This window comes from Melioribacteraceae bacterium, from assembly GCA_019638015.1.
Taxonomy (GTDB): domain Bacteria; phylum Bacteroidota; class Ignavibacteria; order Ignavibacteriales; family Melioribacteraceae; genus JAHBUP01.
This window is the reverse complement of the sequence record JAHBUP010000001.1, coordinates 3,287,272-3,402,614: the sequence shown is the minus strand read 5'-3', so window position 1 is coordinate 3,402,614 and position 115,343 is coordinate 3,287,272. Positions and strand designations below refer to the sequence as shown.

At 34.8% G+C, this 115,343-nt stretch carries 99 protein-coding genes, 1 tRNA gene and 1 riboswitch (1 of these 101 running past the window's edge); of the genes, 75 read left to right on the top strand and 25 right to left on the bottom strand.

The genetic code is table 11. The annotated features are described in order from the left end of the window. Window positions 1-8 precede the first annotated feature (8 nt). The 10 genes from rsxC (at window position 9) to KF816_14505 (ending at window position 9,904) form a co-directional block, all read left to right on the top strand. A complete protein-coding gene (gene rsxC, locus KF816_14550) occupies window positions 9-1,340 on the top strand; it encodes an electron transport complex subunit RsxC (protein ID MBX3009237.1) in 1,332 nt (443 codons plus the stop codon). A gap of 52 nt (window positions 1,341-1,392) precedes the next feature. Continuing rightward, the gene (locus tag KF816_14545; protein ID MBX3009236.1) at window positions 1,393-2,349 is read left to right on the top strand and encodes an RnfABCDGE type electron transport complex subunit D; all 957 of its coding nucleotides are present in this window, start codon (window positions 1,393-1,395) and stop codon (window positions 2,347-2,349) included. Then, window positions 2,346-2,909, top strand: coding sequence for an FMN-binding protein (locus KF816_14540; protein MBX3009235.1), 564 nt, complete (start codon window positions 2,346-2,348; stop codon window positions 2,907-2,909). The genes KF816_14545 and KF816_14540 overlap by 4 nt, the downstream gene beginning before the upstream one ends. Then, window positions 2,906-3,586 (top strand): electron transport complex subunit E, encoded by a 681-nt coding sequence (locus tag KF816_14535; protein MBX3009234.1) that lies wholly within the window; start codon window positions 2,906-2,908, stop codon window positions 3,584-3,586. Before KF816_14540 ends, KF816_14535 begins: the two co-directional genes overlap by 4 nt. Then, complete coding sequence (gene rsxA, locus KF816_14530; GenBank protein MBX3009233.1) at window positions 3,587-4,159, top strand: electron transport complex subunit RsxA; 573 nt, start codon at window positions 3,587-3,589, stop codon at window positions 4,157-4,159. Between the two features lie 7 nt (window positions 4,160-4,166). Next, window positions 4,167-5,135, top strand: coding sequence for an FAD:protein FMN transferase (locus tag KF816_14525; GenBank protein ID MBX3009232.1), 969 nt, complete (start codon window positions 4,167-4,169; stop codon window positions 5,133-5,135). A 2-nt stretch (window positions 5,136-5,137) separates the two neighbouring features. Beyond that, on the top strand, window positions 5,138-5,947 hold the full coding sequence (locus KF816_14520) for an RnfABCDGE type electron transport complex subunit B (protein ID MBX3009231.1): 810 nt from the start codon (window positions 5,138-5,140) through the stop codon (window positions 5,945-5,947). After that, window positions 5,947-6,375 (top strand): SoxR reducing system RseC family protein, encoded by a 429-nt coding sequence (locus tag KF816_14515; GenBank protein ID MBX3009230.1) that lies wholly within the window; start codon window positions 5,947-5,949, stop codon window positions 6,373-6,375. The genes KF816_14520 and KF816_14515 overlap by 1 nt, the downstream gene beginning before the upstream one ends. A gap of 124 nt (window positions 6,376-6,499) precedes the next feature. Next, window positions 6,500-8,833, top strand: coding sequence for a PAS domain S-box protein (locus tag KF816_14510; GenBank protein MBX3009229.1), 2,334 nt, complete (start codon window positions 6,500-6,502; stop codon window positions 8,831-8,833). Between the two features lie 21 nt (window positions 8,834-8,854). Then, window positions 8,855-9,904, top strand: a complete 1,050-nt coding sequence (locus KF816_14505; protein MBX3009228.1) for a saccharopine dehydrogenase NADP-binding domain-containing protein — start codon at window positions 8,855-8,857, stop codon at window positions 9,902-9,904. Here the strand turns inward: KF816_14505 and KF816_14500 are convergent. Next, window positions 9,901-11,178 carry a toxin-antitoxin system YwqK family antitoxin gene (locus tag KF816_14500; GenBank protein MBX3009227.1) on the bottom strand — a complete coding sequence of 426 codons (1,278 nt, stop codon included), beginning with the start codon at window positions 11,176-11,178 and terminating at the stop codon, window positions 9,901-9,903. The genes KF816_14505 and KF816_14500 overlap by 4 nt on opposite strands. 107 nt (window positions 11,179-11,285) lie before the next feature. Here KF816_14500 and KF816_14495 point away from each other — a divergent pair, with 107 nt between their 5' ends. Further along, entirely contained in the window at window positions 11,286-11,684 is a 399-nt protein-coding gene (locus tag KF816_14495) for an acyl-CoA thioesterase (GenBank protein MBX3009226.1), read from the top strand. On the opposite strand, the gene KF816_14490 is transcribed toward KF816_14495, so the two are convergent. From KF816_14490 to KF816_14460, 7 genes are read right to left on the bottom strand one after another with little or no spacing between them, the layout of a single operon-like run. Continuing rightward, the gene (locus KF816_14490; protein ID MBX3009225.1) at window positions 11,674-13,140 is read right to left on the bottom strand and encodes an acyl--CoA ligase; all 1,467 of its coding nucleotides are present in this window, start codon (window positions 13,138-13,140) and stop codon (window positions 11,674-11,676) included. The two genes, KF816_14495 and KF816_14490, sit on opposite strands and share 11 nt — an antisense overlap. Continuing rightward, on the bottom strand, window positions 13,137-14,186 hold the full coding sequence (menC, locus tag KF816_14485) for an o-succinylbenzoate synthase (GenBank protein MBX3009224.1): 1,050 nt from the start codon (window positions 14,184-14,186) through the stop codon (window positions 13,137-13,139). Before menC ends, KF816_14490 begins: the two co-directional genes overlap by 4 nt. After that, entirely contained in the window at window positions 14,183-15,082 is a 900-nt protein-coding gene (locus KF816_14480; protein MBX3009223.1) for a 1,4-dihydroxy-2-naphthoate polyprenyltransferase, read from the bottom strand. Before KF816_14480 ends, menC begins: the two co-directional genes overlap by 4 nt. A 9-nt stretch (window positions 15,083-15,091) precedes the next feature. Further along, a complete protein-coding gene (gene menB / locus KF816_14475; protein ID MBX3009222.1) occupies window positions 15,092-15,925 on the bottom strand; it encodes a 1,4-dihydroxy-2-naphthoyl-CoA synthase in 834 nt (277 codons plus the stop codon). Next, window positions 15,891-16,751: a 2-succinyl-6-hydroxy-2,4-cyclohexadiene-1-carboxylate synthase gene (gene menH / locus KF816_14470; protein MBX3009221.1), complete on the bottom strand. Its 861-nt coding sequence runs from the start codon at window positions 16,749-16,751 to the stop codon at window positions 15,891-15,893. Before menH ends, menB begins: the two co-directional genes overlap by 35 nt. Next, complete coding sequence (gene menD, locus KF816_14465) at window positions 16,735-18,504, bottom strand: 2-succinyl-5-enolpyruvyl-6-hydroxy-3-cyclohexene-1-carboxylic-acid synthase (GenBank protein ID MBX3009220.1); 1,770 nt, start codon at window positions 18,502-18,504, stop codon at window positions 16,735-16,737. Before menD ends, menH begins: the two co-directional genes overlap by 17 nt. Next, window positions 18,488-19,723 (bottom strand): chorismate-binding protein, encoded by a 1,236-nt coding sequence (locus KF816_14460; GenBank protein MBX3009219.1) that lies wholly within the window; start codon window positions 19,721-19,723, stop codon window positions 18,488-18,490. The genes menD and KF816_14460 overlap by 17 nt, the downstream gene beginning before the upstream one ends. A 326-nt stretch (window positions 19,724-20,049) precedes the next feature. On the opposite strand from KF816_14460, the gene KF816_14455 reads away from it, so the two are divergent. Continuing rightward, the gene (locus KF816_14455) at window positions 20,050-20,475 is read left to right on the top strand and encodes a MarR family transcriptional regulator (GenBank protein ID MBX3009218.1); all 426 of its coding nucleotides are present in this window, start codon (window positions 20,050-20,052) and stop codon (window positions 20,473-20,475) included. Here the strand turns inward: KF816_14455 and prmA are convergent. The 4 genes from prmA to purM all read right to left on the bottom strand — a co-directional run bounded on the left by prmA (window position 20,465) and on the right by purM (window position 25,184). Next, window positions 20,465-21,316, bottom strand: coding sequence for a 50S ribosomal protein L11 methyltransferase (gene prmA, locus KF816_14450; protein ID MBX3009217.1), 852 nt, complete (start codon window positions 21,314-21,316; stop codon window positions 20,465-20,467). The two genes, KF816_14455 and prmA, sit on opposite strands and share 11 nt — an antisense overlap. A 13-nt stretch (window positions 21,317-21,329) precedes the next feature. Beyond that, window positions 21,330-22,754: a D-alanyl-D-alanine carboxypeptidase/D-alanyl-D-alanine-endopeptidase gene (dacB, locus tag KF816_14445; protein ID MBX3009216.1), complete on the bottom strand. Its 1,425-nt coding sequence runs from the start codon at window positions 22,752-22,754 to the stop codon at window positions 21,330-21,332. Between the two features lie 9 nt (window positions 22,755-22,763). Continuing rightward, window positions 22,764-24,122 carry a YchF/TatD family DNA exonuclease gene (locus KF816_14440; protein ID MBX3009215.1) on the bottom strand — a complete coding sequence of 453 codons (1,359 nt, stop codon included), beginning with the start codon at window positions 24,120-24,122 and terminating at the stop codon, window positions 22,764-22,766. 66 nt (window positions 24,123-24,188) lie between these two features. Next, on the bottom strand, window positions 24,189-25,184 hold the full coding sequence (purM, locus tag KF816_14435) for a phosphoribosylformylglycinamidine cyclo-ligase (protein ID MBX3009214.1): 996 nt from the start codon (window positions 25,182-25,184) through the stop codon (window positions 24,189-24,191). A gap of 128 nt (window positions 25,185-25,312) precedes the next feature. Here purM and hrcA point away from each other — a divergent pair, with 128 nt between their 5' ends. From hrcA to coaD, 8 genes are all read left to right on the top strand, one after another. Beyond that, window positions 25,313-26,410: a heat-inducible transcription repressor HrcA gene (gene hrcA / locus KF816_14430; protein MBX3009213.1), complete on the top strand. Its 1,098-nt coding sequence runs from the start codon at window positions 25,313-25,315 to the stop codon at window positions 26,408-26,410. Window positions 26,411-26,435: 25 nt separating this feature from the next. Further along, window positions 26,436-27,020, top strand: a complete 585-nt coding sequence (locus KF816_14425) for a nucleotide exchange factor GrpE (GenBank protein MBX3009212.1) — start codon at window positions 26,436-26,438, stop codon at window positions 27,018-27,020. A 92-nt stretch (window positions 27,021-27,112) separates the two neighbouring features. Then, window positions 27,113-28,234 (top strand): molecular chaperone DnaJ, encoded by a 1,122-nt coding sequence (gene dnaJ / locus KF816_14420; GenBank protein ID MBX3009211.1) that lies wholly within the window; start codon window positions 27,113-27,115, stop codon window positions 28,232-28,234. Between the two features lie 42 nt (window positions 28,235-28,276). Further along, window positions 28,277-28,780: a helix-hairpin-helix domain-containing protein gene (locus KF816_14415; GenBank protein ID MBX3009210.1), complete on the top strand. Its 504-nt coding sequence runs from the start codon at window positions 28,277-28,279 to the stop codon at window positions 28,778-28,780. Between the two features lie 26 nt (window positions 28,781-28,806). Further along, window positions 28,807-29,364, top strand: coding sequence for a hypothetical protein (locus KF816_14410; GenBank protein ID MBX3009209.1), 558 nt, complete (start codon window positions 28,807-28,809; stop codon window positions 29,362-29,364). A gap of 13 nt (window positions 29,365-29,377) precedes the next feature. Beyond that, the gene (locus tag KF816_14405) at window positions 29,378-30,292 is read left to right on the top strand and encodes a hypothetical protein (GenBank protein ID MBX3009208.1); all 915 of its coding nucleotides are present in this window, start codon (window positions 29,378-29,380) and stop codon (window positions 30,290-30,292) included. A gap of 3 nt (window positions 30,293-30,295) precedes the next feature. After that, complete coding sequence (gene rsmD, locus KF816_14400) at window positions 30,296-30,841, top strand: 16S rRNA (guanine(966)-N(2))-methyltransferase RsmD (GenBank protein ID MBX3009207.1); 546 nt, start codon at window positions 30,296-30,298, stop codon at window positions 30,839-30,841. Between the two features lie 55 nt (window positions 30,842-30,896). Then, the gene (gene coaD, locus KF816_14395; GenBank protein MBX3009206.1) at window positions 30,897-31,376 is read left to right on the top strand and encodes a pantetheine-phosphate adenylyltransferase; all 480 of its coding nucleotides are present in this window, start codon (window positions 30,897-30,899) and stop codon (window positions 31,374-31,376) included. Window positions 31,377-31,457: 81 nt separating this feature from the next. Here the strand turns inward: coaD and KF816_14390 are convergent, their stop codons facing one another. Together KF816_14390 and KF816_14385 are read right to left on the bottom strand one after the other, a co-directional pair. Next, window positions 31,458-33,545, bottom strand: coding sequence for a sodium:solute symporter family protein (locus KF816_14390; GenBank protein ID MBX3009205.1), 2,088 nt, complete (start codon window positions 33,543-33,545; stop codon window positions 31,458-31,460). An 18-nt stretch (window positions 33,546-33,563) separates the two neighbouring features. Then, a complete protein-coding gene (locus tag KF816_14385) occupies window positions 33,564-33,776 on the bottom strand; it encodes a hypothetical protein (GenBank protein ID MBX3009204.1) in 213 nt (70 codons plus the stop codon). A gap of 211 nt (window positions 33,777-33,987) precedes the next feature. On the opposite strand from KF816_14385, the gene KF816_14380 reads away from it, so the two are divergent. The 5 genes from KF816_14380 (at window position 33,988) to KF816_14360 (ending at window position 40,271) form a co-directional block, all read left to right on the top strand. Continuing rightward, the gene (locus tag KF816_14380) at window positions 33,988-36,075 is read left to right on the top strand and encodes a peptidylprolyl isomerase (GenBank protein MBX3009203.1); all 2,088 of its coding nucleotides are present in this window, start codon (window positions 33,988-33,990) and stop codon (window positions 36,073-36,075) included. 91 nt (window positions 36,076-36,166) lie between these two features. Next, the gene (locus KF816_14375; GenBank protein MBX3009202.1) at window positions 36,167-36,883 is read left to right on the top strand and encodes an outer membrane beta-barrel protein; all 717 of its coding nucleotides are present in this window, start codon (window positions 36,167-36,169) and stop codon (window positions 36,881-36,883) included. Window positions 36,884-36,948: 65 nt separating this feature from the next. After that, on the top strand, window positions 36,949-37,491 hold the full coding sequence (locus KF816_14370; GenBank protein ID MBX3009201.1) for a shikimate kinase: 543 nt from the start codon (window positions 36,949-36,951) through the stop codon (window positions 37,489-37,491). Next, the gene (gene aroB / locus KF816_14365) at window positions 37,478-38,572 is read left to right on the top strand and encodes a 3-dehydroquinate synthase (protein ID MBX3009200.1); all 1,095 of its coding nucleotides are present in this window, start codon (window positions 37,478-37,480) and stop codon (window positions 38,570-38,572) included. The genes KF816_14370 and aroB overlap by 14 nt, the downstream gene beginning before the upstream one ends. Before the next feature lie 7 nt (window positions 38,573-38,579). After that, window positions 38,580-40,271, top strand: a complete 1,692-nt coding sequence (locus tag KF816_14360; GenBank protein MBX3009199.1) for a family 10 glycosylhydrolase — start codon at window positions 38,580-38,582, stop codon at window positions 40,269-40,271. Between the two features lie 6 nt (window positions 40,272-40,277). On the opposite strand, the gene KF816_14355 is transcribed toward KF816_14360, so the two are convergent. Then, window positions 40,278-41,141, bottom strand: coding sequence for a prolyl oligopeptidase family serine peptidase (locus KF816_14355; protein ID MBX3009198.1), 864 nt, complete (start codon window positions 41,139-41,141; stop codon window positions 40,278-40,280). Between the two features lie 65 nt (window positions 41,142-41,206). Between KF816_14355 and KF816_14350 the strand changes: the two genes are divergently transcribed. The 23 genes from KF816_14350 to KF816_14240 all read left to right on the top strand — a co-directional run bounded on the left by KF816_14350 (window position 41,207) and on the right by KF816_14240 (window position 71,058). Continuing rightward, window positions 41,207-41,767 (top strand): DUF192 domain-containing protein, encoded by a 561-nt coding sequence (locus KF816_14350; protein ID MBX3009197.1) that lies wholly within the window; start codon window positions 41,207-41,209, stop codon window positions 41,765-41,767. Between the two features lie 161 nt (window positions 41,768-41,928). After that, entirely contained in the window at window positions 41,929-42,972 is a 1,044-nt protein-coding gene (locus tag KF816_14345; GenBank protein ID MBX3009196.1) for a LacI family DNA-binding transcriptional regulator, read from the top strand. Between the two features lie 18 nt (window positions 42,973-42,990). Beyond that, the gene (locus KF816_14340) at window positions 42,991-43,968 is read left to right on the top strand and encodes an alpha/beta hydrolase (GenBank protein MBX3009195.1); all 978 of its coding nucleotides are present in this window, start codon (window positions 42,991-42,993) and stop codon (window positions 43,966-43,968) included. Between the two features lie 302 nt (window positions 43,969-44,270). Next, entirely contained in the window at window positions 44,271-47,279 is a 3,009-nt protein-coding gene (locus tag KF816_14335; GenBank protein ID MBX3009194.1) for a TonB-dependent receptor, read from the top strand. 97 nt (window positions 47,280-47,376) lie between these two features. Next, the gene (locus KF816_14330) at window positions 47,377-49,089 is read left to right on the top strand and encodes a T9SS type A sorting domain-containing protein (protein MBX3009193.1); all 1,713 of its coding nucleotides are present in this window, start codon (window positions 47,377-47,379) and stop codon (window positions 49,087-49,089) included. 103 nt (window positions 49,090-49,192) lie between these two features. Beyond that, window positions 49,193-50,404, top strand: coding sequence for a glycoside hydrolase family 88 protein (locus tag KF816_14325; protein ID MBX3009192.1), 1,212 nt, complete (start codon window positions 49,193-49,195; stop codon window positions 50,402-50,404). A gap of 10 nt (window positions 50,405-50,414) precedes the next feature. Next, window positions 50,415-52,025: a hypothetical protein gene (locus KF816_14320; protein MBX3009191.1), complete on the top strand. Its 1,611-nt coding sequence runs from the start codon at window positions 50,415-50,417 to the stop codon at window positions 52,023-52,025. A 159-nt stretch (window positions 52,026-52,184) separates the two neighbouring features. Next, window positions 52,185-53,456 carry an MFS transporter gene (locus KF816_14315; GenBank protein ID MBX3009190.1) on the top strand — a complete coding sequence of 424 codons (1,272 nt, stop codon included), beginning with the start codon at window positions 52,185-52,187 and terminating at the stop codon, window positions 53,454-53,456. Window positions 53,457-53,563: 107 nt separating this feature from the next. Next, on the top strand, window positions 53,564-54,793 hold the full coding sequence (locus KF816_14310; GenBank protein MBX3009189.1) for a DUF4861 family protein: 1,230 nt from the start codon (window positions 53,564-53,566) through the stop codon (window positions 54,791-54,793). Window position 54,794: 1 nt separating this feature from the next. Further along, a complete protein-coding gene (locus KF816_14305) occupies window positions 54,795-55,802 on the top strand; it encodes a TRAP transporter substrate-binding protein (protein ID MBX3009188.1) in 1,008 nt (335 codons plus the stop codon). Beyond that, a complete protein-coding gene (locus tag KF816_14300; GenBank protein ID MBX3009187.1) occupies window positions 55,802-56,296 on the top strand; it encodes a TRAP transporter small permease in 495 nt (164 codons plus the stop codon). The genes KF816_14305 and KF816_14300 overlap by 1 nt, the downstream gene beginning before the upstream one ends. 30 nt (window positions 56,297-56,326) lie before the next feature. Next, window positions 56,327-57,625, top strand: a complete 1,299-nt coding sequence (locus KF816_14295) for a TRAP transporter large permease (GenBank protein MBX3009186.1) — start codon at window positions 56,327-56,329, stop codon at window positions 57,623-57,625. A 38-nt stretch (window positions 57,626-57,663) separates the two neighbouring features. Further along, a complete protein-coding gene (uxaC, locus tag KF816_14290; protein MBX3009185.1) occupies window positions 57,664-59,076 on the top strand; it encodes a glucuronate isomerase in 1,413 nt (470 codons plus the stop codon). A gap of 13 nt (window positions 59,077-59,089) precedes the next feature. Next, window positions 59,090-60,628 (top strand): hypothetical protein, encoded by a 1,539-nt coding sequence (locus KF816_14285; protein MBX3009184.1) that lies wholly within the window; start codon window positions 59,090-59,092, stop codon window positions 60,626-60,628. A gap of 17 nt (window positions 60,629-60,645) precedes the next feature. Continuing rightward, window positions 60,646-61,491 carry an SDR family oxidoreductase gene (locus tag KF816_14280; protein MBX3009183.1) on the top strand — a complete coding sequence of 282 codons (846 nt, stop codon included), beginning with the start codon at window positions 60,646-60,648 and terminating at the stop codon, window positions 61,489-61,491. 39 nt (window positions 61,492-61,530) lie between these two features. Beyond that, window positions 61,531-62,754: a mannonate dehydratase gene (gene uxuA / locus KF816_14275; GenBank protein MBX3009182.1), complete on the top strand. Its 1,224-nt coding sequence runs from the start codon at window positions 61,531-61,533 to the stop codon at window positions 62,752-62,754. A gap of 42 nt (window positions 62,755-62,796) precedes the next feature. Continuing rightward, window positions 62,797-63,879 (top strand): sugar kinase, encoded by a 1,083-nt coding sequence (locus tag KF816_14270; GenBank protein ID MBX3009181.1) that lies wholly within the window; start codon window positions 62,797-62,799, stop codon window positions 63,877-63,879. A 73-nt stretch (window positions 63,880-63,952) separates the two neighbouring features. Further along, complete coding sequence (locus tag KF816_14265; GenBank protein ID MBX3009180.1) at window positions 63,953-65,227, top strand: DUF2088 domain-containing protein; 1,275 nt, start codon at window positions 63,953-63,955, stop codon at window positions 65,225-65,227. 20 nt (window positions 65,228-65,247) lie between these two features. Further along, window positions 65,248-66,699, top strand: coding sequence for a decarboxylating NADP(+)-dependent phosphogluconate dehydrogenase (gene gnd / locus KF816_14260; protein ID MBX3009179.1), 1,452 nt, complete (start codon window positions 65,248-65,250; stop codon window positions 66,697-66,699). A 179-nt stretch (window positions 66,700-66,878) separates the two neighbouring features. Then, a complete protein-coding gene (gene tkt, locus KF816_14255) occupies window positions 66,879-68,864 on the top strand; it encodes a transketolase (GenBank protein MBX3009178.1) in 1,986 nt (661 codons plus the stop codon). Between the two features lie 142 nt (window positions 68,865-69,006). Further along, entirely contained in the window at window positions 69,007-69,840 is an 834-nt protein-coding gene (kduI, locus tag KF816_14250) for a 5-dehydro-4-deoxy-D-glucuronate isomerase (protein ID MBX3009177.1), read from the top strand. 24 nt (window positions 69,841-69,864) lie between these two features. After that, window positions 69,865-70,626, top strand: a complete 762-nt coding sequence (locus KF816_14245; GenBank protein MBX3009176.1) for an SDR family oxidoreductase — start codon at window positions 69,865-69,867, stop codon at window positions 70,624-70,626. A gap of 15 nt (window positions 70,627-70,641) precedes the next feature. Then, entirely contained in the window at window positions 70,642-71,058 is a 417-nt protein-coding gene (locus tag KF816_14240) for a cupin domain-containing protein (protein MBX3009175.1), read from the top strand. Between the two features lie 12 nt (window positions 71,059-71,070). Here the strand turns inward: KF816_14240 and KF816_14235 are convergent, their stop codons facing one another. Further along, on the bottom strand, window positions 71,071-71,397 hold the full coding sequence (locus tag KF816_14235) for a hypothetical protein (protein ID MBX3009174.1): 327 nt from the start codon (window positions 71,395-71,397) through the stop codon (window positions 71,071-71,073). Window positions 71,398-71,424: 27 nt separating this feature from the next. On the opposite strand from KF816_14235, the gene KF816_14230 reads away from it, so the two are divergent. Both KF816_14230 and KF816_14225 read left to right on the top strand, forming a co-directional pair. Next, window positions 71,425-71,589 (top strand): hypothetical protein, encoded by a 165-nt coding sequence (locus tag KF816_14230; protein MBX3009173.1) that lies wholly within the window; start codon window positions 71,425-71,427, stop codon window positions 71,587-71,589. Window positions 71,590-71,684: 95 nt separating this feature from the next. Further along, the gene (locus tag KF816_14225; GenBank protein ID MBX3009172.1) at window positions 71,685-74,801 is read left to right on the top strand and encodes a fused MFS/spermidine synthase; all 3,117 of its coding nucleotides are present in this window, start codon (window positions 71,685-71,687) and stop codon (window positions 74,799-74,801) included. Window positions 74,802-74,914: 113 nt separating this feature from the next. Here KF816_14225 and KF816_14220 read toward each other — a convergent pair whose 3' ends face one another. Continuing rightward, window positions 74,915-76,834 (bottom strand): TonB-dependent receptor, encoded by a 1,920-nt coding sequence (locus tag KF816_14220; protein ID MBX3009171.1) that lies wholly within the window; start codon window positions 76,832-76,834, stop codon window positions 74,915-74,917. 115 nt (window positions 76,835-76,949) lie between these two features. Further along, window positions 76,950-77,225, bottom strand: a riboswitch (cobalamin riboswitch). A gap of 234 nt (window positions 77,226-77,459) precedes the next feature. Here KF816_14220 and KF816_14215 point away from each other — a divergent pair. From KF816_14215 to KF816_14190, 6 genes are all read left to right on the top strand, one after another. Then, a complete protein-coding gene (locus KF816_14215) occupies window positions 77,460-78,128 on the top strand; it encodes a succinate dehydrogenase cytochrome b subunit (GenBank protein MBX3009170.1) in 669 nt (222 codons plus the stop codon). Beyond that, window positions 78,128-80,038 (top strand): fumarate reductase/succinate dehydrogenase flavoprotein subunit, encoded by a 1,911-nt coding sequence (locus KF816_14210; protein ID MBX3009169.1) that lies wholly within the window; start codon window positions 78,128-78,130, stop codon window positions 80,036-80,038. Before KF816_14215 ends, KF816_14210 begins: the two co-directional genes overlap by 1 nt. Then, on the top strand, window positions 80,038-80,790 hold the full coding sequence (locus KF816_14205; protein MBX3009168.1) for a succinate dehydrogenase/fumarate reductase iron-sulfur subunit: 753 nt from the start codon (window positions 80,038-80,040) through the stop codon (window positions 80,788-80,790). The genes KF816_14210 and KF816_14205 overlap by 1 nt, the downstream gene beginning before the upstream one ends. 224 nt (window positions 80,791-81,014) lie before the next feature. Continuing rightward, window positions 81,015-82,088 carry a hypothetical protein gene (locus KF816_14200; protein ID MBX3009167.1) on the top strand — a complete coding sequence of 358 codons (1,074 nt, stop codon included), beginning with the start codon at window positions 81,015-81,017 and terminating at the stop codon, window positions 82,086-82,088. 409 nt (window positions 82,089-82,497) lie between these two features. Continuing rightward, a complete protein-coding gene (locus KF816_14195) occupies window positions 82,498-82,758 on the top strand; it encodes a zf-TFIIB domain-containing protein (GenBank protein MBX3009166.1) in 261 nt (86 codons plus the stop codon). Window positions 82,759-82,843: 85 nt separating this feature from the next. Then, window positions 82,844-83,620: a sulfite exporter TauE/SafE family protein gene (locus KF816_14190; GenBank protein MBX3009165.1), complete on the top strand. Its 777-nt coding sequence runs from the start codon at window positions 82,844-82,846 to the stop codon at window positions 83,618-83,620. A 17-nt stretch (window positions 83,621-83,637) separates the two neighbouring features. Here the strand turns inward: KF816_14190 and KF816_14185 are convergent, their stop codons facing one another. Continuing rightward, window positions 83,638-85,584, bottom strand: coding sequence for a DUF4914 family protein (locus KF816_14185; protein MBX3009164.1), 1,947 nt, complete (start codon window positions 85,582-85,584; stop codon window positions 83,638-83,640). A 623-nt stretch (window positions 85,585-86,207) separates the two neighbouring features. On the opposite strand from KF816_14185, the gene KF816_14180 reads away from it, so the two are divergent. The 9 genes from KF816_14180 to KF816_14140 all read left to right on the top strand — a co-directional run bounded on the left by KF816_14180 (window position 86,208) and on the right by KF816_14140 (window position 95,189). Beyond that, window positions 86,208-87,821 (top strand): DEAD/DEAH box helicase, encoded by a 1,614-nt coding sequence (locus KF816_14180; GenBank protein MBX3009163.1) that lies wholly within the window; start codon window positions 86,208-86,210, stop codon window positions 87,819-87,821. Between the two features lie 15 nt (window positions 87,822-87,836). Continuing rightward, on the top strand, window positions 87,837-88,907 hold the full coding sequence (gene rsgA, locus KF816_14175) for a ribosome small subunit-dependent GTPase A (GenBank protein ID MBX3009162.1): 1,071 nt from the start codon (window positions 87,837-87,839) through the stop codon (window positions 88,905-88,907). A 228-nt stretch (window positions 88,908-89,135) separates the two neighbouring features. Further along, window positions 89,136-90,968 (top strand): hypothetical protein, encoded by a 1,833-nt coding sequence (locus KF816_14170; GenBank protein ID MBX3009161.1) that lies wholly within the window; start codon window positions 89,136-89,138, stop codon window positions 90,966-90,968. Next, window positions 90,969-91,955, top strand: coding sequence for a GTPase ObgE (gene obgE, locus KF816_14165; GenBank protein MBX3009160.1), 987 nt, complete (start codon window positions 90,969-90,971; stop codon window positions 91,953-91,955). Beyond that, window positions 91,934-92,941: an iron ABC transporter permease gene (locus tag KF816_14160; GenBank protein MBX3009159.1), complete on the top strand. Its 1,008-nt coding sequence runs from the start codon at window positions 91,934-91,936 to the stop codon at window positions 92,939-92,941. Before obgE ends, KF816_14160 begins: the two co-directional genes overlap by 22 nt. A 10-nt stretch (window positions 92,942-92,951) precedes the next feature. Then, window positions 92,952-93,785 (top strand): M48 family metalloprotease, encoded by an 834-nt coding sequence (locus tag KF816_14155; GenBank protein MBX3009158.1) that lies wholly within the window; start codon window positions 92,952-92,954, stop codon window positions 93,783-93,785. Between the two features lie 75 nt (window positions 93,786-93,860). Continuing rightward, window positions 93,861-93,934, top strand: a tRNA-Met gene (locus tag KF816_14150). Window positions 93,935-93,954: 20 nt separating this feature from the next. Beyond that, window positions 93,955-94,296: a preprotein translocase subunit SecG gene (secG, locus tag KF816_14145; protein ID MBX3009157.1), complete on the top strand. Its 342-nt coding sequence runs from the start codon at window positions 93,955-93,957 to the stop codon at window positions 94,294-94,296. Between the two features lie 68 nt (window positions 94,297-94,364). Next, on the top strand, window positions 94,365-95,189 hold the full coding sequence (locus KF816_14140) for a TIGR00730 family Rossman fold protein (GenBank protein ID MBX3009156.1): 825 nt from the start codon (window positions 94,365-94,367) through the stop codon (window positions 95,187-95,189). Window positions 95,190-95,218: 29 nt separating this feature from the next. Here KF816_14140 and rpsU read toward each other — a convergent pair whose 3' ends face one another. From rpsU to KF816_14120, 4 genes are all read right to left on the bottom strand, one after another. Beyond that, a complete protein-coding gene (rpsU, locus tag KF816_14135; GenBank protein MBX3009155.1) occupies window positions 95,219-95,422 on the bottom strand; it encodes a 30S ribosomal protein S21 in 204 nt (67 codons plus the stop codon). Between the two features lie 106 nt (window positions 95,423-95,528). Further along, complete coding sequence (locus tag KF816_14130; GenBank protein MBX3009154.1) at window positions 95,529-95,741, bottom strand: hypothetical protein; 213 nt, start codon at window positions 95,739-95,741, stop codon at window positions 95,529-95,531. Beyond that, window positions 95,741-96,346 (bottom strand): sigma-70 family RNA polymerase sigma factor, encoded by a 606-nt coding sequence (locus KF816_14125; GenBank protein ID MBX3009153.1) that lies wholly within the window; start codon window positions 96,344-96,346, stop codon window positions 95,741-95,743. The genes KF816_14130 and KF816_14125 overlap by 1 nt, the downstream gene beginning before the upstream one ends. A gap of 30 nt (window positions 96,347-96,376) precedes the next feature. Further along, the gene (locus tag KF816_14120) at window positions 96,377-97,792 is read right to left on the bottom strand and encodes a hypothetical protein (GenBank protein MBX3009152.1); all 1,416 of its coding nucleotides are present in this window, start codon (window positions 97,790-97,792) and stop codon (window positions 96,377-96,379) included. A gap of 79 nt (window positions 97,793-97,871) precedes the next feature. Between KF816_14120 and KF816_14115 the strand changes: the two genes are divergently transcribed. Continuing rightward, window positions 97,872-98,408 carry a thioredoxin family protein gene (locus KF816_14115; GenBank protein ID MBX3009151.1) on the top strand — a complete coding sequence of 179 codons (537 nt, stop codon included), beginning with the start codon at window positions 97,872-97,874 and terminating at the stop codon, window positions 98,406-98,408. 12 nt (window positions 98,409-98,420) lie between these two features. Here the strand turns inward: KF816_14115 and KF816_14110 are convergent, their stop codons facing one another. Continuing rightward, the gene (locus tag KF816_14110) at window positions 98,421-99,059 is read right to left on the bottom strand and encodes a hypothetical protein (GenBank protein MBX3009150.1); all 639 of its coding nucleotides are present in this window, start codon (window positions 99,057-99,059) and stop codon (window positions 98,421-98,423) included. A gap of 102 nt (window positions 99,060-99,161) precedes the next feature. Between KF816_14110 and KF816_14105 the strand changes: the two genes are divergently transcribed. The 8 genes from KF816_14105 to KF816_14070 all read left to right on the top strand — a co-directional run bounded on the left by KF816_14105 (window position 99,162) and on the right by KF816_14070 (window position 109,241). Continuing rightward, window positions 99,162-99,674: a class IV adenylate cyclase gene (locus tag KF816_14105; protein ID MBX3009149.1), complete on the top strand. Its 513-nt coding sequence runs from the start codon at window positions 99,162-99,164 to the stop codon at window positions 99,672-99,674. Then, entirely contained in the window at window positions 99,658-102,786 is a 3,129-nt protein-coding gene (locus KF816_14100; protein ID MBX3009148.1) for an exodeoxyribonuclease V subunit gamma, read from the top strand. Before KF816_14105 ends, KF816_14100 begins: the two co-directional genes overlap by 17 nt. A gap of 150 nt (window positions 102,787-102,936) precedes the next feature. Beyond that, complete coding sequence (gene greA / locus KF816_14095) at window positions 102,937-103,407, top strand: transcription elongation factor GreA (GenBank protein MBX3009147.1); 471 nt, start codon at window positions 102,937-102,939, stop codon at window positions 103,405-103,407. 32 nt (window positions 103,408-103,439) lie between these two features. Continuing rightward, window positions 103,440-104,798 carry a tRNA lysidine(34) synthetase TilS gene (gene tilS / locus KF816_14090; protein ID MBX3009146.1) on the top strand — a complete coding sequence of 453 codons (1,359 nt, stop codon included), beginning with the start codon at window positions 103,440-103,442 and terminating at the stop codon, window positions 104,796-104,798. A gap of 2 nt (window positions 104,799-104,800) precedes the next feature. Beyond that, the gene (gene hpt / locus KF816_14085; protein MBX3009145.1) at window positions 104,801-105,349 is read left to right on the top strand and encodes a hypoxanthine phosphoribosyltransferase; all 549 of its coding nucleotides are present in this window, start codon (window positions 104,801-104,803) and stop codon (window positions 105,347-105,349) included. A 42-nt stretch (window positions 105,350-105,391) separates the two neighbouring features. Continuing rightward, on the top strand, window positions 105,392-107,458 hold the full coding sequence (gene ftsH / locus KF816_14080) for an ATP-dependent zinc metalloprotease FtsH (GenBank protein MBX3009144.1): 2,067 nt from the start codon (window positions 105,392-105,394) through the stop codon (window positions 107,456-107,458). Then, a complete protein-coding gene (locus KF816_14075) occupies window positions 107,448-108,116 on the top strand; it encodes a dolichol kinase (protein MBX3009143.1) in 669 nt (222 codons plus the stop codon). Before ftsH ends, KF816_14075 begins: the two co-directional genes overlap by 11 nt. Window positions 108,117-108,143: 27 nt before the next feature. Continuing rightward, window positions 108,144-109,241, top strand: coding sequence for a DUF4837 family protein (locus KF816_14070; protein MBX3009142.1), 1,098 nt, complete (start codon window positions 108,144-108,146; stop codon window positions 109,239-109,241). Here KF816_14070 and KF816_14065 read toward each other — a convergent pair. Next, on the bottom strand, window positions 109,238-111,139 hold the full coding sequence (locus KF816_14065; GenBank protein MBX3009141.1) for a DUF2723 domain-containing protein: 1,902 nt from the start codon (window positions 111,137-111,139) through the stop codon (window positions 109,238-109,240). The genes KF816_14070 and KF816_14065 overlap by 4 nt on opposite strands. Beyond that, window positions 111,129-113,915: a hypothetical protein gene (locus tag KF816_14060; protein MBX3009140.1), complete on the bottom strand. Its 2,787-nt coding sequence runs from the start codon at window positions 113,913-113,915 to the stop codon at window positions 111,129-111,131. Before KF816_14060 ends, KF816_14065 begins: the two co-directional genes overlap by 11 nt. A gap of 203 nt (window positions 113,916-114,118) precedes the next feature. On the opposite strand from KF816_14060, the gene secA reads away from it, so the two are divergent. After that, on the top strand, window positions 114,119-115,343 hold the beginning of the coding sequence (secA, locus tag KF816_14055; GenBank protein MBX3009139.1) for a preprotein translocase subunit SecA. Its footprint extends 1,829 nt past the window's final position; 1,225 of the gene's 3,054 nt are visible here — the first part of the coding sequence; it begins with the start codon at window positions 114,119-114,121; its stop codon lies off the right edge, out of view.

Genomic DNA, 115,343 nt, shown 5'->3' with positions numbered 1-115,343 from the left:
TGGTTGGTATGAAAATCCTACATCATTCAAAAACCTTCGCAGGCGGTATTCATCCCTCAGAACAAAAAGAATTAACAGAAGACAAAGCGTTTGAATTAATGCCTGCTCCAAAACAAATTATTCTCCCATTAAATCAGCATCTCGGAAAATTTCCCAAACCCTTGGTAAAAAAGGGTAGTGAGGTTAAAATTGGTGAATTGATAGCTGAACAGGATGGATTCATCTCCTCGCCAATTCACTCACCGGTATGCGGTAAAGTTTCTAAAATAACTGTAGGCGCTAATGTTAGCGGGTTTCCAAAAGATGAAATAATTATTGATGTTTCCGATAGCGACGAATCGATTTTAATGGAACCATTGGATGCTGTAACTATTACTCAAGAACAGATTCGGGAAAGAGTTAAGAATGCCGGTGTTGTTGGACAGGGAGGAGCCGCATTTCCTACATATGTTAAATTAACTCCACCAGAAGGTAAAAAAATTGATGTTGTTATATTAAATGGTTGTGAGTGCGAACCTTACTTAACCCGCGATTACCGTTTTATGATTGAGCGTACGAACGATATAATTGCCGGCTTAAAATTAATAATGAAAGCTCTCGGTGTTGAAAAGGGAGCAATTGGAATTGAAGATAATAAACCACTTGCCATTGAAAAATTAAAACTGGCAGTAAAAAATAATCCCGATATCCAAATAGTTGCTCTAAAAACTAAATATCCGCAAGGTGCAGAAAAAATGCTTATTAAAGCGGTAACAGGAAAAGAGGTGCCTCCCGGAAAACTTCCTTTTGATGCCGGAGCCGCAATTCAAAATATTGGAACTGCATTGGCAATTTATGACGCGATTGTAAAAGGAGAAACTCAAACAACCGCGGCATTAACTGTCTCCGGATTGGGTATTAAAGAACAAAAAAATATAATTGCAAAAGTAGGCACTCCACTTATGGATGTATTGGAATATTGCGGCGGATTGACAGATGAAGCGGTCAAAGTTGTGGTTGGCGGACCTATGATGGGTATTGCTCAATATGATTTTAGTGCGCCAATTATGAAAGCCACTTCGGGAATATTAATTCTCACCAAAAATGAAATCAATGATCATGAAGAAACCCCTTGCTTAAGATGCGGTAAATGTGTGGATGCTTGTCCACTAAATTTAATTCCCACAAGGTTGTCACGATTAACACAAATGGAAAAGTATGATGAAGCAGAAAAATTAAATATTACACTTTGTATGGAATGTGGTACTTGTACATATACCTGCCCAGCAAATATTCCGCTGGTTCAATGGATACGGCTTGGCAAAAAACAAGTTAATGTTATTCAAAAAGCAAGAGTGTGAACAGAATAAGAATTACTGCTATTGAATTAATTCACAAAATATAGAATAAGTAATGGAACAGAATCCGACTTACAAATTAGATTTGACCAGCTCTCCGCATGTGCATTCCCGATGGTCAGCTAAAAACGCGATGTGGCTAGTTGTCGCCAGTTTAATCCCGGTTATAATATCGGCAGTAATCTTCTTTGGGATATATCAACTCGTGATAATCGGGACCAGCGTTTTGTTTTGTATGCTAACAGAATTGGCAATTAAAAAGATCAGGAAAAGAAAAGTAACGATTGATGATGGCAGCGCTATAATTACAGGACTATTACTAGGCTTAATTTTACCACCTAATTTTTCTATTTCGGCTACAGCTATTGGCGCAGTATTTTCTATCGCGATAGGTAAAGAAGTATTTGGCGGACTCGGGTACAATATTTTCAATCCAGCGCTTGCGGGCAGAGCATTTTTGCAGGCAGCATTTCCTGTTGGAATGACCACCTGGCACAAACCAAATTTTGCTGTAGATACTGTTTCATCTGCTACGCCACTTTCCGCGTTTAAGTTTGATAAAGTGATTAGCGATACCGCAAGTATGTTTTGGGGAAATATTGGCGGCTCTATTGGTGAAACTTCTGCACTGGCAATACTTATTGGTGGACTATTATTAATAATTATTGGCGTTGTTAATTGGAGAATTCCTTCTGCAATGATTGTGGGAATGCTAGTCTTTGCTTCTATATTCTGGTTCATCGATCCGGTAAAATATCCTAATCCATTATTTCAACTCTTATCGGGTGGTTTTTTGTTTGGGACATTTTTTATGGCAACAGATTGGGTAACTTCTCCAATAACTAAATTAGGTATGTTGATTTATGGATTCGCTATTTCCTTTCTAGTTGTTATGATTAGAATATTTGGCGGTTTACCAGAAGGTGTTATGTATGCAATTTTAATAATGAATGCTCTTGCACCAACAATAAATAAACTTACTCAGCCAAAAGCATTCGGGGTGAAGGTATGAAAACAGTAATTAGAATGTTATCTACATTAACTTTAATTGGAATTCTATCCGGTGGATTGCTGGCGTTTGTTAATGGCTGGGCAGATCCATTAATTAAAGCTAATCAAAAAGCTGAAACTGAAAAGGCGATCTATCTCGTAAATCCTGAAGGGAAGAACTATTCAAAAATTGATTCTAAATTACTTGAGGCCTATAAAGTAGTTGATGGAACTGATAAATTAATTGGTTATTCTATTGCTAGAGAGGGAAATGGCTTTCAGGGAAAAATTAGGATTATGATTGGCGTTTCGGATGATTTGGAATCAATAAATTCAATAGAAATTCTAGAACAAACTGAAACACCTGGACTCGGCACAAAAGTAACTGAAGAACCGTTTACTTCTCAATTTAAAGGTTTACCTCCTTCTCCGGTTGTTGAATGGGTGAAAGGTATTCCGCCATCAAAACCCAACGAAATTCAAGCCGTCACCGGCGCTACAATCTCTTCTAAAGCAGTAGTTGAAATAATTAATGATGGACTGACTGTAGCACGAGAACTTAAAAAGAAGGGGGATTTGTGAGTAAGAATAAATCTCTAAGTTATGAATTTATAAAAGGATTGTGGGAGACCAATCCGGTTTTTAGGCAAGTACTCGGAATGTGTCCAACTCTCGCGGTTACTGTCTCCGTGGTTAACGGAGTTGCAATGGCTCTTGCTACTACATTTGTATTAGTGTTTTCAAGTGTGCTTATTTCTAGTGTCCGCAAGTTGATTCCTGCTCAGGTTAGAATTGCCGCTTACATTGTAGTAATTGCAACATTTGTTACAATAACTGATTTAGTAATGAAAGCTCAATTTCCTCCATTAAGTAAAGCGCTTGGTCCTTTCATCCCTCTTATAGTTGTAAATTGCATAATCTTAGGACGTGCTGAGGCATTCGCTTCAAAAAATACCCCCTTCCGCTCATTTATTGATGCGCTTGGTAATGGTGTTGGATTTTTAATCGCTCTTACAGTAATGAGTTCGGTGAGAGAATTATTTGGATCAAGAACATTGTTAGGTTATCAAGTTTTACCCCAAAATTATGAACCAATGCTTGTTATGATTTTACCCGCCGGGGCATTTTTAACTCTTGGATTATTGATGGGAATTGCAAACGCCTATACACAGCATAAGAAAAAGTCAGAGCATGATTCGATAGTCGCTAAATATAAAGAAGCCAAAATTTCCTCATCGATAAAAGTAGAGGAGGCATAAATGGATTTATTGATAATATTTATCTCCGCTTCGGTAGTTAATAATTTTGTTCTTTCCTATTTTTTAGGGATTTGCCCTTTTATCGGGGTTTCCAACAAAACAAGTTCTGCTCTTTCAATGGGAATGGCTACCACATTTGTGATGGTATTGACCGCGATGGTTAGCTGGATTTTGTTTTTTCTAGTATTAATTCCGTACCACCTCGAGTTTCTTCAAATACCATCTTTTATTTTAGTAATTGCTTCACTCGTTCAATTTGTTGAAATGGTAATTAAAAAAGTTAGTCAGCCATTATATCGTGCGTTAGGAATATTTTTACCACTAATTACAACTAACTGCGCAATACTCGGATTGGCGCTTTTGCTTTCTATGAGAAATTACTCCTTTATTCAGAGTATAGTTTTTGGATTAGGCGCCGGAGCTGGATTTACACTGGCACTCTTAATTATGTCGGGCATCAGAGAAGAACTAGAGTTGACTGATGTGCCTCAGCCTTTCCGTGGCGCACCAATAACATTAATCACAGCCGGCTTATTGGCATTGGCTTTTATGGGTTTTGCTGGGATGATTTAAAACTATTATGAAGAATATTTTCACATACATATTGCTTGCTATCTTTTCTATTTCATGCACAGGTGACGGAGATAATGTTGTTAGCCGATCATCAATAGTAATGGGCTCTTCCATTGAAGTGCAAATCCGTGGGGTTAACAGTGTAAAAGCAAATAAGGCAATTGATCTTGCGTTTTCTGAAGCTAGAAGAATTGATACATTATTTTCTACATATCTCCCAGGTAATCCGATGTGGGAAATAAATAATTCTTTAGCCGATCAAATAATAATTAATAATGAGTTTTTTGATCTACTTGAACAATGCGATACACTTTGGAAAATTTCTAATGGTGCTTTCGATCCCGCCATTGGTAATTTAATTGAATTAATCGGTTTTGATAAAAATAATCCTAAACTGCCTAATGAATCTGATGTAAAAAAAGTACTTGAATCCATCGGGTGGAAAAAAATAAAATTAGTTAAACCCAATATTTTAATAAAACCGGCGGAAGTGAAATTATCATTTAACGCTTGTGTTCCAGGTTATGCCGCGGATAATATAGCCAACCTTCTTTATAACTATGGTATTAAAGAATTTTTAGTAAATGTTGGAGGGGAAATATTTGCCAGTGGTAATAATTGGAAAGTTGGCATCCAACATCCAAGAAATGAAAATGAAATACTAATGGTGGTTAAACCGGATAAATATGCGGTCGCTACTTCGGGGGATTATCAGCAATATTTTACTGAAGATGGAAAGCGATTCACGCACATTTTTGATCCGATTACGGGTAAATCATCTAGTGAGTGTTCCTCTGTTTCAATAATATCTAAAAACACAATGTGGGCAGACGCTCTTTCAACTGCGGTGTTTGTGCTTGGTGTTCAAAAGGGCCTTGAACTAATTGAACAATTGGAAAATGTTGAAGGCATTATAATCGATAATAAAGGAAATCTACATAAGTCATCAAATTTTGAAGAGTTTATTCAGAGGTAAATATGGAATTGACAATTATTATTGCAATAATTACAATGGGTGGGCTTGGATTTATTTTTGCTGGAGGTTTAGCATATGCCGATAGGAAGCTTAGAGTAGAGGAAAATCCATTAATCGCTCAAGTTAATGAATCATTGCCGAATGCAAATTGCGGAGGATGTGGTTTTGCCGGTTGTTATGATTTTGCTGTAAATGTTGTAGAAGGGAAAACATCCCCTAACGGCTGTCCGGTTGGCGGTGAAGAAACGGCAAAACAAATCGCCTTGCTTCTTGGAATTGAAGTTGGCGACTCAGTTAAAAATTATCCCGTTTTACTTTGCCGTGGCGGTAATAGTGAAGCGGTAAAAAAAATGGTTTCATATTATGGCCCGTTAAGCTGTAAAGCGATGCACATCGTTTCCGGTGGAGATAAATTATGTTATTATGGCTGTTTGGGAGGGGGCGATTGTGTATCCGTATGCCCTTTTAATGCGATGATTATGAATGAAAATGGTTTACCCGAAGTAATTGAAGAATTGTGTACCGGTTGCGGAATTTGTGTTAAATCTTGTCCCAGAAATGTGCTCGAAATGCATCCTGTTTCTCACAATGTATTTGTGTTCTGCAAAAATCAAGATGATCCAAAACGTTCTAAAGAGGTTTGTTCCGTATCCTGTTTAGGATGTGGAATTTGCGCCCGCAAATCGGATGGCGGAATTGAAATGGTTAATAATCTCGGTATTATTAATTATGATAAACTTGATGATTCAAAAATTCCCTTTGATAAGTGTTCAACCGGTGCAATCGCCTATAAAAATAAATTGATTAATTGATGCTGAATGAGTCATTTATAGAAAGTGGCACTATACTTAAAATCGATGATGATTTTACCGATGTGTTGATCCATTCAAAAAATGAATGTGAGGAATGCTCCGCTAAAATATTTTGTACTCCAACCTCCGCGAATTTAAATGTTCTTAGAATCCAGAAGTTAGCAGGGAAAAATGTTGGTGATGATATTAAGATTGAGATTAATTCAAAAAGTATAGTTAGCCAAGCGTTAATAATTTACTTATTACCGCTTATTATTTTACTCATAGTTGTAGCTTTAACCTATAACCTGTTTAGTGCATCAAACAATAAAGAGCTCCTTGCTTTTACGGGTGCGATTATATCGTTGGTAGTTTATTTCTTCCTCCTTAATTTAAAGAGAAAATTTTTCCCCTCCGATCAACGGAGCATCGTTAATATACTTAACTAGGTCCATTAAAAATTTAACAGTTAAATTCAGCGGTATTGTTGAATGATTAACATTTATTAATTATACTCGCTTCCCAAAAGTAAACTCTTAATCACAATACTTGTAATTCGTTTGGGTCCACTTAATGATAATTCCAGAAACCAATTATCTAATTGCCTTCTTAATTCTATTAATTCCAACTCTCTTCATTTTTCAGTATGTAGTGATGGGTAGGAAAGAACGACAGTTATCCATTTTAAAAAATGAGTTAAGAAAGAAAAATGATAATATTAATGCCAATGAATCTCTCTATCGTCAAATGTTTCAGGATAATATTTCCATTATGCTTTTGCTCGATAAGGAGAGTATGGAAATTATTGACGCTAATAATGCGGCGGTGAAATTTTATGGTTACTCACACAACTTATTGATCAATAAAAAGTATTATGAAATATGTCCAGATTCGACTCATCTCAATTTTAATGTAACTAAAACAAACATTACCGGGACAAATCAACTTATAATTTCAAATCACATCTTAGCTGATGGTACAAATAAATTTGTTGAAGTGGCGTTCAGTTTTTTGGAGGCAAAAGAGAGAGAAATAGTTTACGCCATAATCCATGATATTTCTGAAAGAATTATAGCTCAAAAGGAATTGGTGGAATCTGAGAAAAAGTATCGTGCTTTATTCGATAATATACAAGATGGTATTTTTATAATTCAAGATGCCAAATTTGTATTATGTAATAACGCATTGGCAGATATGCTTGGCTATAAAGTTGAAGAATTGATTGGTGAACCATTCGGACGAGTAATTGCTCCGGAGGATTTTGATCTGGTTGTCGGACGTTATAAACACAGGTTAGAAGGACTTGATGTACCAAATAGTTACGAATTTAGAGCATGTCATAAAGATCCATCAATAAATGTTTATCTGCAACTTCATGTGGGAGTAACTGAATTTAATGGCAAGCCGACATCCATCGGCACTGTAAAAAATATTACAGGTAAAAAGGATGCTGATAAAAAGTTGAGAGAGCTTTCGGAGATCATCCGCCAAACGCAATCAACAGTAATATTGACCGATGTACAAGGTAAAATTGTATATGTAAATAATGCCTTCACAGAATTAACCGGTTATACATCCGAGGAAGTTATTGGGCAATCACCCAATATTTTAAAATGGGATAACACATGCAGAAATATTTTTACTCAACTTTGGGATCATATTTTAAAAGGAAGAAGCTGGAGAGGAGAACTCTTAAATAAAAAGAAAGATGGTACCAAGTTTTGGGTTAAAGTTTCGATTTCTCCAATCATGGATGAAAAAGGAACAATAATTAATTTTGTTGCAATAGAGGATGATATAACATTTGAAAAGTATGCACGAGAAGAAATTCATAAAAATGAAAAACTTTTAAGTACCGTTCTAAATAATGCTCCAATTGTTTTATTTATTATTGATAATAATGAAACTGTGAAATTTGCGCGAGGCAGCTTGCTGGCTGAGCTTAATATTAATCCTGATAACACCGTCGGGAGAAATATTAAAGAATTTTTGGTCGGTTTTGATGAATTATATTCTGATTTGAAATTAGCACTTACTGGTAAAACATTCTCAGCAAACTATAAAATAGGAAATTTGGTAGTTGAAAATTCTTACTCGCCATTTCTCGGTTCTGATGGATCAGTGATTGGTACTTTTGGATTATCTACAAATGTAACCGCACGATTCGAAACTGAGCAAAAATTAATTGACGCCAAAGAAGATGCGCTGAAATCAAGCAAATTAAAAACAGATTTTTTGGCCCAGATGTCACACGAAATTAGAACTCCGGTGAGCACAATATTAAATTATACAACCTTGATTGAGGAGGCTTTGATAGATAAAATAGTGGATCACGATCTTAAAAACGCATTCGCTTCAATTGAAAGCGGAGGACGGAGATTGATAAGAACAATTGATATGATACTAAATATGTCTCAATTTCAGAGTGGTACATTTAGACCTCTATTTGAATATTTTGATCTGAATGAAATTTTAAAACAAGTTACTTCAGAGTTAAGCCGACAGGCAGAAATAAAAAATATTTTACTACAATATAATTCGGCTGATAAAAAATATATTATTCAGGCAGATCATATAAGTGTAACACAGATTTTTATTAATCTTATCGATAACGCTATTAAATATACTCATCATGGTACAGTAACTGTGAGACTTGAAGAATCAGAAAATCATTATTGTGTTACAGTAAAGGATACAGGAATCGGCATGTCAAAAGAATATTTGCAGAATATTTTCACTCCATTTTCACAAGAAGAGACAGGCTACACAAGGAAATTTGAAGGCACCGGTTTGGGATTGGCACTTGTAAAAAAATATGTTGAAGTTAACAATGCAACAATAAAAGTTGATAGCGTTAAAGATACAGGTACCACTTTTTCAATCTTATTTAAAAAAGATGTAAGTTGAATTTAAAATCAAAACTTATCAGTGAATAATAAACTAATGATATATGGTGCAAATGGTTATTCGGCAAAGCTGATAATCCATGAAGCACTTTCTTGTGGAATAAAACCGGTTCTTGCCGGAAGAAATTCAAAGGAAATTAAAAAAGTAGCAGAAGCTTTTGATTTGCCATACAAAGTATTCAATCTCGAAGATGAATCTACAATAAATGATAACCTTAACGAAATCCATACCATCCTAAATTGTGCCGGACCATTTAAACATACCGCCAAAGAATTAATTGAAGGATGTTTAAGAAATAAAGTTAATTATCTCGATATTACCGGTGAGATGCCGGTTTTTTATTTAGCCTATTCTAAAGATTCTGAAGCTCAAACAGCGGGTATTACTATTTTACCCGGAGCTGGATTTGATATTATTCCCACCGATTGTTTGGCAAAAAGATTAGCCTCATTGCTGCCGGATGCTACTAACTTAAAATTAGGTTTTATGAATTACGGGGGAAAGATATCCCGGGGTACTTTATTAACATCATTAGATTTTATCGGCGGCACAGGTAAAATTAGAAGAGGGGGCAAAGTTATTAATTCTCCAATTGGTGAATATAAAGTTGAAGTAGATTTACCAAATTTTAAAATGTCCGGATTTTCAATTCCATGGGGAGATGTATTCACTTCATTTATCTCTACCGGTATAGAAAATTCCGAGGTGTATCTTGGAACAAAATATAGAATTCTAACGAACTCAACTATGTTGAAATTAACGGTGAAACTATTGGGCTTTGAGCCGGTCAAAAAAGTTGCTCAAAGATTTATTTCCAGCAGAATAACCGGACCAACGGCTCAAGAAAGAGTCAGAGCAAAAACTTTTATCTGGGGAAAAGTTACCAATAAAAAGGGGGAATCTGTTGAGCATGTTTACAGAATAATGGAGGGGTATAATTTAACAGCTAAGGGGGCAGTGCTGTGTGCAAAAAAAGTTCTTGAAGGAGAATCTAAACCTGGCAGTTTTACTCCATCAAATTTATTTGGAGATAAGTTTCTCGATAATTTTACTCTTGAAAGAGTATTCTAATTCTTAAGTAATCCATCTATAAATTCACCCTCAAAAACAACACCCCTCTCCGAATTAAATGATTGAACCTTCCCATTTAATAAATTGTCTTTATAATTAAAAAGTTCAATCATCTCCCCAGCTTCGTTATAGTATGTAGCTACTCCGTTTTTTGAACCGTTTACGAAGTATTCCTCCCCTTTTATTTTTCCAGTGGAGTAATAGTGCGTTACTTTGCCTTCAATAAGATTACTCCGGTAAATTAATTCCGATTTTACTTCTCCCGATTCGTAAAAATATTTTGCACTGCCTTCTCTAATTCCATCTACATAAAATTCCTCGGAGTAGAGGATCCCATTAGTATCATATTTTTTTGATATTCCGTCTCTTCCATTCGCGAAAAAATTAACATTCTCGGCGAGTGTACCATTATCATGATAAAATATTGCCGGGCCATCAATTCTTCCGTTTTTATAAATTAACTCAGCTTTTAAATATCCGTTGGAGTGATATTCTCTAATTACTCCTTCTTTTTTCCCCTCTCTAAATTTCAACTCAGCTTTCATAAATCCATCATCATAGAAATCATCGAAACTTTCCTCTACCTTATCAAATTTACCACTGATATCGTACCGAATACGTTTTACAATTTGGCCATTGTTGTAAGTATCCACAACTTTTATAGAACCGTCAGGATAATAAAAATAAGAATTGCCATCTAATCTGTCATTTCTATAATTAGCTTCGAGGGCAATATTTCCATAATCATAATAGACTTTACTAATACCTTCAAGTTTATCATCAATATAGTTTCTTTCTACTTCAAGCTTCCCATTCTCGAAAAATATTTTTGAGATGCCGTTAAGTTTACCATTTCTATAACTCCATATTGCTTGAAGCACTCCGCTTTTATAATAAGTATTTGAGAATCCATCCTGAATATCATCTCTATAATTTGGCTCTGCCCAAAGCTCGCCGGTCTCGTAAAACCATTTAGAGATTCCTTGAAGTTTTCCTCTTTCATAATTCCACTTCATACTTATTGTGCCATCTTCAAAATACCAGGTAGAAAGCCCCTCCTCCTTGCCATTTTCAAAATACCATTCCTTCCAAATTTTCCCGCTCTCGTAAAACTCTTTATAAATTCCCACTTTGGTACCGTTGGAAAATATACCTTCGCTTTTAACTTTGCCGTTTTTATAATACTCTCTTTTAATTTCGCCAATTATTTGCGCGTAATTATTTGTTGAGAAAAAGAGAATTAGTAAAAAAATATTTTTGATAAATGATCTCATAAGTGAAACGCAAATTATAAAAAGTTTGCCAAATAATAGATGCTTTTAATTACCGCTTAGGATAGAAATATCCGATTGATTAAATTTCAGAAGAAAATGGAGAAAAAATGTTTACCACAAAAGTTAAAGTTTATTTTTATGATGCCGATCCGGCAGGAATAATATTCTACGCAAGCCTTTTCAAATATGTTCATGCGGCTTATGAAGAATTTATGAGGAGTCTGCATACCGAACGAAATTTCTTTTTTGATAAGGATTATGTTCTCCCCATAATTCACGCCGACGCTGATTATATAAAACCAATAAAAGTAGGAGATGAGCTCGAAATTGAGTTGATGGTAAGTTTACTTAAAAAATCCTCATTCGAACTGACTTATAGATTTTATAAAAATAATAGGGAATTTAGCGCTATCGCAAAAACTGTTCACGTTTGTGTATTGAAAGAAGAATTTAAAAAGATTGAACTACCTGATGATTTTTTTAACAAATTAAAAACTAATCTTTAAACAGTTTTACTAACGCTTCATAATTAGTTTTTCCGAGTTCACTTCTCGGAATTGATTTTACAAATATTATCTTCTTTGGAATTTTATGCGGGGCTAGTAGTCTCTTTAATTCATGTCTGACCTCAATTTCGTCCCATTCTGTAGAGTCTTTTATTATTATTGCGGCAGCTACCGCAGTACCCCAAATTACATCAGGTATTCCAACGACTGCTGCATCACTAATTTTATCTATGGATTTTATACAGTTTTCGATTTCTATTGGTGAGATGTTTTCGCCGCCGGATACAATAATATTATCAACTCGCCCCGTAATATAGAGGAAACCCTCCGCATCAAAATATCCCGCATCACCCGATTTGTAGTATCCATCTTTAAATGCTTGTTGTGTCGAAGATTTATCGTTGTAATATTCCTCGAAAATGGAATTTGTTTTTATAAGAATTTCTCCCAGACTTGCAGATTCCTGTGATTTATTTTTATCAATAATTATTTCAGTGTTGCCGATTGGCTTACCAACTGAATTAATTTTATCATTCGAGTAATTGCCGGTTAAAGCGCAAATCATTGAAGAAGTTTCGGTACTGCCATAAACTTTTGTAATTGGATATCCCAAATTTTTCGCCAAATTAAAAATACTGGCATCTCCGGGGCCACCACCGACAAATATATTTTTAATCGACTTATTGGGTTTATAATTCTCTCTATTCATCCGCTGAAGTGTTGTTGGAACAATTGAACAGTGTGTTATTGGTTGATTGGTCAAGGCATCCATTATTTCGGAATGACTAGAATTAGTTGGAATGAATAATTTAGCATTACTTAGAAGTGCCCTGATGAAAATCATGAATCCACCAATATGATAAAGAGGAAGCGATAATAACCACAAATCATTTTCTTCAAAATTGAAAAGTGAGTTTGATTGGAAATAATTCTCTTGTAATGAATGAAAAGTATGAACCACTAATTTTCTATCACCCGTTGAACCGGAGGTAAATAAGCAAACCGCTTTTTGGGAAAGCTGAAAAATTGGTAAACCGGTAATGTCCAATGATCCGTGATAATTAAAAATCTGATCCATGAAAATGAAATTCATATTATCTTTTGAAAAAGAATCGAAATCATTTTTATCAGTGATTATAAATTTAGATTTACTTTTTAGTGCCATATCCGGCAGATCGGATTGTAAAATTTTGGTGTGAAATAGAATTGGTACCGATCCAATAAACCATAATGCTTGAACTACTACGAGATACTCCCATTTATTATCACAATAAATAGCTACATGGTCCCCTTCGCTTATATTTCTATTTGAAAGATAATTAGCTGCAGATAATGATTTAATTAAAAAATCGTCTCTCGTTATTTTAATATTCTCACCAATAATGAATAATTCATGCATTGGTTTTGCATGAGCTTCAAACACCCAATGATTTAAATTATTTGAATTGCTGATCATAAAATTTGTGATAAAATATTTAAGTGAAAATTAATTTTACCATTTTTTATAGGGAAGATGTCATTAACAATTGTAGCGGGAAAATATTCCATAGTGTCTAATCCATGTGCGTGGTTATGATTAGTTAATGAAGCAAGCATCACAAGCATTCTTTTTCCTATCGGACCTTCAAACGATGAAGAAATTATAACTTGCTTATTTGTTTCGTTTGCCAGTTTAATAATTCTTGCTGTTTCCCTTATTCCGCCAATAATAGAAGGTTTAATCACTAGAAATTCTATCGGAGAATTTGTTAATATATTTATGGCTTCCGAAATGGAATTTATTGATTCATCAACTGCAATTGGGATAATATTAGATTTAGCAAGTTCCACAAGCTCATCCAACCTTTTTACGGGCTGCTCTATATATTCAATACTAAATTTGGAAAGTCGATTTATATATTCAACAGCTTGTTCAAAATCCCAGGCACAATTAGCATCAAGTCTTATTATAATTTTATTTTGAAAACGCGCATGTATAAGTTCTAATAAATTAAGATCATCAGTAAAATCATTCTTCCCAATCTTTATCTTAAAAGTTTGATACCCCAAACTTACTTTCGATTCTATTATTGATATTATCTCATCAGATTTCCCGAATGGAATAACTGCGTTAACATTAATTATTTCCCGGGGATTAAAGTCGGAGAATATTGAGTAATCTTTGTTTTTGAATAATATTGAAAATAATGCCTGCTCAATTCCGAAAATAACAGAACAAGGCATATTTGAAGAATACAGTTTACTGAACAGATCTGGAATAGTGCATGCGCCGGATGAGTTCACAACAAAATTAATTAATCCATTTAATGACTTAATGCATTCATCAATAGATTCAAGGCTCAAACCAGGTAGCGGGGCAACTTCTCCCTTACCAATAATACCTGTACTTGTTTTTATCTGTACGAGTAAAATATTTCTTTCAGTAATATGAATTGAATTAGATACAAAATGTTTTTTCAGTTTTATCTGTTGAGGAGAAAATTGTAGTTCATTAATAATCATATAATGATACCCACGGCAAATAACAACCCATATATTGCCGAAAGTTTTGCGGTCAATTCAAGTGTTTTGTTTAGTTCTTTTCCATGAAGTGTTAAAATCATTTTTATAAGTTTGATAGAAATCGGCATGGAGAGAAGGGGAAGAAATACATAAATGCTTTTCTTAAATGTAAAGTAAACAAGAAATAAGATTGCGTAGGATATGATCATAAAAAAGATAAATTGAAATCGCGCAAACTTTTCACCGAATACTACTGCGAGTGTATTTTTCCCATTTGATTGATCTTCTTCCCGATCTCGATAGTTATTTACAACTAAAATATTTGTTATTAGGGAGCCAACTGGAATTGAAGCCCAAAAAACAAAAGCTGTAATTTCTCCAGATTGAACATAGTAGGTACCAACAGTACCAATTAACCCGAAAAAAATAAATGAAGCAACGTCTCCCAATCCATTGTAAGCTAACGGAAATGGTCCGGCTGTATAAATTATCCCGGCAATGATTGAAAGAATTCCAATCAGTAAAATCACCCAACCGCTTAAATAAACAAGATAAAGTCCAAGAATAAAACTAATCCCAAATACAATCGTTGTACCTATCTTCATTTCTTTAACCGAAAGCAAACCTGATGCGGCGGCACGCTGAGGTCCTATCCTGTTTTTAGTATCCTTCCCTTGAAGAAAATCAAAAAGGTCGTTGGCGAAATTGGTACCTATTTGGATTAATATAGAACAGATCAATGCGGTTATAGCTGCTGGGGCAAAGAATTTATTATCATAAACAGCTATTGATGTACCAACAAAAACGGGTACAACGGCGGCTAGCAATGTTCTTGGTCGTGATGCTAAAATCCAGGCATCAAATTTTGATATTTTATTTATACCCACTTGATCCATAAACATTAGTTATGGTAAACGGGGAAATTTGCTAAAGTCTGGTTTTCGCTTTTCATTATAAGCGTTTTTACCTTCTTGTGCCTCTTCGCTCATATAATAAAGAAGAGTTGCGTTTCCTGCTAATTCCTGTATTCCGGCTTGTCCATCAAGTTCGGCATTGAACGCTGATTTTAATAATCGAATTGATAACGGACTCTTCTCCAATATTTCATTTGCCCATTGAACACCTTCTTCTTCAAGTTTTTCAATAGGAACTACTTTATTAACCAAACCCATTTCATAGGCTTCTTGCGCGTTGTATTGACGGCATAAATACCAGATTTCCCTAGCTTTTTTTTGCCCGACAATTCTAGCTAAATAACTTGAACCGAAACCTCCATCAAAACTGCCTACCTTGGGACCAGTTTGACCGAAGATCGCATTATCGGCGGCAATTGTTAAATCGCAAACTACATGAAGAACATGTCCTCCTCCAATTGCATAACCAGCAACTAATGCAATTACCGGTTTGGGAATGCTTCTAATTTGTTTTTGAACATCAAGAATATTTAATCGAGGGATCCCATCTTTTCCAACGTAGCCTTTATCTCCGCGGATTGATTGATCACCTCCTGAACAAAAAGAATATTTTCCATCTTTTGCAGGGCCTGCACCGGTTAATAATACAACGCCTATACTGCTCTCTTCGCGGCAATAATTAAATGCATCAAATAATTCTTTTGTGGTGTCTGGTCTGAAGGCGTTTCTTTTCTCTGGACGGTTAATTGAAATTTTGGCTATTCCGCCAAGTTGTTCAAATAAAATATCATCATACTTTTTTATTGTTTTCCAGTTGAAGTTCATTATTAATTTCCAAGTTGTTCAAAAAGTCGAGAACCAATTTAGTAAAAACATCAGGCATTTCTAAGTGAACATTGTGCCCTGCTTCTTTAATTATTTTATGTTGAGAATGCACTAGTTTTGCTGCAAGATTCTGGTTAATCCCGCAATATTTAGGATCATTTTCCCCGCTGATTAATAAAACCTGTGAATTAATTGCTCCCAATTTATCCCAGCAGCTTTGCATTAATCCCGTACTAAAACCAGCAATCATGTTTGATAAACCAATAACACTATTTTGCTGGCGTTTGTTCTTTAATTGGTTAAACTCACTTAAATTTTTTAATCTCTCAAACAAAGGAGTTTGAAACCAAAAATCCATAAAAGAATTGATTCCCTCACTCTTTATTTTATCAGCCAACAGATAATCGAGCTCAACTCTTTCCTTTTTATCTTCAATTGATTCGATACCAGCTGTTGAACTTTCTAATATAGCAGCAATAACTTTATTTGGAAATTTGCACATATAGGAAATTGCCGCTCTACCTCCTAATGAATAACCACATATAATAAATTTTTCAAAGTTTAGTTGTTCGGTGATATTGTTAATTTGATTCACTATTGAGCAGGCAGTGTAAAATTTTGAATCTTCGGGGGATTCTGTGAATCCGTGACCAATTAAATCAATTGCTATAGGAAGGAAATTAGAAGGTATTTTATTGATTAGAAATTCCCAATCATCGGAGCAGCCGCTAAATCCATGCAATAATAATAATGGTATTTTTGCTGAATTTAAATCAGCTTCATTAATTCGAATAAAGAAATCAATTCCGTCAACTCTTAATATCATCTATTAACAAATCAATTTGTTTCGATATCATTAACCAGAAATCGCGGCGCATTTCGGCAGAATATTTTGCGTCTGTCCTTAATTCAAAAACGGATAGAGAGGATTTATCGTCAATTGAATTTACTTTTCTTTTTAATTCTTTACAATCTTTTATTTTATGATATGAACCGCCGTAGCCTTCAACAATCTTTTTGAAATTTATATCGAGAGGTGTTAAAAACAAATCATTAAAATGTTCCCGGAATTTTGAAATTGGTAATGATTCGAAAATCCCTCCGCCCGAATTATTTATAAGTAGTACGATTAGAGGTATCTTGAATTTAACCGCATTATGAAGACCATTAAAATCATGATAAAATGCGAGATCTCCGGTTAGCAGGTAGGTTGGTTCTTTCGAAATTGAGGCGATAGCAAGTGCGGTTGAATTAATTCCATCAATGCCGCTGGCTCCTCTATTCGTAAATATCTTAATTTTCTTTTTTGAGGTTGAAGAGAAGAAATCAATATCGCGGATGGGCATCGAATTAGAAATCATCAGATTAGATCTTTCTGGTAAAATGTCAATCAAATCATACGCAAATTTTGATTCGGATCGGGTATCATCTCTTAAAAAATATTTCTTTTTTTTCTCTTTAATATACTTGTCGAGCTGTAGAGTTGTTTTAACTAATGAACTAACTGAATGTTTTTTGTTAGATAGTATTATTAGTAAATTACTAATGAACTCATTTGGTTGAATTGAAGGTGCTTTTTTGAAGGTAAGTGAGGGATCATTTGAATCGCCATATTCATTTATGGCTACTTTTATTGCACTACTATTTTTTAAGAAATCCAAAACAATATTTGAAGTCGGCGCACCTCCAAATTGAATAATTAAATCGGGCTTAAATATTTTTACAAATTTCTCTGATCTTAGCAACGATGTTAAATTCTCAATAATTCTTTCTTTTGAAAAGTTTCCGTATCGTAGTCCCGATGCGCCATCAGCATAAATTAAAACATTATTTCGTTTTGCGAGATTTATTAATTGGGAACTAAAGTCATTATTAAATTCACCATATCCTACAATAACCAACACATTCTTTTTTTCTTTAAAGTATTGAGCAATGTTTATAACAAAAGCAGGAAATTTTTTTGAATTATATTCAATAGAAAAATTTCTTCTATTGAATGAGGAGTCAAGTAATTTTAAATCAACCTTATCTGCTTTATTATCGGGTTCAAATGGTTTTTCAAAAGGTAAATTAATGTGAACAGGACCGCGATTCGTAAAATATGCGGTGCGTACCGCTTCCTCTGCAATGTCTATAATTGAATTGATTTTTTGAATGTCTGGTAAACCCGCATCAATAAATAATCGGATATGATTTTTATAAATATTCTGTTGATTTATGGTTTGGTTTGCACCTGCATTTTTTAAATAGTGGGGTCTATCTGCTGTACATATAATTAGAGGAATACGCTGATAGTATGCTTCAATAATTGCAGGATATAATTCAGCAACCGCGGTTCCTGAAGTAGTTAAAACTAGCACCGGGGACTGTGATTTTTTGGCTAAGCCCAGAGCAAAAAACGCAGAAGATCTTTCATCAACAATAGGGAAAATTTTAATTCCTTTATTATCAGCCAGTGCCAAAGCCAAAGATGTACTTCTCGAACCGGGAGATACGCATGCAAATTTTACACCTAATTCAGTGAGTCTGCTTACAAATAGATCGCACCATAAAGTGTTTCTATTAATTGATATTTTCATTTTCGAATAATGAGATAATAGTTTTAAACTTTAGTTCAGTTTCTAGAAATTCCGACTCGGCTTCACTCTCTTTTATAATTCCGCATCCTGCGAAAGCCCGTAATTTTTTATCTTTATAAAATGCTGAACGAATAGCCACAGCAAATTCTGCTTCACGTTCTGGAGAAATCCAGCCTAATATTCCAGCATAAAGACCTCTATCATAATTTTCGAGATTTTCTATTATCTCTAGAGCGCGCTTTTGAGGGTAACCGCAAACGGCAGGCGTAGGAAATAGTCTTTCAATAATTTCAATAATTGAAACACCGGGTTTCAATGGGGCTTCAATTTTAGAAATCAAATGTTGAATGTTCCTCAACTTTTTTATATTGGGCGTATTCTCATATACTAATTTATCAGAAATATCCTCTAATCGGGAAACTAAAAATTTAAGTACACTGTCTTGCTCCAGTACATTCTTCGAACTGTTCAATAATTGATTAGCTAATTTTTTATCTTCAAATTCATTCTCGCCTCTACGAATGCTTCCAGCCACCGCCTCAGTTTTGAGAATATTATTTTTTAGTGAAAATAATTTTTCCGGGGTTGCTCCAAAGAAAAGTGCGTTATTGCTTTTTATCGCATAAGTTATACTGTTACTTTGTCTCTCCGTTAACTTAAGAAGGTGGTAACCGATATCAATTTCTGATGAAAATTCCAGATCGCAATATCTGCCCAGTACTACTTTTTCAATTTCACCCGATACAATATGGTTTATTGAATTGGCAATCATCTTATCCCATTCTTCGCGCTGGGGGTACTTCAAAGCTTTCAATAATTCTGGATTCGAAACTACTTTGCTCTTTCCCGGTGCGAAGGTATCAATTAGTCTGCGAATGATTATCTCAATGTCTGAATGTGAACTATCCAACTCTCCATATGAAGTAAAAAAATATTTATTGTTAAGATTTGAGATTACGTATTGAGGGATGAACCAATCATTACGTTTAAAAGTACTCCAAAAATTGCTTTGTTCCTTCGTGGGAAATTTTTGCACGCTGAAAATAAATGGAATCTCGGATGAAGTTTTCTCTAAGTTGGCCTCATCAATAATATTATTTAGAACTAGATTCAGTTCTGAGCCGCTCAACGATTCTTCAATTGTAAATAATCTGCCGAAAGTAGAAAACGTTTTATTATTTGGTTTATCTCCCCAGAAAAAAAACTCGTCTTGATTCAAAAAAACTTTCAATAAGGTATTGAAGTCGGAATTGGATATTTCGATCGAGCGGCTAAAAAAAGTATGTGAGAGAATTTTACTTATATAAGTGTTCAAAATATTTAAAAGTGAAACTTTAGTTGTTAACAATTTGTTTTGTATATCATAATGAAATATAAATCATATCAGAAAAGTTTCAAAAGGAGTATATTCAAAGAGTTAATATAATTAAAGCTCTTTTTTTTGGACTAAAAAAGGTTTATTTTTCATTTAGCGAGTATGCAATACTCCAAATTAGGAGGGTTTTGAGGGATTCAACAGAAACGCAATAAACATAAGGGGCACTTATGAGCACAGAAAAGAAACAACAGGTACTGGAACTATGGGATAAATTATCTAAAGCTTACGACAAAGTTAAAAGACTTCAGTCGAAGCAGATGTTCCAGGAAAAACTTACCACACCTCAATTTGGTGTACTCGAAATCCTTCTTAAAAACGGTCCAATACCACTAAAAAAAATTAGTGATGAAATGATGGTTACCGGAGCAAACATCACATGTGTGGTAGATAATCTTGAAAAAGAAGGTTTTGTAAGAAGAATTCACTCAAAAGAGGATAGAAGAGTGATTCTTGCAGATTTAACAGATGAAGGCAGAGCTAAAATTAACAGTATTATGCCATCTTATGCAGATAATATGGCAACTGCACTCAGCGTTTTAAATGATGGTGAAATGAAAGAATTAAAACGCATTCTTGAAAAATTTAGCTTCTAATTGTGAATACTAAAGCACACCACTCATCTTCTTCCATTTTTTCAAGTAATTGGAAGTTTTTGGGAAGGTAGCAATCTAAAATATCATCTACATCTGAAATTAAAAGACCGGAAAGAATTAATACTCCGGTCTTTTTTATTTTTTCCTTAATTAAATCAGCGATCTCTAAAAGTATATGCCGATTGATATTTGCCAATATCAGATCAAATTCAGTTTCTTCAATACTACCAATTTCAGCAAGACGAACTTCCACCTTATCTTGTAGGTTATTGGCAGCTACATTTTCATCACCATTTAATTTGCACCATTCATCATTATCAATTGCCAAAGCTGTTGAGGCGCCCAGTAAAACTGAAGCAATCGCGAGTACACCGGTTCCCGTTCCTACGTCTAGTACCCTGCTATTCGGTATTACATTTTTTTCAAGTAGTTTTAATATTAATCGAGTTGTTGCATGTTCACCGGTTCCAAAAGACATCTTGGGATCTATTTCAATAATCACTTGTCCCGGTCTTGGTGAATACTCTTTAAATGAAGGTTTTATTACCAACTTATCAGTTACTTCTATAACTCTAACCTTCTTCTCATATTCCTCATTCCAATTTTTATCCTCAAAACTTTTTTCATCTAATGAGTATGAATTGATAATATCTTCATTAACAGCACGGTCTAATATGTTTTTGATCTCCTCTATAGACACACTCTTAGCTTCTTCAATAAAAACAGAAACACCATTATCATTTTCAACAATTCCGGAAATATCTGCTTGCCATAACAATCCGCTTACCATTTCAATTTTTGATGGATCAATTATGATTTTTATTTCTCTGAATGTTTTCATTTTCGTTTTTCTATTAATAATGTTTATAAATTAAGCGGACTATCTCGTCAATTAGATTTTTAGGCTTGCTCTGGTTACCGGTAAAATTCTGAATAAAAATCGAAAACGCTATATTCTTGTCTGTTTCAGTTTGTAAATATCCGCTCAATGTTGTAGTCCCCCGTAACGATCCAGTTTTGCCTCTTACTTTTCCCCTTAGCTCGCTGCTGTTCAATCTATTTCTCAATGTACCATCAATTCCAGAAACAGATAGTGAATTATAAAATAGGGAATAAGACTCCGGCGATGAATAGTACATATGTTGAAGCAATTTTCCTGTTAAAGCGGTTGAAGTTAAATTGTAATAAGAAAGACCGGAACCATCCACAATTGAGTAGCTCTCTGGATTTTCATCAAGGAAACTGATTAATCTTTCAACGTATTTTTTCCCGTCTACCGCTCCAGATTTGTCTCCCGTTTTATGATAGGGTATTGAGCGGAGCAGTAATTCCGCACTAAGATTATCGCTAGTCTTATTAACATTGTTTATTATTTTATCAATCTTGCACTCATGGTTAGCCAACTCCCATACGTTAACTGGTGTTTTGAGAGTATCCAACTTGCCGCTAATTGTGATGCCTGCGGATATGCATCTTTCTTTAAATAATTCTAAGAAGTATAAAGTTGGATTAAAAATATTAACTGTAGTGGAATAATTTTTTGCTCGAACCCCAATAGAACCTCTAATAGTAATTTTGTTGGATCTGTTTAGCCATTTACGGGAAACAGATAATCTATTTTTGTAACCTCTATTAACAGTTGCTGAGTTTTGTATCTCAAGAATTTCAGTTTCAGGATCGGTTCGCACTAAAGGTTTTTTTCCTACCTTAATTGGTTCAACAATAATTTTTATTGAATTGTCGTTAATAGAGAGTGGAGAAAAGTAAGCGGCAAATGAGTATGGATCATCATCCCACATCCACCCTTCACCCCAGAAGAGTGAGTCCATCATTGAAACATCTGCGTAGATATTGCCAGTAATTCTAGTTATACCTGATGAAAATAGCTGGGCAATTAGTGTATCAAGATTATTTGTATTAAAATCGGGATCGAAACCCCCTTTGATAAAAAGGTTTCCGGTAAGTGTTTTATTCTGCAGAGTTCCATCTGTGTATACCGCGGTTTTAAATTTTCTTTCGGTGCCTAAAAATTTTATTGCGGCAGCAGTAGTAAATAATTTTTGCACACTCGCCGGTCTGAATAATTTTTGACTATTGAAAGAATAAATTTCCTCTCCAGTCAAAAGATCAATAGCGTTTATTGAGATTTGAGCGCGATTAAAAAATTTATTTTGTAATACTGCATCAATTGATTTTTGAAGTTGATTATTTTGTGCTGAGATCTCAGCGAAACCAAAAATGCAACAAAATAATGAAATGAAGGTGATTAGTTTTTTCACTCTGTTCTCTTAAAAATACTCACGTTCACGGAAATCTACCCCGACTTCCTCAGTCACAAACTTTTTTGCCGCTCCGGTATCAATCTCATTTAATCCAACAATTGACAGCACAACATGTGTATAGTTTTTGGCTTTACGGGCAAAGTCGATCATCTCTTTATGTAGCGAGGGATCTACTCTCATTAATTTCCCATATTGTTCGGGATCGGTTGAATTTAGTGAGATGGAGACTGTATCTATCAATCCACTAAGCTCTGGGGTAATATCTTTTTTATTAATAAAATTGCCATGTCCATCGGTATTCATTCTGGTGCGGCCGCCATTATCTTTCACAAATTTGGCAACTTGTTTTACCACATCCCATCTTATGGTTGGTTCGCCATATCCGCAAAACACAACTTCTTTATATTGTTTGGGATCTCCCATTTCATTTATATAAACTTCTACATTGGGCTCTTGAGCTTTGGTCATCTTTAAACTATATCCATTAATAACGGCTTCCCCTTTTCTATCGCAGAAAATACAATCGGCATTGCATCGGTTTGTAACATTAATGTAAAGTGAATTTCCAATTTTGTAAGTAAAGCTTAAATCCGGTTTCATCCCAATCCCAAAAAGTTTATATGCGTTGTACGATGTAGTTCTCGCAATATCTTCAGTAGTTAAATTATGAATTGCCGCAATTTGATCGGCAACTAATTTTATATAAGAAGGTTCATTTCTTTCGCCCCGATGCGGGATTGGTGTCATGAATGGGGAATCAGTTTCAAGTAAAAGATTTTCCGGGGCAATGCGACTAACTATTTTTCTTAGAGTATCTGCCTTTTTATAAGTGATATTTCCAGTAAAAGAAATATAATGTCTCATCTCTACAAGTTCACGCGCATCCTCAACAGTCCCCGCAAAACAGTGAAATTGAGCCCGCAGTCCGCTGTCTTTATATTTTCTAATAATACTCATAACATCGGTATCAGCTTCTCTATTATGAATTATTACGGGGAGTTTTAATTTAAGGGCAAGTTCTATCTGAGCTTCGAATGCTTTTATTTGAATTTCCTTTGGAGAAAAATCATAATAGTAATCTAATCCAATTTCACCAATGGCAACTACTTTTTCATTTTTAGCGAGTTGTTCAATCTTATCTATTAAGGAGTCATTCCACTCTTTTGTATCGTGTGGATGAATACCAACAGACGCATATACCATTTCATATTTTTTTGAAAGTTCTATTGCTTGAACTGATGAAGCTAAATCGGTGCCGGGAACTATTATGTAATCAACTCCCGCATCTCTAGCGTTCTTCAATATATTATCAATCTCACCATTAAAATTTGGGTAAAAAAGATGGGCATGAGTATCTATAAACATTTTTACTTTCGGCTATTGTTTTAAATTATCAACTTTATATTAACTAAAGAATACGATGAATTCAGTCTAAATAATCTCCCCAATGACAATTGCTTTCTCATTTATTGTATTACAAATCGAAATAGCTTTTTCTACATCCGTTGGGGAGATTACCGCGATTAATCCAATACCAAGATTGAAAGCTTTTCTCATCTCCTCATCAGAAATATTTCCTGTCTTCTGAATTAAATCAAAAATTGGTAATGTATCCCATGCTTTCCAGTCAATATTAATAGATAAATCTTTTGGCACAACGCGTTTTGTATTCCCGATTATTCCGCCGCCGGTAATATGTGAAAATGCTCGCACTTCTAACTTTTCTTTCAACAATGAGATGATATGAAAATAAGATTTGTGAATGCTTAATAATTCCTCACCAATCGATTTATCAAATCCTTCCGGTTTATCATTAACGCTAAATTTTTCAAGTAAAACTTTTCTTGCCAGTGAATATCCATTTGTATGCAATCCTGTTGAAGGAAATCCAATAAGCACATCTCCCCGTTGAACATTTTTTCCATCAATTATCTTATCTCGTTCAACAATACCCACTATAGTCCCGGAAATATCATATTCATCTTCCGTATATAAGCCGGGCATCTCGGCAGTTTCTCCCCCAATAAGAGCAACGCCATTTTCTCGGCAGGCTATCGAAAATCCTTTAATAATCTGTTCTGCCTTTTCGGGTATTAATTTTCCAAACGCCAGATAATCCATAAAGTATTGAGGTTCGGCTCCGCATACAGCAATATCATTAATGCAGTGGTTTACCAAACATTGACCAACGGTATCATGTTTATCGAGTTTAAAGGCTATTTTCAATTTTGTACCAACACCATCAACGCTGGAAACCAGAACAGGATTTTTCCACTTTTTTAAGTCAATTTGGTAGAAAGCCCCAAAGTGTCCAATTCCTGAAAGGACATTATTATTAAAAGTAGATTTCGCATGAACTTTAATTCTCTCAACTGTTTCGTCTCCCGCTTGAATATCAACGCCGGCAGATTTGTAAGTATTGTCCAAATTTACTCCTAATTCAAATATTGAGTGCAAATATAAAAATAAATAAGCTTTTTATCGGTTCTCATCGTATGTTGGTTAAGAAACCTGCAGATAAATTTTTATGTTCAACATCTTGTTTTAATTCAAAAATGAAATTTTTGTGGGATTTTAATACCTTTGGGTTCAAAATTTTAAAAAATGATGTAATGATAGAGTATCAATTAAAAGATCGTGAGAAAGCAATACTGCGGTTTGTGATTCATCAATTCATTCTTACCGCAAATCCGGTAGGTTCCCGTAATATTTCCAAGAAGTTTGATATTGGATTATCGCCGGCATCCATCCGCAATATTATGTCCGATCTAGAAGATATGGGACTCCTCAACCATCCTCACACTTCAGCCGGAAGAATTCCAACTGATAAAGGGTACCGTTTCTATGTTGATTCTTTAATGGATCCTCCTAAGATCGATGAAAAAACAAAACAGCTAATTGATAATAATATTGAAAAAGGGATCTCCTCCGATACCGAAGATCTGTTAAAACTTACATCAGCCATATTAAGTAATTTAACAAACCAAATTGCGTTAGTTACTTATCCAAAATTTGAACAGGCTATTTTAGAAAAAATACAAATTGTACAACTCTCCTCATCTCGTATTTTAGTAATTGTAAGCGTAAAATCGGGACCGGTTAGGACTATAACACTTGAGATTGACGCGGAAGTTAGTGAACAATTAATTCTCTCGGTACAGCAGTTCTTAAATGAAAAATTGAGCGGTCTCAGGTTTGTTGAAATTAGAAATACTTTTGGGGAAAGAATAAAAGATTTTAATCATGAAGCATCACGTCCAATTGTTAGAGTATTTCTCGATTCGGTTGATAAAATTTTTACCGATCAAACTCAGAATGACGCAATAATTTCGGGGACTAAAAACTTATTAAGTCAACCCGAGTTTGAGCATATTAGTCAATTCGAGAGCATTATTGAATTGGTTGAAAACAAAGATATTATTATTCACATCCTTGACGATAAAAAAAAGAATGATCTTACTATTACTATTGGGAATGAACACAATGAGGAAAAGTTGAATGAGTATAGTCTTGTTCAAAAAGAATATAAGATTGGAGATTTAACTGGAATATTAGGAATTATGGGACCCAAACGTATGGATTATTCCCGTGTGGTTGCCGCGCTGGTATATATCGCCGAACAATTAAATAAAGAATTAACAAAGCAAATATAAATTAATGGAACAAGCAGGAAGCAATATGAACGAAGAATTAAATGATAAAGAAAAATCAGAAAATAAAGACACTAAAATTCCTATAGAGGGAATTGATGATTTAGCTAACGAAGATGTGATTGAGGAACCAAATGATAAATCAGCCTCAAACGAAACTGCAGCAAAAATTGAAGAACTAGAAAAACTTAATTTTGAGTTAAAAGATACATTGCTGCGGAAAGTAGCAGAGTTCGAAAACTACAAGAGAAGAACTGAAAACGATCAACTCAATCTTTTAAAATACGCGGCTGAATCTTTTATCAAAAACATGCTTCCAATTTATGATGATTTGGAAAGAACTGTTGCGCATGTTGATGATGAAAATAATTTTGAGCAGACTAAAAAAGGAATATTGTTGTTGTTTGAAAAATTTGGCAAAGCTCTAGAAAACCAAGGTGTAAAAAGAATTGAAGCCAAAGGAACAAAATTCGACGTAGCTCTTCATGAAGCGTTGATGCAGCAAAATGTTGAAGGTGCAGAGCCGCATACTGTCCTGGATGTCATTGAGCAAGGATATATTTATAAAGATAAAGTAATTCGTCATGCTAAGGTAATTGTAAGCGGCGATTAATTTTTTCAGAGTTGATAATAAAATATAATAAATCGAATATATAAAATGCAGCAAGCGTCATTATTCGAGCGAAACAATAAGGAAGGTTGAAGATGAGTAAACGGGATTATTATGAAATTTTAGGGGTATCCAAAACAGCATCCCAAGATGAAATAAAAAAGTCGTACCGAAAATTAGCAATGCAATTTCATCCTGATAGAAATCCAGGTGATAAAGCCGCGGAAGATAAATTTAAAGAAGCGGCTGAAGCGTATGAAGTATTGAGTAATGATGAAAAAAGATCAAAATATGATAAATATGGGCACAGCGGTTTGCGCGGCGGCCAGGATTTCCACGGTTTTAATGATGTTAATGATATCTTTAGCCATTTCTCTGATATTTTTGGAGGAGCATTCGGCGGCTCATCAATTTTTGATGATTTTTTCGGCGGCTCAACATCATCTAAAAGATCGAGACAACGCGCTACAGGTACACCAGGCAACGATTTAAAAATTACAATTAAATTAACATTGGAAGAGATCGCATCGGGTACAACCAAAAAAGTAAAAATTAAAAAATATAATAAATGCTCAACTTGTAATGGAAGCGGCGCAAAAAGCGCTTCAGCATTTAAAACTTGTTCGGTATGTAACGGAACTGGTGAATTGCGACAGGTCTCAAAATCTATCTTTGGTCAATTTGTTAATATTGCTCCTTGTAATAATTGTAGCGGGACAGGCAAAATTATTTCGGACCCTTGTTCCGATTGTTCTGGCGACGGTAGAAAAAATGATGAATCAACTATCAAAATTAATGTACCCGCTGGCGTAATGGATGGAAATTATATGACGCTTCGTGGTGAAGGTAATGCGGGTAAACATGGCGGTCCGGCTGGAGATATAATTGTACTCTTTGAAGAATTGCCTCACGATTATTTTAGGCGTGAAAATGATGACATTATTTATGATCTGTTTATAAGTTTTCCAGAAGCTGTTTTGGGCACCGAAGTCGAAGTTCCTACTTTAAATGGAAAAGCCAAACTCAAAATTGAACAGGGCACTCAATCGGGCAAATTCCTAAAAATGAGGGAAAAAGGAATTCAACACCTTAACAGCCATGGTGCAGGAGATCAACTTGTTAAAATAAATATTCATGTTCCTAAAAATGTTAACTCAAAAGAGAAAGAACTTTTAAAAGAATTACAGAAGCAAAATAATATTAAAGTTGAAAAGTAATTTTTAGCACTTGTTTCTTGTTTAATGTAAAAGGGGGGCTGCATGAAAACAAATTTTAAATTATTGAAAAAAATTGGATTTACTGATTTAGAGGCAAAAACTGTTTTAGTTTTAATTGTACTTTTATTGATTGGCATAGCAGTTAAGCATTTCAAAAATAGGCCTGGAAATTTTAGCAAGCTAGAATTTGATTATTCAAAAGAGGAGAGCTTATTTGAAAGATCAATGAATTTGGAAGGTGATGCTGATAGTACCTTTTTTTTTGTTGAAAAAAGTATTGATTCTAAGCATGAACTTTTGGATTTTAGACAGCACGAAAATAAGCAAAAAACCGGGTCAATAAATAAAATTGATGTTCCAATTAATATTAACGATGCCTCAATTGAAGAATTGGTTCATTTACCCGGGATTGGTGAAAAAACAGCTCTTTCTATTTTTAATTACCGGATAAAAAAGGGCAAATTTAATAAGATTGAAGAGCTCCTAAATATTAAAGGGATCGGAAAAGCAAAATTTGATAAGATTAAAAATCTTATTACGATCTAAATGAAATTTTAACACTGGAGGAATAAATGAAGAACAAAGGCGAAGCTTGGTACATCCATTCTATATTATATGTTATAATCGCCATTTTAGTTGTGGTCTTAATTAAAGTTGCGTACATAGACCCTAGTGAAGTGATAGAGCAGGAAAAAACTTACAAGCAAGAATCTCGTTTGAGAATGGAAAATATCCGCGAAGTTCAAAAACTATGGCAGCTTAAATTTGGGAAATATACCGATAACCTCGATAGTTTAATAACATTCGCTAAGACAGATCCAAGCATCGAAAAAATTAAAACCGGTGTTGATACTCTTACCGGTAGATCTACTAATCCTTTCCGTAATCTTTTGGTCGGTTCATTTGTCCCAGATTCACTCTATTTCTCACCCAAATCGCATAAGTCCTACTTATTGCAGGTAGATTCTTCTGAACAGGCAGATACAATTATTGACAGAAGAGGTAAAATTCTAAAAATAGAAACCGTTAAAACCACCGGCAAACGATATTATATCGCATGCCCTGATGGATACGGAACAATTGGTGATGTTGATAACGATGCTCTTAAAAACACCGCATCCTGGGAATAGAGTTTAAACAGCTGTGTTCAATAATCACGCTGGTATAAATTTAGCTGAAACCAAACTGCAAATTGTTGAGATAACGTATAAGACAAATTCTTTTTACTTGGAGAATGTTGATCAAACATTTCACACAGAGAAGCTAGATCCTTCTGTGTCAGAATCGAAGATGATCAGCATTCTTCAAGAATCTTTCAAACGCATCTCCAAAAAAAAATCTCTTATCTCTAAAAATATTTCCTTTGCAATCCCTAATAATTTCTTTAAAATTTTTGAAGTCCCTTATGATGACAGCCTCGTAAAAAAGGATTTATATGATCATTTTAGGTGGGAAATTTCAATTCTATTCCCCGATTGTGATCCTGATAATTTTTATATTCAACATATCCAGGTAGATAAGACGGAAATACGTAAGGAAAAATGCGCTGTAATATTCGCAATAGATAAAACTATTGTATCTGTAATAAATAAATTTTGTCTCTACAATAATCTAACTCTAAAATACATCGACAATGCACATTTAGCATCTAATGCATTTTTATATCTCGATAAAAAAAATGAAGAGAGAGAGTTATCCTTAAGTATCTATATCGATCAAAATTATTCCTCGATCGCCGCTCTCGAAGGGGTGCATCCATTCTATTTTGATGTTATTAGACCCCCCGTTCAAAATATTTTTGATTCCTTGATTTCGTCTATTTCTAAAATTGAGGCATTCAATCTTTCAATTGCAGATTTCTCCAGTGTCTTCTTTTATGGGCAGGATTTAACCGAGGAATTTGAATCAAAAATGAGAAGTCACTTCAATATCCCTATTAAAAAGATTGATCCATTCGAAAGATTAAAAGTTGATGAAGCGGTATACAACAATACATTTTATAAAGTTAAATCCAACTCATTTACCGCTGCCGCGGGGATAGCTATAAGAATAATTTAATAAATGAGAATAATTGCTGGAATATATAAGGGGCGAACAATCAAATTCCCTAAATCTAACCTAGTGAGGCCAACTACAGATAAGGTGAAAGAATCCCTATTTAATTTTTTGATAAATAGAGTGGATTTTGAAGGATTAGTTGTTTGTGATATTTATGCCGGTTCCGGTTCTTTAGGATTGGAAGCGTTAAGCAGAGGAGCCGCGCAAATTCACTTTGTTGAAAAAGATTATCATGTTTCTAAAATGCTCCAAGAAAATATTAACTCGCTTAATGCCGCGGAAGAATGCACAATATTTAAAATGGATTCAATTCGATTCTCGAAATTAGCCAATCATATTAAATATGATATCATTTTTGCCGATCCCCCATTTTTTAAGTATGATATTCATGAAGCTGTAAAAAATATTTTACAGAATGATTTTTTGAATGATGAGGGAATGATAATTGTTGAGAGGTCTATTCAAACACAGAAGGAAGATGTTGAAGCCTTTGGGATTGAACCTTTTAGAAGGATTGGAGATAGCCTGATTTTTATCTTCACAAAATGATAATTTGGAAAATTTGGGATTGTTGACAATATTTAATTATTAAAGGGAGAATAAAATGGCAATTGTAATCTATCCCGGAACATTTGATCCGGTAACTAATGGTCATATAGATATTGTAAATAGAGCAGTAGAATTGTTTGAAAAAGTGATTGTTACTGTTGCCCGTAATCCTGGTAAAACTCCATTATTTACCGTTGAGGAGAGAGTTGAAATGCTCAATGAGAGCTTAAAAGAGTTCTCAAGAGTAGAGGTCGATTCATTTGATGGTTTAGTAGTTGATCATGCGAGACATCTTGGAGCGGTGGGAATAATAAGAGGTTTACGCGCTGTAAGTGATTTTGAATATGAATTTCAGATGGCGTTAATGAACAGGAAATTAGCCGGTGAAATAACTACAATTTTACTTATGCCACATGCAAGATATACGTACCTTAACTCAACTATTGTTAGAAATTTAGCTCAGTTTAAAGGTAATGTGTCGGAATTTGTTCCCCCATTAGTTGTAGAAAAATTAAATAAGAAATTTGGTTCATAATTTAGAAGTAATTCAGAACTGAATGAAATAAAGCATAAAAAATACCCGGAATTTATAATTAAAATTCCGGGTATTTAAAGATTACATTTCTTTTTCGGCAGTAAGGTATCTACCCTCAACAAATTGACTATTCGTCAAATGTTCTTTATTCAGATAAACAACACCATCCTCTTCGTGAGGTTCGCCATAAACTGTATGAATAGATTTCAATCCACCTAAGTACCATCTTGCGTCACAAAGATAAACTAAATCACCAGGTTCAGCTTCCATTTTCTCCATATCTTTCTTGGAGAAATTTGCTGTATCTGAGTCATCACTTTTCTTTCGCCAAATAATTTTTATTGTTTCACCCTCTTTTTCATTGAGTTTTCTACCCTTAAACATTTCTTTAGCTCTGTGAATTGACCATGCGGTTAAACCCTCAGTTCGAGCAGCCGGATCATACTTTATGTAATATGTGGAAATTAAGCCAATCAAAAATGTCATTATTAATGTAAGAGGAAGAGAAACCACCAATGGGGCAATATTTCCAATAACCATAACAACAACTAAAACTGTATATACAATTGTAGAGATTATCATAGCTTTATGGTTTTGCATTTTCTTCATGCGGGTTGAGATTTTTGAGAAGGGTTTCTGCAAAAGAGTAACAGTTACGCCCACAAAGAGACATACGAAAATATTATAAAGCGCACCGATATAAGTATATGGATGAACCGGGTCCATTGGGGTCCCATGATCGAATGGAGAAATTAAAATTCCCGGATAATAAGCGCCCAAAATCATTAATGATGAACCGCCCAGAACGGTTGCAATTACACCAGCCGGTGTAAATTTTTTCCAGAATACTCCTAGGAAGATAGCAATGACTAATGGAGGTGTTAATGTTGAATGGAAAAATCCATGCGCTTCATAAACTGTTGGATAAGAATTAAAGGGTATAACCGCCAACACGCCAAGTACTGTAAAGAATGCTGTGGCTACTCTGGCTATAAAGAGAAGTTTTTTCTCATCAATTTTAGTTTCTTTTTTTCTATTTGAGAGCCATCCCTTTAATGGTCGGTGAACATCATTTACATATACTGCGGCGCAAGCATTCAACAATGTATTAATAGTAGACATAAGCGCCGCGGTTAAAGCGGCTATTACAAATCCAAAAACACCGGGACCAGTAATTATGCTTGAGACAACTACAAAAATATAATCTGGTTCTGTATTTGCTGGTAATGGTGATGAACTTAACCCGGACATTGCTTTTGCTATCCATCCGCCTCCGCTTACAACAATAGCCGAAATTGGAAGCATAAATAATATATTAAAAGTTGCGGCTTTTCTTCCCTCATCAACACTTTTAGCCGACATAAATCTCATTATCAAGCCCATGTTCATGAAGAGAAATCCAATTGAGCCGGCAATTCCATCCTGCCAAAAAATACCCACAAAATTAAAATCGGATGGTTTATTAAAATGAGCTAGAGGTAATTTCCAATCAACTGGAAGAAGGTTCCAGAATATATGCCATCCGCCCACATAATCAATACCTAATACAAATACTAAAAGTCCGGCAAATAAAAGCATCATTCCCTGAACTAAATCTGTAAATAAAACAGCTATTTGTCCGCCAAAAGTTGTATAGGTGCCGGTTATGAATGCGATTACGATTATCAATCCCATTAAAGTAACTTCAATTTCAAAACCAAAAATGGAAAGTGTGTGAGGCATTAATGGATAGATAGCTTTTCCCATAGTTAATAAACCGATTCCGATATATCCAACCAAGTAAAGGAGCTGAAGAATCGTTACAAAAAAACGGGCGGAAGGGCTGAATCTCCTTTCAAAATATTCGGGTACGGATCTGATTTTTGAATAAACAACAATTGGAAGCCAGCCGAATAAAAAGAAAGGGACAAAAAACCAGTCATTCATATAAGCCATTGATGAGGAAAATCCATATTCCCATGCTTTGGCAGAATATTTAACAAAACTATGACTGCTTACGCCGGTTGCCACAATTGAAAAAGCAATCAACCACCATGCGAATCGTCTGCCACCAAAAAAGAAATCGTTTGTGTTGTGATTATACTTGCCGAAATAACTTCCAAATAAAAGAATAGCAACTAAATACACCACCATTACAACCCAGTCGGTCTGGGTACCCATTACTTGAATTTTATCCATAAATTATTCTCATAAATAAAGTGCGGCAATAATTAAAAAGGCGTGAATAGCCATAAAATAAAAGAGACCAAACCACATCACTTTCCACCAAAAGCGGTGCCGTTTTAATCTCATATCAATTCCTTTGGATTTCCTAATAATTACCATTCCGGCTATAAAACAGAGCCCGCCAACACCATAAAGGTAGATATAAGGAAGCCAAGTATCGAAGAAACCAGGCATAATAATAAATTCCTAAAAAGTTCATGCCAAGTTATTAGCATCACGGCGAATTTGCAAATTATTTCGATTTAGTTGGAGTGAAACGTTAAAAATTGATCCTACCCAAAAAAAACATCAAAATTAAAGTGTTGTATTAAATTGCATTTAAGAGCCTGTCTATCTATTTTAAGCGCCTAAAATTTTATTATTTCTTAAACGGAGGTTGTATTTTATGGCTACAATGGCCAAGATGAGGAGTTTAGCTCCGTGGTTTATGTTTCTAGTTGGCGGTGTTTTTGTTCTTTTTATGGTGTTGTCAGATTCAAATTTATCTGAATACTTTGGGAGTCAAAGACAAAATATAGGATCTGTTAACGGGGAACCGATATCTTATCAAGAATTTTCTACGTTGCTCGATCAGTTTCAAAAGCAGCAAGAGCAACAGACAGGTCAGCCTATAGAAGAATCACAATTAGATTTTTTTAGAGAACAAGTTTGGGATTATCTTGTTTCACAAAAACTTTTAGCAAAGAAGCGTGATGAGTTTGGAATTACTGTCACTGATGAAGAAGTAAGAGATTATATATTAGGTCCCAACCCTCCCGAATTTTTACGCCAACAGTTTGTTGATTCAACAGGCAACTTTAATAGAGAATTATACGAGACTACTCTTAGAGACCCGCGTAATAAAGAAATTGTGATTTCAGTTGAAAATCAGATTAGAGATCAATTAATTCAGGAAAAGTTAGTACAATATATAGGCGCCAGCGTAGTTGCAAGTGATGATGAAGCTCGTGAACGTTTTATTGAGCGTAATATTAAAATGAAAGCTAAATATGTTTTCGTTGATATTAACACTATCCCCGAAGCCGAATTAAAAATTACAGATGATGAAATAAAAAATTATTATAACTCAAATCCTGATGAATTTAAAGTTGAGGAAACACGCAAATTAAAATATGTTTTGTTTAATCGCGCGGCTACTTTGGCTGATACACAGTCAATAGTAAAAAATCTTGAATCGATTGTAGCAAAAATTAAAAATGACACAGCTTCATTCAAGAGCTATGTAGATATCTATTCTGATCTTCCATTTACAAAAGATACTCTTTCCTTAACCGATTTTGCAGGACCTGAAAGAAACACTTTAAATGCGGCCAATGTTGGAGATGTTGTTGGGCCAATTCTTGGTAAAGATGGGGCATCTGTATTCAAATTAATAGCTAAGGTAAAAGCTAAAAATGATAAAGTTAGAGCTTCCCATATTTTAGTTAGATCAACAGGCGATGATAAAAAAGATTTAGAAAAAATTAATTCTATTTATAACGAAGTAACAAAAAGCAACGACTTTGCATCTGTTGCCAAAGCTAAATCGGAAGATGGCAGCGCGCCAAATGGCGGTGATTTAGGTTGGTTCGGCAAAGGGCAAATGGTTAAAGAATTTGAAGAGGCTTCATTTAAGGGACAGGTTGGAGTAATTCAAAAACCAATTAAAACTGCTTTTGGCTATCACATAATAAAAGTTACTGATAAATCGAACCAGGATATTGTTGTTGAAAGAATTGTAAATAAAATTGAGCCATCGGCAACAACACTCGATAAACTATATACCAACGCTGAAGATTTTGCCTTCATTGCCAAAGAAAATGGATTTGAAAGTGAAGCTAAAGTAATGAAATATCAAGTTGTTGAAACACCACCAATAACAGAGGCTGGCAGATTTATCCCAGGAGTTGGAGCTAATTCCTCATTAATTAAATTTGCGTTCACCGAGAGCGTTGGTGCAATAAGTGAGGTTCATAAAATTCCTACAGGGTACATTGTTGCAATGATTTCTGACGCGGTTAAAGCTGGAGTAAGAAATTTTGAAGAAGCAAAAGATTTAGCCAAAAATTCTGTATTGAAAGAAAAACGATTGAAAAAATCATTTGAAATTATTTCTAATATCAAAAAGAAAATTGACGCAACCGGAAATGTTGAGGATGCAAAATCAGTTTTTGCTGCAGCCAGAATTGATACTACTACTGAGTTCACGAGTCAAGGTAATGTGCCGGGTGTTGGCAGAGATTTTGGGTTTACAAACTATGCATTAACAGCCGAACTAAACAAATGGTCGGCACCGGTTAGAGGAAGCTTGGGTTCATATTTGATTAATGTGACTTATAGAACCAAATTTGATGAGGAAATTTTTAACTTCGAAAAATCTCCATTAAAAAGAGAGATCATTTCACAGAAAAAGAATCGTGTATTTTCTCAGTGGGTTCAAGATCTCAAAAAAGAAGCCGATATAGAGGACAACCGGCATCTCTTCTTCCGCTAATAAGTATTCATATCTATTATAAAGAGGCTGAAAATTCAGCCTCTTTTTTTTGCCTGTTAAAATTAATTCAACTTCGTATATTGCCATAAGTATGATAAGAAAAACTAATTATTTCATATTTATGTTTCTCTTCTGTGGCATTGCATACTCTCAAATCGAAACCTCGAAATATGCAATCTCCATTAATGGAAACTATACCACAACTTCTAGGCTCTATCTTAATCCAAATTCAAATGATATTTTATTGCGTAACTCATATGAGAGTTTGGATGATATCTATAATTATTCCATAGAAATTAGATATAAAATTGGCACAAATTTATTTTTAGCCGCTGGTTCTGAGATAATTCAAAAGAAACATGTGAATAGTTCATATAATCTCGCCGGTGTTAAAGCAATACTAACTGATGGATTTCAATTAATCCCGGTTGAGATTACATTCTATTATGAGCTGCCGTTTTCGAGTGACCGGATTAAAATATTTATGGGTGGGGGCGGGGGATTTTATTTTGGAAAACATATTAGAGAGATTGGAGATGTATCGGTAAAATCATCTATCGATAAAAGTGCGTTCGGTATTCATGTTACTGCAGGTGTCGACTATTTTATAAATGAAAAACTTAGTTTGAGAACGCAGATGCGATTCCGCGATCCGGAGATTAATTTTAAAAATGAATACGATAGGCCAACAGTAAATATTAATGGAAGAAGTATACTCCTGCCCACTTCAAGTTTTCATACCAAAGTAAATGTTGATGGGATTACATTCACTTTAGGCGCCTCATATAATTTTAACCTTCCTTTTTAAGAATTATAATATTCACCTTCAATTTTTTATATTAGTCCATAAATCTTAATAATTAAATGGCTGATATAAGAATATATTTGACCGGTTTTATGACCAGTGGTAAAAGTACTATCGGACCAATCCTTGCTAATGTACTTGGACTTGAGTTTGTTGACTTGGATACAGTGATCGAGGCAAAAGAATCAAAAACTATTGTTCAAATTTTTGAAACTAAAGGAGAAGATTATTTTCGTGATTTAGAAACTAGATGTCTTCAAGAAATTTCAGGTCGGGAGAAAATTATTGTTTCGTTGGGCGGGGGAACAATGACGAGTGAAATAAATTTAAAAATATTAAAAGACTCTGGGAAAATTATCTACTTAAAAGTCTCTCCCGATGCTCTTTACAAACGGTTGAAGAATAAAATTGATCGTCCTCTGTTTAAAGATTTGGTGCTCAATAACAGTTCGGAAAAAGATTTTGTTGAGAGAATATCGGAGATGTTGGAAAAAAGAGAGATATATTACAACCAAGCTGATTTAGTTATTAGAACAGATATTACTCCCATAGGAATAACGGTTGATAAGATCGCAAAAAAAATTAGGGATATACTCCATGAAAAGTATTAATATAAAAATACCGGGCAAAAATTATCCGGTTATAATTGGCAAGGAGGCGTTTTCTGAATTATTATCTCTTCTTGAGAAACGCAAAATGTACAAAAACCTTTTTTTTCTAATTGACCAAAACGTGTTTAAATATCACAAAAAGACAATAGAGAAATTCACAAATGGATATAAGGGGAAACTGTATGTACACCTTTATAATGTTTCCGAAAAAAATAAGAACTATTCGGCTATTCAAAAAATTCATAATGCTTTAATTGCGAACGGATTTGGAAGAGATACCACCCTTGTTGCGGTGGGTGGAGGAATCCCCGGCGATGTTGGTGGGTTTGCCGCATCTACTTATGCACGTGGAATTAATTTTGTGCAGGTGCCAACAACATTGTTATCGGCTGTCGATAGTTCAGTAGGAGGGAAAACCGGAATTAATTTTGGCGGGACAAAAAATATTATTGGCACCTTTTATCAACCCGGTTTTGTTCTTGTTGATTTAAAATTCTTAAATACACTTTCTCGTTCTGATATTGTTTGTGGCGCCGGTGAAATTCTAAAATATGGATTGATGACCGACGAAATAAAATTTTACGACCTGCTCGATAATTACGAAAAGCTTATCAATTTAGATGAAAAGTATATTCAGAATATTCTGGAACTCTGTATTGAGTTCAAAGGGGGAATTGTTGCAGAAGATGAGAAAGAATCGGGTTTGAGGAAAGTATTAAATCTGGGACATACTTTTGCCCACGCGATCGAAGTTGAACAAAATCATAAGATTAAACATGGGCAGGCGGTGGCAGTTGGTTTGGCAGCCGCAATTGAGCTCTCTCACAAATTAAATTTAATTGATAGTAATGATAAAGATGAATTTATGCGGCTACCGTTGCTGCTCCGAGATGAAATTAAAATTAATAAATATTCCGCCTCAAAAATTTATGAAGCTATGAAGAGAGACAAAAAAGGAAGAGACCAAAAAATTAAATTTGTATTGATCGGCGGAATCGGTAAAATTATTCTTGATGTAGAAGCCGAAAAGAAAGATGTAATTGGCTCGATCAATTATGCCTTAAAATTGTTTGGCAAATAATTTAATTATGAAAAACCTGGTCATATTATATCTTATTCTTTCATTTTCTGTATATGCTCAAGTTGATCGCGAGACAAGAGCTGTTTGGCTTACTACCAATTTTAGGCTTGATTGGCCTCCGCCAACATTTGATCAGGAAAAGCAGAAACAATCTTTAATAGAAATTTTCGATGATATCAAATCAAAGAATTTAAATACAGTTTTTTTCCAGGTTAGAACTAATGGAGTTGTTTTCTTCAAATCTTCCTTTGAGCCATTAACCCAATACATTACCGGAGAAGTTGACGGTGAAGCTACCTACGATCCTCTTGAATTTGCAATTGAACAGGCTCATAAAAGGGGATTGGAAATTCATGCATGGCTAAATATTGTTAGATGCTTTACCGGTAATGAGTCAATTATTCTGAATGATCCAAATCATATTAGCAAACGCAAACCGGAATGGGTAGTAAGCGATACACGGGATGGACAAAAATCACTTTGGCTCGATCCTGGTTTGCCTGAAGTAAGGGAGTATATTTCAAACCTCATTATGGAGATGACCGAAAATTATAATATTGATGGGGTGCATTTAGATTTCATCCGTTATCCCGGGAGAAATTTTGATGATGACTTCTCATATAGTATTTATGGGAGTGGATACACCAGAGACGATTGGAGGAGAAATAATATTACAGAGTTAATTTCGCTTATCCACCGGAATATTAAAAGTATAAAACCGAAAATTAAATTTGGTGCGGCGCCAATCGGAATTTACAAAAATTTAAAGGGAATGAATGGGTGGGAAGGATATAGCGAAATTTATCAAGATACACGCGAATGGCTGAAGAGGGGAATAGTAGATTATTTAGCTCCTCAAATTTATTGGGGTTTTGATGAAAAAACACGATTCGATTTATTGGCAAAAGATTGGGTCCAAAATTCATTTGGCAGATCTGTATTTCTTGGAATTGCTGCTTATAAAGATAATGTCAAATCTCAAATGGAGAGCATGATAAATTTTTCGAGAACAATTAATGCTGATGGTGTTGCTTTTTTTAGGTATGAAAATATTAAGGATATTTCTTTTTCCTCATTCGAACATAAAACCTTTCCCTCGGCAATGGCATGGATGGATAAGTTGTACCCCGATCCCCCCTTAAATTTCAAAAGTGAAAAATCAGGTGAAAAAAATCATTTCAATCTTAGCTGGGATACACAGAATAAAAATGAGGATAGTGTGAGATATTTTGCATTATATAATCTTCCGTTCAGCGATTCTGAAATATTGCCAGAATACCTATTTGAAATAATTCCCGCAGATAAAAATCTTATTTCCATCGCGATTGATAAGCCAAAAAAAATCAATTATTATTTTACTCTTAAGAGTGTTTCGCAATTGTGGAATGAGAGTATTGAATCATCAAATATTGTCAGAATTAACATACCTGAACTAGCTTCGAAATTGACTGAAAACGATTATTCAACGAGTCCAATATTAGTAAAAGATCCAAATCTAAATTCTAAACTGTTGATTTACGCATCTCAAAAAGAAAAAATTGTTTTACAGGGAGTTGTGAATACCAGAATTGATGAACTATTCAGTTTGGAATTATTTCCAGGTAAAAATATAATAAATATTGCTCACGATATATCCACATATCCAATTATTAAGATTGTAAATAAAACTAGCGGTAAAGAGTACCAATTAAAGCTATAGTACTTTTTAAAAAGTATAATTAGCGGATAAATACTTAGTGAACCATCCCTTTCTATATTGATCTACCTCTTTTCGGTGTCCTTTCAAGAAATGATCCCCTTCTTCGAATAGAATCAATCTAAAAGGAAAATTCAAATTCAATAGCTTGGAAGCCAAATCAATTGAATCATGCGGTAGCACTCTTGTGTCTTTATTCCCATGTAAAATCAAGATTGGAGTAGTAGCACAAAGTTTTTCCGGGAAATTGATGATCGACCTTTCGCTACACATTTTTTTTATTTGCACTTCATCATTACCAACCACTCTTTCGTACAAGTGATGCATGAATTTGCTTTCATTTGCGTTACAGCCCAAGTTTGCAATACCACCGCTAATAACCGCACACTTGAAAAAATCTAACCGTGTTAAAGCAAGATAGGTCATCATTCCGCCACGGCTCCATCCTTCAATTCCCCATAAATTAGTATCAGCGAATTCTAATTCATTGGCCGCGGGAATTAAATTCAGAATATCATTTAAATCAGCGCCGCCAAATTCATCTTTTCCTTCACTTCCAGCATTACCCCTATATTGAGATGAAAAAACTACATAACCCCAGCTTGCAATTTGTCCAAAAATTCCACGAGCGTTAAATTCATCAATTGCTCCGGCGTTGCCAAATCCTCCGCGGCACCAAATAATACAAGGATATTTTTTAGAAGTATCCTTTGGATACGCTAAATAACCATTCACTTTTAAGTCATCTGATATGTAGGTAATTTTTTCAACCACACTATTTTCTACACATTCTGTCCCCCAACCGCTCGATATCATTTTCAATTGTGTTTCGCCTAGGTTAATTGTTTTTCGGTCAATTATTTTTGAGTTCATAATTTATTCTATAAAATTCTTAACTTTGGTTACATTAATTATTGCTTAAAATAAGAATTCTAATTATGTCAAAACAAAAAATTAATCTAAGAGAGAAAAGAAAAAAGCTTTTTATTCAGTTAGCTGTGGTAGTAATGGTAATCTCTTTTCTTACTTTAATCATCTTTTCAAATTTTGTTGGAACCGATTCGCCAAAAAATAATGAATTGGAAAATGCGATGAACTCAAAAACTACATTCGTTTTTAAGAAACAAGGGGAGTTAGCATTTACTGATCAGAATGAATCTGTAAAGTCTATTATAGACATAGAAGTGGCGGATGATTTCCAGAAGCGCGCAACCGGGTTGATGTTTAGAGAAAAAATGGAAGAGAACCAGGGGATGTTATTTTTATTTGAGCTTGAAGAACCACAATCGTTTTGGATGAGAAACACTATACTTTCGTTAGATATACTTTATGTAAATTCTCAAAAAGAGATTGTGAAAATCTACAAAAATGCCCGCCCTTATTCAGATGATGGGCTCCCCTCAATCAAACCCGCCAAATATGTTGTTGAAGTGATTGCTGGTTATACTGATAAATATAAAATTGTGGAGGGGGACAAAGTGAATTGGAGAATCCAGTAAAGCATTACTTTGCGGTTATGTATTATTTTTAATGTTTTTAATTTTTTCTTGACATTTTGTTTAGAATTGGTGAATTTGTTCTGCGTGAAAGTCAGCGGTAAAGTAAAATATTTATTTACTTTATTGATTAATTAAAATTCTAAAACAAAATTGATAGAAAAATGAAAGTGAGAGCAATTACCTTAAATGATATCGCCGCAAAACTGAATGTTTCCACAGTGACGGTATCCAAGGCATTAAGAAATCATCCCGATATTTCTCCAGCTACTACGAAACTTATTAAGAGCATAGCCGATGAACTGGGCTACACTCCTAATATTATGGCTCGAAATCTTTCCGCCAGAAAATCTAACACAATTGGGGTGGTCGTCCCCAAAATAGCCCATTTCTTTTTCAGTTCTCTAATAGAGAATATTTACAGCTTTGCATTCTCTCACAATTATGAAATTATATTAACAGTCTCAGCCGAAAATGCTGAGAGAGAAAAGAAGCATATTCAAACACTTATGGCAATGAAAGTTGATGGAATTATTGTTTCGATATCGCAAGAAACAAAGGACTTTTCAGTATTTGATACAGTGAATAAAAGAGGTATTCCTCTAGTCTTTGTTGATCGCGTCCCTCAAATGCAGCATAATTGTTCGGTTACAGTAAAAGATCGTGATGGTTCATTCAAAGCAATTGAACACGCTATAAAACTTGGTTACAGAAAAATAGGCCATTTTGCGGGTTATACTGATATTAATATTGGCAGAGAAAGACTCGAAGGTTTTAAACAAGCCATGAATCAATATGATGTTCCGATTAATCCCGATTGGGTAATTGAGGGAGGATTCGGAGAAGATTTTGGGTATCAAACTTTTATGAAACTTTACCGTGAAAATAATTTGCCCGATTTAATTTTTACCGTTACTTATCCGGTTGCACTCGGGGTTTATATGGCCGCTGCTGAAGTGGGGCTTAAAATTCCAAATGATGTTGATGTTATTTGTTTCGGTAATGCAAAAATTCAAAAATTTCTTTCTCCTCCTTTGAGTTGCATAGATCAATCCACGGAACTATTAGGTCAAAATGCAATGCAGTTAATTTTAGACCGCTTGAATAATCCCGATAACAACATATGTAATTCTATTGAGATTGATTGTGATCTTATATTGAGGGGTACATGTATTTCATTCAATAGAAACAATGACATTGTGATCTAACAAAGGGACTTAATTTAGTTGAGATTTGAAAAAACAGAAATATTAGTTGTTCTCTTTTTAATATTCTCAAATACTATTTTTACCCAAGCTCAGATTGATAGAGATACTTCTTTTACACTCAAGGATACATACTTAAAAGTTGTAAAAGAATTTCCATACACGGCTATCCCGATGATTCCTGACAGTTCAACATTCACCAAATACGAAAATCAAATCTACGATAATACCTTTCGTGATTTACACATAGATATATACAGCCCAAAAAATGTTTGTGCACCAATTCCATTAATTATTATAATTCATGGAGGAGGATGGCGATCCGGTTCAAAGGAAATGGAGCGACCATTAGCAAAAAATTTGACGCAACATGGATTATGCACGGCAACTGTTGAATACAGGCTTTCTCCCGAAGCAAAATATCCGGCAGGGGTGGTTGACTTAAAAAAGGCAATTAAATGGATTAAGAAAAACTCTACCGGTTATGGAATTGATTCATCGAAAATTATTTTACTCGGAGGTTCGGCAGGCGGTACATTGGCTGCTCTGTTGGGTGTGACTGCAAATCATAAAATTTTTGATGGTATGAATTATTATCCGGAAATATCAACCGGCGTTTGCGGAATAATTAATATCGATGGAATTGTAGACTTTTCGGATCCCGCAGAAAGTGGGAAAGATACTATTCCCGCTAAACCCTCTGCCGGAAAATTATGGTTTGGTGCATCTTACTCGGAAAATCCAAATATATGGAATGAAGCTTCACCGTTAAATTATGTTGATAAGCAAACTCCTCCAATATTATTTATTAACAGCGCCCAAAAAAGATTTCGTGCCGGTCGCGATGAGTTCATAAAAAAGTTAAATGTATTGAATAAATATTCTCAGGTAGTAGAGATAGATAATTCCCCACACCCATTCTGGTTATTCGAGCCCTGGTTTTCCACCAATATCAAATTAATTACTGATTTCGTAAAAAAAATAACTGCACGCGCGTAAAATCCGGCAGTTGAACAGGCAATTTTGGATATTTTATAGTTATCAATAAAGTAATTGATAAAATTGACTAAATATCAAGTTTCTATAGAAAAAAATAAAATTTTAAATCTCAAGATTAATGGTGATGAATTAACTTGACTTTTGTGACAAATTTAATAAGATTTAGTAAGCAATAAAGTAAACTATTAAGTCATCTTTGTCGTTGATAAATTTTAGATGCTGATTGATGGTAAAGTAAACCTTAAATTCTTCGATAATCTTTTACCATCAACTAAACAATTAATTGCAATTTGGAGGCACTTATGAAAAAGAATTCATTAATAGTATTAATGAATTTATTACTATTAGTAACTGCGGGTTCATTATTCGCTCAGGGGACAATTCGTGGAGTTATAAAAGATTCTTTAACTGCTGAAACTCTTGTTGGCGCAAATGTTTTTTTGGAAGGAACTTCTCTTGGTTCGGCAACAGATATTGAAGGTGAATACCGAATTCCACGAGTTCCAGCGGGTAACTACAGATTAAGAATTTCTTACATCGGTTATAAATCTAGAACTGTAGATGTATCTGTTGCAGACAACCGAACTGTAGTTGTCAATGAATCATTATCCCCCGATTTCATAGAATCTTCAACAATTGTGGTTTCTGCCCAAGCATTGGGACAAGCCGCGGCAATTAACCAGCAGAAATCTTCGAATACCATAATCAATGTTGTGTCGGAAGAAAAAATTAAAGAATTGCCCGACGCGAACGCCGCAGAAGCAATTGGGCGACTTCCTGGCGTTTCTCTTTTAAGATCAGGTGGCGAAGCTAATAAAGTTATTTTACGTGGATTGAGTGATAAATATGCAAATGTTACTATCGATGGAGTTCGTATTGCGTCTACTGATGCTGAAAGCAGAGGGTTAGATTTAAGTACAATCTCTCAAAGCTCTCTTGCCGGAATTGAGCTTTATAAAGCATTAACTTCGGATAAGGATGCAGACGCAATTGCTGGTAGTATTAATCTTGTAACTAAAAAAGCTCCTTCAATAAGAGAAATCAGTGGATTATTCAAAGGTAGTTACAATGATGTAATGAGTTCAGGTAAACAATACGATCTCTCACTTAAATATGGCGAACGATTTTTTGACGACATTTTAGGATTGCAATTATCTGGCAACCTGGAAAACAGAATTAGAAGTAATGAAAGAACTAACCTTGATTATGATCAGACGATTAATAACCAAACTGACTATGTTATAAATAATTTATCTATTGAGTTCACAGATGAAATTAGAAAAAGAAATGGATTTAGTGTATTATTAGATTTTAATACCCCCGACGAAGGTACAATTAAGTTTAATAATGTATTTAATTTTACAAGTCGTGATTATATAACTCATAGCCGTGATTATCCTGCTGGTGGCGGTACTGGTGGTGCTGTTACTTATCAGTTTAATGACAGAGAACGAGATATTCAAACTTATAATAGCTCAATAACTGGTGATAATAATTTACTAGATATGAAATTTAATTGGGGACTTTCTTTCTCACAATCAAAAGCTAATTATCCTTATAATTATGAAATAAACTTTTTAGAACCATCAAACTCCAATATCTCCGGTATGAAGGGAGGAGCTCCTCGATTAAAGGATAGCCCAGAAAAAATAATTCCTTTTGCGCATAATAACTTTTTAGCGGCTACTCTTTATGAGGCATTTTATAGAAGCCAAGAAAACTATGAGAAAGAAAAATCTGCTTATTTAAATATTACAAAGCCCTACACCCTAACCAATAATATTTCAGGTGAATTAAAAGCGGGTGGTAAGTACAAAACAAAATTGCGAACTAATAATAGTACAATGCTTTATGCTCCATACTATTTAGGTTATTGGCAGCCTTACACAATGACTGATGGAGGAGCTGTTTTAAAAGATTTGAGCGGAACTATGTTCGATGCATTTTTTAAGCGTTATCAGCAAAACCCTCTTAATAATACTTTGGCTTTTCAGGAATTCTTAAAGAGTCCTGCAGAGTCAAGAGACGTGTATGATTTATATAAATTATACCCGCTTATTGACAGGGATAAATTAAGAGAGTGGTATTCATTAAATAAAAACGGAGTTGATAGAAACGGTAGAAATCCAGAATACAGTTTTGATCCTTCAGAGAAAGCAAACTTCTATGATGTTACTGAATCAATTTCTTCAGCTTATTTAATGAACACATTAAATATTGGCCAAGAGTTAGTATTTATTGCAGGGTTGAGATTAGAACATGAAGACAATTTTTATAAATCAAAATACTCTCCAATTCAAACTGGTGGATTTCCTATTCCTCCAGATGCATCACGTGATACTTCTGCTACGTTTAAACAAACAATTGTTTTGCCTAACTTTCACTTAAATTTCAAACCAACAGACTTTTTAAATATTCGACTTGCCGTTTATAAAGCTCTAGCTCGTCCAGATTTCAACAACAGATTAAATACATATTTTGCGTGGAGACCTGCCGCAACTGGTGCCACTAAACAATTAATAATAGGAAATCCAACACTAAGAACTGCACAAGCATGGAATTATGAAATTAATACTTCATTCTATGGGAATGAAATTGGATTAATATCTATATCTGGTTTCTATAAGCAAATTGACGATATGTATCATATGCTTAGTGGATTAAATACAGAAGGTAATACAATGATCCAAAGTGTTGGGCTGGATTGGAAAACTCTTCATACCGGTACATATGCTTTAACTGTTCCATATAATTCACCTAAACCTACTAAAGTTTGGGGAATTGAATTTGAGCATCAGATGAATTTTGGATTTTTACCGGGATTACTTAAAAATATTGTGCTGAGTTATAATATATCGGCGGTTAGATCAGAAACTTGGATAATTGCTTCAAGAATTGATACCGTTCAATATTTCCAACCCCCATTTCCTTTCCCATTCTATCGATATGTTGAAGTGCCAATTCATGTTAAACGACAGCTTGAAAATCAACCAAAATTATTTGGTAATATTTCATTGGGCTATGATATTGGCGGATTCTCAGGCAGAATATCCCTTTTCCATCAATCAGAATATAACTTATCATTCTCACCTAGCGGAAGAGGAGATGCTATCATCAACCCATATACAAGGCTCGATCTGGCACTAAAACAAAAGGTTACCGATTATTTATCAGTGATGCTCAACATCAGTAATCTTACAAATATTAAGGAAGAAAATTCTATTTATAACAGAGTAAATGAATATAAAATTTTAAATACAAGCGAACGTTATGGATTAACAGCAGATTTTGGAGTTAAGATCGACTTTTAATAATGCAATTAACGGGAAAATCTTAAATAGAATAAAGGTTTTCCCTAATACAATTAATCTCTAGGGAGATAATTTAAAAACAAAACAAGGAGGCCTCATGCTGAAAAGAAGAATCTACATACTATCTTTACTTACAGCATTTTTATTCACATCAGTAGCTTTCGGGCAAAGCGTTGTAAAATTGAAAGCTTATGATGGAACACCAGGATCACTATTGATCGCTCAAATTAAAGCTGACACTCTTGCAAACAAAGGTATTCCTGCCGGTAGAGTTTATGAACTCGAAGCTGGGAAAATTTATTTAAGCACCGAACTTTTTAACGTTGCCGCAAAATATACTCTTAGATTACGTGGTGCTGAAGGCAAAAAAGCTATTATTTACCTATACCCAACTGGTACAGGCGCTAATCCACAAAGACCTCCAGGAAACTTATTTGTACTTTTAGGTGGAAATCTTGAATTAACGAATCTTGCAATTGCAGGATATTTTGAACCTGATCCATCAGGATTGGATAATGTTCAGGGTGGTTTGGTTAACACCACTGCTGCCGGCTCATCCATAATTGTTGATAAATGCGTCCTATCCAATATTAATGGGCAACATATTAGAACCGGCAGTGCAACAAAAGTAGTAAAGGTTACAAATACAATACTCGCGAATGCAGGTGCATTAACAACTTCAAACTTTGGCGCTGGAAAAGGATTGGATTTACGTGAAGCTTCATGCGATTCCTTAATTCTCTTAAATAACACTTTTGTAAATTATCAAGATCGTCCTATTCGTCACTACAATTTTGCTAATCCATTAGCAGGTACCGGCGGTTTAAAATATGTACGAATTGAACATAACAGCTTTGTAAATGGTATGGGTTTCCATGGATTATTATCACTAGGAAATGTTGGTAAAGAAGTAATCATTAGTAATAACTTATTTGTTGACGCATTTGCTTCAGGAGAAGATTCAAGCGATGGCACAAGAGCGGCAGAATGGGCAAATACAGGTGAGAAATATCCAAGCGGTAAAAACAGAATGAGTTGGATTTTTACAGCTCCAAATGATACAACAGTTTGGAAAGTTAAAAACAATTACTATAGTATCTCGGCTGCCGGTCAAAAGTTTTTTGACGATAACAAAAATGTTCCAATAACAGAAGGAAAACCCCTTTCTTGGCATATAAATAAAAGATTAGGTGCAGATTCTGTTACAGCGTTCAAAAAACAGAATGTTGCGTTAAAAAATATTCCAAACCTAATGATAAATATGATGAATTGGTATTTAAGTCCTGCCGGCGGTAATAAGACAAAGAATACACCATCCAACCTTTGGGATAAAAATTTACACGACTTTGACAGAAGAGATCTTAATTATTACCTGAATGATTACAATGGTGGTTATGCTACTACAAGTCCTCTTTATATGGCTGCCGAAAAAGGATTTCCGGTTGGCGATTTAAATTGGTTCCCAACAGAAAAACAAATTTGGGATAATGGTGGTTCAATTGTGAGTGTTGCCGGAAATGAAGTTATACCAAATGAATTTACATTAGATCAGAATTACCCAAATCCATTTAACCCGAGCACTACCATTGCTTATGCACTTCCAAAAGCATCGAGCGTTTCATTAGTTGTATTTAATGCTCTTGGTCAAAAAGTGGCAGAACTTGTAAATGCTGAACAAGCTGCGGGTTCATACACAGTTAATTGGAATGGAAAAGATTTATCAGGTAAAAATGTATCGAGCGGTATTTATTTCTATCAAATAAAAACTGCTGATGTTTCGATGACAAAGAAAATGATGTTGTTGAAGTAATCTCTTTACTTATTACTATTATGCGGCGGCCTTAAATAAGCTGCCGCATTTTTTTTAGCCTCTATTTGTTTATAATATTTTTTGATAAATAAGGAATGTTAAGATGCTCGAAAAAATTTCAAAATTAATATTAATTCTATTTCTCTTTTCTATAAGTGGATGCGCGCAGACAAGTCAAATTTCGGATTCAAACGATAAAGCTCAAAAAATTACCGCACAATTTATCGCTGAATCATTTTTAGCCCAGCATCCCGGTGGTGTTACTCACGATAAGTATATGACAAAGGAAGACTGGAATTATGAACAGGGCTTGATGCTGGAAGCTCTTTATCAAATGTATAGAAAAACCGGTGACGAGAAATATTTTGATTTCATTAAAACGAATATTGACTTATATGTTGATGATGATGGTAAAATTAAAACTTACGAGTTCGACACATTTAATATTGATAACATTCCCCCAGGGCGCGCGTTATTAATGTTGTATCAAAAAACAAAAATTGAAAAGTATAAAAAAGCCGCTGATACTTTAAGAAAACAATTAGCTCACCATCCCAAAACTGAAAGCAATGGTTTTTGGCATAAAAAGATATATCCAAACCAAATCTGGCTTGATGGACTTTATATGGGACAACCATTTTACGCGGAGTATTCCAATCTTTTTAATCAATCGAAAGATCTCGATCATGTATTACATCATTATGAATTAATCGATCAAAAAGCTTGGAACCCTACTGCAAAACTTCATTATCATGCGTGGGATGAAAGCAAAAAAATGCCATGGGCTAATCCCGAGACCGGTACTTCACCTAATTTTTGGAGCAGAGCAATTGGCTGGTATTGTATGGCAATTGTTGATGTACTTGATTTTATTCCTGAAAATCATCCCAAAAGAGATTTTCTGATACAATTATTAAATAAAATTTCAGATGGACTTCTACAATATCAAGATGATGAAAGTAAATTATGGCGGCAGGTTACAGATCAGGGTAAAAGAGAGGGGAATTATCTTGAAACCTCTGCATCGGCAATGTTTGCATATACTTTTGCAAAGGGAGTGAGGAAAGGATATCTCGACAAAAAATATTTTGATATTGCTAAAGGTGTTCATGAGGGGATTATCAAAACTTATGTTAGATTTGATGAGAACGGTTATCTTGAATTAGATGGTACATGCAGAAGCGCTGGTTTAGGAGGTAATCCTTATCGTGATGGAAGTTATGAATATTATATTAGTGAGCCATTTAGAATTAATGACTTTAAAGGTTATGGCCCATTTTTATTGACAGCTATAGAGTTAGAGATAGCTAAATAAATTTATAATTATGGCAAGACTAAGATGGAACATTATTCTATTCTCTCTATTTGTTTTTTTGATTTGCAGAACATTCGAAGCACAGAATAATACTCTTCATAAAAAATCAGTTAAAGAGTCCATAGAAAGAGCCGTAAAATATTTTGATGAAAATTTGTCAGTTAATGGGGGATATGTTTGGACATATTCAAAGGATTTAACAAGGCGCTGGGGTGAGTTAGAGGCTTACCCCGGCATGATTTGGGTGCAGGGTCCCGGCACAATTAAAATGGGGCACACATTCCTCGATATCTACGAAAAACTAAACGATCCCTATTATTTAAATCTCGCACGTAAAGCGGGATTAGCGCTCGCAAAAGGGCAAATGGAGTGTGGCGGGTGGAATTACTTTATAAACTTTGATGATGAGGCAATTACAAAAGAGTGGTACAATACAATTGGCAAGAACGCATGGAGGTTGGAAGAGTTTCATCATTATTACGGAAACGCAACATTTGATGATAATACTACAACAGGGGCTGCCGATTTTTTATTAAGGTTGTCTTTCCATTCTGACGATGAGAGAATAAAATCATCGCTCAATAAATCAATTCAACTCATATTGGAGAGTCAGTATGAGATTGGGGGTTGGCCTCAGAGATATCCCATAAAAGATAAATATGAGAAGGAGGGAAATCCCGATTACACTTCATTCCTCACCTTTAATGATGGCGTTACGCTAGACAATACAATTTTCCTAATCAAGCTTAAGTTGATCTTTGATGATCCATCACTTAATGATCCAATTAAAAGGGCAATTGATTTCTTTAAAATATCGCAACACGCTAATCCACAGGCCGGATGGGGAATGCAATATAACCTTGAATTGCAACCAGAGGGCGCACGAACCTATGAACCAAAATCTTTATGCCCTGGATACACACTCCAGAATGTTCATGCATTAATGAAATTTTATGAATTAACCGGGGATTCAAGTTTAATAAGGCGAATTCCGGATGCATTCAATTGGCTTAAATCCATTAGAGTTAATTCAGATGATGAAAATATTTTTCTTGTCCCAACTTTTGTTGAATTAGAAACGAACAAGACTCTCTATCTCCATCGTATTGGCTCTAATGTTAAGCATGGTAAGTACTTCTTCGATTATAATAATGAAAAATTGATAAAGCATTATAATTCACTTCGAATCATTGGGTTCGATCAGGTTTTTGAAAAATTTGAGGATTTGAAAAAAAACAATCTTACAAATAAAGGCAATATTATTTCACTGGAATACAAGATTAAAGATCTTCCAAATACTCAAAAATATCATAGTATCAACTCATTTTTTAGTTTTGATTACAATTCTACAGATTGGAAAATAAATGAAGAATTGGCAGGAAAAATTATAGCCGAGCAGGACGAGAAGGGTAGATGGCTCACTCGAAACGCATTTATATCCCACCCTAATGCAGGGGATTCAAAGTTGGGTGATGAATATACTTTTGAGTTTTCAACAACCATGGTAGGCGATAAATATGATACTTCAACGTTTGAGAATACAACAGATCAAAAGTTTATATCCACGGCACTATTTATCCGTAATGTGAAAGCATTGTTACAATTTTTATCACAAAAATAATTTTTCAAGCGAATATCTGCTAACATCATCTGTAATTTGGTTGATGAATTAATTTGACTTAGTGTAAATAATTGTACATTTTTGAATAGCGATTAAGTAAACGTTAAAATTCTCTTTTTTCGCAATATTTTAACAATTTTATAAAACCGGAGATACTAAATGGCTCTCGAAAATGAAAAAGTTGGTAAGTACCGATGGGTGATTGTTGTTCTTGTTTTTTTTGCAACTACAGTCAACTATATGGACCGGCAAGTTATAGGTATTTTAGCGCCTATTCTGGAAAAAGAAATTGGTTGGAATGAAATTGAGTATTCGAATATTGTGATTGCCTTTCAAGCTGCTTACGCGATCGGACTTTTATTGGCTGGACGTTTAATGGATAAGGTTGGAACAAAAATTGGTTACGCTGTTGCTCTGGTTGGCTGGAGTATTTTTGCAATTGCACATGCCGGTGCAAAAAGTGTGATGGGATTTGCCGCCGCTCGGTTTGGACTTGGTCTTTTTGAAGCTGGTAACTTTCCGGCTGCAATTAAAACTGTTGCTGAGTGGTTTCCGAAAAAAGAGAGAGCTTTAGCAACAGGTATCTTTAATGCGGGTTCTAATGTAGGGGCAATTATTGCTCCGCTAATTGTTCCTTGGCTTGCAATAACATATGGCTGGCAGGAAGCGTTTATAGTTACCGGCGCGATTGGTTTATTATGGTTGGTTTTTTGGTTCACCTTTTACGATAAACCTGAAGTTCATAAAAAACTATCAAAACAGGAACTTGCTTACATTCAGTCAGATCCACCTGACACACAAATAAAAATTCCTTGGTTAAGTCTTTTAAAGTACAAACAAACATGGGCATTTGTTTTAGGAAAATTTTTAACCGACCCTATTTGGTGGTTTTATTTATACTGGGTACCGAAATTTCTATTCAAAAATTATGGACTTACCCTCGATAAAATTGGTCTCCCCCTTATTATAATTTACTTAATGGCCGATGTTGGCAGCGTTGCTGGAGGATGGCTTTCATCTTTCTTTATTAAGAAAGGATGGACAGTTAACAAAGGAAGAAAAACCGCAATGTTAATTTGCGCACTTACAATTCTTCCAATTGTATTTGCTTCACAGGTAACTGAATTGTGGGAAGCTGTTTTGATACTTAGCCTCGCTACAGCTGGTCATCAAGGATGGTCAGCAAATTTATTCACTACTGTTTCGGACGTATTCCCTAGAAAAGCCGTTGGCTCAGTTGTTGGCATTGGCGGTTTTGCAGGTGCTGTTGGGGGAATGTTGATTGCCTCAATTACCGGTTTTGTTCTTCAGTTCACCGGAAGTTATTTATCAATATTTATTATTGCCGGTTCAGTATATCTAATTGCTTATTTCCTTATTAATAGACTGATGCCAAATTTAGATGCGATTGAAATTAAAGAAGCTGTTTAGTATTAAATGTAAAATTCAGTTTTAGGGTCTCTTAATGGGTGGCTGAAATGAAGCCTGTTTCTGCCATCCAATAATTAAATGGTGTAACAAACATTAACAGGTAGGTTATGAAAGTAAAAAATATCTTTTTGATTTTATTAGTACCGGCGTTGTTATTGGCACAGAGTGCTGTCTCTAAATCGGTAAAATTGAAACTCAAAAACCAGATAAGTCTTGAGAGAATTGATGAAGCTGTTTGCATACCGGTGGCAAAGCTTAAAAAAATGAGAAAAGATTTTGATGAGACCTCATTTCAAGTAATGGATGGTAAAAGCGAAATACCATATCAGATTACTAAAAATTCTAATGGGGAATCAAAAATTTTATTAGTTCTCAACTTTAAACCCAAAGAAACTAAAACAATTGTAATTAATTATGGAAATGTTGAGAGCAAGACTTTCGCTAATAGAACTTATGCCGAATTAGTTAAGAAAAAAGGGGATGTTTTTTCTGAAAAAAGATACCGAGGGACCGAATGGGAAAAAGTTACCAGATACAAAGTTCCGGCAACTCATATTGATCATGATGGGCTTTTCAAATATGAGGGCCCGGGATGGGAATCGGAATTGATTGGTTATAGATTTTATCTTGATTGGAGAAACTCCACAGATATTTTCGGAAAAAAAGAATATAAATTGGTTTTATCAGAAGTCGGTAAACATGATACAGTTGCTAGCAATGATTCATACCATAATATGCAAGATTGGGGAATGGATGTATTTAAAGTTGGTACCTCCCTAGGTATTGGAACAATTGGAATGATGGGTAAAGAAGGGGTAAATAAAGTTTCGAAAACTGACAGCGTTATTTGTGAAATTAAAAGCGAGGGACCACTTAAAGCGGAAATTCAAACCGAATATTATGGCTGGCTGGTTGATGATAAAAAATATGATCTAATCGCTAATCTCTCTATTAATGCCGGAAGCAGACTATCTAAGTATGAATTGAGTATTAAGGATGCGAAGAATATAGTAACTGGATTGGCAAAATTTCCGGGTACTAGTTTTGTTAAAGGAACTTCCAAAGGAAATTGGCAATACATCTCATTATGGGGTAAGCAATCTTTAGCCAATGATGAACTTGGTATTGCATTATTTTATAAAAAGAATACTTTGATTGAACATACCGATGATAAGTTCAGTCACATTGTAAAATTAAAACCGGTAAATGATAAGGTTGAGTATTATTTCTGCGCCAACTGGGTTCAGGAACCTAATTCAATTAAAAATGAAAAAGAGTTTTTATTAGCTCTTGAAACAATTCTCGATAAGCTTAACAATCCAATAATAGTAGAGTAATATGAGTATTAAAACAAATCGTTCGTACATCAATATAATCATTAGAACATCTATTCTATTGTTTCTAATCATTATTCTTGGTGCGTGCAGCCAAGATAAAAAAATAACTAGAATTAAAATTGCACATAGTCTTAATGAGTCCCACACGGTTCATAAAGCCATGGAGTACCTTGCAAAAAGAGCTTTCGAAAAATCAAATGGCACAATTGAGATGAAAATATATCCGAGTGCTCAGTTGGGAACCGAAAGGGAATGCTTAGAATTACTTCAGATTGGAAGTATCGGGATGACAAAAGTATCTGCTTCTGTTTTGGAAGGATTCGCTCCCGATTTCAAAGTAATGTCGCTGCCCTACATTTTTAGGGATAGTGATCATCAATCAAAGTTCTTTGAAAGCGAACTTGGTAAAAACCTTCTTCACAGTACAGAAAAATTTTGGCTGAGAGGATTATGTTATTACGACGCAGGCAGCAGAAGTTTTTATACTAAATCAAAACCGATTCTTACACCGGATGATCTGAAAGGTTTGAAAATAAGGACACAGGAAAGTCCAACTTCCGTTAAAATGGTTAAATCGTTGGGCGGCTCTGCTACTCCGATCGCATGGGGTGAATTATATACAGCCTTGCAGCAGGGAGTTGTAGACGGTGCCGAAAATAATCCTCCAAGTTTTTATCTCTCCCGCCACTATGAAGTATGCAAGCATTATTCATTGAATGAACATACTATGGTGCCTGATGTATTAATAATTAGTACTGAAATTTGGAACGATTTATCGAAACAGGAAAAGCAATGGATTCAAGAAGCCGCCGATGAATCATACAAATATCAGAGAGAATTATGGAGAGAAGCTACTAAAGAAGCGCTTCACGAGGTTGAAAAAGCAGGTGTTAAAATTTATTATCCTGATAAAGAGCCTTTCGACAAAAAAGTTGTGCCACTATTGGAGCAATATAAAAATGAGCCTGCTGTTTATGAATTGATTCAAAAAATTAGAGCGGTGCAATAATGTTTACAAAAATAAAAACAGTTCTCGACTCAATCCTCAAGTGGGTTTTGGTTACTATAATGTCGATCATGACAATTAATGTATTGTGGCAGGTTTTTTCCCGTTTTATTCTATCTACACCAAGTTCAATTACAGAAGAGTTGGCTCGCTACTCATTAGTATGGCTCGGAATATTAGGCGCAAGTTATGTTGCCGGACAAAAATTACATCTTGCTATCGATTTACTTCTTATAAAACTTAAAGGTAGAAAAAAGTCGTATCTAGAAATATTTATACAGGTGTGCATATTTATTTTTGCATTCTTTGTAATGTTTATTGGCGGGATTAGACTTGTAACTATCACACTCACTCTAAATCAAATTTCAGCGGCATTGCAAATTCCACTCGGGTACGTTTATCTTGTTCTCCCAATTAGCGGTTTAGTAATCGCATTTTATTCGATTTACTTTATAATCGAGGAAGTAAAAAAAATTAAAACAGCACAAAATTTTTAATCACCTTATAAATTAAAAGAATAAAAAATTATGGAATATCTCGAAATAATTGTTTTAGTAGCTACATTTGTATTGCTTCTCTCCGCAGGGGTTCCAATCTCTTTTAGTATTGGAATCGCTACTCTTGCAACAATGTTGATGAGTATACACACAATTCCATCATTAACTACTGTTGCCCAAAGAATGTCAACCGGGCTGGATAGTTTTGCGTTATTGGCAATTCCATTTTTTATTTTGGCCGGACAGTTAATGAACAGTGGAGGTATTGCCAGAAGATTAATTGATTTTGCGAAAATTCTTGTTGGTAAATTGCCTGGCGGGCTCGCGTTTGTTAATATTTTGGCAGCAATGTTATTTGGTGCTATGTCTGGTTCAGCCGCCGCTGCCGCATCAGCTATTGGTGGGTTTATGGCTCCCGTTATGAAAAAAGAAGGATATGATCCCGGCTTTTCTGCCGCCGTAAATATTACTTCCTCAACGACCGGATTAATAATACCCCCAAGTAATATTTTAATAGTTTATTCCTTAGCAAGTGGAGGAGTGTCAATAGCCGCCCTATTTTTGGCAGGTTACATTCCGGGAATTCTACTTGGATTATCATTAATGATTGTTGCGGCAATTCATGCAAAAAAAAATAAATATAAAGTATCTATCGATTTTAAATGGGGCGAGGCTTTTAAAAAATTTTTTGATGCGCTTCCAAGTTTACTTTTAGTAATTATTGTTATTGGCGGAATTGTTGCCGGTTATTTTACTGCCACCGAAGCTTCTGCGATTGCTGTTCTATACGCATTTATTTTATCTGTAGTTATTTATAGAGAGATTAAAATAAAAGATTTACCTCAAATATTATTAAGCAGTGTAATCACAACTGCAGTTGTGATGCTTCTGGTTGGCACTTCAATGGCCATGTCGTGGGTCATGGCATACGAAAATATCCCGCAGAATGTAGCCGAAGGCCTAATCTCATTGTCCAGTAATAAAATTTTAATCCTCATTATCATAAATTTACTTCTGCTTTTTGTTGGTACTTTTATGGATATGACACCAGCAGTTTTAATTTTTACACCAATATTTTTGCCGGTTGTCACTCATCTTGGAGTTGACCCCATTCATTTCGGTATAATTATGGTAATGAATTTGAGCATAGGATTATGCACTCCACCGGTTGGAAGTATATTGTTTATCGGTTGCTCTGTTGCAGAATTGCCAATTACTAAAGTTATTAAACCATTGATTCCTATGTTCATAGCTATGTTTGTTACTTTGATGCTGATAACCTATATCCCCGATTTAACCTTGGTAATTCCAAAACTCTTTGGTTACTAAAAAATACTGATATTGTAAATAAATTAGGTACACACTAAATGAATGATTTTAAGTTACACGAAGACAGATTTTTCGATCCTAACTCTGAGATTCGTAAATATGCCAGAGAAATTTATAACAGCATTAAAGATTTGCCGATCATTAGTCCTCATGGGCATGTTGATCCGCAAATTTTTGTAGCTAATAATCCATTTCCCAATCCAACAGAACTATTCTTAATTCCCGATCATTATGTTTTTAGAATGCTCTACTCTCAAGGAATAAAATTGGAATCATTGGGAATCCCAACCATTGATGGTTCTCCGGTTGAAACAGACCCAAGAAAGTGCTGGCAATTATTTGCCGAAAATTATTATCTATTCAACGGCACTCCATCCGGTATTTGGCTCGATTATGAGTTTAGTATAGTCTTCGGGATAAATGAAAAACTTAATAAATCAAACGCGCAAAAAATTTATGATGAATTGAGTGAAAAGTTAAATACTAAAGAGTATTTGCCTCGAACTCTATTCGATAAATTCAAAATAGAAGTTCTATCTACTACGGATGCTCCATTCGATACGCTTTATCAGCATAAGTTTATTAAAGAATCCGATTGGCCTAGAAGAATTCTCCCGGCATTTAGACCGGATGGTGTTACAGATTTTTCAAATCCATCATGGAAAAAAAATATTGAAAAACTAGGTTCAATTGTTGGATATGAAATTGATTCCTATAAAAAATTAATTAATTCTCTTCAGGAAAGAAGAAGTTTCTTCAAATCACTTGGTGCTACATCCACCGATCATGGTGTTATGACTGCACGCGCTCATGATCTTGGCGATTCTACCGCCGAGCGATTATTTCAAAAAGCTCTCACTGGAAAAAGTACTCTCGAAGATGCCTCCGATTTTACAGCGCACATGTTGATTAAAATGGCAGACATGAGTGTTGAAGATGGTCTTGTAATGCAGATTCATGCCGGGGCCTATAGAAATCACAATTATGAAATCTATAATAAATATGGCGTCGACAAGGGCGCTGATATTCCAATGCAATGTGAGTATGTTAAAAATATGCAAGAATTATTAAACCGGCATGGTAACAATCCTAACTTCACTGTAATTGTATTTACTTTGGATGAAACCACTTATTCAAGAGAATTGGCTCCTTTAGCAGGGCATTATCCTGCCATGAAGCTTGGTCCGGCATGGTGGTTTCATGATAGTATTGAGGGTATGACAAGGTTCAGACGAAATATGACCGAGACGGGAGGATTCTATAATACCGTGGGATTTATTGATGATACAAGAGCATTTGTTTCAATTCCTGCCCGTCACGATGTTGCACGCAGAGTAGACTCAAATTATTTAGGTGAATTGGTCGCCAAGCATATGATTAGTCTTGATGAAGCATTAATTATCGCAAAGGACTTAACATATAATCTCGCTAAAAAAGCATATAAATTATAAATAAAGGTACTATATGAATGTTGATTTATTAAAAGATAAAATTTCACAAGGAAATATATCAGGCAATGTGTTATTTGAATTTAAGATCCAACCCGATTTGAATTTGCAAGTTTATCATAATTCAATTATTGAGAAGGATGAAGCAATTTATTTTATCGCAAAAATTTACAATGAAAAATCTCTTTTTATTATTTCTAATAATGATAACTCTCTATCTTCTTTTTTGGGAGAGATGATTTCAGATAATCTTAAGAAATGTCCCTTCACTACCGAAAATAGAAAGGCTATTCAAAATTTATTTCCATTTACGGTTTCTGTTTGTCTAGGTGTTCAGGATTCATTTGGGCTGGGAGATAGAATAGGATTGGCAAACGCTGGACATATCCGCTCAGTTATTGGGAGCAGATTTAAACCTATTCTAGCTCAGCAATCAATTAGAGAATTAACAAGAACACAGCGGAAGCCGGAAGAAGTAATGGATGCCGCTGTTTGGGCTGTTCTCCAGGAAGGGTACAAAGATGGATTTGGATCTGATGCGGATCATTTAAAAACTCCAGAGGATATTGATCTGATGCTTGATGCGGGTTTTACAATGTTTACATTCGACCCCGGTGAACATGTTGATAATGAGGCTGATCATTACGATGAAGAAAATTTATTTAAAATTGTTTCGGCTCTGCCATGGAGTGAACTTAACGATGCGTTCCCTTCGGCTGAAAGAAGATATGTGAAAAAGCAAATTGTTATCGCAAATAAATTTACGCTTGATGTTTCAACTATGGACTTCCTGCGCGCTTATGCTAAATATGGAAAAGCAATAGCCCATATCAAAAAAATGTATGATCATATTGCATCAAAGTGTGCCGCTGATAAATTTGAAATTGAAATATCAGTGGATGAAACAGAATCTGTGACTTCAATCTTTGAACATTTCTTCTTCGCCAATGAATTAAACAGATTAGGCGTTAAATATGTAAGTCTTGCGCCCCGCTTTATCGGTGATTTTGAAAAGGGAATAGATTATAAAGGCGACTTAAATATTTTTAAAGCTGAATATGAAAAACATCTGTCGATCACAAAACATTTTGGCAATTATAAAATTAGTCTTCACTCTGGCAGCGATAAGTTTTCCGTATACAAGGTTATAGGTTCCCTGCATGATGCATTTACTCATGTAAAAACAGCCGGAACAAGTTATCTGGAAGCTTTAAAAGTTTCTGCATTAAAAGACAAACCACTTTTTAGAGAGATACTCGATTATTGTACTGGTCTGTATGAAAATGAAAAAAAATCATATCATGTCTCCGGTGATATTACTAAAGTTAAAAAGGCAGGAGAATATAATGATGAAGAATTAGTGCAGTTATTTGATTCTAATGATGTTCGCCAGGTATTGCACGTTACTTTTGGAAAAGTTTTGACTGACAAGGACGGATCGGGAAATTACATATTCAAACACCGCTTGCTTGAATGCTTGAGAACAAATGAAGATACTCATTACGAATTAATTGTTAAACATTTTCACAAGCACATTGAACCATTTAATCAATAAAGTTTGAGAGGTATAAAATGAATTTATCGTTCGAAGATTTAAAAGGAAAAGTATGTGCTATTACCGGTGGCGGAGGTGTAATAGGAACCTCATTTGCTCTTGGATTAGCAGAAGTGGGAGTTAAAGTAGCAATCTTAGATTTTAAAAAGGAAAATTCTGATGCGGTAGCAGCAAAGGTAAATGAAAAATTTCCTGGAAGCGCAATAAGCGTTTTCGCTAACGTGTTGGATAAAGAAACTCTAATTGCGGCAAAAAAAGAGATCAATGAAAAATTTGGTAAAGTAGATATTCTCATTAATGGCGCAGGCGGAAATGCCCCTACAGCTACTACTCAATTTGAATTTTTAAGTAATGATAATTTGGATGAATTATCAAAAGGATTTTTTGGATTGGATATTGAAGGATTTCGAAGAGTTTTTGATCTAAATTTTTTAGGAACAGTGCTTCCGACAATGGTGCTTGCTGAAGATATGGCCGGCAGAGGTGGATCAATATTAAATATTTCGTCGATGAATGCTTTCCGTCCATTAACAAAAATTCCTGCCTATTCAGCAGCTAAAGCGGGCATTAATAATTTAACAGAATGGCTAGCCGTACATTTTGCTAAAATGGGAATCAGAGTTAACGCTATTGCTCCTGGATTTTTCTTAACAGATCAAAATAGATTTTTGTTAACTGATAAAGAAACCGGAGAACTTACAGCGCGGGGTCATAAAATTATTGATGGTACTCCAATGGGAAGATTCGGTGAACCCGACGAACTTATTGGCACATTACTTTATTTATTGTCGGATGTATCTAAATTTGTTACCGGTGTTATTATTCCGGTTGATGGTGGATTTAATGCTTACAGTGGTGTGTAAATTTTTAATCGATCATTAGAATTAAGGAGAATAAAATAATTGGCAGGTATGGAACAAACATGGCGTTGGTATGGCCCAAGCGATCCTGTAACATTAACAGATATTAGACAAGCCGGTGCTTCAGGTATTGTTCATGCACTTCATGAAATTCCAATTGGAGAAGTATGGACCGTTGAAGAAATTGAAAAAAGAAAGAGAATGATTGAATGGGATTTTACTAAAAATCCTCCACGCAAAAGAGGATTGACATGGAGCGTTGTTGAGAGTATTCCTGTTCACGAAGATATTAAACTTGGAAAACCAACTCGAGATCAATGGATAGAAAAATATCAACAGAGTATCCAAAATGTTGGATGGGTAGGAATAAATACAATATGTTATAATTTTATGCCCGTTGTTGATTGGACAAGAACTAATCTTGATTTAGAATTAGAAGATGGGGCCCGAGCTCTGGCTTTTGATTTCCCCGACTTTGTTGCTTTTGATGTATTTATCTTAAAACGTACAAATGCCGAAAAAGAGTACAGTCAGGAATTATTAGAAACAGCTAAAGAGCGCATAGAATCAATGTCTCATGAAAGAAGGTATATACTTCAAAAAAATATTATCGCGGGATTGCCGGGAGGACAAGAAGGATATACTCTCGAGCAGTTCCAGCAGAAACTTGATGAATATAAAAATATTACAAAGGAAATTTACAGAGAGAACTTAGCTTATTTCTTAAAAGCGATTATCCCAGTAGCAGAGGCCTCGGGAGTCAAAATGGCAATTCATCCCGATGATCCGCCAGTTCCCCTTTTCGGATTACCAAGAATAGTCAGCACGGAAGAAGATTTGGCCTGGCTTTTAAATGTTTATGATTCAATCTATAACGGATACACGATGTGTACAGGTTCCTACGGCGTTCGTCCCGATAATGATTTGGTTGGAATGATTGAGCGCTGGGGAAGTAAATTAAATTTCGCTCATTTACGAAGTACACAAAGAGATGGTAAAGGAAGTTTCCATGAAGCCGGTCATTTACGTGGCGATGTTGATATGTACAATGTAATTGTGGCGATTCTTCGTGAACAGAAGAAGCGGCATTCTGCGCACCGCCACGATGAAGTAATACCTATGCGCGCCGATCATGGTCATACAATTCTTGATGACCTGAAAAAGAAAACTAATCCCGGTTACTCTGCGATTGGTTTATTAAGAGGTATGGCTGAATTAAGAGGGCTGGAAATGGGAATTATTAAAAGCGGTTTGAAGAAAAAATAATCACTAATAAAAGTTTATTAAAAATTAATTGAGGAATAATATATGAGCAGCGGATTGAAAATTAAATCGGAAGGGGCTATTGATCTCCTTTCTCTTGGAGCGTTGGTTAACAGATTAGACCCGGGAATTATCCCATTCCGGAAAGCAACCGAATGCCAGATTCATGTGAGTGGTGGTGAGTTTAATGTTGCTGCGAATTTATCCGACTGCTTCAAAATGAATACCGCGATTGCCACCGCAATGGTAAATTATCCAATCGGAGATTTAATTAGAGAACGTGTTCGCGCGATGGGAGTAAAACCATTCTATAAAGAAATGAAACACAATGGTGTTAATGGTCCAAATATGGCTACAGTTTATAGCGATCGCGGACTTGGTTCCCGCGCTCCAGTTGTTTTTTATAATAGAGCTAATGAAGGAGCCGCTCAATTAAAGCCAGGTGATTTCGATTGGAATGCGATTCATGCTCAAGGAGTAAGATGGTTCCATAGCGGCGGAATTTTTGCGGCGCTTTCAGAAACAACCGGACAAACAATTATAGAAGGTATGAAAGCGGCTAAAGCCGCCGGCGCAATCACAAGTTTTGATCTTAATTATAGAGCAAAATTATGGAATATATGGGGCGGAGAACAGAAAGCCGCAGAAATTATTGATGGAATTGTAAAGCATGTTGATGTACTCGTTGGAAACGAAGAAGATTTGCAAAAAGGATTGGGAATTCCCGGGCCAGAGGTAGGCGCTAAATCTAAACTTGACCCTACAGTTTTCTTCTCGATGATAGATAATGTGGTAAAAAAATATCCTCAAGTTAAAGTTGTTGCAACAACATTGCGCGAAGTTCATTCAACAAATAAGCATAGCTGGAGCGCGGTTGCGTGGGTTAATGGTCAAACTTTTCAGGCTCCAACCGCGGAACTCGATGTTCTAGATCGTGTTGGCGGTGGCGATGGTTTTGCCGCGGGATTTATTTATGGATTATTAACAGGCGAATCTCCGGAAGAAGCTGTAAAGCTGGGCTGGGCTCATGGCGCGTTATTAACTACATTCCCCGGCGATACAACAATGGCAACTGTGGAAGATGTTAAAGCGTTTGCGCAAGGCGGTTCAGCAAGAATTCAGCGCTAATATTGTTTATCATATAATTAATTGTTTTTGAATGTACCGAAGCTCGAAATAAAAGAAAGTAAATAGGAATATTATGTTACTATTTTCAAAAGGATCGGCAACAACAGTTTTAACAGAATCGGATATCAGAGAAGGTCTTTATTCGGCTCTGGAAAAACTTGGTGAAAGAAAAAAAGTTCTTGCGATACCTCCCGATTTCACCCGATTTCATTCACGTGCCGGTGAAATTACACGATACGCGTATCAATTCTATAAAGAAAAGATGACCGATATTCTTCCAGCTCTCGGTACCCATTTTGAAATGACTGATAAAGAAATTGGGGAGATGTTTGGAGATGTACCTAAGGAATTATTTCGCGTTCACAGGTGGAAAGAAGATTTACACACGCTCGGTGAAGTGCCATCTGAATTTGTCAATAAGGTATCGGAAGGAAAACTAAATTACATATGGCCGGCACAAGTAAATAAATTATTGGTTAATGGGGGCTTCGATTTAATTCTATCAATTGGACAGGTGGTTCCTCATGAAGTAATTGGAATGGCTAACTACAATAAAAATATTTTTGTTGGAACAGGCGGACGTGAAGGAATAAACAAAAGTCATTTTCTCGGTGCTGTTTATGGAATGGAAAGAATTATGGGGCGGGCTGATTCAGCGGTTCGTAAAGTTTTGAATTACGCTTCCGATAATTTCGCCAAACATTTGCCAATAATTTATGTGCAGACTGTAATCAGTAAAGATGAGTCGGGAAATCTTGTAATGCGAGGACTATTTATTGGCGATGATTTCGAATGCTTCAAACTTGCGGCAGATTTATCCCTTGAAGTAAATTTTATTATGCTTGAAAAACCGCTGCAAAAAGTTGTTGTTTATCTAGATCCTCATGAATTTAAAAGCACCTGGCTCGGAAATAAAAGTGTTTACCGTACCAGAATGGCTATTGATGATGGAGGCGAGTTAATTGTATTAGCTCCGGGACTTAGGGAATTCGGTGAAGATAAAGATATCGATAAGCTGATTAGAAAATATGGATATGTTACAACCCCCGAAGTATTAAAAGCAGTTGAAGATAATGATGATCTCAAAAATAATTTAAGTGCCGCTGCGCACTTGATTCATGGCTCTTCAGAAAACAGATTTACAATTACTTATTGTCCCGGTAATATTTCCAGAGAAGAAATTGAAAGCGTAAATTTTAAATATGCTGAGCTCGCATTGATGATGGGAAAATATAATCCGGAAATATTAAAAGACGGTTTTAATACAATGCCGGATGGTGAAGAAATATTTTATATATCAAATCCAGCGCTTGGATTGTGGGCTTACAGAGAAAGATTTAAAGATTAAAAAAATATAGGAGAATCAAAATGAGTAAAGCTGATATTGGTCTTGTTGGTCTTGCGGTTATGGGTGAAAATTTAGTGCTTAATATGGAAAGTCATGGATTTACCGTTGCTGTGTATAACCGGACCGTAGCAAAGGTTGATGATTTTGTTAATGGTAGAGGTAAAGGGAAAAATATTATTGGTACGCATTCAATCGAGGATTTAGTTACGAACCTAAAAGCTCCCCGTAAAATTATGTTGATGGTGAAAGCCGGAAAAGCAGTTGATGATTTTATTGATCTATTAATTCCTCATCTTGATAAAGGAGATATAATTATCGACGGCGGTAACTCACATTTTCCCGATTCAATTAGAAGAGCAAAATACTGCGAAGATAAAGGTATGCTGTTCATTGGAACCGGAGTTTCGGGTGGAGAAGAGGGCGCTTTAAAAGGTCCATCAATTATGCCGGGTGGTTCAGCTGCCGCATGGCCTCATGTAAAACCAATATTTCAGGCAATTGCCGCTAAAGTTGATGACGGCACTCCTTGCTGCGATTGGGTTGGCGAAAATGGCGCGGGGCATTTTGTTAAAATGGTTCACAATGGTATTGAATATGGCGATATGCAGTTGATATGTGAAGCTTACCAGATTATGAAAGATCTATTGGGCATGAGCGCTCAGGAAATGCATGAAGTATTTAAGGAATGGAATGAGGGTGAATTAGACAGCTACCTTATAGAAATTACCCGCGATATCCTTGCGTATAAAGATGAGGATGGATCAGCGCTTGTTGATAAAATCCTTGATACCGCTGGTCAGAAAGGTACTGGTAAGTGGACAATGCTCGCTTCGCTTGATACTGGAACTCCATTAACATTGATTGGTGAAGCGGTTTATGCGAGAACTCTCTCTGCAATGAAAGATGATAGAGTGGAAGCGTCGAAAGTATTAAACGGCCCAACACCGAAATTCGAAGGAGATAAAAAAGCGTTTATTAATGATATTATGAAAGCATTATACGCTTCAAAAATAGTTTCTTACGCTCAGGGTTATGTATTGATGCGTTACGCGGCAAAAGAATATGGCTGGAATTTGAATAATGGCGGTATTGCTTTAATGTGGCGCGGCGGATGTATCATCCGTTCAGTGTTCCTTGGAAAAATTAAAGATGCTTTCGATAAAGATCCTAATTTAACTAATCTTCTTCTCGATCCGTTCTTCAAGGAAAAAGTTTTATCGTCACAAGATTCCTGGAGAAAAGTAGTTTCAACTGCTATTATGAATGGCATCTGGGTTCCAACTTTAGCCACAGCATTAAATTATTTTGATGGATACAGAAACGGCAGACTCCCGGCGAATTTATTGCAAGCTCAGCGCGATTATTTCGGCGCTCATACTTATGAAAGAGTTGATAAACCTCGAGGCGAATTCTTCCATACAAATTGGACAGGCCGCGGCGGAACAACTGCTTCAACAACTTATACAGTTTAGCTTTTGTCATTTCGAAGAAGTCCCGATATTTTATCGGGACGACTGAGAAATCTAATCATGGACTTTAATTAGTCTTTAGGTGTTTTTATTACACTTATTATTTAAAATTTCATAACAATCGAACTGAAAAAAGGTTATTTTTAACTCGTTTAATTCAAGAAAAAACGAGGAATCTAATTATGGCAAATGAAGTAAATATCAAAAAATTAGCGGCAAATACAATTCGTATTTTAGCTGCAGAAGGTGTGCAGAAAGCAAATTCGGGGCATCCCGGAATGCCCATGGGTATGGCTGATGTTGCCGCGATTTTATGGACAGAATTTCTAAAACATAATCCCGACGATCCAAATTGGATAGCTCGTGACAGATTTGTTTTGTCTGCCGGTCACGGCTCAATGCTGATCTACTCAATGCTTCATCTCACTGGTTATGATGTAACAATGGAAGATTTAAAATCATTTCGTCAATGGGGAAGCAGAACTGCCGGGCATCCAGAGTATGGACATCTCCCGGGTGTGGAAACTACCACCGGTCCATTAGGACAAGGTTTTGGAAATGGTGTTGGGATGGCAATTGCCTCAAAAATGATGAGCGCGAGATTTGGTGAAGATTTATTCGGTGGAAATTATGTTTACGCCATTGCCGGTGATGGTTGTTTGATGGAAGGTGTTAGTTCAGAAGCCGCTTCATTAGCCGGGCATTTGAAACTTGGTAACTTGATCTATTTTTATGATGACAATACCATCACTATTGAAGGACATACTGATTTAACATTCAGCGAAAATGTTGAACAGAGATTTTTAGCTTATGGATGGCATGTTGTGCACGCTGACGCTTATGATCATGATAGTATTAGAAATGCAATTGTTGCGGGGCAAAATGAAAAAGAGAAACCAACACTTATTATTACAAAATCATTAATTGGTTATGGAAGCCCGAACAAAGCGAATACACACGATGTTCATGGTTCTCCTCTCGGCAAAGAAGAATTGATCGCTACAAAGCAAAATATTGGCTGGCCGGTTGAAAAAGAATTTTACGTCCCCGAAGAAGTTGCTAAAATATTTGCCGACCGCAAATCTGAAATGAAAAAGAAATATGATGATTGGAACGCTGAATATGTAAAGTGGCAGAAAAATAATTCAGACAAAGCAGAGCAGTATGAGAAATATATAACTCAATGGCTGCCGGAAAACCTGGAAGAAGAATTGCTTGCGGCTGCTCCAAAAGAACCAAATGCTACTCGTACATTATCGAGCAAAGTAATTCAAAAAATAGCGCAGATCGTTCCCAATGTTGTTGGCGGGTCTGCTGATTTGGCTCCATCAACAAATACATACATGAATGGGTTCGCCTCGATTGCTCCAAATAAGTTTGAAGGAAAAAATTTCCATTTCGGAATTCGTGAACATGGAATGGGCGCAATTTTAAATGGAATAATTTTGTATGGTGGTTTTCGCGCTTTCGGTGCTACGTTTTTTGTGTTCAGTGATTATATGCGCCCAACCATTCGTTTAGCCGCAATAATGAATGTGCCCGCAATTTATGTGTTTACTCACGATTCTATATTTGTTGGTGAAGATGGACCAACACATCAACCCGTTGAACATTTGGCTGTGTTGCGTGCAATTCCAAATTCAACTGTATTTCGTCCGGCGGATGGAGTTGAAACTGCTATGGCCTGGTCTTTTGCGTTGAAAAATTCAGGCGGACCTGTTTCATTAATTTTAACCCGACAAAAAATAGAAGCATTTGACAGAGCCGCTGATTTTGATCCGAAAGAAGTTTTAAAAGGCGCTTACATTACATCAAAAGAAAAAGATGGAAAGTTAGATTTGGTAATTGCCGCCAGCGGATCGGAAGTTCCGGTTGCGGATGAAGCTAAAAAATTATTAACCGATTTAAATATTCGTGTAGTTTCTATCCCATGCCGTGAATTATTTGAAAAACAAAGTGAGGATTATAAATCAAAAATCTTCCCGGCTGATGTACCTGTGGCTATAATTGAAGCTGCATCAATGACCGGATGGGGAGATTTATTCAGACAAAAATTATTAATGATCGGAATGACAACATTTGGCGCCTCGGGTCCTTATAAAACTCTCGCTGAGAAGTTTGGATTTACCGGTGCTCAAGTTGCGAGTAAAATTAAAGCTTGGATGTAATTTTTAATAAATAGTTTTAATTGTCATTCCGTTCTCAGTTCTGAGATAGAAAAGATTTTTAGTAACATCTTTTCTACGGTTGTTAATTCAACCCGGAATGACGATTTCTTTTTAAAGTATAATAATGAATAAAGAGGTGAAAATGGAAGTAAGATATTCTCCTGATAAAAATGGTTTCAAAAAAATGGACACTACTGAATTGCGTGAATCATTTTTAATTGAATCTCTCTTTAAAGTTAATGAAATACCGATGGTTTACTCGGATGTTGATAGATCAATCACAGGTTCAGCGGTTCCTTCGGGCAAATCATTAAAACTGGCGGCATCTAAAAAAGAAATGGCCGCCGAGTATTTCGCAGAACGAAGAGAGATAGGTGTAATTAATATTGGTAATAAAGGCTCAATTATTCTTGATGGAAAAGAATATTCTATGGATAACAAAGACGCACTGTATATTGGACGAGGAACTAAGCAGATAGAATTTTTAAGTGATGTATCAAATGAACCGGCACATTTTTATTTTGTTAGCTATCCCGCACATAAAGAATATCCTTCAAAACATATTAAATATAACGATGCTATTCATCGTCATCTAGGTTCTATCGAAACGTCAAATAAAAGAACAATACATCAATACATTCTTCCGGATATTCTTCCTACTTGTCAACTCGTGATGGGATTAACAGAGCTTGAAGATGGAAGCGTATGGAATACGATGCCGTGCCATACTCATCAACGCCGATCCGAAGTTTATATGTATTTCAATTTAAAACCGGAAGCGTTTGTAATGCATATGCTTGGCGCACATGATGAAACCAGACATATTATTATTCGAGATAGACAAGCTGTATTATCAACGAGCTGGTCGTTACACGCCGGAGCCGGAACACAAAGCTATTCGTTCATTTGGGCAATGGGTGGCGAAAATCAAGTGTTTGATGATATGGATCATATCGCAATGAGTGAAATGAAATAAAAATTATTAAAAGAGGAAAACATGATTCTCGATAAATTTAGTTTAAAAGGAAAAACCGCAATTGTAACCGGAGCTAACAAAGGCATCGGTCAATACTACGCCTTAGCATTAGCAGAAGCCGGTGCAGATGTAATTATAAGTGCTTCGTATGAGCAAGATTTTTCGGAAACGGAAAAATTGATTACTGATCGTGGAAGTAAGTTTAAGGGATATGTTTGTGATTTTTCCGACCGAAACGCGCTCTATGAATTTATTAATCAAGTTAAAGCGGAATTTCCGAAAGTAGATATACTGGTAAATAATGCCGGAACTATTCTTCGCAAGCCAATTGCTGAACATCCCGATGAATATTGGGATAAAGTAATTGAAATTAATCTCTCTGCTCAATTTATTCTAACAAGAGAATTTGGAAGAGATATGGTTGAGCGAGGTTATGGCAAAGTTGTATTTATTGCTTCTCTGCTATCATTCCAGGGTGGAATTACAGTACCTGGGTATGCCGCATCGAAAGGTGGTATAAAACAATTAACGATGGCTTTCGCGAATGAATGGGCAGGAAAAGGCGTAACTATTAACGCGATTGCGCCAGGTTATATTGCTACAGATAATACAAAACCGCTGAGAGAAGATAAAGTTCGCAATGAAGCAATTCTTGCAAGAATACCAGCCGCAAGATGGGGAACCCCTGAAGATTTAATGGGCACAGTTGTATTCCTCTGTTCGGATGCTTCAAGTTATTTAAATGGAAGTGTTGTTACAGTTGATGGCGGATGGATGGGAAGATAAATGAAAGGTATAAATATGAAAAAATATAGTTTGATTGCACTGCTATTTCTTTTCGCAGTATCAATGAAAGCTCAGAGTGAAGTAACAAAATATAATATTGATAATTGTGTGTCAGAGTTTTCAAAAGAGAAAACTGAACCTACAAAAGTAGGATACCAATTTTGGTTTGCGGACAAAAATTTTGCTGATGGTAAAACCTTAAAAATGAGTGTTGTAGCGCCAGGCAAAGCTACACATCCACCACACAAACATTCAGAAGATGAATTCTTTTTTGTGCTTGAAGGTACTGCAGAGTTTTATTTAGATGGCAAAACAAGAACTGCCGGGCCAATGACAAGTTTTTATTGTCCTACCGGATCGGAACATGGAATTAGAAACGTGGGTGATACTGAATTAAAATATTTAGTAATCAAGAAATATGAGCAGAAATAAAATCTGCTCATATTAAATTTTTAATTCTTTTTGAATTTTCTCTGCAAGATCTTCCATAGTTTTTGTGAATGCATTTTCTAAATCTACTTTATAAAGATTCGCAATTACCAATACCGACCATAAGCAGTCGGATAATTCATGTGCTAATTTCTTTTTTGCATCAGGTATTTTGCGAAGATTACTCTCAGCCATTACAAGTTTCATCAAGTCTCCAACATCTCCCACAAAGCCCATCATTATTTCCTTCTCACCCCACTCATCAAAATTGTTTTTCTTGTTTAAATTCTTATATAAGCGAAAAATGTTCATCGCCTTATTAGTCAATTCGACTGTTTCCATTATTTACTCTTCCACTAGTGATTATAATTGAAATATAATAATATTCTCTTTGTTCTTCGTGGATACTCAGCGCTCTCTGCGTTAAATCTTGAGGTTTTTTCTGCCAGAAATTTTACTCTTCCGTTGATACCATTTCTAACTCTTCCAACCCCAAGTGGTGCATCTTTATTAATTATGGAGAATTCAGCATAGCACTATCACTCAGCTGAAAATGAATGTCTTCAATCAATTGACTTAAATATGAATTAGATTATATTTGTCCTAACTTTTAACAACTCCTAAAAGAAATGAAAACATCCGATCGAAGTCTAACCAAAACTATCATAGCTCTATTTTTTGTAATGACTGGAGCTACCGGATTAGTCTATCAAATTGTTTGGTTCAAATATTTAGCGTTATTTCTCGGTAACACAACCTACGCTCAAATGATCGTTCTCTCAACTTTTTTAGGTGGATTAGCACTTGGCAATTATTTCTTTGGGAGGAAAGCTGATTACTACAAGAATCATTTAATGGCATATGCTATTCTTGAACTATTTATTGGGCTATACTGTATTCTATATCCATTTATAACTTCATTTTGGGGAGATGTATTTATTTCAACCGCGTCGAACTACAACTATGATGGAAGAAATTTTGTCTTCAATTTTTTGAGGTTCGTATCAAGTGCTACTCTTTTGCTTCTACCAACTATTGCAATGGGAGGTACTCTTCCAATTCTAAGTAAATATTTTGTAGAAAACCTTAATAATACGAGGAAGGATGTAGCTACATTATATTTTTTAAATTCATTTGGTGCCGTGTGGGGAATACTGATTGCGGGATTTCAATTAATACCGGGGTTTGGATTACAGCCGACAATAATTGCCGCGGCTATAGTTAATATTTTTGTGGGTTTATTTGCATTGTTAATTTCAAAGTTTAATACTGCGACTGATAAGTTGTTAGATGAAAAATCAGATGAGCTAATTATCGAAGAGACAGAAACCGCTCAATCAGGAGATTCAAGTTTGATTGGTACAATATTGATTATTGCAGCTGGTTTATCCGGAATGGCAGCTTTACTATATGAAATGGTATGGACAAGATTATTCATTACAATATTCGGTTCTTCAACCTACGCATTTTCTCTGATGTTGATCGCTTTTATAAGTGGAATTACAATTGGGAGCTTTTTAATCACACTTAAATTTTTTATGAGATTTAATAAAATAAAGATGGTAGCACTGTTGCAGGTTTTAATTGCCACAAGTACCGGGTTAATCCTAATATTTTATGAACGATTTGCATATATACTTTGGCAATTAGCGTCTCTATTCACTAAAAACGATACAACTTTTTCACTATTTCTTGTTGTTCAGTTTTCACTCTGTTTTTTGGTACTGGTTATCCCAACAATTTTTATGGGAATGACGTTGCCTGCAATTGTGGATATAATTGCGGCAAAAAATAGATTGATCGGAAAAACAGTTGGGACTGTATTTTCAGTTAATACTTTAGGAACTGTTGCGGGAGTTGTACTAACAGGGTTGGTTTTTATACCTATGTTCGGAATTAAATCCACGTTTGAGATAGGAATAGCGATAAATTTATTTGCCGCAATTATAATTACAATGTCATACAAATCTATTATGATTCAAAAGAAAATAGGTTATGTAATATCTGCGGTTGCTATTTATATTCTATATGTTTTTATGTCACCGGCATGGGATGTTAACATTTCAATAGGAGGTGTGTTTAGAGCGCTAAAAGAGGATGCTCCTCCAAGTTATGCCGACTACAAAAATTATGTTGCCAATTATAAAGTTCTATTTTACAAAGAGGGAACAAATGCTAACGTGGCTGTAACACTTACCCCTCCTCCATTGATCCAAAAACGACTCGTAATAAATGGCAAACCGGACGCCAGCAGTGTAACCGATATGCCTACTCAAAAGCTTATTGCGCAAATTCCCATGATCCTCCATGAAAATCCTAAAAATGTATTTGTCGTAGGATTTGGCAGCGGAGCAACTATTGGTTCTGTATTAACTCACCCTATAAACAAAGTTGACTGCGCGGAAATATCGGTCGAAGTTATTGAGGCGGGTAAATATTTTAAAGAGGAAAATGGTGATTGTTTAAATAATGACAAGCTAAATCTATATAATGAAGACGCGTTAACTCTGCTCAAACTATCTAAAGAAAAATATGATGTAATAATTTCGGAACCTTCAAATCCTTGGATAGCCGGTATCGGTAATTTGTTTTCAGTAGAGTATTTCAATCTATGTAAATCAAAATTGGCCGATAATGGAATTATGGTTCAGTGGTTCCATATGTATGAATCGGATGACCAAATTGTGAAACTTGTATTAAATACATTTCGATCTGTATTCCCAAATTCTACAGTCTGGCAGGGTGTTAGTACCGATTTAATTATAGTTGGGTTTAAAAATCAGTTCACTCCCAATTTTACAAATATTGATAAGAAGATAAATATTCCTTCAGTTAAAAAAGATTTGGCAAGTATAGGGGTTAACAATACTCTGACTTTATTGACAAGTCAGTCATTATCACGCAGGGGAATTTTTCTTGCCGCAGATGCAAAGGAAATAAATTCTGAATTTCATCCACGGTTAGAATTCTTAGCTCCAAAATCATTTTATGTGGGGAATACTTCTCAGCTTATTTACAAATTCGATGAAAAGTTTGATACATTAAATAAGAATTTATTCATATTTGATTTTGTACGGAGTGCAAAACCTAGTGCTAAAGATATTTACGAAACCGCGCTTTATCATAACACTACAACAAAAAATTTACGGCTTACGTTTGGATTATCGAAATACCTTCTTGATAACAACTTCAATAATTATGAAGTGCAAAAACTTTATACCGATGTTTATAAGGCGCTTCAAATTGATGATCCCAGAAAATATCATTATAAAGAAATTATTGAACAGTATCCCGATTCATTCTACCTGAGACGCGAATACCTGAATATGACAATGCTCGAAAAAATTAACCAAACTAACTTTCTGCAGATTCAATCGGTTAAAAAAGATGCGGATGATTTTATTAAATATTCGGCTAAAGATGCCCCTACTCAGGCAAAGTTATTAATTAAGCTGGCTAGCAATTATTTACTTAATAATGAACTCAATGAAGCAAAAGCAACGTGCCTAAAAATCTCAGAACTTCTTGTCGCTAATCCCAACTTAAAAAAACAAATTCCATTGGAAGAGTTTCACTATACTAATGCTTTGGTTTCTCTTTATCTGGATGACCCACAAACTACATTCGAAAATTATTATGCTTTGATTCAAGAAAACAGTGCCTTCGATAAACTTCCGCTTTTAAGAAGAATAGTAGAGTGGAAGCTGAGAGAAGCAAACCAATTACTGAAGGTGGATGTGAAATAATGGCGGAGTAACTTAATAATGAGAACTCTGCGTTAATACCTAAACGCAGAGTTCTCAAAGTTCACGCAGAGATTGAGCAGAATGTGAAAAGTCGTAAATCAAATGCGATTCTTTTATAGTGAATAACTAACTCCTGCGTAAAAAGTTCTCTTTAAAGTCCCGTAAAAAAGCACTTCTTCATATTCTTTATTAAATAAATTTTCGATGCGTGCGTTTAATGAAATATTATTAAATATTTTATAACGAGCCGATAAATCTAAAATACTATAACTTGGCATAGTAACACGTGCGGCGGGAAATGCTGAGAAATCTTTATCGTCACGTTCTCCAACAAATCTATATTCTGTTCCGACAGAGAGGTCAATATTAAAAATATAATATGTTGAAATTGAGAATTGATGCTTGGGTCTTCTTAATAATTGCTGATTATAATCGGAGCTTAGGGAGTGCTCATCCTTTGATTTATTATATGTATATGATGACGTAATATTTAGTCCTCTAACATTTTTTAATGATAAGAAAAACTCCAATCCATTTGATGAAGCTTCGGCAATATTTACTGTTTTATAATTAGCATCGAACCCAAACATGTTTTTTAGTTTGAGAGAGAAGTAATTCACACCGAAAGAATATTTACCCGATGCAAAAAATTGTTCAATTCCAAAATCATAACCATTGCTCTTCTCCGGTTTTAAATCACGATTGCCGAACATCGGATCAAATAAGTAAAATAATGAAGGAGCTTTAAATCCTGTGCCGTAGGTAAACTTTAGTTTTGTATTTGTAGAACTGACATAGTATGATGGAGCTATTCGGTATGTGATGATATTTCCGAATTTCTGATTATCGTCATAGCGGAAACCTGCAGTAACAAAAAATTGATTGCTGACATTTAATTGGTTTTGGACATATATTCCAAGCGTCCTCATAGATTCCTCCGGAAAAACACTTTCGTAAGGACCCCACAAACTTGTTGAATTATAACTTGTGTGAGCTTTTTCAGTCTGACTTTCTAAACCAATAGTCAATAGATTCATTTTGCCTAGATTGAAATTATTCTGGAAATCAAATTTTATCCTATTACCGCGAGCATAATTATCGAGATAATCATTTGGCCTTACTATATCAGGTTCATCCAACGAACGACTGTAGCGTTTAGTAACGGATGCCGAAAATTGCGGTTTCCAAATACCATTCAACAGTTCAGCAGATGCATCAAATTTTAGCAATTGTTCTTCAGTCTTGTAATTAAAATTTGGATCATCACCGAGTTTTTCACTTTGATCCAATCCTGCTTCTGAATATGAAAATTTATATTGTAGTCCAATTTTTAATTGAGGCACTATATTAATTGCGATATTAGAAGTTAAAGCATTTGTAATAAAATTGTCTTTTTCACTATTCCCATAAATACTATTAGCGGCTGATATTCCCTCGGTACTTAATCGTGTTGAAGAAATATTATATGAAATGGAATTATAACTTCCCGAAGCACTCAAAATACCTTTATAAAAAGTGTTTGAACCTCCCTCAATGGAAGCATAATATCCCGGTTTTTCTGATCCGTTTTTAGTAATAATATTAATAACTCCCGCTATTGCGTCAGAACCATATAATGTGCTTTGTGCACCTCTAACAATTTCAATTTTATCGATATCATAAGTATTCATTGTCCCAAAATCGAATGCGTTATTTGGAGAGGAGGGATCATTTACTTTTACTCCATCAATAATAACTAAAGTATGCTCGGAATTTGCCCCCCGCATAAATACACGGGTTAACTTCCCTAATCCGCCTTGCTGTATAACATTGATCCCGGGAACAGTGCGAAGTATTTCGGCAACCGAACTTTTCCCGCTTGTTAAAATTTCTTTGGAATCAATTACTGTAACAGAGCTGGCGATAGATAAATACTGGCTTTCTGTTTTTGTGGCGGTTACAATTACATTTTCGAGAGTAGCCTTAAGTGTATCCTGAGAATATAACCGCAGATTAAAAATTAGAATTAATAGAAATGAAAATAGTATTTTCATTGAAGTTACTCCTATGAATAAATATTAGAAGAATAACTTCGTGGGCAGTAAATAAATTGGAATGATGTAAAGATCATCAAAACCTCTCCCGCGAAGGTTTGCCGATTTTCGGCTATTGATTAATGATATTTACGGCAGGTCTCCTGGCTTGAAACATCGTAAAACGCCTTCCCGATTCGAGTGTAGAGTATTGAGTATCGAGTGATGAGTATTGAGTAATGAGTGTAGAGTATATAGCTTTTACTCTATATTCTTCACTCTAAACTCTACACTGCTTTTCAGTGGCTTTGTGTTAAACGACTTTTTTCGTTTCTTACAGTTGCGCGTCAGCACCGGATTTTAACCGGTTTCCCTATTGAGTCTGAACGACACCGCAAATAATTTTAAAGAACTGATGGAAAAGTATCAAATAAATTTGATAATTGAAAAAGGATTTATTAGTGATTAGAGTTACATGAACATTTTCGGCATATTTCAAATTTATTCTTTGAAATAAATCATTAATACACTTAATTTAAGTCACATAATATGATAAACTTCACTTTGACTAGAATAATAAAAAATCTAATTCATGAAGCAAATCTTTTATCATTTCCTAAAATCCATCTAAAATAGGAGAAATTTAATGAGCTGGTTTTGGAAAAGTATCAATTCATCAATCGGCAAAAAGTTGGTTATGGCAATAACCGGCATTTGTCTGATTTTGTTTTTAAAAATACATTTGTTCAATAATCTTACACTGTTTGCCGGTCCGGATGTATTTAATACTGTTGTAAAAAGTTTAGATGGTATTAAACCTTTAATCCGTATTATTGAAGTTATTTTAGCGACTATTTTTATTCTTCACATTTTTAACGGCTTCAAACTGTATTTGGAAAATAAAAAAGCTCGTCCGGTTGAATATACAATCAGCGGGGCTTCAAAAAACTCCACAATATTTTCAAGAACAATGATTCACTCCGGTTCAATTATTCTAATATTTCTGGTAGTTCATTTAAGAACAATGTGGGTATCATTTAATTTTGATGCGCAGATACATGAAAATCATACTTACTACGAAACAGTATCAGCGGCATTTCAAAATCCCATTTATGCGAGCTTCTATATACTCTCGATGTTCGTTCTGGGATTTCATCTTAATCATGGTTTCCAAAGCGCGTTTCAAACATTTGGCTGGAATAACAATAAATACTTTCCCATAATTAAAATTATTGGAACTGTATATTCGGTTTTGGTTGCTTTATTGTTCGCTTCAATTCCGGTTTACTTTTTATTTTTCTTCGGAGGTAACTAATGATAAAATTAGATTCTAAAATTCCGGAAGGGCCAATTCAAGATAAATGGACAAATCATAAGTTCAATATGAAACTTGTGAATCCGGCAAATAAAAGAAAATTTGATATAATAGTTGTAGGCACTGGATTAGCAGGAGCTTCTGCCGCCGCAAGTTTGGGAGAACTGGGCTACAATGTAAAAGCATTTACTTATCACGATAGTCCCCGCCGCGCTCATAGTATTGCCGCGCAGGGTGGAATTAATGCCGCAAAAAATTATCAGAATGATGGCGATTCCGTATATAGATTATTTTATGATACCGTTAAAGGGGGCGATTTCCGCGCCCGCGAGGCTAATGTTTATAGACTGGCAGAAGTTAGCAATAATATTATTGATCAATGCGTCGCACAAGGTGTTCCATTTGCACGTGAGTATGGGGGATTGCTCGATAACCGCTCATTCGGCGGCGCGCTTGTTTCGAGAACTTTTTACGCTAAAGGACAAACAGGACAGCAATTGTTACTTGGTGCTTATAGTGCAATGAATCGTCAGATAAATACAGGCAAAGTTAAGTTATTCAACAGAAGAGAAATGCTTGATTTAGTTGTAGTGGATGGCGTTGCTAAAGGAATAGTTGTTAGGAATTTGTTAACAGGAGAAATTGAGAAGCACTCAGCACATGCGGTTATACTTGCCACGGGTGGATACGCTAACGTTTTCTTCTTATCAACCAACGCAATGTTGTGCAATACTACCGCTATATGGCGCGCTCATCGAAGAGGTGCCGCTTTTGCAAATCCATGCTATACACAAATACATCCTACATGTCTTCCAGTTCATGGTGAAAACCAATCTAAACTTACTTTAATGAGTGAGAGTCTTCGTAATGATGGCAGAATATGGGTTTCAAAAATTAAAAATGATATGCGTAAGCCGAATGATATTCCTGAAGAGGAAAGAGATTATTATCTCGAAAGAAAATATCCTACTTATGGAAATCTTTCACCTCGCGATATTTCATCCCGTGCGGCAAAAGAAGCGTTTGATGATGGTCGCGGCGCTCAAGGACAGGAAGCTGTTTATCTCGATTTTAAAGATGCTATTAATCGGCTTGGTCAAAAATTAATTGAAGAACGTTACGGCAACTTATTTGAGATCTATCAAACTATTACGGGGGAAAATCCTTATCAAGTGCCAATGAAAATATATCCCGCACCCCATTATACTATGGGAGGATTATGGGTAGATTATAATTTGATGAGCACAATTCCAGGCTTATTTGTTGCTGGTGAGGCCAACTTTTCCGATCATGGTGCAAACCGGCTTGGAGCAAGCGCATTAATGCAGGGTTTAGCGGATGGCTATTTTGTAATTCCATACACTATCGGAAACTATCTAGCCGGTGATAAACCTAGTTTGGTTAAAACAGATCATCCTGAATTTGATAAAGTTAAAAATGAAGCGGAAGAAAACACGAAAAAACTTCTCTCAATTAAAGGAAAGAAAACGGTTGATGAGATTCATAAAAAGCTTGGCAGAGTAATGTGGAATAAAGTTGGAATGGCTAGAAATGAAAAGGGATTGAAAGAAGCTATTCAGGAAATAAAAGCGATTCGAGAGGATTTCTGGAAAGATGTGAATGTGGTTGGAGAAAATAATGATGTTAATCAATGCCTCGAACGCGCGCTTCGTGTTGCCGATTTTCTTGAGCTTGGTGAATTAATGGCTGTTGACGCTCTCGATAGAAATGAATCGTGCGGCGGTCATTTTAGAGAAGAATATCAAACAGAAGAGGGGGAAGCTAAACGTGACGATGAAAATTATACTTACGTAGCTGCCTGGGAATTTGAGAATGCGGGTAAATGGAATCTTCACAAAGAAAACCTTGAATTTGAAAATGTAAAACTAGCGCAAAGGAGTTATAAATAATGAGCGCAAATAAATTGAATCTGACTCTAAAAATTTGGCGGCAAAAAAGCATTAACTCGCCTGGAAGTTTTGTTGAATATAAAATTAGTGTCTCTCCAGATTCATCTTTTCTTGAAATGCTGGATGATCTGAATAATGAATTAGAAAGTAAAAATCTTGAACCCGTTGCTTTTGAAAGCGATTGCCGTGAGGGTATTTGCGGAACCTGCGATTTAGTAATACAGGGTCAACCGCACGGACCTGTTCCTAAAATTGCAACATGCCAGCTTCACATGCGTAACTTTAAAGATGGCGAGACAATTTGGATTGAGCCATTCCGCGCAAAGGCATTTCCAATTATAAAGGATTTAATCGTCGATAGAACCGCGCTTGACAAAATTCAGCAGGCCGGAGGATTTATTTCTGTTAATACAGGCAGTGTGCCCGATGGAAACGCAATTCCAATTCATAAAGATATTGCGTCGGAAGCAATGGATGCCGCCGCATGCATTGGATGCGGGGCTTGTGTTGCAGCGTGTAAAAACGCTTCAGCAATGTTGTTTGTTAGCGCTAAGGTTTCTCAATTTGCTCTTCTTCCGCAAGGAAAACCGGAACGTTATCAGCGAGTTGAGGCAATGGTAAAGGTTATGGATGAAATGGGTTTTGGAAGCTGTTCAAATACTTACGCGTGTGAAGCCGAATGCCCAAAAGGTATCTCGGTTAAAAATATTGCCCGAATGAATAGAGAATACTTTATGGCAAAAGTGAAATAGTTAATTTGAAATACTTCATATTAGACACTATAGTTCTTAAAGAATTCTCATAATAAACTTAAATTCTACTTACCAACGCCCCCTATGGGGCGTTTCTTTATTATAAAGTGTTCCTAAAATAGTAGTAAAGAAACATCCATTCATTTTATTTGATTTAATATAATTTTTTCACATTTTCGCACCACACTAAAGATGTTATCTCTGAATTTCAATTCGGGCATAGAATGATAAAGACTATCGATTTATTTCCCTATTACCCACCAAAATTTTTCAATCTGGTTTATATAATTACTTTTCTTTTCTGCTTTACAATTCTAGAGGCGGCATCAAAAGATAGTTTGAACACACAAAAAGGAATTCAAAATCAAAATTATCAAAGCATTGTGGAATCTAATCCTATTCCACAAAAAGTTAAGGTGGGATTTTACGCCCAGAATATTTATGAATTAGACCCGGCGAGCAATACTTTTTACATGGACTTTTATGTTTGGTTTATTTGGAAAGGTGATATTGATCCAACTGAAAAAGTTGAATTTATGAATGGCGTTGAAGATTGGGGGATGACAAAAGTAAACGTCTATGATGTCCCCAAAATGTTGGCTGATAGTAGTTTTTATCAAGCTATAAGAGTTGAAGGAAGGTTCAGGGAGAATTTTAGATTTGAGCGTTTTCCACTTGATGAGCAAAGACTTGGTGTGATAATAGAAAATTCTGTTCATACAACCGATGAAATAATATATTATGCCGATACTCTCGAATCTGGATATGCGACAGATCTTGAAATACCAGGATGGGAATTTAAGAATTATCAAATTTCAGGCTCTACACATACCTATTCAACAAACTTTGGTGATCCGGATGCAGATAAGAAAATTTCAAATTACTCCGCATTGCGTTTTGAACTTAAGGTTTCACGGCCTGCAAACTACTTTATATGGAAATTACTTCTACCTCTAATAATTGTTCTGCTCGCAAGCTGGGGTGCGCTTCTACTTGATCCAAGAAGAGTAGATTCCCGCATTCTACTGCCAATTACCACACTGCTTACAGCTGTATTCCTTCAACAAAATTATTCCGATTCCCTACCCGCTGTTAGTTATTTGGTACTCCTCGATAAGATTTATGTTCTAGCTTACCTAACTATTATAATTGCTATTATGGCAACAATATATACCGCCGGGATTGTAAAAGAGGATAATCAAAAATCAGTTAACCGAGTTAAGAAAATAGATCGGATATTTTTAGGGATCAAAATTGTCATCTTTATAACAGGTTTAGTTTTTTTGCTTTTGATCTGAAATTGATTTTATAATCGTTCGCCTCAATTTATTTATAAGTGTGATATTCAAGAAATTATGCTTTACCGGTTTTATTCTTACAATCTCTTCTGCGGTTATTTCTCTTGTATTTGGTGGATTCAGTAAATAGGAGGAAGCAAAAATATCCTCAATTTTAGTACTCAGTAGATACACAGTTGGAATAATTGTTTTCGTAATATCCTCCTAATTGTATTAAGGGGAAGTATGATGAGTGGTCTCGAAGAACCCTTTCTACCTGCATTATTTGATTTAATATAATTTTTTCACATCTTCGTGCCACAATAAAGAGATTATTTCTTTGTTTTAAACCAAGTTTAGTTTAAAAAACATTTGTATCTTTTATGAAGTTTGTATTAGATAATTTTTAATAAAATGAAAAGGAGTTAGTATGAATTGTCCAGTTTGTAAAGAGGTTAAGTTGGTTATTTCAGACCGCCAGGGAATTGAAATTGATTATTGTCCTGAATGCCGAGGAGTGTGGCTTGATAGAGGTGAACTTGATAAAATCATCGATAAATCAGCCCAATCACTACCTGTTAATAATCAACAAAGGGAGTCATATAACAAAAGCTATGATGATGATTATAATAAGTATGGATATAAGAAAAAGAAACGTGAGGGTTTTTTAGGGGACCTTTTTGATTTTTAGAAATTATTTTTTGCCGTATAACCTTTTCAATAATATAATTTTGGCGGATAATTATTAACGGTAAAAGCCAAAGAAAATTATAAATATGGTTGAATATGTAGTAGTCTCTTTAGTCGCGTTAATTGCTTCGGCTCTTACTTTTTTCTCTGGATTTGGACTTGGGACAATACTCGTTCCAGTGTTTGCGCTATTTTTTCCAATTCAATATGCTATTACGCTTACTGCCATAGTTCATTTTTTAAACAACATATTCAAACTATTTCTTGTCGGTAAAAATATTAATAAATCCATAACTCTAAAATTCGGTGTGCCGGCAATTCTATTTTCTTTTTTTGGAGCTTTAATATTAACACTAGTTACAGAAATGAAACCAATAATTACCTATTCTGCATTCGGTTCAGAATTTGTAATTATGCCGGTTAAATTGTTAATATCGGTTTTATTGGCATTTTTTGCGTTATTCGATATTATCCCGTTTTTCACGAGAATAAATTTTGATAAAAAATATTTACCGATTGGTGGAATTCTCAGCGGCTTCTTCGGCGGACTTTCAGGTAACCAGGGTGCGCTGAGATCGGCGTTTTTAATAAAACTAAATTTGACGAAAGAAGAGTTTATTGCAACAGGAGTAATAATTTCCGTTATGATTGACATATCAAGATTATCTGTATACATGAAAGATATTTTATTGATAGGCAGTAATATCGATTATGCATTAATTGTAACGGCTACTCTTTCAGCATTTATAGGTGCGTTCTTTGGTAATAAACTTCTAAAGAAAATGACAATAAAAACGCTGCAAGTTACCGTTGCAATATTCCTTCTTCTTTTTTCATTACTATTGGGAGCCGGTATTATCTAAATAATGTAATTCTAATTTTACAAAACATTATTATGTTCATAATCATCAATTCTGTTAAAGGAATATTCATATTGGTAGCTCATAGGCACGATTTCATTATATTCATCAATTGTTGCATTCGATAGACATGCATCAATAATGCGTTTACCTGTATGCAGCAAATCTTCTTTTAAGTATTTCTGCAATTCGGATTTAAAGAAAGCTTTCAGTATTTCTGCGCCGGCGTCATAACCTTCAAATCCAACTTCAGTTTGGTTATAAACTTTCAAAAATCTTGAAGGAATTTTTGAACCTTCAATAGTAAGATAATTCAACTCATAACCTAATAAAGGGCAGCGTGCCGGCTGATACTGATCAGTTCGGAGACGGGCGGCACCTCTGCGTGTAAGATATTCTCTCATTAAAAGTTGAGGTTTGAACCCAACTTTCCAAACGCCAATACTTTGGTTTGGTACTAATGTGAAGGTTGTTCTTGGCGTATCAATTAACTGTTTGAGAAGCATATTGGCATGTGGAACCCGTTTACCTGTGGCAAATGGCCAGTAAGATCCAACCCCCTCACTTTCCATTCCTCCCGTACTTACAATACTTGGATTATTGTGTCCGCGCGGAGCAACTAACCTCCACAACCAAGCAAGTGCTGGGGGTAATATATGGAACAAGCCAACAATACCGTATGATGGATTTTCTTTGGTACAGATTGGTGTACGAATTCCGAAACTTCTAATATCAACCGATACAGGTTTTTTAACAACATTAGGGACTGATCTTCGGGGAATAATTACTCTAGGATTGGGGCATGATTTCCCCGGTTCATCCTGAATATGATTCCAAATTAATGCTGTTGCATTGGGTTGGGTTTCGATATTTAAAAACAGTAATGGAAGGGAAGGGTTAATTGTTAGTTTTTCGAGAGTGGGATCTTCTCCATATTCTTTTACACTGTCAACCCTAACAAACCACGCGTTTTCAGCATCAATAATTCTAAGCTTACCATCCTTTTTCTGAACGGATGGATGGCAAAAAGCCATATCATCAGCAACAGAATTGAAAGAACAGAAACGGGGAATTGTAATAAATCTTTCTTCAGAAGTTACACTATTTCGTCCTAAAAGAACCCGTCCATCGGGTTCTCTAATAATATGCTGATGCATTTCACTTTTACCGCCGCCGCTTGCGCCTTCATGCATGAAGGTGGTTAGATTATCATAAGGACTTATAGATTGCACGGCCGAACAGTGAGCAATTATCCAATCCTCTTTTTCGGCTTGTGTTAGCATAACGCCGTAAAGACCTTTTTTGGCGCTAGGTCCGGGATATAAATTATATGAATACAATTCGTGTATCGATTCTGTTCGGTTATGAACCACAACCTGTTTACCGTTAAAATGAGTATGCCTAAAAATTGGAGCTACAAATATTACCGATTTTATTTCTGCATTATCTTTCAATTCATCTATGGCTACCATTTCTTGCAGCATTGATAATCCTAGAGCAAAAAACGCCGCATTAGCCGGTGCGATAGCAATTCCTAAAGAACCGATATTTTCTCTTCCTGCAAAGTAGAAGAAAACCGCCAAATCTTGTTTTTTTAACCAATCGAATGTTTCCATCTGTAATTTTGAGAATTCGTAACCATATTTTTCCAAAAACCTTTTTTTATCTGTAGGATGGTCATCGGCTATAACCATTGTTCCGGGATCCCTTCGGCGCATATATGCTTCTGTATAGTTAGCGGAAATCCCATTTTTAACTCGTTGTACAATTGCTTCAACATAATTACCTTTGCCCGGTACATCATACGCTACTTCGAACTCGGAGTTTTCTTTTCCGTTTGTAGAAGCTTCTGCCAACTCTTCATTGGTATTAAAGACTGTGTAACTTTTAGAATCCGATAATAATTCTGCAATATTATCGGGTAGGATAATATTCTTCTCCTTTAGTAATGTTAAAAGATTTTTCATAGTTAACTCTTCCTTATATATTTATTTTTGTTTGCGCTTAATATTTAATATGTAGTTAGAATGATCGGTCACCATCCAAGCATTTTTACTTAAATTTTTCATAATCTTTTCATTTTCAAAGAATTGAGTGTCTTTGACTCAAAATTGATCATTTTGGGGGCAAATATAATACTTTTGCTTAGAAAATAAAGAATGGTGAAGCTTAAATGAAAATAATTAATGAATATTACGCGTTTTTACCTTAATAATTTCTGATTTTTTTTCTGATAACGAATATTACAAAATGGTACTGTCCCTTGATCGGGCAGTAGTCGGATTCGGGAGAGCCATTCAGGTTATTGTAATTGTGTGGGGGATTGTCATTTCAAGTTAAAACGCTATTACATATTGCTTTCGAGATATTTTATAACATATCAGCCTACTATCAATCAGTATACGGACTGGGGAAAACATGACTGGGATTCAAATGGAATCGTAAAATCTGCGCAAGAAAGATTAGAGGAAGAATAATACACTCTTATTACCAATAAAATAATTAGAATCAATATCAGATTCAGCCCAACGCACCTATCTAATTAAAATCGTATATTTGCCACAAATTTAATTAATCTAAGAAGTATAACTTGTTAAAGAAAATCGCATCAAAACTAAAAACTATTTTTGGCAAAAAGCCAAAATCAACTGTATCAATAACAGAAGCAAAAGTAAAAGAGAGCCACACAGTTCCACGAAATAAAAAAGTTTATTCAAAAGAGAAAGGGGAACAGCTGGCAGCTTCGCAGGTAAATACAGACAAACCAAAACCCGCGCGTAGACCTTTTAAAAAAGAAACTAGAGAAGAATATCAGAAGCGGCATGAAAAACGGGCACTCAACGGAAAGAAAACTGATAAGCAGGATCAGGTTATCTCTACTGAACCATGGGATAAATCTGTTTTTAATGTTCCGGCTGAGCCGGGTAAAACACGGTTTCATGATTTGAATATCTCTGAAAATATTTTACACGCTGTGTACGATCTTGGCTTTAAATACTGCACACAGGTCCAAGAGGAAACACTAGCAAAATCATTAACTGGACTTGATGTTACAGCTCAAGCGCAAACAGGAACCGGAAAAACCGCGGCGTTCCTTATTACAATATTTAATCATATTGTTTCTAATCCAATAGATAAAAAGAGAAAGCATGGAGTGCCGCGAGCGTTAATTTTAGCCCCTACACGAGAACTTGTTCTGCAGATTGAAAAGGACGCGAGAGGACTCGGGAAATATATTCCATGCACTATACTTTCACTACTCGGAGGAGTTGACTACCAGAAACAACAGAGTATCTTGCGAAATAATGAGATTGATATTTTGATTTGTACCCCCGGGCGTTTAATTGATTTTATGGAAAAAAATATAGTTGATCTGGGAAAAATTGAAATCTTAATTATTGATGAAGCCGACCGTATGCTCGATATGGGATTTATTCCCGCTGTTAAGAAAATTGTTTCATCTACTCCCCCGAAATCAAAAAGGCAAACCATGTTTTTCAGTGCTACACTAAATGGTGATGTAAAACGACTTGCTGAATCGTGGACGAAGGATGCTTTTGAAGTGATTGTAAAACCGGAAGAGATTACTGTTGAAGCAGTTGAACAAATTATATATATAACTACAATTAAAGAAAAACCAACTCTTCTTTATAATTTAATTATGAATAAAAACCTTGAACGTGTGTTGGTTTTCGTAAACCGTAAGTATGAAGCTAAAAGGGTTAAAGATACTTTTGAAGCTTATGGAATTAAATGCGCATTGCTTTCTGGTGATGTTGAACAGAGTCAGCGTATTAAGCGTCTCGAAAGTTTTCGTGAAGGGAAGGTACGTGTACTTGTTGCCACCGATGTTGCCTCTCGCGGAATTCATGTTGAGGCAATTTCTCATGTTATTAATTATAATATTCCGCAAGATGTTGAGGAGTATGTACATAGAATTGGTAGAACCGGACGCGCCGGCGCAAAAGGTATCTCTATAAGTTTTGCCGATGAAAATGATGGGCATGAAATTTCCCGATTAGAAAAATATTTGGGTAAAAAAATTGAGTGTGTGTTTCCTGAAGATAATTTGCTTGTGCCTATTCCGGAAATTCACCAGAAGAAAAATTTGCCTAGAAAACCTAGAATAGATATTAAAAAGAGAAGTAGTTCCGGAGAACAAAGTTCTAGAAATAGAAATAATAGATACCGGGGAAAAAAATAGTAAATCTCTTATAGTATGAATCACTTAGAAAAACTTGGCTTCGATAAATGGTTTCAAGATAGAATTGAAACTGAAAAATTAAATAATCTGCAAATAGCGAGAGTAATCAGCGTAAACAAGAATAGTTTTGTGGTATCAAACGGTACAAGTGAGATCTACGCTGAACTAACCGGAAAATTTTTGTTCAATACCGATTCATCTCTGGATTTACCAACTGTCGGCGATTGGGTGTACATTCAATTACTCGATGAGGAAACCTTAGCTATAATTCGTGATATATTTCCCCGCAAAACTTTATTAAAAAGAAAGACTTCTGGCAAGGATATAGATTACCAGTTGATGGGTGCAAATGTAGATTATGCAATTATTATGCAGTCGCTCGATGCGAATTTTAACTTGAGAAGACTTGAACGCTATTTAGTAGTGATAAATGAGGGGAATATTACTCCCATAATATTTTTAAGTAAAAGTGATCTTTTAAGCAGCAACGAAATTGAGAGTAAGATAAATGATATCTATAAAATATTTGCTGATATTAAAATAGTTGCATTCAGCAATAACAGCAGAGCCGATATTGAAAATATTAAAATGTACTTTAACTCTGCTGAAACCTATTGTTTACTTGGCTCGTCGGGTGTTGGTAAAACTACATTATTGAATAATTTGATAAATGAAGAATTATATAAAACCCAACCAATTAGGGAAAAGGATGGACGGGGTAAACATACTACTACGAGACGAGAATTAATAGTGCTAGACAATGGCGCGATAGTAATCGATAGTCCCGGAATGCGTGAACTTGGTATTATGTCAGCCGATTCTGGGCTTGATGATACATTTAATGAAATTAGCGAGCTTTCGAAAGAGTGCCGGTTCTCAGATTGTACTCACACAGTTGAAAAGGGGTGTGCAATTCTTAATGCTGTAGAAAGTGGAGAATTAACTATAGAGCGATATAATAATTACATTAAAATTTATAAAGAATCATTGTATCTCGAAATGTCCTATCTAGAAAAGAGGCAGAAGGATAAAAAATTTGGAAAGTTTATGCATAACTATCAAAAGAATAATAAGAATTCTAAATAGGAAAACTGTTATTCGAGTTGCTCATTTTTGTTATGACGATTGTCAATGATAAATAATATTAAATTGACAGATTAAAATACTTTTCTCAAGATATATAATATCAATAATCCAAACACAGCAGTTCTAATTCTAACCTGATCACTTATGAACCAAATATAATTGAATTGGGCTTTTTTAATCGTTTTTTTGTATTATTCGTATAAGACAATCCGATAATTGAAAGTAGAAATGTTCGAACGCGAAATAAAATTTATATACGATTTTAACCTCAATAAAGTAAACCGGCTTGGTCCCTATTTTACATTCGAGCAATTATCTCAAGTTGACCTCCATCCCGCAATTCTTCAATACATTTCGGCAGAAATAGATTATTTGATATTTGAGGACCGCCAGAAATTACTTCGTAAGTCGGTATTCGATTATTCTGGTGAAAAAATTACCGGCTATTTCAATTTAATTGCCGATGAGGTAAAATCAACAAAAAGGTTTACACAAGAATATGTTGCAAAACTAATTTTACATGCCACTTCTTTCACAATTAATTACCTTATTCAGCCCCGCTGGACTTTATTAAAATTTGTGTTCGATGAATCCAATCACAAAACGACTAATGAAATTAAGCAGATTCTCAAGTATGTTTATTACTATCGACATTCGGTTAAAATTATAATAGAATATATTAATTCAAAAAAAATACTTTCTATGAATGATACCGAATTTGAGGAGTTGTTGATAAAAAGTGATCTATTAGCTGTCGATTCTTATTTGAATGCGGTTTATCATTCCGCTCTGAATTCAATGGCTGAATTTTTAAACATTGGGGAAGTGCAAAAAAACAAAATATCGTTAGGCGCTATTATTACATTTCTTGAGGAAAAGGGGCAGAAGAAACATACGCTAAAACTCAAAAGTGTGTTTGGAGATGATGAAAATATAAAACTAAAGATTGCTGATATTAGTAGAATCCTAAATTCTGTTGTGATAGAAAAAACTGAGAGTATTCCGGAAATCGAATCTCAAGAGGAGATACGTTTTGAAGATAAAGTTGAAAATATTGTAGCTGAACCAGTTGAAATGAATGAACCGGTTGATGAAGATGAAACAAATGCACCTGAAATTGAGGAGGAGTTATCAATAAAAGAACCTCTCGCCGAATCTTCTTTTGATCTCAGTGATCTATTATTGGAAATAGAAGAAAAGAAAGAGGAAGATACCCAACCATTCGAAGAAGTAGTTAAAGCAGAATTATCTGAGGAGCTGGTAACGCCAGTCGAGACAGATTACAACTTCAATTTCCTTGATGAAGAAATAGATACCCTTGAAAATGCTAAAGACGCAGCAGAGGATTTAAATCTCGAGATACCCGAACAAACTAATAATGAGAATGAAGATTTAGTTGTCCCCGCGAAAGATGATCTGATTGAGATTAAGGGAATAGGGGAAAACATTAATGATGAAAATTATGTTCATACATTTGGATTTGTGTTTGAAGATGAAAAAGTGGAAGAAAATAATGACAATCTGCCAACCACGATAAATAATGCATTGCCTAAATTTGAAATTGGCAAAGAGGATAATGATGAAGAAATTGTTAATAATGAAGTTGATCAACAGGCAGAAGTTAAGGATGAAATTGATATAAGCGATTATGAGCAGATACAAAAAATTGAAGAGGAAAAACTTGGTTTTATTAATGAATTTGATTTGGAAGATGATGAAGAGGTTAAAAGTTTGGATACAGAATTAGTTAATGATAAAGAGGAAAATGCTATAATTGAACAAAATTCATTTTTCAGCTCGGTTCCTCCTGAGATGGAAGCTAAAAATAAAATTGATATTAACGATCTTCTCGAACAGAAAGATATGACGAAAATAATTGAAATAGTTTTTGATTACGATATTGAGGATTTCGCTACAACAATTGAGGAGATTTCAGCGTGTAAAAATGTTGATGATGCCCATTTTGTAATAAATGAAACGCTCAAAAAAAGGGGCGTGGCAACAAATTCAAAGGAAGCTCAGATTTTTAGGGGCATTATTTCACAATCATTTGAGAGTTAAATGTTTATAGATTATACAAAAGTATATATTAAAGCGGGAGATGGCGGCAATGGAGCTATTGCGTTTCGCCGTGAAAAATATATTCCCAAAGGGGGCCCTTCTGGAGGTAATGGTGGGAACGGTGGTAATGTTATTTTTTTAGCTGACCGAAATCTTAATACACTAATTAATTTTCAGTATAAGAGAAGATTTATTGCCGATAATGGTGATAATGGTGGTACATCTCTCAAAGATGGTAAAACCGGCGAAGATATAATTATAAAGGTTCCGGTTGGTACAATTGTTAAAGATGCGGAGACGGAGGAGATTCTATTCGACTTAAAAGAGGATGGTGAAGAAGCGGTTGCAGCTAAAGGGGGAAAAGGGGGTAAGGGAAATAGTAATTTTGCTACCCCTACCAAACAAACTCCAAGGTTCGCTGAAAGTGGAAAACCGGGAGAAGAATACAATTTGATTCTTGAATTAAAACTTATTGCAGATATTGGATTGGTTGGATTCCCTAATGCGGGCAAATCAACTCTTATATCAACAATATCGGCGGCTAAACCAAAAATTGCCGATTATCCCTTTACAACACTTGAACCTAACCTTGGTATTGTCAAATATAAAGATTTCAGCAGTTTTATCGTTGCCGACATCCCGGGAATAATTGAAGGTGCACATCAGGGCAAAGGATTAGGTATAAAATTCTTGAGGCATATAGAAAGAACAAAAATATTATTGATACTAATTGATTGCTCCTCCGAAAATTTTGTGGCCGATTATAAAACACTTTTAAATGAACTCAACAGTTATTCGGAAATTCTTGCTAAGAAGAAAAAAATTGTTGCATTAACAAAAACAGATCTAATTGAGAAAGCCGAATTAAAAAAACTACTTGCAAAAAAAATAAGAGGTTACTCAGGTAAATTAATCTCTTTTTCAGCCGCGACTCAGAATGGCATTCCTGAACTATTGGATTTGTTATGGAAAGAATTGAACGATTAAATCGAAAAAATTTTACTATCATAATAATATCACTATTCATCTCATCGTGTATTGTTTTTTTTATCGGATTATCCGCAGGTTCTACTAATGTTTCCTTAAGTGAAATTATTCAAATTTTATTTGGATCCGGGAGCGGACCAAATGAACAGATTATATTGGATATTCGTTTACCGCGAGTAATTTACGCAATGCTGGTTGGGGGCGGTCTATCAATTGCCGGTGCGGTATTTCAAGCAATACTTTTAAATCCATTAGCCGAACCATATATATTGGGAATTTCCAGTGGCGGCACTTTTGGCGCTGTACTTTCAATGCTGCTCGGATTTTCCATATGGGGCACTCAACTATTTGCATTTGGGGGTACTCTAATTGTAATGCTGCTTGTATTCCTTGTTGGTAAAAAATATGGAGAACTTGAACCTAATGTACTTCTTCTTTCCGGAGTAATGATTGGAGCATTCTTTTCTGCGGCAATTCTTTTTATGATGACAATATTAAATGATTCACTAAGAACGGCGGTTTTCTGGTTGATAGGAAATTTATCTTTAGCCAGAAAGGAATCGCTGCCATTTATATTTGTGATAGTCATTAGCATCTCATTTTTTCTTATAATTAATTCTTACAAGTTAAATTTATTAAGTCTCGGAAACGATTCGGCAAAACAGCTTGGGTTAAATACAAACCGATTGAAGATTATAATTTATCTGCTAACAAGTTTAATGATTGGTGCTATTGTCTCGGTGAGCGGCATTATTGGATTTGTGGGGCTAATAATTCCTCATATATGCCGGATGCTTTTAGGCGTTGATAATAGAATGGTTTTACCCGCATCATTTTTTATAGGATCATCCTATTTGATACTTGCTGATTCGCTTTCAAGAATTATAATAGCGCCATCCGAAATGCCGGTAGGAGCAATTACAGCAATGCTGGGTGCGCCAATATTTATTTATCTTTTAAGGAAAAGATTTCAATCAATAATTTAAAGGTGATACCATGTTCTTAAAAAAATGGAAGCTTTCATCCTTCTTACTGGTCTTAGTAGTTGCCGCATGCTCGGCTGGTTTAAATATTTTTACTGATCGTGATGAAGTAACCATGGGACAGCAGTTTGATCAGGAGTTGAGGAAAAATGTTAAAGAGTACCCAATCTATACTAAAAATCCAGACGTAAAAGATTATATCAACAATAAGATATTTAGAGAAATTCTTAATTCACCAGAAGTTAAAAAATCGACGAGCTACAATTATCAACTTGAAATAATTGAGAATGATACTACATTAAATGCATTCGCAGTTCCGGGAGGATACGTTTATCTCTATACCGGAATATTAAAATATCTGGATTCTGAAGCAGCGCTAGCGGGGGTAATTGGGCACGAAATTGCTCACGTTGAGAGAAGGCATGCCACTCAAAGAATGACTTCTGCATACGGCATTCAATTTTTGTTGGGGCTTGCTTTAGGTAGCAATCCCTCTCAAACAGCCGAAATTGTGGCAAATCTATTTTCTGGTTTAACATTATTGGCTAATAGCAGAGCCAATGAAGAAGAAAGTGATCAGTTCTCAATTAAATATTTATCGAGCACAAGGTTTTATCCCGGAAGTGTAAAATTCTTCTTTGAAAAAATGAGGGATGATGGAAAAGTATCGAGTGGTGGGGGAGGTTTAGCAACATTTTTATCGACCCACCCGGATCCGGTTGCCAGAATTACGAGTACAGAAAAGAGTATTCAGGCTCTTGGGCTGCAGGTTAAAACTTACAAAGATTCCGGTACCGGGATTTTTAAAGATGAGTACAAAAAGAACATTCTGGCCAAATTGAAATAAAATCCCATTTATTCAATTAACTTGAAGTTTGAGAGTTGATGGTTTATATTTACCGTCCGTTTTTTAAGTAATGATGGCGAGGTAGCTCAGTCGGTTAGAGCAGTGGAATCATAATCCACGTGTCGGGGGTTCAAATCCCTCCCTCGCTACTATAAGTCATGGAGTTATTATGTATACAATATTAATGATGCTTTCAATAATAGTTGCGGTTTTACTTGTAATAATGGTTTTATTGCAATCAAGTAAAGGTGGTGGATTAGCCGGTTCATTTGGTGGATCAGGTCAATTTGGTACTGTATTTGGTACCAGGAGAACTGCCGACTTTCTAAGTAAGGCGACTTGGTGGTTGGGTGGATCTTTGCTGATTCTTGCTATCGTTATTAATTTATTCTTTTTGCCGGGGCAATCAACAAGCGATTCCCGTGAGAGTATAATTCAGAGTGGCAGTCAACAAGTACCAGCAAAACCAGTATTACCAACCACTACTCAGCAACCGGCGCAGTCAAAATAAAATTAAAAACCCCTTCCAAGGGGTTTTTTTATCTCAATGAGAACTTACCTTAAGCTAAATGGTGAACTATGAAAAAAATTGAAAAACCGGTTAAAGCCTATAAGAATTTGGAGTTTTTAGGATCCGCCGAAGCAAGAACCGTACGCATTCTTTCAGAGTTTTATGAACCTAAATCCCGATTCGAAAAACATAAAGTATATGATACTATTGTGTTTTTTGGGTCTGCTAGAATTAAATCCAGAAAAGAAGCATTGAAATTATTGAACGAAGCTAAAAAAGATAAGAGTTCAAGAGGTAAAGCCAAATTTGAAAAGGCACTAAAGAATCTTGAAATGTCTCAATATTATGAAGATGCAGTTGAACTGGCTAAAAAGTTTACCGAATGGACTAAGCAAATCCCGGGTGATTATAAGCGATTTATGATTTGCAGCGGCGGCGGCCCCGGTATAATGGAAGCCGCTAACAAAGGCGCATTTCTAGCTAAAGGCCAGTCGGTGGGACTTAATATTTCAATTCCATTTGAACAGTTTGTTAATAAATATGTCGATCCAGATCTTGCATTCGAATTTCACTACTTTTTTATGCGCAAATTGTGGTTTCTATACAAAGCTAAAGCGCTGGTTGCTTTCCCTGGTGGATTTGGCACGATGGATGAACTTATGGAAGTCTTAACCTTAATACAGACGAAAAAGGTAACAAAGCCAATTAAAGTTATATTGTTCGGTGAAAATTATTGGCGCGAATTAATAAATTTTGAAGCGTTGATTGAGCATGGAATGATATGCAAAGAGGATTTAAAACTGTTCGAATTTGTAAGTACCGTGGATGAGGCATTTGATAGTATCACAAATCATTTTAAAAAACACTTTTTGAAAAAGACAACGAAGAAATAAAGAAAAACCCCCTTAATGGGGGTTTTTTATTAACCTTTTCTATCACGCATTGCCTGCTCGCGTGAGGCTCTTCTTTTCGCCTTAATCGTATTCATTCTTTTTTCAATAGAAGGTTTAACGAAAAAGGTTCTTTTTTTAAATTCTTTGAGAATACCAGAACGTTCATATTTTTTCTTGAAGCGCTTTAGTGCTTTATCAATATTCTCATTTTCTTGAACTGTAATACCTACCAACTAATATCACCTGCCTTCTTGTTGGAAATTTTTTAGCGGCGTAAAATTATTAAACTAAATTTTAAGAATCAAATATTTAGAGATTCAAAATGGGGGAATCGGGGAACTATCTATTTTTTCGAAAATAATCTACTATTGGGCAATGTAGAGTTTTTGTATTCATAAAACGGGTTGTAAGTAGATTTTTGATTGATTTCTGAATAACGTACTCTTGTCTCATTTCTTGATCGCAATCTATCAATCTTTTCATTTTTAATGCGATATATTTATCATTCAACTGACCATCCACAAAGGATGTAATTTCCTCTTGTAATTCCATTATTTCTTACTTTTTTTATTTTTGAAATAGCCCCGGTCTTCAGCATAATCATACAAAGTTGAATAGAGCATTTTTCTGGCTCTATGAAGTCTCGACCTCACGGTTCCTACCGGAACATCCACAAAATCAGCAATTTCCTCATATGTAAAACCTTCAATATCACTCAGGATGATTACAGTCCTAAAATCTTCTGGCAGTTGTGAAATTGCCTTAGTAATCTCATCATCCATTAAAGTATTGAACGCATCATACTCGATATGCTGGGTTTCTACCTCTTCGGACTTAATATTCTCATAAAAGTTCTGAACATCCTCATAATCAACTTTGTTAGGAGTTTTAATCTCTTTCCGATACTCATTAATAAATGAGTTCTTCAATATTCTAAAGAGCCATGCCTTGCAATTAGTTCCTTTCTCGAACTTATCAAAGAACCGAAATGCTTTCAAAAAAGTTTCCTGAACCAGATCATCGGCATCAGTTTCATTCCCGGTGATTCTGAGTGCATAATTATATACGGCATCCATATGGGGAACTGCCTCAAGTTCAAATTCCGCATATCGTTCCTTGAGTTGTTCATCAGATAATATGGTTTTTATAGCACGCATTAATTATTTCGAATCTTAGTTAAGATAAATTTAATGAATTATTATTCCATTTTTTACATTATTAAAGCTAATCTTATTTTCACCGGCAAAACTAACAAAATACCCATTCAATACTACAGCTTCGGTTATATTATTCTTTGTCAATCGTAAATTAGCATAGTTTTTAATGCTAACTGAATTATCAATCTTTTTGATTTGGTCAGCTAAATTAATAGGTAAGTTAATGTATTTTTGATTGTAATCAAGAGCGGAAACCACAAGGTAGCCAATTCCTTTCTTTAGTAATATTTCAAAGTCTAGTTTATTTAAATCACTTATACTTTCAAAAACTTGATCTAAAATAGTAAGGGGTTCCGCATAAAATCCATCCAAATCAAATTCCTCATTTCCACGAAATATGGAAAGGTCTCCAATTTCAAAGATTTCTGAAAAGGTATAAAATTTATGTTCGACCCTATCATATTTTTTATTTCGATTAATTCCAATATCTACTTTGTAATCGCAATTATTGAAATTAACAAAAACATTACGCAGGATAATATCATATAGTTGGCGCTCATTTTCTGGAATAGAAAAATAATCTTGATAATTAATGCGAGCGTAGCTGTCGATTATAATTTGATTAAAAGCAGAGAGAAGTGAAATAAAATTTAACTTTCTAAGAAAATTATTATTAACATCTCCGGGATAAAAACCGGATTCAATTAATATTGAGGATACATTTTTTTCTATTAGTTTATCACCGAAAGCACGTGGTTCATAATCATCTGAGTAACGAGCAATATGTCCGGGTATATAATTATTCAGCAAATTGAAGATTGCGCAAATAATCTGCATACTTTTAATCCGGGTTTCAGAAATAGTTTTTTCGTAATTGCATGGGGGGCATAATAGTGATATAGCCGATGATTTTCCTCCATTTCCTGCGCTGTAATAACTATTCTGATCATGCATATTGAATGCGAATTCCGGTTTAAAATAATCAACATATTTCCAAAATATTCTGGATTCGGGAGTAACCTGTCTTTGGGCATCGCGATTAATATCAATACCTAACTTATTTTCTCGGGTAAAATTTTGAGCCCCATCAGGATTTAGCATTGGAATAAATGAAATTGTGAGATTTGTGGAGATATGTTTTACAAAATCTGAGTTATGATTTTTATTTAGGAAATTTAAAACATCGAATAATGCCCCCGTGGCTGTGGGTTCATCACCGTGCATCTGGGACCAAATTAAAATCCTTTTGCTGCCGGTTCCAAATTTGATACAAAAAATAGATTGCCCTTCAATCGAGTTTCCAAGTTCTTTTAAAGAAAATGAAGGAATTACCTTTAATTTTTCCATATACTCAACTAGTTGATGATAATGGATGAAACCACTATCAATATTGTGTTCCAAGTAATTCTCATACTCGATAAATGCGGTTTCTAAAATATTATTCATTTATCCCGATTAAATGTTACAATTTCTATCTTAAAATAATAAATTTGAGTTAGTTAAAATAATTTGAAGGAATAATAGAATGGCAACAGAAAAATTAAAACTTGGATCTTCAATGCCCATATTTGAACTACTTTCTGTGAATGGAAAAAAGGTAAATGTCAAAGAAGCTGAAGGAACGAAACTTATGCTCGTGATTTTTAGCTGTAATCATTGTCCATATGTTCAAGCGTATGAAGAGAGAATTAAGAAAATTACATCAGATTACAAAGATAATTTAGTTGTTATTGCCATCAATTCTAATGATGAAAATAATTACCCTGAAGATTCATTTACCAACATGAAATTAAGAGCCGAAGAAAAAGGATTTAATTTCCATTACTTGCGGGATGAAACACAGGAAGTTGCAAAGTTATTCGGCGCCACACACACGCCGGAAGTTTTTCTTTTTAATGAAAAAAGAGAATTAGTTTTTCATGGTAAGATAGATGATAATTGGCAAGACGAATCGAGAGTTAATTCGAATTATTTAAGAAATGCAATTAATGAATTGCTCTCCGGTAAAGAAATATCTATCCCGGAGACTTTCACTATAGGCTGCACAATAAAGTGGAAATAGTAAAACCGGGAATTAGTACATTACGCCGAGATTGAGTGATATATAGAAATGACCAAAGTTATTTCGCACAACATCTTTCAAGTTTTCGATACCATCGCCAAAAATATAGGTGTGATAATAGCGGACATTTATTCCAACAAGATTTGATTTACTTATCCCAAAATTTGCTCCAAAACCAATATAACCACCTGCCGCATATTTAATTTTAGCGTATGCTAAATCGCTAAAAACATCTTCAAGATAGGGAGCATAAATTACAAGCGTTGGACCAACACCCGCAGTTATGTATGGGCGCAAATTATCGGTTAATGTTTCTGAAAGTATTCTATACTGAGCTCCAAAATTTATTGGCAGGAGATATGATCTATTTATTTTGTTTGGAGAAAAGGTATTCCCGAAATAGTCGATGTATTCTATCTCTCGTTCATCTTTGGTTTCAGACAAAGATAAATCAACAAAACCGGATAGATTATTGGTGAATGAATGTCTTAAAAATGTGCCGAGACCGAATCCTCCCTCTCCAAACATTACATCAACACCCCAACTATTTTGGGGAAATATTTCCGGTTGTTTCTCCGGAGCTAATTGTCCAATTCCCTGTGCTGAAATACAGAGGGTAGTGAACATCATTAACAAAATTATTTTTTTCATATTTACCTCGGCTTATAGCTTCTCAAAGATATTTATTATTATTTTAAAATCAACTGGATAAAATTTGTATCTTAAACAAGAATTTTACATCAAAGGTTGCATATGCCGGTAAATTTAGAAATTAAACTTCCTATAAAATCAATTAACACTATTGAAAATAAGTTGAGTTTGTTAGGGGCCCAAAGTAAGGGAGTACTCAATCAAAAAGATTTTTATTTTAAGATTAAGAAGGGATTGCTAAAACTCCGCAAGAATAATGAAAGCTATGAACTTATAAAATACAATCGAGACGAGAAGGGAACCCGATGGAGTGACTATAAAATTTTGACTATTACAGGTAAAGCTCCACAGGACTATCTAAAGACATTCTTGAATTTTGAAATATTGGTTGAAAAGAGAAGGATTTTATATGTTTATAAGAATACCAGAATCCATCTGGATAAAGTGAAAAAACTAGGGCAATTTTTAGAATTAGAAACCCTGCTTACAAAAAATAAACGTACTGCAATAAGACAATTTAATCATGTTATTAAGGTTTTAAATCTCGATACAACAAAACAAATAAGAGCTTCGTACAGAGATTTATTATTAAAGAAAAATGATAATAAGCAGTAACTTTTCGAAAAACCCAAATCCAAAACTATTACTGGAAAATGCGGTAAAGCTAAATAGTTTGGATAATATTTTGTTGATTGTTCCAACCAATCGGAAAGCTAGATCTCTTAAAAAAGATTTAATCGAAAAACTTCCAAATTTTGCGAGCTCTAAAATAAACATTGAGACTCTTGCCACACTTTCTTCTAAATTATTAGCACAATCGAAAGTATTTACAGAAATGAGCGAAGCGGCATCTACAATACTGATTAAACAGTGTGCCGACTCTGTGAAGTTGAATTACTTCTCGAAGTTTCATAATGAACTGCCTTATGGTACTCTTGAAAGAATTAAAAATTTATTTACTGAATATAAGTATCATGGCATTAGTCCAAATTATCTCAAAGAAGATTGTCATAAATTAGCTGGTTCGGCAAAGCTAAAATCGCTCGATATTATTTCATTATATGAAGAGTATACCGGTAAATGCCGACAGCTAAACTCGTTTGAGGTTGGTGATGTATACAACGAATTATTAAATCTTGATGATGATAAGATTAGAGCAGGATTTGAAACTGTTTTTGAACAAGTCAAAACTGTGCTTATCGAAGGCTTTCAAACATTTAATTCCCCCGAAATTGAATTATTATCAATATTAAAAAAAATAGATTCTTTAGAGCTTTATATCAATATTGATTATAATAAATCAAACAAAAAATTATTCGGACACTTAGAAAATGTAATTGAGAAGTTTGATAATAATGGTTTCTTTTTGGGGGAAGTTGCAGCAAAAAATCAAGATTCATTCCGCGAATATCTCGTTAATAATTTTTACATGAATAAACTAAAGAGGAAGAGAAAAACCAATACTATAAATATAATTGAAGCCACCGATGAAGAAACGGAAATAGAACTTATAGCTCAAGAAATAAAACAGCTGATAGTTTATGAGAGTGTTGAGCCTTCAAATATCTGCGTAGTATTTAATTTAATTCAAAATTATGCACCCATTATTAGGGATATTTTTCATAAGTACAAAATTCCCTTTAATCTAACTGACAGAATTCTTCTCGCCAACACAGTGCCAATAACTGCAATTGTTAGTACGCTCGAAATTCTAGAGAATGATTTTTACTACAAAAATGTATTCAGATCGCTCGGAAGTGGATTTTGGGAAACAATGAATATCGATTCTCATAATCTTTTAAGAGTTTCGGAACAGCTAAAAATTGTTACAGGATATCAAAACTGGGTGAACTCAATTCAAAATGAAATTAGCTCACTTCGCTTTAGTAATTCTAATGAGGATTCCCCCGAAATTGATAAGCTAGAAAAAGCAATTATAGATATTGAGAAAATTAACAATGTAGTTGAACCTTTTAAAAAACCTAATACCTACGATGAATTTTATAAATTATTAGAAGAACTGATAGTAAAGTTAAAAATCCCAATTGCACTATTAAAATCACCTTTTAATCAGGAAAAAAATATCAGATCGATTGGAAAATTTTTAGAAACGATTTCTGAAGTTTTTAGTTTGTTGGAAATTCAAGAGGGGGAAAAAAAGAAACATTCATTCAGTTTTATGCTGGAACAATTACGCACAATATGCAGTTGGGCACGATATAATGTTAAGGAAAAATCAAATTATGGAGTGCAGGTAACTTCATTTGATGAAATAAAGGGATTTGAATATGAGTATTTGTTTGTTCCCGGGTTAATTGACGGTCAATTGCCAACCAAGTATTCCCCCGAGATATTTAAAACTGAATCATTTAAGAAAAGTGCCGAGATGCATCAATGCGAAGATCGATATAAATTTTTCAGCGCATTTATGTCGTTTAAAAAGAAAATTTATATTTCATATCCCAAGACATGGGAGGGAAGGGAGACAGTTAAATCTTCATTCCTAAATGAACTCGATTTAATATTTGAAATTGATTCTGTTAAACCAACCACAGATATTTTGTTTGATGAAGAGGATTATCAAATATTTATTGGTAGTAATTTTGAAAAAAGAGAACAGTTCAATTTTGAAATCTCAAACAAGCCGGAAATTGAACGCTCGATATTAATAGATAAAATGAGAGTCGGGGAGATCAGAACTTCCTCAACATACAATGGCTTTCTAAAACAGGATAATCAAGAATTAGATACAGAAGTAAATGAACTTCTTAGATCATTTAAGGAGAAACAATTTTCTGTTACTCAATTAGAGACTTACGCTAAATGCCCATTTAAGTTTTACATAGAGAGGGTTTTGAATATTGAGGAACTCGAGGAACCAAGTGAAGATATTGAAGCGATTGAAATGGGAAGACTTCTTCATGAAATATTATTTCGATTTTATGAAAAAATTAGGGAGAAGGAGATTTTAATAGCAGGGTGTACCCAACCCATTTTTAGTAAAGCCCTAAAAATTATTTTTTCGGTTGCAGAAGAGGAATTTGATAAGATTAATTTTAAATCGACCCTATCTTTTTTTGAAAAGGAAAAATTAATGGGATTAAATGGAAATCCTGAAGATTCTATTTTATATAAGTTTGTTGAAAAGGAAAGAGAGCAAGATCCCACTTTTGTGCCCTCATTTTTTGAGGTGAGCTTCGGTAAGTTAAAAAGTGATAATTCAGACAAATCTCTAATAAATAATTCAGCGGTTGATGTAAATGGGGTAAAGCTACGTGGCAAAATTGATAGGATAGATATCAATCATAAGTTAAAGACATTTAACATTATTGACTACAAATTAAGCGGGACAAAACCAAAAGCGGTTGAATTGAAGAATGGAATTTCGCTGCAATTGCCTATATATATGCTTGCTGCTCAGCAACTTTTGAAGGAAAAATTAAATTTAGATTATTCACCTGGTGATATGATTATTTATTCTCTAAAATATTCTGAGGATAGCTTTAAACCAATTGTTGTTTCATTAAAAGAAAAAGGGGAAAGAGAATCTGTCACAGTTTCTCAGATTATTGAAATTAGTAAAAACTACATTGCCGATTATGTTAATTTAATTTCAGAAGGTGTATTTCCATTGTCGATGCATGAAAACAGAGAAGAACTGGTATGCCGATACTGCAATTTTCGAAAAATTTGCAGGGTTGATGAAGTGAATACGACGAGGAATTAGATATTGGAATGGGAAGCAATTATATTGAAAAACAAAGTGAATTTTTATAAGTTTGGGCTGCCGCTAATAAAAGAGCGGCAATTTTTTTTATTGTTTAAAATTAAAGCGAAAAACACTTCGCTTTTTTTAATAACTAAAAGGAGTTAAACCGTGTCAAATTTTGTATATCTAACCAAAGAAAGAATTCGTGAATTAGAGAAGGAATTAACTGATCTGAAGACGAATGGGCGGAAGTCGATGGCTGATAGAATCTCGGAAGCTAGATCTCACGGTGATCTTTCAGAAAATGCTGAATATGATGCGGCGAAAGAGGAACAAGGCTTATTGGAATTAAAAATTAGTAAACTGGAAGAACTACTTTCAAAAGCTCAAATTGTTGATACTTCAAACCTCCCGAAGGATCATACACAAATTCTATCCACTCTTTCGGTAAAGAATTTAAATAATAATAAGGTTTTTAAATACACACTAGTTTCCCCTGAAGAAGCTGACCTCGAAAAGGGCAAAATTGCTATTTCATCTCCTGTTGGTCAATCTTTATTGGGAGTAAAAGTGGGACAAATAGTACAAGCCAAAGTACCTGCCGGAATTATCAAATTTGAAGTGCTTTCTATTGAATAAGCCAAGGATATAATCCCAGATCATTTTATAAAATGAAAAAGACAGAGCAAACAGTAATTTCATTTATCAAAAGACATGATCTTATTCAAGACGGTGATAAAATACTGGTAGCGTTTAGCGGCGGACCCGATTCAGTATTCGCCCTCAATTTTTTAAATAAATTCAAAAAAAAATATAATATTCAACTAATCGCGCTTCATTTTAATCATCAGCTTAGGGGGAATGATTCCATATTAGATGAAAAATTTTCAAAAATATTTTGTGATTCATTGGACATTAAATTCTTCTCGAAAAAATTAAACGTTATTGAGGAAGCGAAATTAAATAAACAATCAATTGAAGAAGCCGCACGCGAGCTTCGCTATAAGTACCTTACTAGTTTTGCCCACAAATATAAATGCAACAAAATAATAACTGCGCATAATCAAAGCGATAATACCGAGACTGTCTTGTTAAACCTTTGTTCAGGTTCAGGTGTGGCGGGTATCTCGGGAATACCGATCAGAAGGGGAAATATCATTCGTCCCTTTTTATGTTTAAGTAAAAACGAAATTATTACTTACTTAAAAAAGCACTCAATTGAGTATTGTAGTGATTTATCGAATAATTCCTCAGAATTTAAGCGTAATTTTTTGAGAAATGAGATTATCCCAAAATTAAAGGATAATTTGAATCCTTCTCTCGATGCCGCCGTTTTTCGTACCACCAATTTTTTGTTGAATGTAAATGGAATTCTAAATCAAGTTGCTGCGTTTATTATACGGAAAGAGATAACTTATTCTAAAAATAATTTTGATTTTCCGGTGCGGTTAATTTCAGATTTTGATCAGGTTACTGGCGGATTGTTGTTACGTGAAGCAATAAAAAAAATTGGTGTGGAGATATCCTCTGCGGAAATTGATAGATTATTAAAGCTTGCTGTAAGTCAAAAAGGGAAAAGGGTTTTATTATCAGGTAAGTTGATTGCTTTTAGGGAAGAGGATCGAATTGCTTTTTCAAAAACTGATTCAAGGGATGAAAATACTGTTGACGTAATTGTTGGCATGGAAGCGCAAATTAATAGTATTAAGCTGAAAATTGAGGAAATTGCAAATAATAAAAATAAAGTTACCAGAGGTCGAAACGAAGAATTAGTTGATGCATCTAAACTAAATCAAAAATTTATTGTGAGACCTTGGCGAGATGGTGATTTCTTCTATCCTTTGGGAATGAAAAATAAAAAAAAGGTGTCCGATTTTTTAACTGATCAGAAGATTGCTGCTGCAAAAAAAAAAGAATCTTTGGTTTTACTGAATGGCGATAATATTGTTTGGGTTGTTGGTTTTAGAATTGATGACAGGTTTAAAATTACCGATCAAACAGAAAAAATTTATAAACTTAGAATTGGTTGAAAATGGAAAAACAAAATGAAATACTTATAGGAACGGAAAAGTTTGTGCAATATTTAACAGAAGAAACTATCCAGGCCAGAATTAAAGAACTTAGCAAACAAATTTCGGAAGAATATAAAACTAAACTTCCAATTATTATTGGTGTACTAAATGGCTCTTTTATGTTCATGGCCGATTTAGTCAAGAATCTGGATATAAATTGTGAGATGGATTTCTTTAAACTTTCAAGTTACGGTGACGAAAAGATTTCATCTGGCGATGTAAAGCTGCTAAAGGATTTGAATGCGGATATTTCGGATAGGCATCTTATAATTGTTGAAGATATTGTTGATACCGGGTTATCAATTAATTATATAGAAAAATTACTAAAGCAGCATAACCCGGCCAGCGTAAAAATTGTAACCCTTCTGTTCAAGCCTGAGAAGCTGAAATATGACCTCAAAATTGATTATATTGGCTTCGAAATTCCAAATAAATTTGTGATTGGATACGGCCTCGATTATGCCCAGAAGTACCGTAATTTAAAGTCCATTTATGTTTTAAGCGATTAAGGGAGTTATAAAAAAATGTCCAATATTAATGGAAAGTGGTTTATGGCGGAGAATGATAAGAATTCAAATCAAGATAAGAAAAAAAGAGGTTTCGGGGATGGTCCGAAACAAGATGGAGATTTCGATTGGAGTAAAATAATTAAGACTGTTTTTAGCTGGGGCGCTGTTATTATTGCCGCCGTTATTATTATGCAATTAATGAAAACAGGTACTCCAACTTCAGTTGAGATAACTTATGATATCTACTCCTCGCTTCTCGATTCTAATAAAATTGCAGAAGCAAAAATTATTAAATCAGATATTAATGATTACCGATTAGAAGGCGTTCTTAAAGAAAATGAAAAATTGATGATAAAAGGTCGTTACGAAAATCTTAAAAATTTTACTGTTACCCTTGTAGCTGAAGATTTGGCCGATCAGAAAAAGATCTGGGATGAAAAAAATGTAAAATATACATTCGCAAAAGAATCTAATGAATGGATGACAATTCTTATTGGTTTTATTCCTTGGATACTTCTGATTGTTATTTGGGTTTTCTTTTTTAGAAGAATGCAGGGGGGAGGTGCAGGTGGTACTCGAGGCATTTTTAATTTTGGTAAGAGTAAAGCCAAGTTAATATCCGAATCATCAATTAAGGTAACATTTAAAGATGTTGCCGGTGCAGATGAAGCAAAAGTAGAACTTCAGGAAATTATAGAATTTTTGCGGGAACCTTCAAAATTTCAAAAACTTGGCGGTAAAATTCCAAGGGGCGTATTGCTATTGGGCCCTCCAGGAACAGGAAAAACTTTATTGGCCCGTGCCGTTGCTGGTGAAGCTGGCGTTCCGTTTTTCTCAATTTCTGGCGCCGATTTCGTTGAAATGTTTGTTGGTGTAGGTGCCAGCCGTGTACGTGATTTATTTGAGCAGGGGAAACGAAGCGCACCATGTATTATTTTTATTGACGAAATTGACGCTGTTGGGCGTCATCGTGGTGCTGGTTTGGGTGGTGGACATGATGAGAGAGAACAGACTCTAAATCAACTTCTTGTTGAAATGGATGGCTTTGAACAAAATAGTGGTGTAATAATTATTGCTGCTACTAACAGACCTGATGTTCTCGATCCTGCATTATTACGCCCAGGCAGATTCGACAGACAAGTAGTTGTTGACCGCCCCGATGTTAAAGGAAGAGAAGGTATTTTGAAAGTTCATACTAGGAAAATTCCTCTCGATACCGATGTTGATCTTTCAGTTTTAGCTAAAGGAACACCAGGATTAGCCGGTGCAGAATTGGCTAATCTTGTCAATGAAGCCGCATTGCTTGCCGCCCGTAAGAATAAAAAGAAAGTTATGATGGAGGATTTTGAGGAAGCCAAAGATAAAGTAATGATGGGAATGGAGAGGAAAAGTTTAATAATCTCCGAAGATGAAAAAAGAATTACTGCATATCATGAAATAGGTCACGTTTTAGTTGCAAAAATGATTCCAGAATCTGATCCGGTTCACAAAGTTACAATTATTCCAAGAGGCAGAGCGTTGGGTGTTACTACTTACCTTCCTGTTGATGAAAAGCATACATATTCTAAAAATTATTTAGAGGCTATGATAACCTATGCTATGGGAGGAAGAGCTGCCGAAAAATTAATATTTAACCGTTTTACTACCGGTGCAGGTAATGATATTGAAAAATCTACAAGTATCGCTCGTAAAATGGTTTGTGAATGGGGTATGAGTGAAAAATTGGGTCCACTTGCTTATGGAACAAAGGAAGAAGAAATCTTTTTAGGCAGAGAAATTACCAAGCATAAAGATTACAGTGAACAAATTGCTCAGCAAATTGATGAAGAAGTGAAAAAAATTGTTGTTTCATGTATGGATAGAGCCGAAAAAATTCTCTCTGAAAATGTGGAGATGCTTCATAAACTATCAAAAGAATTACTCGAAAGAGAAATTCTGGATAGCGAGGAAATAGATAAGATAATGCATGGTATCGAATTGCCTCCGGTTAAGAAAAATGGTACCGAAACTCCAGTGGCTGATGAACTACCTGAGCATGTTAAAGATTTAATTGAGGAAAAGAAAAAAAGAGAAACTGAAAATAGTACCGATAGTGTAAATGACAACTAGTGAAAGAGCAACCATTGATTATAAAAGCGAGATTCTTAGAAAGTTAGTGCATCTCTGTTCGCTTTCAATTCCTATTGGCTACTATTTCCTTACTAAGGAAACAACACTTAGTATTTTGTTCCCAATGGCTCTTCTCTCATTAATGATCGATTATGGACGGTACTACTCAAAACCGCTACAGGGTTTTATTGATAAAATCTTTGGATTTATGATGCGTAATCATGAGAAAGATTCAAAGAAAAAAAATCTAAGTGGTGCGACTTACGTTTTAATTTCTGCGGTTTTAGTGATCTTTTTATTCCCTAAAATTTTTGCAATTGCCGGCTTTGCGGTTTTAATTGTCGGCGATATGGCAGCGGCTTTGATCGGTAGAAGATTTGGAAGAACAAAATTCCTTTTTAAAAGTTTAGAGGGGACTCTAGCGTTTTTCGTTTTTTCTTGTGCGGTGATTCTTTTTACACCAAAAATTTCCGGTTCTTTTCAAGAATATCTTATAGGATTTATTGCAGTTGGAATTGGCGCACTTGCCGAAAATATTTCGGGTAGCTGGGCAGATGACAATGTTACCATCCCAGTATCAATTGGAATTGTAATGTGGCTGCTATATTCACTATGGCTCCCTGATCTGAATTTGGTTTTACCTTACGTACCAAATTGATTTTAATTAAAAATAGAACAAATGAAAATGTACTATAAGAAAATCTTTGTATTTACAATTCTTATCTCAGTAAGTGGATTTTTATTTCTATCATGTGGGGGCGAGAATAAAAATGCGTGGGGCTCTGATGATGAGATAATTGTTTTTGCGGATTCATCAGATTTTTATGAACTCGAAGCTTCACTCTTAACGGTTTTTAATAAAGTCATATATACTCCTCAAGCCGAGGTCTTGTTTAATCTGGTACGAAAAGACGTTTCACAATTTGAACAATATAGAAAATTTAAAAATATTCTTTTTATTGCCCCATTAGATACTCTTCACCAAGTTTCTAAAATAGTTGGTAACATGCTCACCGAAGATGTCAGGTTACTGGTAATGAATGATTCTGTTTCTGTAATCAATAAACATGATGTTTGGGCAAAAAATCAGCTAGTAATGATTCTTACTTCTCCTAATCTCGAAAAACTTAAAAATAATATTCTGAATTCTCATCAAGATTTGATTTATTATTTCCAAAAAGCTTCTGATAAAAGACTTTTTGCAAGTTTATATAATGAAAAGTATGAACGTAAAGATATTGAAGCACAGCTGTTAAAAGATTATGGCTGGATGATCTATGTTCAAGCCGATTTTTCTATTGCCTTAAATAAAAAGGAAGACAATTTTGTTTGGCTGAGAAGAGGTGCGGGTACAGAAGTTGAGAGATGGATTTTTGTGCATTGGATAGAAAACGCTTCACCATCATTGTTTCACAAAGATTCTATTAATGCTATTAGAAATAGATTAACTCAGAAATACTATCGAACTTCGGATGATTCCGGCTTTGTTAGAATCGCTGATGATTATTACTCTATTCAAGAGACTAATTTCTTGAAAAGATATGCGCTGATGACTCAAGGTTTGTGGGTAATGTCGGATGCTACAATGGGTGGACCATTTGTTAATTATACATTCTATGATAACGATACTAAAAGATTATATATGCTTGATGGTTCGGTTTATGCCCCAAAATTTTTTAAGAAAAAAATTATTCAGCAGGTTGACGTAACTCTGCAATCATTTTTAACTGATAAGGAAATAACTCCAGATCGTAAGAAAGCTCTCTTTGAAACGTTAGATTAATAAATTGTCTGGTTAATTTTTTGTAAAAGATCATTTGGGATATTTATTTCGGGGAATTCCTTTCTAACCTTTTGTATGTATTTTTTAGCTTGAGCAATATTATTAAACTGAATTTCATACATCGAACGGTAAATTAGCATTCCTGCAATAGTATTTCTAATAAACTCTGTATATCTGTCATTTTTTTCAATAAATCTGATGCTAAAATTGGGATCGGGTGCGGGTAAATATTCTCCTTCTTTAATTACCTTAAATAAAAATAAGTGAGGAGCCACGGTATACCCTTCAGGTAAATTAAACTCACCCCTACTCATTTCATTCTGAATTAATTCAATTCCTATATAAGAATTTGGAAGTCGTGACTCGACAATCTTAGTCATTAATCTTCTATAATTCTGTTCTATCAATTCAGCATTAAACGGTTCACCAGCTTCAAATGGTTTTAGAGATTTTATGAAAGGTCTTTGTACCTTTTCTATTTGTGAGGATAATTCTGGATAATTATTTTCTAATTGGTTTAAATACCATGATCTTCTGAGTAGTTCTTTATCAATTACAATAACGTCATTTCTATAGTTCTCAACTTTTTGAAAGTAATAGGAGGGGGAAATAAAATAATCCCACTGGTATGAAAATATTAATGAGTTTGGCTCAACACTATTTAATATGAGTTTTGTATAGTCTTCAAATACATAATTACTGCGCTGGTTAACCGCGTTATAATTAGTTAATTGGGGAAGAATTGCAAAAGATAAAATCAAAGAGATAGTTGCGGTTTCGTTTTTTATCTTGTTAAATAAAAAAATAAATAAATAAACCAATCCGAATGAAACAAAAAGGGAAAAAATCATAAACGAAAAAAGGAAGTAAGAATCAATATCTGCTATATCATAATTGATGGTATAAAGAATTGAAATCAAAAATGTGCTTATTAAAATCATTGCAAGCTTAAAATTCAGAATAGCAATTCTTACAATTCCCGTTAATCCAATTATGATTCCGGTATAAACAAATTCATTTCTAAAATTTGATACGTAAAAACTAAACTGTTTTTGGGCCGATTCGAATGAACTGAATAGCCAAATCTGGTACTGTTTACCGGAGATATGACGCAAGAAATTCTCAAAATTAATTGGGTTCCCCCAATTAAAATAGGGCTGGAAAACTGACCGTAATGGTAAATAGGAGTAAAAGAGTCCGGCAGTTAAGATAACAATGACGATAAAAAATAATAACTTATTCAATTTCTTCCCAATGTGATTAGTCTGAATATACCAGAGACCAATAACAAGGGGTAATGTAAGAATAGTTGTCATATGGTTTGAGAAGGAAAGCCCAATAACAAAAGCGCATATAATCCAACAGTTCTTGTCAACTGTATTTGAAAATCCTCTAAATGAAAAGAGCAGAATCAAACTAAATAAAAAGGTTTGAAGTGAATAAACCTCAACAGAAGTAGACTGCATCCAAAAAGTTTTGCCCAATCCCATTATTAATGCTGAGCCAACCGATATAAATATTAATACTGTTTGATTTATAGTAGTCTCTTTTGACTTTTCCCGTTTATTTACTGACTGCTTCGACAACACATATTTTAGTACATCAAATACAAATACTGAAAACGTAGCAACAGCCAGTGCAGACCAAACAGAGGAAAGTAGATTCAATTTATAAATTGTTGTAACCGGTATTGGAATCAATTGAAACAAAAAACCTAGAACAGTGAAGAGTGGATAACCGGTTGGATGCGCGATGCCAAGTGTAGCTTGAACAGCCGCGAGTTCACCCGAATCAATCTGAATAACTGAAGGCGCGAGTGTAAATAGATAAATAATAAATACCAATAATCCGCTTGCTAAAGGAAATAATTTCGGTAAATCTATTCTCTTAATTGACATATTTATCAAAAAGTAAATTATTATGTTTAGTTATGCGGGCAATATCATCAACAAGTATTTGCGAGTTATTAAGCTTTAATGACTTTGAAATAATGCTCCTTTTATCTGCATCCTGTGGGATCAAGGTATTGTCGAGATTAAATAAATTCTGAATCACGATCTCTATCTTTTTAAGGTATTTGTAATGAGCATATAAAGTTTTAACATCAGCCTCTGAGGTAACTCTCTTTATTTTATTAAATACTGAAGGAGTACTTTTGCCAATAACATCTTTTAAAATTGCTTTGTTTTTAAAGATCAGAGATTGAACAATGAAATCGATTGTCATTAATGTGCCGCGATCTTTTTTGATATTTACACCTGAGCCGCTCGTTTTTATTTGCTGTGATTGGATAAGTTTGTACATACTTAACATTTCTCTGGAAATATGATTACTCTCGAATCTGTTAAAATGTTTTCTAATCAACTTATTAAGTTTGGTATAAAGTTCTTTATCGCCATCCACAAATCTCAATTTAATTAGAGATTGAAATTCCCACAATCTTGCCCTTTCCGACAAATAACTATCGTAATTGGAAATATCGATTACCAAAGGGGATTTATTTCCTTCTGGGCGAAGCCTAAAATCAACTTGAAATGGGAACAACAGCTTTTTTATTTCATTAAGAAAATTTTGAAAATCAGACTGGATTAGAGGAAATCCTTCCACGGTTTCGGCTACAACAACTAAATCAATATCTGATGAGAAACTCAAACTTGATGTTCCATAGCTTCCCATTGCGCCTATAAAATATTTGCAATAATCGGGTTTATTACATTGCTTGATTTTGCTGTCAACAAACAAACCAAGCCAATTGGATAATTTTTGCTGTGAAATTAAACCCAAACCAAATTGAAAACTGCACAAGAATATAATTTCGGAAGATGAATAATTAGGAATCTCATCCTCAGGATACTTTTGGTAGGCATTTCCGGAAAGAAAAAATTCTTCTACCAATTTATTGGTTGATAAAAGATCAATTGCTTTTTGACTGAATTCACAAGTGCGCAAAAAATCATTAAATATTTTAGAGGATCTGAATTCACTATACCAGATACCAACAAATTTTGTAGAGCGAATCACTTTTACTAGATTTTCTAATACTTTATCTGGTGATGCAGATTTAGTTAAATATTTTATTAAAGATTTTTCAAGCATTAAAAATGATTCGATTGTACGAGAATCAAATTCTTTACGATCAATTATTCCAATTCCCGTTCGGAGAAATCTAAAATTCTTATCGGCTTTTATTCTGTCTTTAAATTGGATCGATTCGATACTGCTCTTATTAACTTCGCTATCATTTGAAAGAATGGCATCATAAATCATTCTTACTTTTTTGCGGTAGAGTTCCAGCTGGGAAATAAATTCATCTTCATTAATAAAATTGGTATAGAGAGAGATTTTTCTAATTAAATCTTTGTTCTCGGGAATTAGATGGGTCTGTGTATCATTCATTAGTTGTAGAAAGTGTTCAATCTTTCTATAAAATGAATACGCGTTTATGAAAGTATCCTGCTCATCTGTTTTCAATAGCTTAAATTGTGTGAGCTTTCGCATAGCTTCAATTGTATTCCCTGTTCGAAGAACAGGATTTTTACCGCCATTTAAAAGTTGGAGCGCCTGAACAGTAAATTCGATATCCCTAATTCCTCCACTAAATGTCTTAATGTTTCCTTTATCCGGATTATGTCGCTCAATATTCTGCTTCATCAGCCGGATTTTTTCTTTAATTGAAGAGGAAAAACTGGAGGGATAAATATAGGGCGTTATAAAGTCGTAAAATTTATTGTATAGTTTTCTGTCACCGCAAATAAAATTTAATTTGATCAGCATCTGTCTTTCCCAATCTTCGCCTCTCGATTCATAATACCTCATGTAATCAAAAATCGATTTACAAAGAGGGGAAAATTTCCCATCGGGTCTGAGCCGAAAATCAACACGATAAATAAATCCACGATCCGTAACTGCGGTAGATGATTTTATATACAATTCTGCAGCTTCTATGAGTAATTCATGATATTCTTTTTTTATGGAGGCAAAATTAGTGTTGTGGTCATAAAACAAAATAAGATCAATATCTGAACTGTAATTAAGTTCATTTCCGCCTAATTTACCGAGGGAGCAAAGTGCGTAACTATTCGATACAAATTTTAATCCATACTTGTTGAGTACTTCATCATAACATAATGAAAACAGTTTTGCGTTAATAGCATTTGCCACTGCAGAAATGCTTGAAGTAATTTGATTGATATCTAAAATGCCAAGAATATCGGCTATTCCAATCTTTAAAGTAGTACGTTTTTTAAATTGTCGTAAAAAATTTAATTGAGCAGAGAACGAGTTGAACTTCTCGATCCCCTCTTTTATTTCAAATTCGATATTGCCGGATGTCACTGTCTCGGTCAAATATTTCCGTTCAAATACCTGATACAGATATTCGGGATTTCGAACCACAATGTCGGTTAAATAATTACTGCTCGATGCTATAGCTGTCAAAATTTCTATTTGATGTGGGTACTTAATCAAATCGGATAGAAACGAAGTAATATCAAAAATGGAATTAAATATTCTTATGAGATTGGCTTCGGCGGAAGAATCAAAATGAAATTTTGAAGTCTCGTATTCCAACGAATCAATTAGCAATTCGAGATTATCTGGAGAGATTTTCCCCTCTGATAATTCAATCAATTTTCGAACTAAATTATTGGATAACTCAGCTTTAGATTCAGGCAAAAGGCTCTCATTTATAATTCGAGAGTAAAAATAAACCTACTTTAACTAAAATGCACAATTGAGATAAATTAGATTAAATTTAGAAACAATTAATCTGTAATTAAGTAAAAACGGCCAGTAATGTAATTAGGTGATAATTTACTTTCATTGCATTTCAAAACCCATATTTATAACTTTCTACCCCGAAAAAGTTGGAGAAATTGATGTTTGGTTCCTTATTAAAGAAGATTTTTGGTGATAAAAACGAGAGCGCATTAAAGAATTTTTGGCCAATTGTAAGTCAAATAAATGAAGTTAATGCAACTCTTGCCCTCCTTTCTGATGAACAGCTTAAAGCTAAAACTGTCGAATTTAAAGAGGTCATTCGTGATTCTGTTAGAGATATTTTAGAACCATTGAATGAGCTAAAAGCAAAATTGCGTGATAATGCGATCCAGGAAGATAAAAATTCAATACACGAAAAGATTGACCAGTTGGAAAAAGAGCTTGATGCTAAATATGAAGAAGTGTTGGATGATTTAATGGTTGATGCTTTTGCTGTTGTTAAAGATACATGTCGGCGACTTGTGGGCAAATCTTGGGATGCTGCGGGCAATAAAATAAATTGGGATATGGTTCCCTACGATGTTCAGCTAATTGGCGGAATGGTGCTTCATAAAGGTAAAATTGCTGAAATGGCCACTGGTGAAGGAAAAACCCTCGTTGCTACACTGCCTATTTATCTAAATGCGCTAACCGGTCGTGGTGTACATATCGTAACCGTGAACGATTATTTAGCAAAACGAGATAGTGAGTGGATGGGAGAGGTTTTTAAGTTTCATGGCCTCACCGTTGGCTGCATACTTAATACTATGGATTCAGAGGAACGCAAAAAAGTATATAACTGCGATATTGTGTATGGTACTAATAATGAATTTGGTTTTGATTATCTCCGCGATAATATGGCAAGCGATTTAGCTTATTGTGTTCAGAGAGGACATAACTACGCTATTGTTGATGAGGTGGATTCTGTTCTTATTGACGAAGCTAGAACTCCTCTTATTATCTCAGGTCCTGTTGGTTCTACCGATCACAAATTTGATGAGATGAAACCTCGTGTTGAAAGATTATTCAGAAAACAAGCAAACTTAGTTGCTCAAATTGTTAAAGAAGCAGAAACACTTCTTCAAAGCCAGGATGGAAAAGATAGAGAGAAAGCAGGTATTCTTTTATTGAGAGCAAATAGAGGATTCCCTAAAAGCAAAGCATTAATGAAATTGCTATCCGAACCAGAGAATAAAAAATTAATGCAATCAACAGAATTGGATTTCCTTCGAGAAAACGCCAAGAGAATGCCTGAAATTGATGAGGAGCTTTATTACTCTATTGAAGAAAAAAATAATCAAATGGATTTAACTGAAAAGGGAAGGGAAGAACTAGCAACCGGTT

Excerpts from the sequence above, each read along its gene's own strand:
- tilS (MBX3009146.1), top strand. The coding sequence starts at position 103,440 with ATGAAAAAGACAGAGCAAACAGTAATTTCATTTATCAAAAGACATGAT.
- coaD (MBX3009206.1), top strand. The coding sequence starts at position 30,897 with ATGGCAATTGTAATCTATCCCGGAACATTTGATCCGGTAACTAATGGT.
- KF816_14195 (MBX3009166.1), top strand. The coding sequence starts at position 82,498 with ATGAATTGTCCAGTTTGTAAAGAGGTTAAGTTGGTTATTTCAGACCGC.
- KF816_14185 (MBX3009164.1), bottom strand. The coding sequence starts at position 85,584 with ATGAAAAATCTTTTAACATTACTAAAGGAGAAGAATATTATCCTACCC.
- menD (MBX3009220.1), bottom strand. The coding sequence starts at position 18,504 with ATGAAAATATCAATTAATAGAAACACTTTATGGTGCGATCTATTTGTA.
- KF816_14510 (MBX3009229.1), top strand. The coding sequence starts at position 6,500 with ATGATAATTCCAGAAACCAATTATCTAATTGCCTTCTTAATTCTATTA.
- KF816_14110 (MBX3009150.1), bottom strand. The coding sequence starts at position 99,059 with ATGAAAAAAATAATTTTGTTAATGATGTTCACTACCCTCTGTATTTCA.
- KF816_14295 (MBX3009186.1), top strand. The coding sequence starts at position 56,327 with ATGGAATATCTCGAAATAATTGTTTTAGTAGCTACATTTGTATTGCTT.
- KF816_14115 (MBX3009151.1), top strand. The coding sequence starts at position 97,872 with ATGGCAACAGAAAAATTAAAACTTGGATCTTCAATGCCCATATTTGAA.
- KF816_14545 (MBX3009236.1), top strand. The coding sequence starts at position 1,393 with ATGGAACAGAATCCGACTTACAAATTAGATTTGACCAGCTCTCCGCAT.
- KF816_14210 (MBX3009169.1), top strand. The coding sequence starts at position 78,128 with ATGATAAAATTAGATTCTAAAATTCCGGAAGGGCCAATTCAAGATAAA.
- hpt (MBX3009145.1), top strand. The coding sequence starts at position 104,801 with ATGGAAAAACAAAATGAAATACTTATAGGAACGGAAAAGTTTGTGCAA.
- tkt (MBX3009178.1), top strand. The coding sequence starts at position 66,879 with ATGGCAAATGAAGTAAATATCAAAAAATTAGCGGCAAATACAATTCGT.
- KF816_14305 (MBX3009188.1), top strand. The coding sequence starts at position 54,795 with ATGAGTATTAAAACAAATCGTTCGTACATCAATATAATCATTAGAACA.
- KF816_14415 (MBX3009210.1), top strand. The coding sequence starts at position 28,277 with ATGAAAACAAATTTTAAATTATTGAAAAAAATTGGATTTACTGATTTA.
- KF816_14225 (MBX3009172.1), top strand. The coding sequence starts at position 71,685 with ATGAAAACATCCGATCGAAGTCTAACCAAAACTATCATAGCTCTATTT.
- KF816_14205 (MBX3009168.1), top strand. The coding sequence starts at position 80,038 with ATGAGCGCAAATAAATTGAATCTGACTCTAAAAATTTGGCGGCAAAAA.
- KF816_14520 (MBX3009231.1), top strand. The coding sequence starts at position 5,138 with ATGGAATTGACAATTATTATTGCAATAATTACAATGGGTGGGCTTGGA.
- KF816_14540 (MBX3009235.1), top strand. The coding sequence starts at position 2,346 with ATGAAAACAGTAATTAGAATGTTATCTACATTAACTTTAATTGGAATT.
- KF816_14360 (MBX3009199.1), top strand. The coding sequence starts at position 38,580 with ATGAAAAACCTGGTCATATTATATCTTATTCTTTCATTTTCTGTATAT.
- KF816_14500 (MBX3009227.1), bottom strand. The coding sequence starts at position 11,178 with ATGAGATCATTTATCAAAAATATTTTTTTACTAATTCTCTTTTTCTCA.
- KF816_14375 (MBX3009202.1), top strand. The coding sequence starts at position 36,167 with ATGATAAGAAAAACTAATTATTTCATATTTATGTTTCTCTTCTGTGGC.
- KF816_14280 (MBX3009183.1), top strand. The coding sequence starts at position 60,646 with ATGAATTTATCGTTCGAAGATTTAAAAGGAAAAGTATGTGCTATTACC.
- KF816_14100 (MBX3009148.1), top strand. The coding sequence starts at position 99,658 with ATGATAATAAGCAGTAACTTTTCGAAAAACCCAAATCCAAAACTATTA.
- KF816_14350 (MBX3009197.1), top strand. The coding sequence starts at position 41,207 with ATGTCAAAACAAAAAATTAATCTAAGAGAGAAAAGAAAAAAGCTTTTT.
- KF816_14220 (MBX3009171.1), bottom strand. The coding sequence starts at position 76,834 with ATGAAAATACTATTTTCATTTCTATTAATTCTAATTTTTAATCTGCGG.
- KF816_14440 (MBX3009215.1), bottom strand. The coding sequence starts at position 24,122 with ATGTTTATAGATACTCATGCCCATCTTTTTTACCCAAATTTTAATGGT.
- KF816_14410 (MBX3009209.1), top strand. The coding sequence starts at position 28,807 with ATGAAGAACAAAGGCGAAGCTTGGTACATCCATTCTATATTATATGTT.
- KF816_14105 (MBX3009149.1), top strand. The coding sequence starts at position 99,162 with ATGCCGGTAAATTTAGAAATTAAACTTCCTATAAAATCAATTAACACT.
- rsmD (MBX3009207.1), top strand. The coding sequence starts at position 30,296 with ATGAGAATAATTGCTGGAATATATAAGGGGCGAACAATCAAATTCCCT.
- KF816_14320 (MBX3009191.1), top strand. The coding sequence starts at position 50,415 with ATGGCAAGACTAAGATGGAACATTATTCTATTCTCTCTATTTGTTTTT.
- KF816_14310 (MBX3009189.1), top strand. The coding sequence starts at position 53,564 with ATGAAAGTAAAAAATATCTTTTTGATTTTATTAGTACCGGCGTTGTTA.
- KF816_14490 (MBX3009225.1), bottom strand. The coding sequence starts at position 13,140 with ATGATCAGCAATTCAAATAATTTAAATCATTGGGTGTTTGAAGCTCAT.
- KF816_14270 (MBX3009181.1), top strand. The coding sequence starts at position 62,797 with ATGAGCAGCGGATTGAAAATTAAATCGGAAGGGGCTATTGATCTCCTT.
- KF816_14235 (MBX3009174.1), bottom strand. The coding sequence starts at position 71,397 with ATGGAAACAGTCGAATTGACTAATAAGGCGATGAACATTTTTCGCTTA.
- dnaJ (MBX3009211.1), top strand. The coding sequence starts at position 27,113 with ATGAGTAAACGGGATTATTATGAAATTTTAGGGGTATCCAAAACAGCA.
- KF816_14495 (MBX3009226.1), top strand. The coding sequence starts at position 11,286 with ATGTTTACCACAAAAGTTAAAGTTTATTTTTATGATGCCGATCCGGCA.
- KF816_14120 (MBX3009152.1), bottom strand. The coding sequence starts at position 97,792 with ATGAATAATATTTTAGAAACCGCATTTATCGAGTATGAGAATTACTTG.
- rsxA (MBX3009233.1), top strand. The coding sequence starts at position 3,587 with ATGGATTTATTGATAATATTTATCTCCGCTTCGGTAGTTAATAATTTT.
- KF816_14325 (MBX3009192.1), top strand. The coding sequence starts at position 49,193 with ATGCTCGAAAAAATTTCAAAATTAATATTAATTCTATTTCTCTTTTCT.
- secG (MBX3009157.1), top strand. The coding sequence starts at position 93,955 with ATGTATACAATATTAATGATGCTTTCAATAATAGTTGCGGTTTTACTT.
- obgE (MBX3009160.1), top strand. The coding sequence starts at position 90,969 with ATGTTTATAGATTATACAAAAGTATATATTAAAGCGGGAGATGGCGGC.
- gnd (MBX3009179.1), top strand. The coding sequence starts at position 65,248 with ATGAGTAAAGCTGATATTGGTCTTGTTGGTCTTGCGGTTATGGGTGAA.
- rsxC (MBX3009237.1), top strand. The coding sequence starts at position 9 with ATGAAAATCCTACATCATTCAAAAACCTTCGCAGGCGGTATTCATCCC.
- KF816_14170 (MBX3009161.1), top strand. The coding sequence starts at position 89,136 with ATGTTCGAACGCGAAATAAAATTTATATACGATTTTAACCTCAATAAA.
- KF816_14300 (MBX3009187.1), top strand. The coding sequence starts at position 55,802 with ATGTTTACAAAAATAAAAACAGTTCTCGACTCAATCCTCAAGTGGGTT.
- uxaC (MBX3009185.1), top strand. The coding sequence starts at position 57,664 with ATGAATGATTTTAAGTTACACGAAGACAGATTTTTCGATCCTAACTCT.
- KF816_14155 (MBX3009158.1), top strand. The coding sequence starts at position 92,952 with ATGTTCTTAAAAAAATGGAAGCTTTCATCCTTCTTACTGGTCTTAGTA.
- hrcA (MBX3009213.1), top strand. The coding sequence starts at position 25,313 with ATGAAATTTTTGTGGGATTTTAATACCTTTGGGTTCAAAATTTTAAAA.
- rsgA (MBX3009162.1), top strand. The coding sequence starts at position 87,837 with ATGAATCACTTAGAAAAACTTGGCTTCGATAAATGGTTTCAAGATAGA.
- KF816_14200 (MBX3009167.1), top strand. The coding sequence starts at position 81,015 with ATGATAAAGACTATCGATTTATTTCCCTATTACCCACCAAAATTTTTC.
- KF816_14355 (MBX3009198.1), bottom strand. The coding sequence starts at position 41,141 with ATGAACTCAAAAATAATTGACCGAAAAACAATTAACCTAGGCGAAACA.
- KF816_14455 (MBX3009218.1), top strand. The coding sequence starts at position 20,050 with ATGAGCACAGAAAAGAAACAACAGGTACTGGAACTATGGGATAAATTA.
- KF816_14335 (MBX3009194.1), top strand. The coding sequence starts at position 44,271 with ATGAAAAAGAATTCATTAATAGTATTAATGAATTTATTACTATTAGTA.
- KF816_14380 (MBX3009203.1), top strand. The coding sequence starts at position 33,988 with ATGGCTACAATGGCCAAGATGAGGAGTTTAGCTCCGTGGTTTATGTTT.
- aroB (MBX3009200.1), top strand. The coding sequence starts at position 37,478 with ATGAAAAGTATTAATATAAAAATACCGGGCAAAAATTATCCGGTTATA.
- KF816_14070 (MBX3009142.1), top strand. The coding sequence starts at position 108,144 with ATGTACTATAAGAAAATCTTTGTATTTACAATTCTTATCTCAGTAAGT.
- KF816_14190 (MBX3009165.1), top strand. The coding sequence starts at position 82,844 with ATGGTTGAATATGTAGTAGTCTCTTTAGTCGCGTTAATTGCTTCGGCT.
- KF816_14330 (MBX3009193.1), top strand. The coding sequence starts at position 47,377 with ATGCTGAAAAGAAGAATCTACATACTATCTTTACTTACAGCATTTTTA.
- KF816_14240 (MBX3009175.1), top strand. The coding sequence starts at position 70,642 with ATGAAAAAATATAGTTTGATTGCACTGCTATTTCTTTTCGCAGTATCA.
- KF816_14140 (MBX3009156.1), top strand. The coding sequence starts at position 94,365 with ATGAAAAAAATTGAAAAACCGGTTAAAGCCTATAAGAATTTGGAGTTT.
- kduI (MBX3009177.1), top strand. The coding sequence starts at position 69,007 with ATGGAAGTAAGATATTCTCCTGATAAAAATGGTTTCAAAAAAATGGAC.
- menB (MBX3009222.1), bottom strand. The coding sequence starts at position 15,925 with ATGAACTTCAACTGGAAAACAATAAAAAAGTATGATGATATTTTATTT.
- KF816_14265 (MBX3009180.1), top strand. The coding sequence starts at position 63,953 with ATGTTACTATTTTCAAAAGGATCGGCAACAACAGTTTTAACAGAATCG.
- prmA (MBX3009217.1), bottom strand. The coding sequence starts at position 21,316 with ATGAAAACATTCAGAGAAATAAAAATCATAATTGATCCATCAAAAATT.
- KF816_14425 (MBX3009212.1), top strand. The coding sequence starts at position 26,436 with ATGAACGAAGAATTAAATGATAAAGAAAAATCAGAAAATAAAGACACT.
- KF816_14385 (MBX3009204.1), bottom strand. The coding sequence starts at position 33,776 with ATGCCTGGTTTCTTCGATACTTGGCTTCCTTATATCTACCTTTATGGT.
- KF816_14345 (MBX3009196.1), top strand. The coding sequence starts at position 41,929 with ATGAAAGTGAGAGCAATTACCTTAAATGATATCGCCGCAAAACTGAAT.
- KF816_14130 (MBX3009154.1), bottom strand. The coding sequence starts at position 95,741 with ATGGAATTACAAGAGGAAATTACATCCTTTGTGGATGGTCAGTTGAAT.
- menH (MBX3009221.1), bottom strand. The coding sequence starts at position 16,751 with ATGATATTAAGAGTTGACGGAATTGATTTCTTTATTCGAATTAATGAA.
- KF816_14075 (MBX3009143.1), top strand. The coding sequence starts at position 107,448 with ATGACAACTAGTGAAAGAGCAACCATTGATTATAAAAGCGAGATTCTT.
- KF816_14525 (MBX3009232.1), top strand. The coding sequence starts at position 4,167 with ATGAAGAATATTTTCACATACATATTGCTTGCTATCTTTTCTATTTCA.
- KF816_14160 (MBX3009159.1), top strand. The coding sequence starts at position 91,934 with ATGGAAAGAATTGAACGATTAAATCGAAAAAATTTTACTATCATAATA.
- ftsH (MBX3009144.1), top strand. The coding sequence starts at position 105,392 with ATGGCGGAGAATGATAAGAATTCAAATCAAGATAAGAAAAAAAGAGGT.
- KF816_14215 (MBX3009170.1), top strand. The coding sequence starts at position 77,460 with ATGAGCTGGTTTTGGAAAAGTATCAATTCATCAATCGGCAAAAAGTTG.
- KF816_14285 (MBX3009184.1), top strand. The coding sequence starts at position 59,090 with ATGAATGTTGATTTATTAAAAGATAAAATTTCACAAGGAAATATATCA.
- KF816_14515 (MBX3009230.1), top strand. The coding sequence starts at position 5,947 with ATGCTGAATGAGTCATTTATAGAAAGTGGCACTATACTTAAAATCGAT.
- menC (MBX3009224.1), bottom strand. The coding sequence starts at position 14,186 with ATGATTATTAATGAACTACAATTTTCTCCTCAACAGATAAAACTGAAA.
- KF816_14480 (MBX3009223.1), bottom strand. The coding sequence starts at position 15,082 with ATGGATCAAGTGGGTATAAATAAAATATCAAAATTTGATGCCTGGATT.
- KF816_14315 (MBX3009190.1), top strand. The coding sequence starts at position 52,185 with ATGGCTCTCGAAAATGAAAAAGTTGGTAAGTACCGATGGGTGATTGTT.
- KF816_14065 (MBX3009141.1), bottom strand. The coding sequence starts at position 111,139 with ATGTCAATTAAGAGAATAGATTTACCGAAATTATTTCCTTTAGCAAGC.
- KF816_14125 (MBX3009153.1), bottom strand. The coding sequence starts at position 96,346 with ATGCGTGCTATAAAAACCATATTATCTGATGAACAACTCAAGGAACGA.